General features: G+C 68.4%; 90 protein-coding genes and 2 tRNA genes (1 of these 92 running past the window's edge). 28 read left to right on the forward strand and 64 right to left on the reverse strand.

The genetic code is table 11. The features are described 5' to 3' along the window. Window positions 1–2,024, forward strand: a 2,024-nt coding sequence (locus ACTHNC_RS09965; protein ID WP_440294446.1) for a molybdopterin oxidoreductase family protein, incomplete at its 5' end; no start/stop codon positions are given. 225 nt (window positions 2,025–2,249) lie between these two features. After that, a complete protein-coding gene (locus tag ACTHNC_RS09970; protein WP_440294447.1) occupies window positions 2,250–2,486 on the forward strand; it encodes a hypothetical protein in 237 nt (78 codons plus the stop codon). A 34-nt stretch (window positions 2,487–2,520) separates the two neighbouring features. Here the strand turns inward: ACTHNC_RS09970 and ACTHNC_RS09975 are convergent, their stop codons facing one another. From ACTHNC_RS09975 to aroA, 8 genes are all read right to left on the reverse strand, one after another. Next, window positions 2,521–3,825: an outer membrane protein assembly factor BamB family protein gene (locus ACTHNC_RS09975; protein WP_440294448.1), complete on the reverse strand. Its 1,305-nt coding sequence runs from the start codon at window positions 3,823–3,825 to the stop codon at window positions 2,521–2,523. Between the two features lie 364 nt (window positions 3,826–4,189). Next, on the reverse strand, window positions 4,190–4,858 hold the full coding sequence (gene rimM, locus ACTHNC_RS09980; protein ID WP_440294449.1) for a ribosome maturation factor RimM: 669 nt from the start codon (window positions 4,856–4,858) through the stop codon (window positions 4,190–4,192). Window positions 4,859–4,864: 6 nt separating this feature from the next. Further along, complete coding sequence (locus ACTHNC_RS09985; protein WP_440294450.1) at window positions 4,865–5,092, reverse strand: RNA-binding protein; 228 nt, start codon at window positions 5,090–5,092, stop codon at window positions 4,865–4,867. Window positions 5,093–5,096: 4 nt separating this feature from the next. Further along, window positions 5,097–5,516 (reverse strand): 30S ribosomal protein S16, encoded by a 420-nt coding sequence (gene rpsP, locus ACTHNC_RS09990; protein ID WP_440294451.1) that lies wholly within the window; start codon window positions 5,514–5,516, stop codon window positions 5,097–5,099. A 176-nt stretch (window positions 5,517–5,692) separates the two neighbouring features. Beyond that, window positions 5,693–7,786 carry an FAD-dependent oxidoreductase gene (locus ACTHNC_RS09995; RefSeq protein ID WP_440294452.1) on the reverse strand — a complete coding sequence of 698 codons (2,094 nt, stop codon included), beginning with the start codon at window positions 7,784–7,786 and terminating at the stop codon, window positions 5,693–5,695. Between the two features lie 17 nt (window positions 7,787–7,803). Next, on the reverse strand, window positions 7,804–8,670 hold the full coding sequence (locus ACTHNC_RS10000; protein WP_440294453.1) for an SDR family oxidoreductase: 867 nt from the start codon (window positions 8,668–8,670) through the stop codon (window positions 7,804–7,806). A 50-nt stretch (window positions 8,671–8,720) separates the two neighbouring features. Next, complete coding sequence (locus ACTHNC_RS10005) at window positions 8,721–9,917, reverse strand: acyl-CoA dehydrogenase family protein (RefSeq protein WP_440294454.1); 1,197 nt, start codon at window positions 9,915–9,917, stop codon at window positions 8,721–8,723. After that, complete coding sequence (gene aroA, locus ACTHNC_RS10010; RefSeq protein WP_440294455.1) at window positions 9,914–13,039, reverse strand: 3-phosphoshikimate 1-carboxyvinyltransferase; 3,126 nt, start codon at window positions 13,037–13,039, stop codon at window positions 9,914–9,916. The genes ACTHNC_RS10005 and aroA overlap by 4 nt, the downstream gene beginning before the upstream one ends. A gap of 248 nt (window positions 13,040–13,287) precedes the next feature. Here aroA and ACTHNC_RS10015 point away from each other — a divergent pair, with 248 nt between their 5' ends. After that, window positions 13,288–14,421 (forward strand): glutamate--cysteine ligase, encoded by a 1,134-nt coding sequence (locus ACTHNC_RS10015; protein WP_440294456.1) that lies wholly within the window; start codon window positions 13,288–13,290, stop codon window positions 14,419–14,421. Between the two features lie 7 nt (window positions 14,422–14,428). Here the strand turns inward: ACTHNC_RS10015 and ffh are convergent, their stop codons facing one another. Genes ffh through ftsY form a run of 3 tightly spaced genes read right to left on the reverse strand, consistent with a single transcriptional unit; the run spans window position 14,429 to window position 17,461 of the window. Then, entirely contained in the window at window positions 14,429–16,015 is a 1,587-nt protein-coding gene (gene ffh, locus ACTHNC_RS10020; RefSeq protein ID WP_440294457.1) for a signal recognition particle protein, read from the reverse strand. 33 nt (window positions 16,016–16,048) lie between these two features. Then, window positions 16,049–16,546: a DUF2004 domain-containing protein gene (locus ACTHNC_RS10025; RefSeq protein WP_440294458.1), complete on the reverse strand. Its 498-nt coding sequence runs from the start codon at window positions 16,544–16,546 to the stop codon at window positions 16,049–16,051. A gap of 42 nt (window positions 16,547–16,588) precedes the next feature. Further along, window positions 16,589–17,461 carry a signal recognition particle-docking protein FtsY gene (ftsY, locus tag ACTHNC_RS10030; protein ID WP_440294459.1) on the reverse strand — a complete coding sequence of 291 codons (873 nt, stop codon included), beginning with the start codon at window positions 17,459–17,461 and terminating at the stop codon, window positions 16,589–16,591. A 45-nt stretch (window positions 17,462–17,506) separates the two neighbouring features. Between ftsY and ACTHNC_RS10035 the strand changes: the two genes are divergently transcribed. Continuing rightward, window positions 17,507–18,865 (forward strand): FAD-binding oxidoreductase, encoded by a 1,359-nt coding sequence (locus ACTHNC_RS10035; RefSeq protein ID WP_440294460.1) that lies wholly within the window; start codon window positions 17,507–17,509, stop codon window positions 18,863–18,865. A gap of 6 nt (window positions 18,866–18,871) precedes the next feature. Here ACTHNC_RS10035 and smc read toward each other — a convergent pair whose 3' ends face one another. After that, complete coding sequence (gene smc / locus ACTHNC_RS10040) at window positions 18,872–22,429, reverse strand: chromosome segregation protein SMC (RefSeq protein ID WP_440294461.1); 3,558 nt, start codon at window positions 22,427–22,429, stop codon at window positions 18,872–18,874. A gap of 299 nt (window positions 22,430–22,728) precedes the next feature. Here smc and ACTHNC_RS10045 point away from each other — a divergent pair, with 299 nt between their 5' ends. Next, entirely contained in the window at window positions 22,729–23,805 is a 1,077-nt protein-coding gene (locus ACTHNC_RS10045; RefSeq protein WP_440294462.1) for a GNAT family N-acetyltransferase, read from the forward strand. Window positions 23,806–23,808: 3 nt separating this feature from the next. Here ACTHNC_RS10045 and ACTHNC_RS10050 read toward each other — a convergent pair whose 3' ends face one another. Beyond that, entirely contained in the window at window positions 23,809–24,567 is a 759-nt protein-coding gene (locus ACTHNC_RS10050) for a hypothetical protein (protein ID WP_440294463.1), read from the reverse strand. Window positions 24,568–24,764: 197 nt separating this feature from the next. Here ACTHNC_RS10050 and ACTHNC_RS10055 point away from each other — a divergent pair, with 197 nt between their 5' ends. From ACTHNC_RS10055 to ACTHNC_RS10065, 3 genes are read left to right on the forward strand one after another with little or no spacing between them, the layout of a single operon-like run. Next, complete coding sequence (locus ACTHNC_RS10055; protein WP_440294464.1) at window positions 24,765–25,499, forward strand: response regulator transcription factor; 735 nt, start codon at window positions 24,765–24,767, stop codon at window positions 25,497–25,499. Between the two features lies 1 nt (window position 25,500). Further along, on the forward strand, window positions 25,501–26,904 hold the full coding sequence (locus tag ACTHNC_RS10060; protein ID WP_440294465.1) for a sensor histidine kinase: 1,404 nt from the start codon (window positions 25,501–25,503) through the stop codon (window positions 26,902–26,904). Between the two features lie 24 nt (window positions 26,905–26,928). Continuing rightward, window positions 26,929–27,942, forward strand: coding sequence for a zinc-binding dehydrogenase (locus ACTHNC_RS10065; RefSeq protein WP_440294466.1), 1,014 nt, complete (start codon window positions 26,929–26,931; stop codon window positions 27,940–27,942). Window positions 27,943–27,958: 16 nt separating this feature from the next. On the opposite strand, the gene mutM is transcribed toward ACTHNC_RS10065, so the two are convergent. The 9 genes from mutM to ACTHNC_RS10110 all read right to left on the reverse strand — a co-directional run bounded on the left by mutM (window position 27,959) and on the right by ACTHNC_RS10110 (window position 38,029). Beyond that, the gene (mutM, locus tag ACTHNC_RS10070) at window positions 27,959–28,909 is read right to left on the reverse strand and encodes a bifunctional DNA-formamidopyrimidine glycosylase/DNA-(apurinic or apyrimidinic site) lyase (protein ID WP_440294467.1); all 951 of its coding nucleotides are present in this window, start codon (window positions 28,907–28,909) and stop codon (window positions 27,959–27,961) included. Next, the gene (rnc, locus tag ACTHNC_RS10075) at window positions 28,887–29,633 is read right to left on the reverse strand and encodes a ribonuclease III (protein WP_440294705.1); all 747 of its coding nucleotides are present in this window, start codon (window positions 29,631–29,633) and stop codon (window positions 28,887–28,889) included. The genes mutM and rnc overlap by 23 nt, the downstream gene beginning before the upstream one ends. A 58-nt stretch (window positions 29,634–29,691) precedes the next feature. Further along, window positions 29,692–29,895 (reverse strand): 50S ribosomal protein L32, encoded by a 204-nt coding sequence (gene rpmF, locus ACTHNC_RS10080; RefSeq protein WP_440294468.1) that lies wholly within the window; start codon window positions 29,893–29,895, stop codon window positions 29,692–29,694. A gap of 4 nt (window positions 29,896–29,899) precedes the next feature. Further along, window positions 29,900–30,412 (reverse strand): YceD family protein, encoded by a 513-nt coding sequence (locus tag ACTHNC_RS10085; protein WP_440294706.1) that lies wholly within the window; start codon window positions 30,410–30,412, stop codon window positions 29,900–29,902. A 97-nt stretch (window positions 30,413–30,509) separates the two neighbouring features. Further along, entirely contained in the window at window positions 30,510–32,864 is a 2,355-nt protein-coding gene (locus ACTHNC_RS10090; protein ID WP_440294469.1) for a transglutaminase TgpA family protein, read from the reverse strand. Further along, entirely contained in the window at window positions 32,857–34,191 is a 1,335-nt protein-coding gene (locus ACTHNC_RS10095; protein WP_440294470.1) for a DUF58 domain-containing protein, read from the reverse strand. The genes ACTHNC_RS10090 and ACTHNC_RS10095 overlap by 8 nt, the downstream gene beginning before the upstream one ends. 10 nt (window positions 34,192–34,201) lie before the next feature. Then, a complete protein-coding gene (locus ACTHNC_RS10100; protein WP_440294471.1) occupies window positions 34,202–35,233 on the reverse strand; it encodes an AAA family ATPase in 1,032 nt (343 codons plus the stop codon). Further along, entirely contained in the window at window positions 35,230–35,712 is a 483-nt protein-coding gene (gene coaD, locus ACTHNC_RS10105) for a pantetheine-phosphate adenylyltransferase (protein ID WP_440294472.1), read from the reverse strand. Before coaD ends, ACTHNC_RS10100 begins: the two co-directional genes overlap by 4 nt. Window positions 35,713–35,794: 82 nt before the next feature. Beyond that, window positions 35,795–38,029, reverse strand: coding sequence for an ATP-dependent DNA helicase RecG (locus ACTHNC_RS10110; RefSeq protein WP_440294473.1), 2,235 nt, complete (start codon window positions 38,027–38,029; stop codon window positions 35,795–35,797). 317 nt (window positions 38,030–38,346) lie between these two features. Here ACTHNC_RS10110 and rsmD point away from each other — a divergent pair, with 317 nt between their 5' ends. Beyond that, a complete protein-coding gene (gene rsmD / locus ACTHNC_RS10115; protein ID WP_440294474.1) occupies window positions 38,347–38,943 on the forward strand; it encodes a 16S rRNA (guanine(966)-N(2))-methyltransferase RsmD in 597 nt (198 codons plus the stop codon). Here the strand turns inward: rsmD and ACTHNC_RS10120 are convergent. Next, window positions 38,913–39,914 (reverse strand): thiamine-phosphate kinase, encoded by a 1,002-nt coding sequence (locus ACTHNC_RS10120; protein WP_440294707.1) that lies wholly within the window; start codon window positions 39,912–39,914, stop codon window positions 38,913–38,915. The genes rsmD and ACTHNC_RS10120 overlap by 31 nt on opposite strands. Before the next feature lie 164 nt (window positions 39,915–40,078). Between ACTHNC_RS10120 and ACTHNC_RS10125 the strand changes: the two genes are divergently transcribed. Beyond that, a complete protein-coding gene (locus ACTHNC_RS10125) occupies window positions 40,079–40,624 on the forward strand; it encodes a DUF3515 family protein (RefSeq protein WP_440294475.1) in 546 nt (181 codons plus the stop codon). Here the strand turns inward: ACTHNC_RS10125 and ACTHNC_RS10130 are convergent. The 17 genes from ACTHNC_RS10130 to ACTHNC_RS10210 all read right to left on the reverse strand — a co-directional run bounded on the left by ACTHNC_RS10130 (window position 40,621) and on the right by ACTHNC_RS10210 (window position 69,002). After that, window positions 40,621–41,706 (reverse strand): D-alanine--D-alanine ligase family protein, encoded by a 1,086-nt coding sequence (locus tag ACTHNC_RS10130; RefSeq protein ID WP_440294476.1) that lies wholly within the window; start codon window positions 41,704–41,706, stop codon window positions 40,621–40,623. The genes ACTHNC_RS10125 and ACTHNC_RS10130 overlap by 4 nt on opposite strands. After that, the gene (locus tag ACTHNC_RS10135; protein WP_440294477.1) at window positions 41,609–42,733 is read right to left on the reverse strand and encodes an NAD(P)H-dependent glycerol-3-phosphate dehydrogenase; all 1,125 of its coding nucleotides are present in this window, start codon (window positions 42,731–42,733) and stop codon (window positions 41,609–41,611) included. Before ACTHNC_RS10135 ends, ACTHNC_RS10130 begins: the two co-directional genes overlap by 98 nt. After that, a complete protein-coding gene (locus tag ACTHNC_RS10140; RefSeq protein WP_440294478.1) occupies window positions 42,723–43,529 on the reverse strand; it encodes a lysophospholipid acyltransferase family protein in 807 nt (268 codons plus the stop codon). The genes ACTHNC_RS10135 and ACTHNC_RS10140 overlap by 11 nt, the downstream gene beginning before the upstream one ends. Window positions 43,530–43,592: 63 nt before the next feature. Beyond that, window positions 43,593–44,963 (reverse strand): UDP-N-acetylglucosamine 1-carboxyvinyltransferase, encoded by a 1,371-nt coding sequence (gene murA / locus ACTHNC_RS10145; RefSeq protein ID WP_440294479.1) that lies wholly within the window; start codon window positions 44,961–44,963, stop codon window positions 43,593–43,595. Continuing rightward, window positions 44,963–45,562: a 3-isopropylmalate dehydratase small subunit gene (gene leuD / locus ACTHNC_RS10150; RefSeq protein WP_440294480.1), complete on the reverse strand. Its 600-nt coding sequence runs from the start codon at window positions 45,560–45,562 to the stop codon at window positions 44,963–44,965. Before leuD ends, murA begins: the two co-directional genes overlap by 1 nt. A gap of 1 nt (window position 45,563) precedes the next feature. Next, window positions 45,564–47,090 carry a 3-isopropylmalate dehydratase large subunit gene (leuC, locus tag ACTHNC_RS10155; protein WP_440294481.1) on the reverse strand — a complete coding sequence of 509 codons (1,527 nt, stop codon included), beginning with the start codon at window positions 47,088–47,090 and terminating at the stop codon, window positions 45,564–45,566. Window positions 47,091–47,256: 166 nt separating this feature from the next. Next, a complete protein-coding gene (locus tag ACTHNC_RS10160) occupies window positions 47,257–47,742 on the reverse strand; it encodes an FHA domain-containing protein (RefSeq protein ID WP_440294482.1) in 486 nt (161 codons plus the stop codon). A 15-nt stretch (window positions 47,743–47,757) separates the two neighbouring features. Further along, entirely contained in the window at window positions 47,758–50,193 is a 2,436-nt protein-coding gene (locus ACTHNC_RS10165) for a transglutaminaseTgpA domain-containing protein (RefSeq protein ID WP_440294483.1), read from the reverse strand. After that, the gene (locus tag ACTHNC_RS10170; protein ID WP_440294484.1) at window positions 50,190–51,479 is read right to left on the reverse strand and encodes a DUF58 domain-containing protein; all 1,290 of its coding nucleotides are present in this window, start codon (window positions 51,477–51,479) and stop codon (window positions 50,190–50,192) included. Before ACTHNC_RS10170 ends, ACTHNC_RS10165 begins: the two co-directional genes overlap by 4 nt. Window positions 51,480–51,487: 8 nt before the next feature. Next, window positions 51,488–52,456 carry an AAA family ATPase gene (locus ACTHNC_RS10175; protein ID WP_440294485.1) on the reverse strand — a complete coding sequence of 323 codons (969 nt, stop codon included), beginning with the start codon at window positions 52,454–52,456 and terminating at the stop codon, window positions 51,488–51,490. Window positions 52,457–52,497: 41 nt separating this feature from the next. After that, window positions 52,498–57,762, reverse strand: a complete 5,265-nt coding sequence (locus ACTHNC_RS10180) for an Ig-like domain-containing protein (RefSeq protein ID WP_440294486.1) — start codon at window positions 57,760–57,762, stop codon at window positions 52,498–52,500. Window positions 57,763–57,925: 163 nt separating this feature from the next. Further along, a complete protein-coding gene (locus ACTHNC_RS10185; protein WP_440294487.1) occupies window positions 57,926–63,211 on the reverse strand; it encodes an Ig-like domain-containing protein in 5,286 nt (1,761 codons plus the stop codon). 93 nt (window positions 63,212–63,304) lie between these two features. Further along, window positions 63,305–64,003: a hypothetical protein gene (locus ACTHNC_RS10190; protein ID WP_440294488.1), complete on the reverse strand. Its 699-nt coding sequence runs from the start codon at window positions 64,001–64,003 to the stop codon at window positions 63,305–63,307. After that, window positions 64,000–65,724: a protein kinase domain-containing protein gene (locus tag ACTHNC_RS10195; RefSeq protein WP_440294489.1), complete on the reverse strand. Its 1,725-nt coding sequence runs from the start codon at window positions 65,722–65,724 to the stop codon at window positions 64,000–64,002. Before ACTHNC_RS10195 ends, ACTHNC_RS10190 begins: the two co-directional genes overlap by 4 nt. Further along, window positions 65,721–67,055, reverse strand: coding sequence for an FHA domain-containing protein (locus tag ACTHNC_RS10200; protein ID WP_440294490.1), 1,335 nt, complete (start codon window positions 67,053–67,055; stop codon window positions 65,721–65,723). The genes ACTHNC_RS10195 and ACTHNC_RS10200 overlap by 4 nt, the downstream gene beginning before the upstream one ends. Window positions 67,056–67,123: 68 nt before the next feature. Then, window positions 67,124–67,939, reverse strand: coding sequence for a PP2C family protein-serine/threonine phosphatase (locus tag ACTHNC_RS10205; protein ID WP_440294491.1), 816 nt, complete (start codon window positions 67,937–67,939; stop codon window positions 67,124–67,126). Next, window positions 67,905–69,002 (reverse strand): TerC family protein, encoded by a 1,098-nt coding sequence (locus ACTHNC_RS10210; RefSeq protein WP_440294492.1) that lies wholly within the window; start codon window positions 69,000–69,002, stop codon window positions 67,905–67,907. The genes ACTHNC_RS10205 and ACTHNC_RS10210 overlap by 35 nt, the downstream gene beginning before the upstream one ends. A 268-nt stretch (window positions 69,003–69,270) precedes the next feature. On the opposite strand from ACTHNC_RS10210, the gene ACTHNC_RS10215 reads away from it, so the two are divergent. Further along, window positions 69,271–70,704, forward strand: coding sequence for a lipase maturation factor family protein (locus ACTHNC_RS10215; protein WP_440294493.1), 1,434 nt, complete (start codon window positions 69,271–69,273; stop codon window positions 70,702–70,704). Window positions 70,705–70,799: 95 nt separating this feature from the next. On the opposite strand, the gene ACTHNC_RS10220 is transcribed toward ACTHNC_RS10215, so the two are convergent. The 3 genes from ACTHNC_RS10220 to ACTHNC_RS10230 all read right to left on the reverse strand — a co-directional run bounded on the left by ACTHNC_RS10220 (window position 70,800) and on the right by ACTHNC_RS10230 (window position 73,174). Further along, window positions 70,800–71,963 carry an AI-2E family transporter gene (locus ACTHNC_RS10220; RefSeq protein ID WP_440294494.1) on the reverse strand — a complete coding sequence of 388 codons (1,164 nt, stop codon included), beginning with the start codon at window positions 71,961–71,963 and terminating at the stop codon, window positions 70,800–70,802. Between the two features lie 112 nt (window positions 71,964–72,075). Further along, window positions 72,076–72,148 (reverse strand) — tRNA-Glu (locus ACTHNC_RS10225). Window positions 72,149–72,244: 96 nt separating this feature from the next. Next, window positions 72,245–73,174, reverse strand: a complete 930-nt coding sequence (locus tag ACTHNC_RS10230) for a diacylglycerol kinase family protein (RefSeq protein ID WP_440294495.1) — start codon at window positions 73,172–73,174, stop codon at window positions 72,245–72,247. 75 nt (window positions 73,175–73,249) lie between these two features. On the opposite strand from ACTHNC_RS10230, the gene ACTHNC_RS10235 reads away from it, so the two are divergent. Next, entirely contained in the window at window positions 73,250–73,888 is a 639-nt protein-coding gene (locus ACTHNC_RS10235; protein ID WP_440294496.1) for an MBL fold metallo-hydrolase, read from the forward strand. 2 nt (window positions 73,889–73,890) lie between these two features. Here the strand turns inward: ACTHNC_RS10235 and ACTHNC_RS10240 are convergent, their stop codons facing one another. Continuing rightward, window positions 73,891–74,532, reverse strand: a complete 642-nt coding sequence (locus tag ACTHNC_RS10240; protein WP_440294497.1) for a DUF998 domain-containing protein — start codon at window positions 74,530–74,532, stop codon at window positions 73,891–73,893. Window positions 74,533–74,778: 246 nt separating this feature from the next. Between ACTHNC_RS10240 and ACTHNC_RS10245 the strand changes: the two genes are divergently transcribed. The 3 genes from ACTHNC_RS10245 to ACTHNC_RS10255 are packed head-to-tail and all read left to right on the forward strand — an operon-like array spanning window position 74,779 to window position 78,766. After that, complete coding sequence (locus ACTHNC_RS10245) at window positions 74,779–75,546, forward strand: glucose 1-dehydrogenase (RefSeq protein ID WP_440294498.1); 768 nt, start codon at window positions 74,779–74,781, stop codon at window positions 75,544–75,546. Between the two features lie 2 nt (window positions 75,547–75,548). Then, entirely contained in the window at window positions 75,549–77,417 is a 1,869-nt protein-coding gene (locus ACTHNC_RS10250; RefSeq protein ID WP_440294708.1) for a glycoside hydrolase family 15 protein, read from the forward strand. Beyond that, entirely contained in the window at window positions 77,414–78,766 is a 1,353-nt protein-coding gene (locus tag ACTHNC_RS10255) for an NAD(P)/FAD-dependent oxidoreductase (RefSeq protein ID WP_440294499.1), read from the forward strand. Before ACTHNC_RS10250 ends, ACTHNC_RS10255 begins: the two co-directional genes overlap by 4 nt. A 7-nt stretch (window positions 78,767–78,773) precedes the next feature. On the opposite strand, the gene ACTHNC_RS10260 is transcribed toward ACTHNC_RS10255, so the two are convergent. Further along, entirely contained in the window at window positions 78,774–80,540 is a 1,767-nt protein-coding gene (locus ACTHNC_RS10260; protein ID WP_440294500.1) for a glycoside hydrolase family 3 protein, read from the reverse strand. Between the two features lie 39 nt (window positions 80,541–80,579). Beyond that, the gene (locus tag ACTHNC_RS10265; RefSeq protein WP_440294501.1) at window positions 80,580–81,839 is read right to left on the reverse strand and encodes an MFS transporter; all 1,260 of its coding nucleotides are present in this window, start codon (window positions 81,837–81,839) and stop codon (window positions 80,580–80,582) included. Between the two features lie 234 nt (window positions 81,840–82,073). Here ACTHNC_RS10265 and ACTHNC_RS10270 point away from each other — a divergent pair, with 234 nt between their 5' ends. Continuing rightward, window positions 82,074–82,709 carry a TetR/AcrR family transcriptional regulator gene (locus tag ACTHNC_RS10270; RefSeq protein WP_440294502.1) on the forward strand — a complete coding sequence of 212 codons (636 nt, stop codon included), beginning with the start codon at window positions 82,074–82,076 and terminating at the stop codon, window positions 82,707–82,709. Here the strand turns inward: ACTHNC_RS10270 and ACTHNC_RS10275 are convergent. Further along, entirely contained in the window at window positions 82,702–83,337 is a 636-nt protein-coding gene (locus tag ACTHNC_RS10275) for a histidine phosphatase family protein (RefSeq protein ID WP_440294503.1), read from the reverse strand. The genes ACTHNC_RS10270 and ACTHNC_RS10275 overlap by 8 nt on opposite strands. Before the next feature lie 320 nt (window positions 83,338–83,657). On the opposite strand from ACTHNC_RS10275, the gene ACTHNC_RS10280 reads away from it, so the two are divergent. Continuing rightward, the gene (locus ACTHNC_RS10280; protein WP_440294504.1) at window positions 83,658–85,310 is read left to right on the forward strand and encodes a thiamine pyrophosphate-binding protein; all 1,653 of its coding nucleotides are present in this window, start codon (window positions 83,658–83,660) and stop codon (window positions 85,308–85,310) included. 8 nt (window positions 85,311–85,318) lie between these two features. On the opposite strand, the gene map is transcribed toward ACTHNC_RS10280, so the two are convergent. After that, the gene (gene map, locus ACTHNC_RS10285) at window positions 85,319–86,086 is read right to left on the reverse strand and encodes a type I methionyl aminopeptidase (RefSeq protein WP_440294505.1); all 768 of its coding nucleotides are present in this window, start codon (window positions 86,084–86,086) and stop codon (window positions 85,319–85,321) included. Between the two features lie 62 nt (window positions 86,087–86,148). Between map and ACTHNC_RS10290 the strand changes: the two genes are divergently transcribed. Both ACTHNC_RS10290 and ACTHNC_RS10295 read left to right on the forward strand, forming a co-directional pair. Beyond that, window positions 86,149–86,436 (forward strand): helix-turn-helix domain-containing protein, encoded by a 288-nt coding sequence (locus ACTHNC_RS10290; protein WP_440294506.1) that lies wholly within the window; start codon window positions 86,149–86,151, stop codon window positions 86,434–86,436. Between the two features lie 7 nt (window positions 86,437–86,443). After that, complete coding sequence (locus ACTHNC_RS10295) at window positions 86,444–87,109, forward strand: NUDIX hydrolase (RefSeq protein ID WP_440294507.1); 666 nt, start codon at window positions 86,444–86,446, stop codon at window positions 87,107–87,109. A 6-nt stretch (window positions 87,110–87,115) separates the two neighbouring features. Here the strand turns inward: ACTHNC_RS10295 and ACTHNC_RS10300 are convergent, their stop codons facing one another. Continuing rightward, window positions 87,116–88,990, reverse strand: coding sequence for a potassium transporter Kup (locus ACTHNC_RS10300; protein WP_440294508.1), 1,875 nt, complete (start codon window positions 88,988–88,990; stop codon window positions 87,116–87,118). Window positions 88,991–89,438: 448 nt separating this feature from the next. Here ACTHNC_RS10300 and erm point away from each other — a divergent pair, with 448 nt between their 5' ends. The 5 genes from erm (at window position 89,439) to ACTHNC_RS10325 (ending at window position 94,169) form a co-directional block, all read left to right on the forward strand. Continuing rightward, on the forward strand, window positions 89,439–90,200 hold the full coding sequence (gene erm, locus ACTHNC_RS10305; protein ID WP_440294509.1) for a 23S ribosomal RNA methyltransferase Erm: 762 nt from the start codon (window positions 89,439–89,441) through the stop codon (window positions 90,198–90,200). A gap of 118 nt (window positions 90,201–90,318) precedes the next feature. Beyond that, window positions 90,319–91,776 (forward strand): GntT/GntP/DsdX family permease, encoded by a 1,458-nt coding sequence (locus ACTHNC_RS10310; RefSeq protein WP_440294510.1) that lies wholly within the window; start codon window positions 90,319–90,321, stop codon window positions 91,774–91,776. A gap of 289 nt (window positions 91,777–92,065) precedes the next feature. Then, window positions 92,066–92,371 (forward strand): hypothetical protein, encoded by a 306-nt coding sequence (locus tag ACTHNC_RS10315; RefSeq protein WP_440294511.1) that lies wholly within the window; start codon window positions 92,066–92,068, stop codon window positions 92,369–92,371. An 82-nt stretch (window positions 92,372–92,453) separates the two neighbouring features. Further along, the gene (locus ACTHNC_RS10320; RefSeq protein ID WP_440294512.1) at window positions 92,454–93,905 is read left to right on the forward strand and encodes a sugar porter family MFS transporter; all 1,452 of its coding nucleotides are present in this window, start codon (window positions 92,454–92,456) and stop codon (window positions 93,903–93,905) included. 81 nt (window positions 93,906–93,986) lie between these two features. Next, window positions 93,987–94,169 (forward strand): hypothetical protein, encoded by a 183-nt coding sequence (locus tag ACTHNC_RS10325; protein WP_440294513.1) that lies wholly within the window; start codon window positions 93,987–93,989, stop codon window positions 94,167–94,169. Between the two features lie 73 nt (window positions 94,170–94,242). Here the strand turns inward: ACTHNC_RS10325 and ACTHNC_RS10330 are convergent, their stop codons facing one another. Both ACTHNC_RS10330 and ACTHNC_RS10335 read right to left on the reverse strand, forming a co-directional pair. Beyond that, a complete protein-coding gene (locus ACTHNC_RS10330; protein WP_440294514.1) occupies window positions 94,243–96,828 on the reverse strand; it encodes a polysaccharide lyase family 8 super-sandwich domain-containing protein in 2,586 nt (861 codons plus the stop codon). 294 nt (window positions 96,829–97,122) lie between these two features. Further along, window positions 97,123–97,197: transfer RNA gene (locus tag ACTHNC_RS10335), tRNA-Gln, on the reverse strand. Window positions 97,198–97,356: 159 nt separating this feature from the next. On the opposite strand from ACTHNC_RS10335, the gene ACTHNC_RS10340 reads away from it, so the two are divergent. Continuing rightward, on the forward strand, window positions 97,357–97,710 hold the full coding sequence (locus tag ACTHNC_RS10340; RefSeq protein WP_440294515.1) for a hypothetical protein: 354 nt from the start codon (window positions 97,357–97,359) through the stop codon (window positions 97,708–97,710). Window positions 97,711–97,715: 5 nt separating this feature from the next. Here ACTHNC_RS10340 and gltX read toward each other — a convergent pair whose 3' ends face one another. Together gltX and ACTHNC_RS10350 are read right to left on the reverse strand one after the other, a co-directional pair. Continuing rightward, window positions 97,716–99,245, reverse strand: coding sequence for a glutamate--tRNA ligase (gene gltX, locus ACTHNC_RS10345; RefSeq protein ID WP_440294516.1), 1,530 nt, complete (start codon window positions 99,243–99,245; stop codon window positions 97,716–97,718). 74 nt (window positions 99,246–99,319) lie between these two features. Next, the gene (locus ACTHNC_RS10350; RefSeq protein ID WP_440294517.1) at window positions 99,320–100,291 is read right to left on the reverse strand and encodes a LysR family transcriptional regulator; all 972 of its coding nucleotides are present in this window, start codon (window positions 100,289–100,291) and stop codon (window positions 99,320–99,322) included. Between the two features lie 81 nt (window positions 100,292–100,372). Between ACTHNC_RS10350 and ACTHNC_RS10355 the strand changes: the two genes are divergently transcribed. Beyond that, window positions 100,373–101,485 (forward strand): aminotransferase class V-fold PLP-dependent enzyme, encoded by a 1,113-nt coding sequence (locus tag ACTHNC_RS10355; RefSeq protein ID WP_440294518.1) that lies wholly within the window; start codon window positions 100,373–100,375, stop codon window positions 101,483–101,485. Here the strand turns inward: ACTHNC_RS10355 and ACTHNC_RS10360 are convergent. The 4 genes from ACTHNC_RS10360 to ACTHNC_RS10375 form a co-directional block, all read right to left on the reverse strand. Next, window positions 101,448–101,936: a hypothetical protein gene (locus ACTHNC_RS10360; protein ID WP_440294519.1), complete on the reverse strand. Its 489-nt coding sequence runs from the start codon at window positions 101,934–101,936 to the stop codon at window positions 101,448–101,450. The two genes, ACTHNC_RS10355 and ACTHNC_RS10360, sit on opposite strands and share 38 nt — an antisense overlap. A gap of 28 nt (window positions 101,937–101,964) precedes the next feature. After that, window positions 101,965–102,738, reverse strand: a complete 774-nt coding sequence (locus ACTHNC_RS10365) for a fumarylacetoacetate hydrolase family protein (RefSeq protein WP_440294520.1) — start codon at window positions 102,736–102,738, stop codon at window positions 101,965–101,967. Between the two features lie 6 nt (window positions 102,739–102,744). Then, complete coding sequence (locus ACTHNC_RS10370; protein WP_440294521.1) at window positions 102,745–103,854, reverse strand: branched-chain amino acid aminotransferase; 1,110 nt, start codon at window positions 103,852–103,854, stop codon at window positions 102,745–102,747. Between the two features lie 104 nt (window positions 103,855–103,958). Continuing rightward, window positions 103,959–105,008 (reverse strand): 3-isopropylmalate dehydrogenase, encoded by a 1,050-nt coding sequence (locus ACTHNC_RS10375; RefSeq protein WP_440294522.1) that lies wholly within the window; start codon window positions 105,006–105,008, stop codon window positions 103,959–103,961. A gap of 295 nt (window positions 105,009–105,303) precedes the next feature. On the opposite strand from ACTHNC_RS10375, the gene ACTHNC_RS10380 reads away from it, so the two are divergent. Then, window positions 105,304–105,558 (forward strand): DUF6458 family protein, encoded by a 255-nt coding sequence (locus ACTHNC_RS10380; RefSeq protein ID WP_440294523.1) that lies wholly within the window; start codon window positions 105,304–105,306, stop codon window positions 105,556–105,558. A gap of 15 nt (window positions 105,559–105,573) precedes the next feature. On the opposite strand, the gene ACTHNC_RS10385 is transcribed toward ACTHNC_RS10380, so the two are convergent. Then, a complete protein-coding gene (locus tag ACTHNC_RS10385) occupies window positions 105,574–106,440 on the reverse strand; it encodes a PhzF family phenazine biosynthesis protein (protein WP_440294524.1) in 867 nt (288 codons plus the stop codon). A gap of 11 nt (window positions 106,441–106,451) precedes the next feature. Then, window positions 106,452–108,047 (reverse strand): phosphoglycerate dehydrogenase, encoded by a 1,596-nt coding sequence (gene serA, locus ACTHNC_RS10390; protein ID WP_440294525.1) that lies wholly within the window; start codon window positions 108,045–108,047, stop codon window positions 106,452–106,454. A gap of 247 nt (window positions 108,048–108,294) precedes the next feature. Between serA and ACTHNC_RS10395 the strand changes: the two genes are divergently transcribed. Further along, window positions 108,295–109,149 carry an NAD-dependent epimerase/dehydratase family protein gene (locus ACTHNC_RS10395; RefSeq protein WP_440294526.1) on the forward strand — a complete coding sequence of 285 codons (855 nt, stop codon included), beginning with the start codon at window positions 108,295–108,297 and terminating at the stop codon, window positions 109,147–109,149. A 14-nt stretch (window positions 109,150–109,163) separates the two neighbouring features. On the opposite strand, the gene ACTHNC_RS10400 is transcribed toward ACTHNC_RS10395, so the two are convergent. The 5 genes from ACTHNC_RS10400 to ACTHNC_RS10420 all read right to left on the reverse strand — a co-directional run. Next, window positions 109,164–109,919 (reverse strand): copper homeostasis protein CutC, encoded by a 756-nt coding sequence (locus ACTHNC_RS10400; RefSeq protein WP_440294527.1) that lies wholly within the window; start codon window positions 109,917–109,919, stop codon window positions 109,164–109,166. 36 nt (window positions 109,920–109,955) lie between these two features. Beyond that, on the reverse strand, window positions 109,956–111,866 hold the full coding sequence (locus ACTHNC_RS10405; protein WP_440294528.1) for a 5'-nucleotidase C-terminal domain-containing protein: 1,911 nt from the start codon (window positions 111,864–111,866) through the stop codon (window positions 109,956–109,958). 187 nt (window positions 111,867–112,053) lie between these two features. Further along, window positions 112,054–113,082: a ketol-acid reductoisomerase gene (gene ilvC / locus ACTHNC_RS10410; protein WP_440294529.1), complete on the reverse strand. Its 1,029-nt coding sequence runs from the start codon at window positions 113,080–113,082 to the stop codon at window positions 112,054–112,056. A gap of 93 nt (window positions 113,083–113,175) precedes the next feature. Next, window positions 113,176–113,685, reverse strand: coding sequence for an acetolactate synthase small subunit (ilvN, locus tag ACTHNC_RS10415; RefSeq protein ID WP_170024247.1), 510 nt, complete (start codon window positions 113,683–113,685; stop codon window positions 113,176–113,178). Between the two features lie 3 nt (window positions 113,686–113,688). After that, window positions 113,689–115,343, reverse strand: partial view of an acetolactate synthase large subunit gene (locus ACTHNC_RS10420; RefSeq protein ID WP_440294530.1) — the 3' portion only. 184 nt of this gene lie beyond the right edge of the window; 1,655 of the gene's 1,839 nt are visible here — the last part of the coding sequence; its start codon lies beyond the right edge, outside the window; its stop codon occupies window positions 113,689–113,691.

The raw sequence follows: 115,343 nt of genomic DNA on the forward strand, positions 1-115,343 counted from the left end.
CACCGAAGGTGCGCGAGCCGGGAGACCCGCTGCTCGAGGTCACAGGTCGCGACTTCCCCACGAACGGCGGCGGACTCTGCAAGAAGGGTTGGACATCCGCCGTCGTGCTCGACGCCCCGGACCGGCTCACCGAGCCTTTGATGCGCGATGCCCGCGGACGCCTCGTGCCGGTGTCGTGGGAGACCGCGCTGGATGCCGTCGCCGAGCGGATCGCGCGGGCGCAGGCATCCTTCGGGCGCGACGCCGTCGGCATCTTCGGTGGCGGCGGGCTGACGAATGAGAAGGCGTACCAGCTGGGCAAGTTCGCCAGGGCGGCGTTGCGCACCTCGCGCATCGACTACAACGGGCGTTTCTGCATGTCGTCGGCGGCCGCTGCGTCGAACCGTGCGTTCGGCCTCGATCGCGGACTGCCGTTCCCGGTGACCGACCTCGACTCGGCGCGCACCGTTCTCGTGCTGGGGTCGAACATGGCCGACACGATGCCGCCGTTCCTGCGTCACCTTCAGGGTGCGCGATCGGCCGGCGGGCTGATCGTGGTCGATCCGCGTCGCTCGTCGACGGCGAAGCTCACCGCAGAAGGCGGCGGGATGCATCTGGCTCCCGCTCCGGGAACCGACCTCGCGCTGCTGCTCGGGCTCGCACACATGGCGATCGCCGAGCGACTGGTCGACCTCGAGTTCGTGGAGTCGCGCACGACGGGCTACGAGGCCGTGCGCCGGAGCGTCGCCGAGTGGTGGCCGGAACGCACCCAGGCGGTCACGGGAGTGCCGGCCGAGCGGATGCGCGCGGTGGTGCGCCGACTCGCAGAGGGCGACGCGTACATCCTCACCGGGCGCGGCGTCGAGCAGCACGCGGACGGCACGGACACGGCGACCGCGGCGATCAACCTCGCGCTGCTCCTCGGCCTGCCCGGGCGCGCCGGCAGCGGCTACGGGACGATGACCGGGCAGGGCAACGGTCAGGGCGGCCGGGAACACGGGCAGAAGGCCGACCAGCTGCCCGGTTACCGGTCGATCACGGATCCGGATGCGCGTGCCCACGTCGCTGCCGTCTGGGGCATCGACGCCGACGCGATCCCGGGTCCTGGCGTGCCGGCCGTGCAGCTTCTGGAGACCGCCGGCACCTCGGACGGTGTGCGCTGTCTTCTCGTGCACGGTGCGAACCCAGTCGTGTCCGCGCCGAACGCCGGCGTCGTGCGCGAGGCTCTGGACCGGCTGGATACGCTCGTGGTGTGCGACTTCGTTCTCAGCGAGACGGCCCAGCGTGCGCACATCGTGCTCCCCGTCACGCAGTGGGCCGAGGAGGACGGCACGATGACGAACCTCGAGGGCCGGGTGCTGCGCCGGCGCCGTGCGGTCTCGTCGCCTGGGCAGGCCAGGAGCGAGTTGTGGATTCTGGCCGAACTCGCCAAGCGTCTCGCGCCGCACGTGAAGTTCGACGCGGAGCCGCAAGCCGTGTTCGGGGAGCTGGCACGGGCATCCGCGGGCGGCAAGGCCGACTACTCCGGCATCGACTACCGGACGCTCAAGGGCGGCGAGCCGGTGCACTGGCCGTTCCCGGCGGGCGGAGTGTCGACACCGCGCCTGTTCGCCGAGCGATTCTGGCACGAGGACGGACGGGCGCGATTCGTTGCGGTACGTCGCCGGCCCGGGGTTGAGATTCCACGAGCACCGGGCGAACTGTGGATGGTGACCGGGCGGCTGCTCGAGCACTACCAGTCGGGCGCGCAGACCAGACGCGTGCCCGAGCTGGTGGATGCCCGTCCGCGGCTGGTTGCGGTGCTGCATCCCGCGGCGGCGGCCGCGCGGGGGCTGAGTGACGGCGATGTTGCGGTCATCGAGAACGACCGAGGCCGCGTCACGGCTCCGGTCGAGCTGGATGCCGGCATCCGTGCGGACACGGTGTTCCTGCCGTTCCACTTTCCCGACGCCGAGAGCGCGAACCTCCTGACGAGTGACGCCGTCGACCCGGTCTCCGCGATGCCCGAGTTCAAGACGGCGGTGGTGGCAGTGTCGCGGGCGTGAGCGTGCCGAGCGGATACTGGCACCATGCGGTGCAGAGGAGTGCTGGCCGCGGCCGGCACGTCACTTCTTCTCGTCGCGTTGTCGTCGTGCTCCGCTGCGCCGCCTGAAGCGTGCTCTGCGGTCGCTTATTCCAACTCCGTCCGCGTGCAGGTCTCCGGTCATACCTCGCGCGTCGCAGACGTCGGATTCTGCGGCGGAGCCACCTGCACGCCACACAGACTTGCCATGGTCTACGAGGGCAGCGGCTCGAAGCCGACGCCCATTTTCCTCGTCAGCCATGAAGGCGATACCTGGTCAGTCCCGACGGCATTCGAGCGGCCGCGCATCGGTCACGTCGCCGCGTTCGATAGTGGCGGCAGCATCGTCGCCGACAGCCGCGTGCGCTTGGCGTGGCGCAACATGGGCACCGAGGCGTGTCCAGGACCGTACGAGGCATCGACCTCGCTCGTGGTCGGCGGTTGATCGCAGGCGTGCCGAAGATCCTCCGCTCGCCGACTCACCCGCCGAACGCGACGACGCCCGTGCGGGTGCCGATGAAGAGCATCCCGCCCGCGAACGACGGTGACGCAAACGTGGGTAGTGGTCCCGTGTCGAGCGTCTGCCGGCGAGTGCCCGAGGTCGCCGCGTATTCGGTGAGTCCTCCGGTCGGGTACTGCGCTGCCCAGACGGTGTCGCCGACGACGATGGGAGCGCCGTTCGCGCCGGACAGTCGCGAGCCGAGCATCCGCTTCGCGACGTCGATGACCTGGATGCCACCCCCGCGGCACGGCACGAACAGCCGGCCGGTCGTCGGATCGTAGGCGGGACCGCCGTCGGGATCGCTGCCGCAGACATCCCGGATCGTCGCAACGCGGCCGAGATCGGATGCTCGCAGCAGGTACCCGGCATCCGTCTTGCCGACCGCGAACACGAGCCCGCCGGGCAGCAGGACCGGATTGCCGGTGGCGAGGTCCTCGTCGCCGCTCGCCGCCCGGTCTTTGAACGAGGCGAGCACGTTCAGGGTCGGGGACAGCTTCACGACGCTCTCGGTGTATTCGAATCGGTCCTGTCCCGGCGGGAAGGGATTGGCGTTGCCCGTGGTGACATAGACACTGCCGTCGGAGGCGATCGCCGGCGCTCCGCCCGAGAGCCAGATGGCGCCTCCCTCGCCGTCGCGGGCGACCTCGAAGCTCACGAGATCGCCGACCTTGGTCTCCGACGCTCCGACGAGCCAGCCGTGGTAGGTGCCGCAGTCCCCGATGTTGCCCCCGTAGCCGATGTAGACGCGGCCGTTGCCGATCGCGAGGCCGGCGCGCTGCAGCAGATGGATGCTCTGCTCCCCCGCCGGAAGCGGCGGGTCGACGCTTTCGCTGAGCAACTCTCGTCCGGTGTCGACGGCCAGCCCCACGAGCTTGTGGTGCACCGAGTCGCCGTCGACGACCTCCCCGACGGCGAACACTTCGCGCCGGTCCGCGTCGATGGCGAGCGTCGAGGTGATGCCGAGCGGATCGATGTTGCCGCAGCCGGCGCGCTCGGCAACATTCGTGAGCGGTGTGCCGAGGCGGTACGACCACAGCCGGTGCCCGCTGCTGCGGTTGAGCGCGACCACGTCGTTGGATTCGGTGCCGACGATGACCGTATCGCCGATCACAACCGGTTGGCCGTAGACGGCAGCGCCAAGATCGGCCTTCCACATCCTTCGAGCTGGATCGGGGACGGAACCACGTACGGCCGCGGTGCGCGCCTGATCGGCGTGGTAGCTCGGCCATAGTGACGAGGTACCGGGCGTTGCGGATGTCGTCGCCGGACCAGTCGCTTGCATCGTCGGACGAAAGGTCGTCGGCGCGGACACACCGCCGCCCGTGCATGCGGTGAGCGCGAACGCCGCGCCGCACGCGATAGCTGCGCGGAGCAACCGTTGCCGTCGCATGCCTTCAGTCTCCCTGGCTCGGCGCAGCAAAGCGATGGCGGGTCGAAATCATCTCGGCTCGAAACACCACAGCCCCACCGCCTGGGGACGGAAGACGCGTCGCGGCGTACGACGGGCCATCCGGTTCCGCTACACCTATCGGCATCCGCTACACAAAAGACCTGTAGCGGATGGCGACTTCTGTAGCGGATGCCGATTTGTGTAGCGCTAGCGATTCGCTCGAAGGACGAGTGCGCGACCGTTCGGGTGACCCGCGCTACTCCGCGGAGCCCTCGGCCTCTGGCGCGGTCCGCCCCTGGGGCTCCCCCACTGCGGCATCCGCTCCCTCGCTGCCCGCCACGGAGTCGGCGTCCGGAGCATCCGCATCGGCGTCGTCCGGCACATCCTCGAACAGGCCCGTCGGCGGTGTCACCGTGACGGTGCCGGCCTTGATGTCCACCTCCGGCACGATCGCGGAGACGAACGGCACCAGCACCTCGCCGTCACGCGTCTTGACGGCGAGCAGGTCCTGAGCGGGCAGGTGGTCTACCCGGGCGATCGTGCCGACCTCGGTGCCGTCACGCAGCACCCGCAGGCCGACGAGCTGGTGGTCGTACCAAGCATCCTCTTCGACCGTGTCGTCCTGATCGACCCAGAGGATCGCCTTGATCAACGTCTCGGCCTCGGTGCGGTCCGTGACACCCTCGAAGAATCCGACGGGATGCCCGTTGTACCAGCGCAGTTCGGCCAGACGGATGGTCTTGCCGTGCCACTTGGATCCGGTGGGCACTTGCAGTGAGAACTCGGCTCCCGGCACGAAGCGACGCTCGGGATCGTCGGTGTAGAGCTCGAGTTTGATGGCCCCCTTCAGACCGTGGGCCTTGGTCAGTCTGCCGACGCGAAGCTGCTGCTTCGGCTGTTTCGGCTCGGTTCGCTTGCCGCTCACCGTTCGTCAGTCGATGAGGTCGACACGCACGCGACGGCCGTCGGCCAGCGCGTTCACGACCGCGCGAAGAGCCTTCGCCGTGCGGCCGGAACGACCGATCACCCGGCCGAGGTCCTCGGGGTTCACGCGAACCTCGAGGACCTCGCCACGCGATGACTCCTTCGCCACGACATGCACATCGTCGGGGTGGTCGACGATTCCCTCGACCAGGTGCTGAAGAGCGGGAGCGAGCAAGGTCTTACGCCTCGGTCGTCTCGTCGGCCGGCGCGTCAGCCTCGGCAACCGGCTCGGCCTTCGGCGCCGGCTTGTCGCTCTTCGGCTTGAGGACCGGCTTCTTCTTCTCGTCGGCGACGAACGCGACCTTCGCCTCGGGCGTCTTGACCGTGCTCGTGGCGTTCTTGTCGCCCTTGAACTTGCCCCAGTCGCCGGTGAGCTTCAGGATGGCCAGCACCTGCTCGGTCGGCTGTGCACCGACGCCGAGCCAGTACTGGGCGCGGTCCGAGTCGACCTCGATGAACGAGGGCTCCTCGGTGGGGTGGTACTTGCCGATCTCCTCGATCACACGACCGTCGCGCTTGGTGCGCGAGTCGGCGACGACGATGCGGTAGTACGGGGCACGGATCTTTCCGAGCCGCTTGAGGCGGATCTTGACAGCCACTTTTCTCCAGAGTTTTCGTGTTTCAAGCGAACTGACTGCCGAGGGCGTGGGGCACACGCGGCAGGAGGTCTGATGAGAGAGTCCTCCCACGGAAGATAGAGGGTCGTTCCGTGAGAACTCGACTGACCATTCTTGCAGATTCCGCGCCCCGACCGATAATCGCTTGGCCGGCGGGCTTAGGGCGCGATCCGGCGCGCTGCCGCCAGTCCCTCGGTCGTGGCCCGCACGGCGTCGACGCGGGAGGCATCCCTTGCACCGCCGACGACCTCGTGAAGGATGCCTCGCTGCTCCAGGTCCCGTCGCAGCGGGTCGTGGGATTCCTGCCCCGCGCACACCACGACGGTTGCCGCCGGAATGAGCTCCACGGTTCCGTCGTCGGTCTGGATCTCCACCCCGTCCGGCGTGATGCGGCGATACGAGAGCCCACTCAGCATCCGCACGCCGGCATCGCGCAGTGCGCCGACGACCACCCATCTTGCGGTGATCCCGACGCCCTGCCCGAATTTGCCGGAGCGGCGCAGCACGGTCACCTCGCTACCCGGGCGCGTCGCGCGCGACGGGTTGCGGTTGGCCCACACCGCTCTACGCTCCTCGAGAAGATCCGCCGACCACGGCAGATCGAATCGCGGGCCGAACGCGGCGGCGCGCTCACGGGCATCCGCGGGTTCGACGAGCATCGTGGCCACGTCGACGCCGATGCCTCCTCCGCCGATCACGGCGACCGGCCCCTCGGGCACACCTGCGAGGATCGCCCGTTCGTAGTCCATGACGTGCGGCAGGTCGGCTCCGGGCACGTCGATGCGCCGCGGGCGCACCCCCGAGGCGAGCACGACCCCATCGAAGTCCGCAAGAAGGTCCGCCGTCGCGATCGTGGAGGTCGCGATGACCGCTCCCAGCCGGCCGAGCTCCGCGGCCACCGACCGTGGCGTCGCGGCGTAGTCCTCCTTGCCCGGAACGTGCGCGGCCAGTGCGAATTGTCCGCCGAGGGCATCCGCGGCCTCGAAGAGCGTGACCGCGTGGCCGCGTCGGGCGAGGTCGAGCGCCGACGCCATGCCGGCAGGTCCCCCACCCACCACGGCGACGTGAGCACGCGCGCGCGTCGCGACGACCGGGAACTCGCTCTCCCGGCCCGCCCGCGGGTTCACCAGGCACGACACGGGCTGAAACACGAGCGATCGGTCGATGCACGCCTGGTCGCATCCGATGCAGGTGTTCACCGCGGCGAAGTCACCCGACCTCGACCGCTCGATCAGCAGCGGGTCGGCCAGGAACGGTCGCGCGAGTGCGACCGCGTCCACGGTGCCGCGGCGCAGCACCTGCTCGACGTCGCGCAGGTCGGTGAAGCGGTTGCTGGCGATCACCACGGCGCGCTTGCCGCCCTCGGCGAGGGCCGCCGAGACGCGTTCCGCCGCCGCCAGCCAGGCACCGTGCGGAACGGATGCCTGCACCGTCGGCACGCGGGACTCGTGCCAGCCGATGCCCACGCTGATGGCATCCGCTCCCTCCTCCGCCAGCCGCACGGCCAGCCGCGCGTACTGGTCGGGTGACGGGGCTCCCGGCATGAGGTCGTCGCCCGAGATGCGCACCGTGACCGGCAGCTCCCCCACGGCCTCGCGCACGGCACGGATCACCTCGACCGCGAACCGTTCGCGACGTTCCTGATCCCCGCCCCACTCGTCGTCGCGGAGATTGGTGACCGGCGAGCAGAACTGGTTGATCAGGTACCCCTCGGATGCCATCACCTCGACGGCGTCGAACCCGATCCGCTTCGCGGTGGCCGCGGCATCCGCGAACTGCCGGACGACCTCCTCGACCTCCGCGCCGGTGAGTTCCCTGGGCACCTCGCTCTTCGCCGCCGCCCACGGCACGGACGACGGCGCCACCGACTGCAGCGGAGCGCCCGCGCCGTCGGTGAGCCCGCTCAGCACGGCGTAGCGGCCGGCATGGAACAGTTGCGCGCAGACCGCACCGCCGGCCTCGTGAGCGGCGTTCACCGCGAACGCGAGGCGCTCCTGGGCCGCCGGATCCGACAGCACGACGTAGTCCGGCCCGCCGCGTCCTTCGGGCGAGACAGCGAGTCCGCCGGTGACGATGAGGGATGCCCCGCCCGCGATCCGCTCGCGGTAGAACGCGGCGAGGCCCTCGCCTCCGTCGTCCCGCGCCTCCAGTCCGGTGTGCATGCTGCCCACCACCACGCGGTGCGGCAGGCGCAGCGAACCCAGCGACCACGGGGTGAACGTGCGGGCGAGAAGCTCGGCCGTGGCGGGCATTCGTCGGTCGCCGAGATCTACCGGTCGGCGGATGCGGTTGAATCCGCGGACTCCGCTCCGTACACGGCGGCACGCAGTTCACCGCTGGTATCGGCCCAGAACGGCGGCGCCACCACGGTGAGGCCGCCGTCGACCGTGATGATCTGCCCCGTGATGTAACCGGCGTGAGCGCCGAGCAGGAACTCGACAGCGGAGGCCATGTCGTCCGCCGTTCCGGGTCGGCCGAGCGGCACCTTCTCGATCACGCTCGACATCGGCGCCATGCCCGGCACGCGCTGGTAGAAGTACTCCAGCGAGTCGGTGTCGATGAGGCCACCGTTCACCGCGTTCACCGTGATGTTCCGCGGTCCGAACTCGGCCGCCATGAACTTCACGTACGACTCGACCGCGGCCTTCGCCGCCCCGAGCGAGGCGTAGGTCGGGAACGCGCGCAGCGAACCGTAGCTCGTCAGCGCGACGATGCGTCCGCCCTCGGTCATGAGCTGCGCGGCGCGCTGCCCGCCGAGCACGAACGAGCGCACGTTCATCGCCCAGTTGCGGTCGAGGTGGTGCAGCTTCAGCGCCGAGATCGGTTTGAACGCGCTGGCCGCGGCGTTGGCGACGAACCCGTCCAGGCGTCCGTACTCGGCTCGCACCTTCTCGAACAGCGCGTCGATGTCGTCGGGCTCCTCGATGTTCGCCTGCACGGCGATGCCGCCGCCGCCTGCCTCGCGCGCCTCGCGCACGACATCCTCTGCCAGGCCGGCGTTCGTCTTGTAGTTCACCACGACGTGTTCGCCTCGGGCGGCGAGCTTCAGAGCGAGCACGCGGCCGATGCCGCGCGAGCTGCCGGTGATGAGGGTGACGCGGGGGGATGCGCCGGAGTCGGTGGGGGCGGACGTCATGGGTGAAGGTGCTCCTGTTCGGTGAATGGGTTCGGGGAGAAGGGGTGCGGTCAGACCTGTCCGGTCAGCACGGCGCGGCCGACGACGAGCTTCTGGATCTCGTTCGTGCCCTCCTCGAAGCGCTGCGCACGGGCATCCCGGTACACGCGCTCGATCGGGTTGCGCTTCCAGTAGCCCTGACCGCCGTGGATCTGCAGCGCCTTGTCGGTCACCCTGGTCAGCATGTCGACGGCGACCATCTTGCTGGCGCTGGACAGCACGCCCGCCTCGGGGTCGTCGTTCTCGTAGGCGCGTGCCGCCTCGAGCACGAGCGCCCTCGCCGCACGGATGTCTGCGAAGTTCTCGGCGAGCAGGAACTGCACAGCCTGCCGCTCAGCGAGCTTCTTGCCGAACGTCTCCCGGCGCTGTGCGTACTGCACGGCCAGTTCCTGTGCGCGTTCCGCCAGCCCGATGCAGCTCATCGCGACGGAGACGCGGCTCGGCAGCAGGAATCCGCCGAGCATGACCTCGAGGCCCTGGTCCTCCTCGCCGACCCGGTTCGCCACCGGCACGGGCGTGTCGTGGAAGCGCAGGATCGCGTGGTCGGTGCCGTGCACGCCCATCGTCTCGGAGTCGTCGATCACGTCGGCGCCTGGCAGTCCGGTGTTGGGCACCATGAGCGCCACGACTCCGTGCTTGCCGCTGGAGCCCTCCAGCCGCGCGGCCAGCAGCCACCAGTCGCACTTCACGCCGAACGTGATGAGGTGCTTCTCCCCGTTCAAGAGGTACGTGTCGCCCTCGCGGCGAACGGTGGTGTGGATGTCCGCACCGGTTCCGCCCGTGGCCTCGGTCAGCGTGAACGCGACGAGCTTGCGCCCGGTGACCGACGGCACCACGAACTCCGCGCGCTGCTCCTCGGTCATGTACGGGTCCATCGCACGCCAGGTGCCGTTGATCACGTGCACGAGCATCCGGATGGAGGCGTGCGAGCGGGAGAAGATCTCCATCAGCTCCAGGTACTGCGGGAACGGGATGCCGCGTCCGCCGAGGCGCTCGGGAGCCGCCAGCGAGAGGTAGCCGCGGTCGCGCAACTCGCCGAACAGCTCGGGGGGCAGGGCACCGTCGGCCTCGATCCGCTCTGCGAAGTCCTCACCGGGGCCCGTTACCCACTCGGTGACCTCGCGCTTGAGCGCGGCGAACTCGTCGTCTCCGAGCTGACTGGCAGCGCTCTCGGGTTCGGCGTACTCCGTGCCGGCGACCTGGCTCATGCATTCTCCTTCCGGTGCGCGGCGTCCGTGTTCTCGTGCACTGGGTTCTCGTGCACTGGGGCGACGAGCGCCGCCGCCTGCTCGCGCAGCAGGTTCTTCTGGATCTTCCCCACCACGTTGCGCGGCAGTGCGTCGATGTGTTCGATGCGCTCGGGCCAGTAGTACTTCGACGTGCCCGCTCGACCGAGATAATCCTGCACCTCCGCCAGGGTCAACGGCGAACCGTCGGCCGCCGGAACGACGAACGCGCACGCCCGCTCCCCCAGCCGCGGGTCGGGCATCGCGACGATGGCGACGTCGGTGACCTTCGGATGCTGATACAGCAGGTTCTCGATCTCGACCACCGGGATCTTCTCGCCGCCCCGGTTGATCACGTCCTTCACCCGGCCGGTGATGTGCAGGAATCCGGCCTTGTCGAGGTAGGCGAGATCGCCGGTGCGGTACCAGCCGTCGTCGGTGAAGACGTCCGACGTGAGGTCGAAGCGGTCGAGGTATCCGTCGAACACGGTGGGCGAGCGCAACTCATAGTTGCCCTCGACGCCCGCCTCTACCGGCTGGCCCTGATCGTCGACGATGCGTACGTCGACGCCGAACAGGGCGCGACCGTCGCTGCCCCAGGCATCCTCGGGCTTGTCGTCGGTGCCGGCCAGCGTGCCGAGGCAGGTCTCCGTCGTGCCGAACGCGCCGAGCACGCGAGTGCCCAGCACCTCGGTGGCCCGCTGGGACAGCGCGCGCGGGACGGCGGCGCCGGTGGCGACGAAGATGCGCAGGCTGCTCGGCGCAGGTGTGCCGGCCTCGACGAGCGTGAGCAGATCGGAGAGGAACGGCGTTGCCGCCTGCACGAAGGTGGCGCGGCCCTCGCGGAAGGCCCGCTCCAGGGCTACGCGGCCGTCCCAGATGGGCTGGATGACCACGGCGACTCCGAGCCGCCACGCCAAGAGCATGCCGTACAGGAACCCGGTCTGGTGGGCCAGCGGAGACGGCACGTAGATGCGATCGTCGTGCGTGAGGCCGAGGTGGCGCACCTCCATCGCCGTAGCAAGACCCAGACTGCGGTAGGTGTGCTGCACGCCCTTGGGCTCACCCGTCGTGCCTGACGTGAAGAGCAGCTGGCAGTAGTCGTCGAGACGCGGCGCGACTCGAGTGAGAACGTCCTTGTCGACCGTGACGGCGGCGAGGGCGGCGTCGTAGTACCGCCAGTTCCAGTCCGTGGCGCTGGCGTCTTCGACCGCGTCGTTCGGGATCGGGGGGATCTCCACCGACGAGTCAGCACCGTGCCGGTTCTCGCTACGCAGCACGACGACGTGCTCCACGGAGAGCCGCCTTCCGCGCGCCTTGGCCTCGCCGATCGTGGCGAGCAGCTCCACGACGGGCTGCCGGCCGCGGAAGTAGTTCGGCAAGAACACCACGCGGGCGCGAGACCGGCTGAGCGTCATCGACGTCTCGCGCGGGCCGAACACGGGCATGATCGGCGTCACGACGGCTCCGACCTGCATGATGCCGAGCGCGATCGCGACGAACTCGCTCCAGTTCGGCAGCTGCACCGCAACGGGCTCGCCGCGGCGCACGCCCATCTCCAGCAGCAGGGCGGACACCTTGTCGGCCTCCTCGCCCAACTCGCGCCACGTGAGCGAGGTGAGGGCGTGGCCGTCCGCTTCCAGCACGGCCGGCGCGTCCGGCTCGGCGGCCCTCGTCGCGGCGACGGCCTCCGTGAGCAGCAGCGGTTCGGCGAGCGCACCGAGCGAGGCCGCGACGTCGTCCGCGGTCGCGGCGTGCTCCTCGCGCTCGTCCTCGACCGGCTTGGTGCCGACATCCATGTGCAGTCCGATGCCGTTCATCTCGTCGAGGAACATCGGATACGAGATGCGATACGCGTGCGGATACGTCAGCGTCGACTGCCCTTCGGCTCGCGTTGCGGCCACGGCGAGCGCCATCAGCACCCGGTGGTCGTTGAACGACGACATCGCGGCGCCGGTCAACGAGTCGACGCCGGTGATCCGCAGCTCGTCCGGGCTCTGCTCGAGTCGACCGCCCATGCGGTTCAGCTGAAGCATCGCCGCAACCCGGTCGGATTCCTTCAGCCGGATGTGCTTCACGTTGTGCAGGCGCGATGTGCCGTCCGCGAACGTGGCCAGCGTGGAGAGCACGGGCAGCAGGTCGGGGATCGGCCCGCAGTCCACGTCGATGGGCTTGAGCTTCAGGCCGTCGTGCGCGATGCGCACGAACCCGGTCTTCTCGTCCCTGATCATCGGCACGCCCATCTCGGCCGCCAGATCGAGGAACTCGGCCTCGGGATGATCCGTCTCGGCGGCACGCGTGGCCGACAGTCCGCGCAGCAGCACGTCCCCCGGGTGAAGCGCGGCGGCGGCGATACCGAAAGCGGCCGATCCGATGTCCGGCGGGATGCTGTACTCGGTGGGCTGCGCCCTCTGTCCCGCCGGCACGCGGTACGTGAGCCAGTCGTCGGAGACCTCGACCTGCAGGCCGAACATGCGCATCATGCGCACGGTGAGGTCGACGTACGGCTGCTCGTTGAGGTGGCCGCCGGTGACGTGGATGGTCGTGTCGTTCTGCGCGAACGGTGCGAGCAGCAGCAGCCCGCTCAGCCACTGCGAGAGCGTTCCGGCGATGGAGACGTCGCCGCCGAGCGGTGCCTGCGGCTGCACGGTGATCGGTGGGCAGTCATCCGTGCTCTTCAGCTGCACGCCCATCTGCCTGAGGGAGTCGAGCAGCGCCTTGATCGGCCGGCGCTGGAAGTACTTCATTCCGGTGAGCGTCATCGGCCGGTCGGCCAGTGACGCGAGGCCGACCATGAAGTACAGCGTCGTGCCGCTGGATCCGACGTTCAGCACGCCGTCCGGGCCGCTGGAGCCGCGCTCGACGACGTCGGACGCCCGGTACCTGCCTCCGTGCACGATGTACGAGTCGCCGTCGATGTCGATGCGCGTGCCGAGCGCGCGCAGCACGCTCACCGTCCACTCGATCTGCCGCGTCGCGGAGAGCCCCCTCACGACGCTCGTGCCCTCAGCCAGCGACGCCAGCACGAGGGCACGATGTGCGTGATATTTCGAAACGGGGATGTCGAGTTCGTTCTCCAGCCGATTGCGGGTTCCTTGCACCATCAGTCGCATATGTGTCTCTTCCGTTCCGCTCACGCCAGGTCGGACCCCTCCCGGTGAAGTCGCGACCTTGCGACACCGACGGGACCGGCCGTGGCGCCTGTACCGAGCCTCCCACGATCGTGAACTCGGCGAACGATAGGCTAGCCCCAAGTCCCGGGTCGGGATGCCCCTTGCGCCCGTCAGTCGCAGTACTCCAGGCGTGGAAGAGCCTCTCGGCCCAAGCGACGACGCCTGGGAGGGGGCGGCGCATGCGGATCGATTTCGCCGAATCCGAGCGCTCCACAGTGGGCATCGAGTGGGAGATCGCGCTCGTCGACCGCGACACGGGCGACCTGGTGCAGGTGGCCGACGAGGTGCTTCCGGCACTGGGCCCAGGCGACGGCAGCGAGCATCCGCAGATCACGCACGAGCTGCTGCTGAACACCATCGAGCTGGTGAGCGGGGTGCACCACAGCGTTCCAGACGCCGTGGCCGATCTGCAGGGGCTCATCGACCTGGTGCGCACCGTCACCGACGAGATGGATGTCGAGCTGATGTGCGCGGGCACGCACCCGTTCGCGCAGTGGTTCGACCAGCGATCGACGCAGTCGGAGCGCTACGACCATCTGCTGGAGCGCACGCAGTGGTGGGGCCGTCAGATGCTCATCTGGGGCGTGCATGTGCACGTGGGCATCGACGAGCGCGACAAGGTTCTTCCGATCGTGAACGGGCTGCTCACGTTCTACCCGCACCTGCAGGCGCTCAGCGCGTCCAGCCCGTTCTGGGGCGGCGTTGCGACCGGCTACGCGTCGAACCGTGCGCTGATGTTCCAGCAGCTCCCCACCGCAGGACTGCCCTGGCAGCTGACGGAGTGGAGCGACTACGAGGGCTACGTCGACGACCTGATCACCACGGGCGTGATCAGGGACTACACCGAGGTGCGCTGGGACATCCGGCCATCACCGCACTGGGGCACCGTGGAGATGCGGGCCTGCGACGGAGTGTCCACCGCGACGGAGCTCGGGGCGCTGGCGGCCGTCATCCACTGCCTCGTCGATCGGATGTCCGATCAGCTCGACCACGGAGAGTCGCCTTTGGTGCTGCAACCGTGGTTCGTGCGCGAGAACAAGTGGCGTGCGGCGAGATGGGGCATCGACGCGGACATCATCGTGGATGCCGGCGGAGCGCAGGGTGCGGTGGCCGACGGCATCCGCACGCTCGTCACCGAGTTGGCGCCCACGGCGGAGCGTCTGGGGTGCGCGCGGGAGCTCGCCGACGTCGAGCGCATCCTGGAGCGCGGCATCAGCTACCAGCGGCAGCTGGCCGTCGCCGAGGCGAATGGCGGAAGCCTGCCGGCGGTCGTCTCCTCGCTCACGAAAGAGCTGCGCAACGGGCTGGAGTGAGCCCTGCTCAGCCGCGGCCGAATAGCCGTTGCACGGCGGCGAGCTCCTCGCCCTTCGGAGGCTTCTGGCCGCCCTTCTGAGCGTCGGCTGCCGAAGATCCGAGGCCGAAACCGGAGCCGCCCGCTGACGAGCCGCCTCCTGGCTTCACGCCGGCCGCGAGCGCCGCGTTCTCCGCCGCGCGCTTCGCCGGGTTGCCGGAGCGCGAGGACTTGCCCTTCTTCTGCTGCTGCTTGCGTCCGCCGTAGCCGGCCCCGGGGATGGGACCCATGCCGGGAACGTTCGGCACACCGCCCTTGGCAACAGTCTTCATCATCTTCGAGGCCTGCTCGAAACGCTGGACGAGCTGGTTGACATCCGTCACCGTCATGCCGGAACCCCTCGCGATGCGCAGGCGACGGGAGCCGTTCAGAAGCTTGGGGTTGTGTCGCTCGGCCGGCGTCATCGACTGGATGATCGCCTCGGTGCGCACGACCTCCTTCTCGTCGAACTGGTCGAGCTGCTGGCGCATGGCGCCCGCACCGGGGAGCATGCCGATCATCTTCTTGATCGAGCCCATGTTGCGCAGCTGCTGCATCTGCTTCAGGAAGTCGTCGAGCGTGAAGCTGTCGGTCGCGAACTTCTCGGCGACCTTGCGCGCCTCCTCCTCGTCGAACGCCTGCTGCGCCTGCTCGATGAGCGTGAGCACGTCGCCGAGGTCGAGGATGCGGCTGGCCATACGGTCGGGGTGGAACGGCTCGAAGTCGTCGAGCGTCTCGCCGGTCGACGCGAAGATGATCGGCCGTCCGGTGACGGAAGCGATCGAGAGCGCGGCACCGCCTCGGGCGTCGCCGTCGAGCTTGGTGAGCACGACACCGGTGAAGTCGACGCCTTCCTGGAACGCCTTCGCCGTGTTGACCGCGTCTTGACCGATCATCGCGTCGATGACGAAGAGCACCTCGTCGGGATTCGTCGCCTTGCGGATGTCCGATGCCTGCTTCATGAGCTCGGCATCGATGCCGAGCCGGCCGGCCGTGTCGATCACGACAATGTCGTACTGCTGCCTCTCGGCCTGCTTGACGGCATCCTTCGCCACGCGAACCGGGTCGCCGACACCGTTGCCCGGCTCGGGCGCGAACACGGGCACACCGGCCTGCTCGCCCACCACCTGCAGCTGCGTGACCGCGTTCGGACGCTGGAGGTCGGCCGCGACGAGCATGGGCGTGTGGCCGTCCTTCTTCAGCCACTTCGCGAGCTTGCCGGCCAGGGTCGTCTTTCCCGCGCCCTGCAGGCCGGCGAGCATGATGACGGTCGGCGGGTTCTTCGCGAACTCGAGCCTGCGCTGCTGGCCGCCGAGGATGCCGATCAGCTCCTCGTTGACGATCTGCACCACCTGCTGGGCGGGGTTCAGCGCCTGATTGACCTCGTCGCTGAGCGCGCGCTCGCGCACGGTTGCGGTGAACTGCTTGACGACGTCGAGCGAGACGTCCGCGTCGAGCAGTGCGCGACGGATCTCGCGGACGGTGCCGTCGACATCCGATGCCGAGAGCTTGCCCTTGGTGCGGAGGTTCTTGAAGGTCTCGGTGAGCCGGTCGGAGAGCGTGCCGAAGGTAGCCATGGTGGGGTCAATGGTAATGGAGCGTGCTGGAGGCTACTCGCCGTCGTCCACCGCCACCACGTCGCCCCGCGCGTCGAAGCTCACCTGCAGCACAGCATCCGTCTCGTCCGGGTCGATCGAGTACGTGAAGATCGCGAACGCCTCGTCGTCGATGGCCTGCGGGTGCAGCGCAACGGTGAGCAGCTGCAGGGAGCGCAGCACGTCCATGGCGATGTCGCCGGAGTTGTGCACGAGCAGGTCGAGGAGCGACTCCCCCATGTCGTCGACGCGCTGGTCGATGTACTGCGTCGTCACCGAACCGCGCTGGCTCAGCTCGGCGATGAGGGCGTCGCGCGCCCTGGCATCCAGACCCTCCAGCGAGCGGATGACCGTTGCCGCGGCATCCAGACCGCTCTCGGAGACGTCGTCGGCGACCGGTGCCGTGAGCTCGACCTGCACCGGCTGATCGGCCACGTCGACGGTCTCGCTCCAGTACAGGCCGCCCGTGGAGTCCTCCTCAACGATGCCGAAGTAGTCGTGCTCGATCGCCATGCCGGTCCCCTTCCGTCGCTGTGCGTACTTCGACGGCACTGATCAGCCGACCAGCTGCTGAGCGAAGACGTGCGGCGTGAATCCGGTGAGGTCGCCGATGCCCTCGCCCTGTCCGACGAGCTTGATCGGAAGTCCGGTGCGTTCCTGCACGGAGAGCACGAAGCCGCCCTTGGCCGACCCGTCCAGCTTCGTCAGCACCAGCCCGGTCACGCCGGCGTGCTCGATGAAGGCCTGCGCCTGCGCGAGTCCGTTCTGACCTGTGGTCGCGTCGAGCACGAGCAGCACCTCGGAGATCGGTGCCTGCTTCTCCACCACCCGTTTGATCTTCGACAGCTCGTCCATGAGACCGCCCTTGGTGTGCAGGCGTCCGGCGGTGTCGATGATCACGATCTCGGTTCCGGTGCTCTTGGCGTACTCGACGGTCTGGAATGCGACGGATGCGGGATCCTGGCGCTCCTGCTGCGGCCGCACGATCTGCGCGCCCGCCCGCTGCGCCCAGGTCGCCAGCTGCTCGACAGCCGCTGCGCGGAAGGTGTCGGCGGCGCCGACCACGACGGAGCGGTCGAAGTTGCGCACGAACTTCGCGAACTTGCCGATCGTCGTGGTCTTGCCGACCCCGTTCACCCCGACGACGATCACCACGGCGGGACGCTCGGTGAGCTTCAAGGTGGGATCGAACCGGGCGAGTCGCTCCTCGATGGTCTCACGGAGCATCCGCTGGAGGTCCGCCGGATCGGTGGTGCGATATCGGTCGACCTTCTCGTGCAGCTCGTCGACGATCTCCTCGGTGAGCGCCGGACCGAAGTCGGCGGTGATGAGCGCGGTCTCGAGATCGTCCCAGGTCTCGTCGTCGATCGTGCGCTTCGCGAACATGCCGCGGAGCGCGCCGGCGAGGGACCAGGAGCGTTCTGCCATGGGGTCAAGACTACGATGTCAGTGGCCGCTACTAGTGTCTGGCGCATGCAGACGACTTCCTCCATCGACGACCTTCGCACCGGCCTTTCCGGCAGCCTGTTCCTTCCCGATGACGACGGATACGACGAGGCCAGACTCGCCTGGAACCTGGCCGTCGACCAGCGGCCGGCTGCGGTCGCCGTTCCGGCGGACGTGCCAGATGTGCAGCAGATCGTGCGAACGGCGGCCGCATCCGGCCTCGGTGTACTGACCCAGCCGAACGGACATGCGGCCGCACGCGATCTCTCCGGGATCGTGCTCGTGCGTCCGCACGCTTTCGACGAGATCTCCATCGACGCGGAGCACCGAACGGCGCGTGTCGGCGCCGGAGTCAACTGGGGTCGGGTGCTCCAGCAGCTGAAAGGGACGGGGCTGATCGCGCTGGCCGGCAGCAATCCCGAGGTGAACACGGTCGGGTATTCGCTGGACGGCGGACACTCCATGTTCGGCCGCGCATACGGCCTGCAGGCGCCGGCGATCACGGCAGTAGAGCTCGTGGATGCCTCCGGCGAGTTCCGGCGCGTCACCGACGATAGCGACCCGGAGCTGCTCTGGGCTCTCCGCGGTGCGGGCGGGCTCTTCGGCGTGGTCACCGCCATCGAGTTCTCGCTCTTCGAAGGCGATGAGCTGTACGGCGGCGCGCTACTGTTTCCGGCCGACCGCGCCGCCGACCTGCTCACCGCGGTGTTCGAGGTGGCGGCCGCGGAGCCCGCGCTCGGACTCTCGTTCGGCATGATGAACTTTCCCGACGCACCGGGGCTGCCGGAGCCGCTCCGCGGCAAGACGCTCGCGTCGGTCGCCGCGCTGCACGTCGGTGACGCCGCCTCCGGGGCGTCCCGAATCGCGGCGCTGCGTTCGGTCGGTGCACCCGTGGCCGACACCTTCCGGGCGTTCGGGATCGAAGACCTGGCGGCCGTCGCGGCCGAGCCGACCGATCCGATGGGGTTCGAGGACTGGAGCAGCGCGACCAGCGGCTACGACGCTCAGTCGGCCGCGGGACTCGTGCAGGCGTTCCACGACGCATCCGCGCAGGGGCTGAGCCGACTGGAGGTGCGTCCGTTCGGTGGTGCACTGGTCGGCGGGGATCGCTCGCACGCGATCGCAGCGCACGTTGCGGCTCCCGCCTACCTTGGCGCCAGCGTGTTCGCACCCCCTGCTAGCGCACTCGGCGAGACGAGCGCGGCATTCGCGCCGCTGGCATCCGCCGTGGCCACCACTCCCGCCACCGGCAACGTGGCGACGCTGATGGACCACCGTGCGACCCTTGCCGACGCGTACGACGAGGAGTCGATCGCGAGGCTGCGCGCGCTGAAGAGCGAGCGTGACCCAGGCGGAGTCATCCGGGCCGCGAGAGAGCTCCCGTAAGGGCGGTCAGGCGGACTGGCGCTCTTCCTCGACGGCCTCTGCCCTTGCCTCGCGCTCGGCAACCCGCTGCCCGACGACGGCCGAGACGCCGTCCTGACGCATCGAGACACCGTACAGGGCGTCCGCGATCTCCATCGTGCGCTTCTGGTGCGTGATGACGATCAGCTGGCTGTCCGCCCTGAGGTCCTCGAACGTCGTGAGCAGGCGGCCGAGGTTGGCGTCGTCGAGCGCTGCTTCCACCTCGTCCATGATGTAGAAGGGGCTTGGCCGCGCCTTGAAGATGGCCAGCAGGAACGCCACGGCTGCCAGCGATCGCTCGCCGCCGGAGAGCAGCGAGAGCCGCTCGATCTTCTTGCCCGCCGGTCGCACGGTCACCTCGATGCCCGTCGTCAGCAGGTCGTCGGGGTCGGTGAGCCGGATGCTGCCGCTACCGCCGGGGAACAACACCGGGAATACGTCGGCGAATGAACGCCGCGTGTCCTCGAACGCGTCCGAGAAGATTCCCTGCATGCGCTCGTCGATGTCGGCGATGATCGTGAGCAGGTCCTTGCGCGCGTTAGCGAGGTCGGTGAGCTGTTCGGTGAGGAACTTGTGGCGCTGCTCGAGCGCGGCGAACTCCTCGAGCGCCAGCGGGTTCACGCGGCCCAGCCTGCCCATCTTGCGCTCGGCATCCTGCAGCCGCTTCTCCTGCTCGGAGCGCACGAACGGGCGCTCATCGCCGTCCTCGGACTCCGCCGGAATCGGCACCTCTGGGCCGTACTCGGCGACCAGCACGTCCCCCACCAGGCCGAGCTCGCTGCCCGCGCGTTCCAAGAGAGACGAGAGGTGCAGCTTCTTCTCGTAGATCTGCAGCTCGAGCCCGTGCACGCTCTCGCTGACCGCCTGGAGCCTGTCGCGCAGCGCCGCCTCGTCGCGGCGCAGTGCCATGAGCTCCTCGTTCTGGCCGGCTCGGGCGGCCTCGGCAGCGGCCAGTTCCGTTCGCGCACTGCTCACGGACCGGTCGACGGAGTCGAGAACACTCGGCAGCGCCGCGATGACCCGTTCCGCGGCATCCACCTGATGCCTACGCACGACCTCACGCCTGGCCGCCTCCGCGGCCGCAGCGCGTTCCTCCTCGAGCCGCTTGACGAGCGAGGCGGTTCGCGTCTCTTCGGCACGCACCCGCTCCCGGGCGGTCTCCGCGGCCATCCGCGCCTGGACCTCGGCCTCGCGACAGGACTCGAGCTCGGCGGAGACGGCGTCCCGTTCTCCGACGTCGAGGATGGGCCGCGGCTTCGATGCATGCGTCTCGTGCGCACGCTTGGCGGCGGCGGCGGCCTGCTCCGCCTCGGCGACCTTGGCCTCTGACTCGGCGATGCCGCGCTCGATGCGCCCGGCCTCCGCGTTCGCCGCCTCGAGCTGCGCGGTCAGCCGGCTGGACCTCTCGGTCTGCTCGGCGAGCTGGGCGTCGTACGCGCGCAACTGCGTCAACGCCGCGGCGGATGCCTGCTTCGCCGCCTGCAGGGCCTCCCGCTGGCCGTCGTGCTCCGCCTTCGCGGTCGTGATGGCCGACTCCAGCTCGTCCAGGCGCGCGGCCGCTGCGTCTCGCTCGGCCAGCAGCTCGATACGGCCGGCCCCGTTGCCCGAGCCGCCCTTGAGCGTGTGGCTCGACAACACCTCGCCGGCGCGCGTGACGAGCACGGTATCGCTGTCAGCAAGAGCCGGCCAGAGCCGGTGCGCCTCATCGAGATCGGCGACGATCGCGGAGTGCCGCAGCAGAGCGCGGATGCTGTCGGTGCCGGCCAGGAGCAGCTGATCGGCACGGCGCGCACCTTTCGGCAGCTCGGCGAGCGCTTGATCGGCTTCGACGTTCCGGCCGGCAGCCCGCGATCCGACCACGAGCTCGATGGAACCCAGATCCTCGGCCCTGGCGAACCGTGCCGCGTCGACGGCGGCGTCTCTGTCGGCGACCAGCACCGCGTCCGCCAACGAACCCAGCGCGGCCGCGATGGCGGCCTCGAACCCCGGCTCGACCTTGATGGCGTCGGCGACGCGGCCATCAACACCTTTCCGCCCTGCGGCGATGAGTGCGGCTGACCCGTCTCGCGCCTCGAGCGCACGGCCGAGCGCGTTCACCTGACCGGACAGCGCATCGCGCTCGCGTTCCAGCGTGCGCAGCTCGTCGCGCAGCCGCTCGATCTCGGCCTCCGCCTCGAACACCGACGCCTGCGCGACCTCGTACGCTTCGGCGAGCTCGCTCTGAGCATCCGGTCCGAGCGGCGAGTCTCCCTCGCTGTCGGCCAACGCCTCCTCGGCTGTTGTCCTGCGCTGCTCGGCAGCCTCGAGCTGATTGCGCTGGCGGAGCACCTCGCCGCGGAGCGCCGCGAGCCGCTGCGCTGCGGCATCCGCCTGCCCCGCGAGCTTCGTGAGCTCGAGGTCGTGCTGCGAGACGAGAGCGCTCTGGGCGGCGATCTGCTCATCGAGCGCGTCGAGCCGGGAACGGGCGGCACGGGTGGCCGACTGCGCGGCCGACACGGCAGCATCCGCTTCGCCCACGCCGCCGCGCAGCAGCGCCGCCTCGGCCTTCGACGCCTCGATCATGTCGGGGCTGACGGTGCGGGCCGACTCGGAGAGGTCCGCCTGCGAGCCGAGGAGCGCCAGCCGCTGGTTGGCCAGCGTGTACAGGGAGCGCAGCCGCTCCTGCGCCGACTCGAGTGCGAATGCGGTGCGGCGGGCCGCGTCGACCGCGTCGCCGACCTGCTCCTGCTCGATGCGCGCGATGCGCAACTGCTTCTGCTCAAGCTGCTCCTGCAGCACGATGCGTTCGCTGTGCCGCTGCGACTCGTCACGCGAGTAGTCGTCGAGTGCCGCTCGCAGCCCGACGACCTCGTCGGCCAGCAGCCGTGCACGGGCGTCGCGCACGATCGCGGCGATCGTCTGCGCCTCCCTGGCCACTTCTGCCTGAGCGCCGAGCGGCTTCAGCTGCCGGCGGATCTCGCCGGCGAGATCGCTGAGCCTGGTGAGGTTGGTCTGCATCGCCTCGAGCTTGCGAAGCGTCTTCTCCTTGCGCCTGCGATGCTTCAGGATGCCGGCGGCCTCCTCGATGAAGCCGCGTCGGTCGTCGGGGCTGGCGTGCAGCACGGCATCCAGCTGCCCCTGACCGACGATGACGTGCATCTCGCGGCCGAGTCCGGAGTCGCTGAGCAGCTCCTGCACGTCGAGCAGCCGGCACTGCTTGCCGTTGATGGCGTACTCGCTGCCGCCGTTGCGGAACAGCGTGCGGCTGATCGTCACCTCGGAGTACTCGATCGGCAGCGCCCCGTCGGCGTTGTCGATCGTGAGCGTCACCTCTGCGCGACCGAGAGGACCTCTGGTGGAGGTTCCGGCGAAGATGACGTCTTCCATCTTTCCGCCGCGGAGCGTCTTGACGCCCTGCTCCCCCATGACCCAGGCGAGGGCATCCACGACGTTCGACTTGCCCGAGCCGTTCGGGCCGACGATGCACGTGACGCCGGGTTCGAACGCGAAGGTCGTCGGCTGTGCGAAGGACTTGAAGCCCTTGAGCGTCAAGCTCTTCAGATGCAACCGGCGCCCCCTTCTGATGCCCGGCACGAGCCCGTCTGCGCTTCACGGGCCGCGAGGCCGTCTCTACGGTACCCGACCCCTGGCGCGGGAGCCGGCAGGTCGTTGCTCGCGTCGCGACGCTCAACAGATTCCATCGGCTCGGCCACGAGAGCAAGCTCGCGTGACTCTCGCCTCAGTCATCTGTTCGCGTCGCGACGCTCAACAGACTCCATCGGCTCGGTCATGCGAGCAAGCTCGCGTGACTCTCGCCTCAGTCATCTGTAGGCTGGTCCGCTGATTGCCGGTGCGGGGAGAGTCCTATGCGGGTGACGATCGAACGGGTGACGGTGCCCGAGAGCATGGATGCCGCCGACAGCGGCGACTTCGCCGGATTCGTCGACGTCGGCAACGACTGCGCCCTTCACCTGTGGCACAACGACGACTTCGTCTACGACCCCTCCGACCAGCTGGCCTGGTACCGCGACAGCCCCTTCCGCCTCCGGATGCTCTACCTCGCTCGGCTCGACGGCGTCCCCACCGGTCGGCTGCTGGTCACCGTGCCTCTCGAGGAGGATGCGACGACCGCGGAGATCGAGGTGCACGTCATCCCGGCAGCGCGCCGGCACGGCATCGGGGCTGCTCTGCTCAGGCAGGGCGAGGAGCTCGTCGCCGATGCCGGGCGCGTCGACATCTCGGCGTTCACCGAGCACGTGCTGGCGGACATCCCGCCGGATGCCCGCACCGTGGCTCCTGAGGCCGGCCCCACCGGACTGCCGATGGACGAGGCGACACGGTTCACACTCGAGTCGGGCTACCACCTGGGCCAGGTGGAGCTGGTCAGCCGGCAGTCGCTGCCGCTTCCGGACGACGTGCACGAGCGCCTGCAGCGGGACGCCGACGAGCACGGTGCCGGGTACCGGATCGTCACGTGGTGGCAGCGTTGCCCGGACGAACTCGTCGACGGTTATGCCGCCGCTCGCGCACGCATGGTGCTCGACGTGCCGCACGAGGGGATCGTGCTCGACCCGGAGCACTGGGACACCCAGCGGGTGCGCGACGAGGAGCAGCGCTGGATCGAAGCCGGCGAGCCGACCCTGGTCGCTGCGGCCGTGCACGAGGCCACCGGAGCGGTCGTGGCGTACACGATCCTGCTCGTGGCCCATGGCTCCAAGAAGGTCGAGCAGTGGGACACCCTCGTGGTCGCCGCGCATCGCGGGCACCGGCTGGGTCTGGCGGTGAAGCTCGCGAACCTGCGGGCGCTGGCGCGAGTGGCGCCGGCGGTCGAGCGCGTCCTCACCTGGAACGCCGCGGAGAACGGCCCCATGCGGGCGATCAACGACGCGCTGGGCTACGAGGCGATCGCCCTCAACGGCACCTGGCAGAAGCATCTGGAGTGACGGTCAGGCCCCCGTCGTCGATGTCGGCGACGGCGTGCTCGGTGCCGGCGTGCTCGGCGCCGGCGTGCTCGGCGCCGGCGTGCCGGTGGACGGCGTCGTCGGCTTGCTCGTGGATCCGGAGCCCTGCACGCGCGCGATGCACTTGTCGAGTCGCGTCTTCACCTTGCCGATCGCATCCTTCACCCGGTCGCCGTAGCCACCGGACTCCGCCTTCGACGCGATGGCCTTGACGTCGGAGAGGCGCTCGTCGCCGCTCGCCGCCCTCGCCTTCTTCACGTCGTCGCGAAGGGCGGATGGCAGGCGATCCCACGCCGCCTTGAAGCCGGCGAGCGTCTTCGTGTGCTTCGCCACCGCTTCGACGTCGGTGCCGTAGCCCCCGGACTGCGCCTTCTTCAGCACGTTCTCCAGAGCAGTGCGCTTGGCGGGCGTCGAGGACTGGTGACGAGCGGATGCCACGTCTTTGCGCAGCGCGTCGGGCACACGGTCGTAGTCGCGTTTCACCACGAGCAGGACGGCGCCGCAGAGGTGGCCCTTCGAGCCTGACGTGCTTGAGACGGGCACGATCGGCGATGTGGTCGCCACGGTGCGCATGGCCACGGTCTGGGTGGACGAAGCCGGTACGGACGCTGCGGCGACACCGCCGACCACGGCGGCCGCGGCCGTCACACCGGCAACCGCCAGCACGAGGCGTTCCTTCGCGACCCGTCGACGGAGTCCGCTCGCGATGTCCGTGTTCTTCACGGCATTGTTCGGTTCCTTCATGGTGTTCCCTTCGCTCTGCTCCCGTGACGGTGCCCGGGACCGCTCTGACCGGCGAGCGCGGCTCGCACGGTACGACCCATCGAGAGTCGCAAACGCGTGTGCGATGGTCGTCGGGCGCGTGTTCGGGGAATGTAAGGGTTGTCTGAGAGCCCAGATGAGCAGAGGCAGGGGCATCCGGCACCGGCTTGAATGGAGCCATGGATGCGCGCCCCGGACTCGTCGTCGTTGTCGAAGACGAGCGCGCCATCGCCGACCTCGAACGGCTCTATCTCACGCGAGCCGGCTTCGGTGTGGAAGTCGTCGGCGACGGGGATGCGGCACTGGCGGTCATCCGGACCCGCCGTCCGGTCGCGATCGTGCTGGATGTCGGGCTCCCCGGCGTGGACGGCATCGAGCTGTGCAGGCGCCTGCGCGCCGACGACGACTGGACGCCGATCATCTTCGTGACGGCGCGCGACGACGAGATCGAGCGCCTCGTCGCGCTGGAACTCGGCGGCGACGACTACCTCACCAAACCGTTCTCGCCGAGGGAACTCGTGACCCGGCTCAAGGTCGTGCTGCGGCGCGCGCACGGGGTCCCGAGCCGGCACGACATTCGCCTCGGCACTCTCGTGCTGGATCAGGACACCCGGTCGGCGACGCTCGACGGCGCCGAGCTGACCCTGACGGCCACCGAGTTCGACCTGTTGTCGTACCTGGCGCGGTCCCCCGGTCGCGTGTTCACCCGAGAGCAGCTGCTCTCCTCGGTGTGGGGCCACGCCGACTACGCGTCCGGCAGGACGGTGGACGTGCACATCGCCCAGCTACGGGCGAAGCTGGGCGCCGGGTCGGGCATCCGCACGGTGCGCGGTGTCGGTTACGCCATCGACGCGCCGGTCGCCTCCGAGCAGACCACGGATGCCCGCAGCGGCGTGCCGCGATCGGCGCTCTGACATGCGCCTCCTCCCCCGGACCCTCGCCGGGCGCATCGTGTTCACGACGGTCGCCGTCGCCCTGGTCTCCGCCGTGGTCGCGGGTGCCGTGTCGCTCGGTCTTGTGCGCGCCGCCTCCCTCGGCGACGCCCGCTCCGAGGCGTCGACACTGGCCGATCAGCTGGCGGCGCTGCCGCAGAACCAGCTGGAGCAGCGGGTGAACGCGCAGACCTCGGGCTCCGGCGAGCCGAAGGTGGCGTTGATCAACACGAACGGTACGGTCACCGGATCGATCGGCGTCGTGCTTCGGCCCAAGGTGCGGCAACGGCTCGAGCAGGGCTCCACCCTGTCGACGACCGTGGAACTCGGCGGGCGACGGTTCATCGTGGAGGCCAGGCAGGCCATCGACGGCGGCACCGTCGTGGTCGCCCGGTCGCTCAACTCCGTGGATGCCGCGGTGTCCAGGGTGGCCGGCCAGCTGCTGATCGCGCTGGCGGTCGGGCTGGCCGTGGCGATCGGGTCAGGCATCCTCCTCGCCCGCGTCGTGTCGCGGCCGCTGTCGAGAACCGCGGCGGCGGCCCGCAGGCTCGCGAAGGGCGACCGCAACGTTGAGCTGCCGCATACCGCCACGGTGGAGGTCTCCGACGTGGTCAACGCGCTCGACGAACTCGACGACGCGCTCACGGTCAGCGAGGCACGCCAGCGGGAGTTCCTGCTGTCCATCTCGCACGACCTGCGCACGCCACTGACCGCGCTTCGCGGCTACGCCGAGGCCCTCGCCGACGGCGTCGTTGGTGCGGAGGATGCCCGTGACGTGGGATCCACGATGCTCACCGAGACTCGCCGCCTCGACCGTTTCGTCGCCGACCTGCTCGAGCTCGCGCGACTGGAGGCGCACGACTTCGCCGCAGAGCTGACACCGGTCGACATCGCCGGCGTCATGGCAGAGGCCGCGGCCGCGTGGCGCGCGGTCGCTTCGTCGGGAGGCGTCGAACTGCGCACCGACGTGCACCCCGGTGTCATCGCGAACACGGATGCACATCGCCTGCGGCAGATCGTGGACGGCCTGCTCGAGAACGCGTTGCGTGCCACCCCGTCCGGCGGGGCCGTCGCCGTGGAGGCGAGCGCGCTCGCTACGGCGGATGACGGCTCGCGCGTCGCCGTCACGGTGAGCGACAGTGGTGCCGGGCTCACGGCCGAGGATCGCGACACCGCTTTCGTTCGCGGTGCCTTGCACGACAAGTACCGGCAGACGAGGGCCGTCGGCACGGGACTCGGTCTCTCCATAGCGCAGCGGCTCACCGCTCGCCTCGGCGGCACGCTCACCGCCGTCGACACGACCGGCACTCCGTGGGGCGCGTCGTTCCGGCTCGAGTTGCCGGGCGCCGACGGACAGGAGCCGGTTCGCGCCGGCGACGCGGCATAGCGCGACGCGGCATAGGTTGATCGAATGGGCGCTGCGATCGAAGAATCCATGCGAGCCGCGGTCATCCATCGGCTCGGGCCGGCGGAGTCCATCCTGCTGGAGGAGCTGCCGGTGCCGCAGCCCGCCGCGCACGAGGTGCTGGTTCGGGTGATCGCCACGACCGTGAATCCGGTCGACACGTTCGTGCGCAGCGGCGCCTTCCGCACACCGATCACCTTCCCGTTCGTCGTGGGGCGCGATGTCGTGGGCACGGTCGAAGCGCTCGGCTCCGAGATGTCGCGGTTCAGCGTCGGCGACCTTGTCTGGAGCAACAGCCTGGGCCACGGCGGTCGGCAGGGCGCCGCGGCGGAGTTCGCGTGCGTGCCCGCGGACCGGCTCTACCGCCTGCCGCGCGACGTCGACCCGGTCGAGTTCATCGCGACCGTGCATCCAGCGGCGACCGCGTGGCTCGCTCTCGTCGAGCACGGTCGCCTCGCAGGAGGCGGAACGGCGTTCGTCGGCGGAGGAGGTGGCAACGTCGGCTCGTTCGCCGTCGCCTTCGCACGCTTGATGGGCTGCCGCGTCGTCACCACGGCCGGCGCGCGCGACCTCGAACGTCTCACCGCGTCGGGCGCGACCGCCGTCGACTACCGCAGCGAGCGCGCCGGCGCCGAGGTCGAGGCGGCGCTACGCGATCCCGACGACCGGGGCACCGGAGCGGATGTCTGGCTCGACACCTCAGGGACGCTCACGCTCTCGCAGGCGGTCGGGTTGCTCGCCGAGCGCGGCCGCATCGTGCTCGTCGCCGGGATCTCGCGGCACGACGTGCTCGAGTTCGGGGAGCTGTACACGCACGACCGTTCGGTGGTCGGCTTCGCGATCAGCAACGCCACCGTCGACGAACTCGTCAGGGCGGCCGATGCCATCATGAAAGCCACGGCGTCCAGGGCGTTGCCGACGCCACGCATCCGCCGAGCACCACTGGACTATGCCGCTGCAGCGCACGCTGCGATCGAGCGGGGCGAGGTGCACGGCGAGCGCATCGTGCTCGTTCCCTGAGGGGTCGTTCCCGCGGTCACCGCAGACGCTGGCAGCGCGGGCAGTAATGCGACGACCGGTTCATGAACGAGGCCCGCACCATCGCCGTTCCGCACCTCGGGCACGGCTGACCGTCGCGGCCGTAGGCGTTGAGGCTGTGCGCGAAGTACCCGGATGCGCCGTTCACGTTCACGTACTGCGCGTCGAAGCTGGTTCCGCCCTCGGCCAGCGCTTTGTGCAGCACCGCGCGCACCTCGGCGAGCAGCTCGCGCGCCTTGCGCGTCGACAACCGAGCGGTCGGCTGGTCGAAGTGGATCCGGGCGGCCCACAGCGCCTCGTCGGCGTAGATGTTGCCGACGCCGCTGACGAGCGTCTGATCCAGCAGTGCGCGCTTGACCGTCGTGCGCCGGGTAGCAAGCGCCGTCAGAAACCGGCGATCGTCGAACGCGGGATCCAGCGGGTCGCGCGCAATGTGCGCCACCTGGCTGGGTAGCCGCGGCTGGTCGACGCCGAATCCTCCGGCGGCCCCGTCGGGGGTCGGAAGCATCCGGTCGACGGCGAGCGAGCCGAACGTGCGCTGGTCCACGAAGTGCACGGCGAGTTCCCCGTGCACCGGATGCTCGACCATCAGCCGCACGCGCGCGTGACGTTCGAGCGGTGCCCCGGGATCGCGCAGCAGCACCTGCCCGCTCATGCCGAGGTGCAGAAGCAGCGCATCCTCGTCGGACCGATCCGCCTTGTCCGGCCGCCAGGATGCCCGCGGCTCGACGGCGGCCGTACTGCTCGCGAGAGGCAGCCAGAGGAACTTGCCTCGGCGAGCGGCTCCGAGTATCCGCCGCCCCGTCAGCAGGGCGGACATATCGCCCCTGGCGCGATCGTGCCGGGTGATGGCGCGCTCGTCGAGCACCTCGACGGAGGAGATCACGGCGTCGGCGACGGCCGGTTCGAGACCGGCACGCACCACCTCAACCTCGGGAAGCTCGGGCACTGCTGTCGTCGGCCGTCTCGTCGGTCGCCCCGCCGGAGTTGGCCACCGACCACGCCTGCAGGGCCGCCGCCATCTCGGCGTTCTTCTTGCTCGTCCCCTCGCCGGTGGCGGTGACGACGCCCTCGACCGTCACCCTGGCATGGAACGTCTTGTTGTGATCGGGGCCGGTGTCGGTCACCACGTACTGCGGTGGCGGCGCCGCGTGGCGTGCCGCCAGCTCCTGCAGGCTGGTCTTCGGATCCATCGCCGCACCGAACCGGTCCGGGTCATCGAGCAGCGGTTCGATGAGGCGCAGCACCAGCGCCGTCGCGACGTCGCCACCGGCATCCAGATAGACCGCTCCGATGATCGCCTCGACCGTGTCGGCGAGGATCGACGATTTGTCCGCGCCGCCGCTGGATGCCTCGCCGCGGCCGAGCAGCACGAACTCGCCCAGTCCGATGCCCCGCGCCACCTCGGCCAGCGCGACACTGCTCACCAGTGATGCACGACGTTTGGCGAGCCCTCCCTCGTCGAGCCGCGGATAGTCGCGGTACAGCTTCACGGTCACGGCCTGTCCGAGGATCGAGTCGCCGAGGAACTCGAGGCGCTCGTTGTTCGGGATGCCTCCGTGCTCGTACGCGTACGAACGGTGCGTGAGCGCCAGCGTCAGCAGCTCGGGGTCGATGCTGACTCCGAGACGCGCCTGCAGCTCGCCGATCGACGCGCCCGCAGCACGACTCAGGCGCGCACCGTTATCGGTACGCGCCTGCGATTGCGCACGCTGCGCGTGCGCCGCGTGACTAGACGTCGGCGACCTTGCGGCCCTTGTACTCGAGGAACAGCGCGGTGCCGGCCGAGTCCTCGACGACCTTCGCGTGGTGCGGAAGGCTGTAGGTCACCTTGCCGTTCTCCACGGTCTTGACCAGGTTCGGAACCTGCGCCTTCCATTGCGAGCGGCGTGCGTGGGTGTTGGCGCGCGACTTCTTCCGCTTGGGAACAGCCATGTCTCTACTCTTCTCTGTCTGGGGAGCCGGCCTGTTCAGGCGAACTGCTCCGACCGGCCTCGTCATCGGAAGCGGGGAAGTCCGCGAGCGCAGCCCACCGGGGGTCGATGGGGTTTCTGGGTTCGCGATCCGGCAGATCGGCCAACCGTTCGCCGGTCTCGGGGTCGAGACCAGGGCAATCCGGTCGGCACACCGGCTGGAACGGCAGTGACAGCACCACCGCATCCCTGACAAGAGGTTCAAGATCCACGTGGTCGTCGTGAACCTCGGAGTCAAAAGCTTCCCCAGAAGGATACGCGAAAAGCTCCTGGAAGTCGACTTGGACCGGCTCCGCGATGTCGGTCAGGCAGCGCCCGCAGACGCCCTTCGCGACGGCCGACGCCTCGCCGGAGACGAGGATGCCCTCGTGCACGGATTCCAGGCGAAGGTCGAGGTCGAGAGGCGCGCCGGCCTCGACGCTCACGAGTCCCTCACCCAATTTCTCGGGCACATCGATGGTCAGGGACTCCTCGCGCATCTCACCCGGCCTGTGCATCAGGTCGCGGACACCGAGAGAATAGGGATTGCGAACGGCGGGAGACACGAACGACGATTCTACCCGTGGCGCCCCGGCATCATGCCGCAGGGCGGGCGGTGGCGGAGGCGCGCAGTCGACCCTCGAGCAGCGACACCGGGATCAGCGTCGCGCGCATCCTCCTCGCCAGTCCAGCGGTGGCGGCCAACGCCGCGACGACGGTGACGACGTCGTCCGCGAGCGCCGGGTCGGCCCACCGCCCGCCGGGCGGTCCGTACCTCTCCTCCTCGATCGCCTCCACGAGTTCGGCGAGGGCCGATGACGCGGCATCCTGCTCTGCGCCCGCGGCATCCGTCCACGTTCGGCGCAATCGCTCCGCGAACGCGCGAGGAGTCTCCGTCGGAGGTGCGGCGAGGCCGAGGTCGAGCGTCGACGCTCGCAGCTCCGCCCACGCCATGGAGGCGGTACCGCCGCCCTGTCGCACGGTCGCGAGCCGCTTCGAGCGCATCCGGCGCCGCAGCACGGCGGGCGCAAGCAGCATCGCCAGGATGAGCAGGCCGACGGCCGCGACGCTGCTGCTGGAGGAGAACGCGGCGGTCGCCGTGTCGACGGTGCTGCCGCCGGTCACGGGCTGATCGGTGGCTAGCTTGCGTTGCGGGCCGCCGGCGGCGCCGGCGCTCGAGCTGTCCGTCGGAACCGGCGTGGCCGCCGCACCGGCGCTGTAGTCCGGCACCGTTCCGCGGCCGACCGTCGGTTCGAACGGCACCCAGCCGATGCCGGGGAAGTACAGCTCCGGCCAGGCGTGCAGATCGTCCGAGGTGACCTGGTACTGCGTGGTCGACCCCGTCGTGCCGGTGATGACGCCGGGCAGGTAGCCGACCCCGATCCTGGCCGGGATGCCGAGCTCGCGCGCCATGAACACCATGGCCGCGGCGAAGTGCACGCAGTAGCCGGCCTTCTGTTCGAGGAACGTGGCGATCGTGCCGGGGGTGTCGCCGTCGTACCCGCCGTCCTTGGGAGCATCCAGTGAGTAACGGAACTCGCCGTCGTGGAAGTAGGACTGCAGCGCCACCGCCATGTCGTACGGAGTGGTCGCGCCTGCGGTGACCGAAAGCGCCGTCGCACGGATGACGCTCGGTGCGTTGCGAGGAACGGTCAGGTCGCCCTGCACCGAGTCCGGGTAGCGCGTGCCCGCGTCCCTGAGCTGCTTGGCCGTGGGCTGCACGTTCTTCGAGATCACCGTGTACTGCTGGTCGACCGTCGTGGCGGTGAGACCAGAGATCGTGAGGTCGTTGCGCTCCCACGCCCAGCTGCCGTTGAGGCCCTCGACGTTCGACACCGGGTACGGCGCCGGCAGCCACTGGCTCGTCATGTTGTGCACCTGCACCTCGGTGACGACTTTGCTGGTCTTCACGTGCTTGCTGAGGCCCGGCGCCGCCCCGATCGAGGCCGACGAGCTGAAGAACGTGGACGGCGACTTGGTGTGCCGCCACACCTCACCGGAGAACGCGTCGAGCGTCGTCATCTGGAGATAGCCGGGCGAGGGCGCCGTGGTGGAGTAGTCGATCACCGTCACAGGCACCGGCCGTCTCAGGTCCGCTCCGAGGTCGATCAGCGGGTTCACGCCCTGCCCGAACAGCACGCCGGCCGCGGGGATCGCCTGCCGTCCGATCTGCTGGAACCCTGGCGCGGTCGTGCCGATCACGAGCGCGACCACGATGGCGCCGGCGGCGATGGAGAGCGACGTGGCGATCTCCGCGCCTGTCCCCCGCCGCGCACGCACGTCCACTCGCAGCAGCAGCAGGTACGCGACCGAACAGAGGATGAGCGCGACCGGCGAGATGCCGCCGTCCAGCAGCGAGGCCGGCGCGATGAGCGCGGAGGCGACCACGACCCCGGAGAGCGCCGGGCGGCGCAGCACGATCGCGACGAGATCGGAGGTCCAGGCGATCACGCCGCCGACGGCCACGATGAGGAACAGGAACTCCGGCAGCGGATCCGCGGGCACGCCCTGGTTGTAGAACGAGACCCTGGCCCGGGAGACGAGGTCGACGAACTCCACCGCCGTGGCGGGAGTCGGGATGAACCCGAGCAGAGCGGTCCGCGGCGCGAAGAGTGCGGTCACGAGCAGCACGAGCGCCACGAGGGAGAGCACGGGAGCCAGCGCGCGTGGCAGAGCGAGCGCACGGCATCCGGCCGCGACGCCGAGGACCACGATGAAGGTGAGCAGGAGCTCCCACCACCACTCGGCACCCGAGATGAGTCCGACGAGCGCGACCGCGAGCGCGGTCATGAGCGCGAGCAGCGCACCGCTCCGACGCAGGTCGGCCTGGCGGACCGAGAGCCGCGGCGCGGCCTCCTGGAACCGGGCACGCGATGACGACGGGCCAGAGAGGCCGGGCAACCTGTTCGGCGCCCGGCCGCCGGAAGCGTTGGCTCTCGCCGTGTCAACCATGGTGCACCACCGCGGAGCGGATGCCCGCCCGGTGCCACGCTGCGCTCGGCGACTCGCCCGCCCTCACGTCGACGCACGTCCAGCCGCGCCGGTCGTAGTGCTCGCGCAGCTCGGCGCGTTCACCGACGAAGAACACCACCGCTGGATCGCACAGCGGACGCAGCGATGCCACCGCGGCCAACTCGTCGTGGTCGCCCTCGACCACGATCACGAACGTCGGAACCGCCTGCGGGTTGCGGCGAAGCGCGGCGCCGAGCACGCCGGCCGGATCGGCGTTGTCGCGCCGGCGCTGTTCGGCGGCTGCCAGCCCGACCAGGAGCGAGTGCACACCACCCGGCGGGTCGTACGCCGAGACGGCGAGCCCGGCCAGTCCTGCGCGGCCGGTCCCCGCCCTGCCCTGCAATTGAAGCGGGGCGGACTCGGCCACGCCCAGCACGTAGCCCTGGTCGATCAGGTGAGCGCCCAGGGATGCGGCGAGGTCGACAGCCGTCTCGAAGCGATCGTTCCCGCCATCGCCGTGCAGGTGTCGGTGCTCGAGCCTGGACCCTCCGTCGGTGTCCAGCAGCATCCACGTCTCCGGATTGCTGCGCGGCTCCTCCTGTCGCACCATGAGCTTGTCGTGCCGGGCGGTGGCGCGCCAGTGCACGCGCCGCATCGGGTCACCTGGGCGGTAGTCGCGCGCGATCAGCTCGTCGGCGTTCGGGATGCTGTGCTTCACCAGCTCGTGCTCGTACCCCTCGCTGCGCGAGACGTCGAACTCGCCCTCCCCCAGGTCGTCCACGCGTGGAACGACGATCAGGGGCTTGCCGGAGCCCACCGCGTACAGGCACCGCACGAGCCCGAACGGATCCGTGCGCTCCAGCAGCAGCGGGCCGACGGAGAACACGCCTCGCAGCGTGGTGCCCAGCGAGTACCGCACTGTCGCGGAATCGGAGTGGTCGCGGCTGGCGGCGGCGTGCTCGCCCAGCGGCGGGAGGGGGGCGAGGGAGGATGCCGTGAGCCCGGGAGGGCAGGCATCCCGCCACCTCAGGCTGGGCGCGCGGCGGCTCGCCTCGTTGCGCACCGTGACCGCGACGTGTGCGGGTTCGCCCGCCGTGACGACGTCGGACTCGAACTGGCGCGCGACGCTGATCCACGGCCGGTCGACCGTGACCGCGATCGCCGCGGCGAGCGGAAGGAGCAGCAGCACCAGACCGAGCACGAGCAGGTCCACCCTGCCGTACAGCGCGGCGCCCACCAGGGAGAGGGCGCCGGCCAGTGCCAGCCCGGCGCCTCGCCAGGTCGGTCTCGGCCGCTGCGCTGCTGACCGGGCACGTGTGGCCCTCATGCGGCACAGGCTACTTCGGTTGCCCCGTGGGCACGGGGGTCGCCGCGACGATGCGGGAGACGACATCCGCGAGCACGGCGGCCCGCTCGTGATGCTGCCCCATCGCACGACTGGTGGGCAGCAACCGGTGAGCCAGTACGGGCACCGCGAGCGCGTCGACATCGTCAGGAAGCACGAAGTCGCGCCCCTCGAGCGCGGCCCGCGCCTTCGCCGCGCGCACCAGCTGGAGCGTCGCACGCGGGCTCGCACCCAGCCTCAGGTCAGCGTCGTCGCGTGTGCCGTGGGCGATGGCGACCGCGTACTGCTTGAGGGCATCCGACGCGAACACCCGCCTGGCCAGCGCCATCATCTCGCGCAGCCGGTCGCTGGTGACCACGGCGCCGATCCGAGAGAGCGGACTGGACGTGTCGCGCCCGGTCAGCATCTCGATCTCCGCCTGCTCGTCCGGGTAGCCCATGGCGATGCGGGCCATGAAGCGATCGCGCTGCGCCTCGGGCAGCTCGTACGTGCCCTCCATCTCCACGGGGTTCTGGGTGGCGATCACGATGAACGGGTCGGGAAGCGGATACGTGGATCCGTCGACGGTGACGTGCCGCTCCTCCATGCACTCCAGCAGGGCGGACTGCGTCTTCGGGCTGGCGCGGTTGATCTCGTCGCCGATCACGATGTTCGCGAACACCGCGCCCGGCTTGAACTCGAACCGTCGCTCCGGCTGGTTGTACACCGAGACGCCGGTGACATCCGAGGGAAGCAGGTCTGGGGTGAATTGGATGCGGCTCACGCTGCAGTCGACCGACTTCGCCAGCGCCTTCGCCAGCATGGTCTTGCCCACCCCTGGAACGTCCTCGATGAGCAGATGACCCTCGGCCAGGAGCACGGTCAGCGCGACCCGCACCGCCTCGTGCTTGCCGTCGATCACCGCCTCGACGTTGGCGGCGATCTGCTCCGCCTCTTCGCGAAGGTCGTCGGGTGTGATGCTCGGTTCGGTGTCGGTGGCCTCGGCCGCGGCATCCGTCGGTTGTTTCGTCGGGAGCGTGTTCATATTTCCTGCAGATAGTCGTATACCGCACGCGGTACGTACGGGCTGACATCGCCGCCCAGCGCGGCGACCTGACGCACCAGCGAGCTCGACACGTGAGCGTTCGCGGGATTGGGCAGCATGAAAACGGTCTCGACTCCGGCCAGGTCGCGGTTCACGATCGCCATCGGCGTCTCGTAGGCGACATCGACCTGAGAGCGGATGCCCTTGACGAGCGCATTCGCTCCGACGTCGGTGCAGTAGTCGACGAGCAAGCCGACGCTCCACGCGGCCACGATGATGTTGCCCGGCAGCCGTTCGTCAGCGATGGATCGCTCCAACAGCGAGACTCGCTGGGCGATGGGCAGCATCGCGCTCTTGTCGGGGTTGTGCACCACCAGCACATGGATCTCGTCGAACAGTCGTGCCGAACGAGAGATCACATCGAGGTGACCCAGGGTGACCGGGTCGAACGAACCGGGGACAACGGCGATCCTGCTCATAGGGCTCCAGTGCTCATAGGCTTTCAGAATAGCGGCCGGGGTTTACCTGATCGTTATCGTTCAGCGGATGCTCGGCGGGACGTCACGCGCGAGCCAGGAAGTCGCGGGAACGCTCCGTCAACCGATCGGCGATGGCGGATGCCAGTGCCGGGTGGTCGGACAGTTTCGGGTCGCTCTCGAGCAGCGCGGAGACATCCGCTCTGGCCTTCTCGATGACCGAGCCGTCGCGGGCCACGCGCAGAAGTCGCAGTGAGGACCTGCCGCCGGACTGGTTGCTGCCGAGCACGTCGCCTTCGCGCCGGAGATCGAGGTCGGCCTCGGCGAGCGCAAAGCCGTCGAGCGTGGCCGCGACCGCGTCGACGCGTTCTCGGGCGAGTGTTCCCGCCTCCGCGGCCGTGACGAACAGGCAGAGGCCGGGTACGCTGCCGCGACCGACGCGTCCGCGTAGCTGGTGCAGCTGCGAGACGCCGAACCGGTCGGCGTCGAGCACGATCATCGCGGACGCGTTCGGCACGTCGACCCCCACCTCGATCACTGTCGTCGCCACGATGAGGTCGAGCGCGCCTGCCGCGAAGGAGCGCATCACGGAGTCCTTCTCGTCGGCGGGCATCCGTCCGTGCAGTGCGGCGATGCGCACGCCCGCCAGCAGCGGGTTCGCCTGGATTGCGGCGACGGTCTGCTCGACAGAGGCGACGGGAGTGGCCGCGCGGTCGGCATCCGTGTCGCTCGGTTCGGCCAGCTCGTCGTCTTCGGTCTCCTTTGCACTGATCGCCGGGCAGACGACGAACACCTGGTGTCCTGCTGCGATCTCCTCGGAAGCACGCTCCCAGATGCGCTGCTCCCAGCGCGGATGCTCGGCCAGCGGCACGACGAAGCTCTCGATGCGCTGCCGCCCGGCCGGGAGCTGCGCGATCGTCGAAACGTCGAGGTCGCCGAAAACCGTCATCGCGACCGTGCGCGGAATCGGCGTCGCGGTCAGCACGAGCTGGTGCGGCGGAGTGGATGCCTTGCCGCGCAGCACGTCTCGCTGCTCGACACCGAAGCGATGCTGCTCGTCGACCACCACGAGCCCCAGATCGAAGAACGAAACGTTCTCGCTGAGCAGCGCGTGCGTGCCGACGACGATCTGCGCCTGTCCGCTCACCGCTCGCAGCAGCGCCTTCTTGCGCTCGGCCGCCGTGAGTCGTCCGGTGATCAGGGTGGGCATGAGCTCGGCGGAGAGATCCGGGCCGAGCGCGGCGACGATCGACCGCAGGTGCTGCGATGCGAGCACCTCGGTCGGTGCGAGGAACGCGGACTGCCCGCCGTTGTCGGCGACCTGCAGCATGGCGCGCAGCGCGACCACCGTCTTGCCGCTGCCCACCTCGCCCTGCACGAGCCGGTTCATCGGAACAGGCTGCGCGAGGTCGTGCGCGATCTGGTCGCCCACCGTGCGTTGGTCGTCGGTGAGCTCGAACGTGAGTGCCTTCTCGAAGCGGGCCGCGTAGCCGTCGGCCACGGGCATCCGTGCGGTGGCGGCGGTCTCACGCAGCCGCTCGCGTTCCTGGAGCAGCGCGGCCTGCAGCACGAACGCCTCCTGGTATCGCAGGGTGTCCCTTGCCCGCCGCCAGTCGGCGTCATCGGCCGGTGTGTGGATGCCGCGCAGCGCCTTCCCGAAGCGCTCCAGCTTGCGCTCGCGCGCGATGGCATCCGGAACCGGGTCGTCGACGTGGCCGAGTCTCGGAAGGATCCCCTCCCTGATGGTCTTCGCGATCTTCCAGCTCGCCAGTGCCGACGTGGCGGGGTAGATCGGGATCGGGCGGCTCTGCCAGCTCTCGGCATCCTCGTCGCTCGCGTCGGCGTCGAACAGCTCGTACTCCGGGTGCGTCAGCTGCGGCGTGCCCTTGTAGCGGTTCACCTTGCCGGCGAAGATGCCGCGACGGCCAGGGACCAGCTCGTTCTCGCGCCACTTCTGATTGAAAAAGGTCAGCGAGAGCGTTCCGGTGCCGTCGGAGATCACCGCCTCGACGATGGTCCCGTGACGCTGCCGCATGGGCCGGGTGGAGCAGTGCTTCACCTCGGCGACGATGGTCACGTCCTCGTCGGTCGGCAGGTCTGCCAGGGCGGTCAGCTCGCCACGGTGCGCGTACCGGCGTGGGTAGTGCGTCAGCAGGTCGCCGACTGTGCGATACCCGAAGGCTCGTGTGAAAAGCGCCGCCTCCCGCTCGCCGAGCAGTGTCCGCAGCGGCGTGTCGAGGCCGATCCCTCGGGATGCCGTGCCGCCGCTCGTGGACGACGCGCCGGACTCCCCTAGGAGTTCCGAAGGCGACCGCGGCATGAACCCAGGCTACAGACGACTGAGCCGGGAGCAGAGCGAGCTTGCTCGTTCTGCCGAGGCGATGGAGTCTGTTGAGCGCGCAGCGCGAACAGAGCAGGCGACCGACACGCTCGTGCGCGGCTTCATCGCGTCGCGCGATGGGCCTGGTACGAGCCGACGGTCGCACGCGACGCTGGTCGCGCTACACCAATCGGCATCCGCTACAGCCTTTTCGTGTAGCGGATGCCGGAAGGCGTAGCGCGCGGTCGGCGGGTGTAGCGTGTGCCGATTTGTGTGGCGGATATCTGACCACAAACGCGGCCGATACCCTCGAACACATGACGCGCATCGTGTCCGGATTCGCCGGGTCGCTGAGCCTTGCCGTGCCCCGGTCCGGCACTCGGCCCACGAGCGACCGGGTGCGCGAGGCGATCTTCTCCTCTCTCGACGCGATGGATGCCGTGCACGGCATGAACGTTCTCGACCTGTATGCCGGCTCGGGTGCGCTCGCGCTGGAGGCGGTGAGCCGCGGCGCGGCATCCGCGGTGCTCGTCGAGCAGAACGGGCAGGCAGCCGGCGTCTGCCGGGCGAACGCCGCTGCGGTTCTGAAGGCGAGCGAGCGAGCGCGCACCGGCATCCGTCCGCGCGTTGACGTTCGTCAGACCTCCGTGCGCTTGTACCTCGCGCAACCGGCAGGTCTATCGTTCGACCTCGTGTTCCTCGATCCGCCGTACGACGTCTCCGACGAGGAGCTGAGCGGCGTGCTGTCCGCGCTGGTTCCTCGACTGCGCGAGGACGCGCTCGTCGTCGTGGAGCGCAGCGCGCGCTCTCCCGAACCGCACTGGCCGGATGCGCTCGAGCTTGTTCGCACGAAGTCGTACGGCGAGACCGCGGTGTGGTTCGCTCAGCCGGCGGCGCCGTCCCAACCGGAGTAGGGGTCCCAGCCGAGGGCGCCGTCGTATGGATGCCCGTCCACGCTCACGAGCGCGCCCCGCTCCCCGGACGCATTCGACAGCACGACACCGATCGCACGGAACGGCGCCGGCAGCGCGGCATCCGAGGGGAAGCAGGCCAGGAGCGCGTGGTCCTCTCCCCCGGCAAGCGCCAGCGCGGAGTCGTCGCCCAGCGCGTCCGAGCGCAGGTCGATCCGTACGGCCGACGCCTCTGCAATGCGGCTCGCGTCGAGCGCGAGTCCGTCGCTCACATCGAGCATCGCGGTCGCGCCCGCCTCGGCAGCGGCGACTCCCGCGGCGATCGGCGGCTGCGGGCGACGCTGCACGGCCACCTCGGGAACGCGAGCCGCCACGTCGGTGGCGAGGCGGGCATCCGGTGTCCCGTCGGTGTCGACCGCATCGGCGAACAGCGCTCGCAGACCACGCGCAGCACGACCCAGCGTTCCGGCCACCGCGACCACGTCTCCGGGACGGGCGCCGGAGCGGAGCACGGGGCGACGCCCCTCGAGGTCGCCGAACGCGGTCACGGCGATGGTGAACGCCTCTGACACGGAGAGATCGCCGCCCACCACCCCGCAGCCCGGTGCGAGAGCTTCGCACGCATCCCGGAAGCCGTCGGCCACGGATTCGAGCACGCCGACCGGCGTGTCCGTCGGCGCGGCGATCGCCACCACGAGCCCAGTGGGTCGCGCACCCATAGCAGCGACATCCGCGAGGTTGGTGGCGGCCGCCTTCCAGCCGATGTCGGTCGGCGACGACCATGCCCAACGGAAGTCCGGGCCGGCGATCATCATGTCGGTCGTCACGACGTACCGGCCATCGGGCGCCGCGAGCACCGCTGCGTCATCGCCGGGCCCGACGATCGTCGCCGACGACTCCGGGAGTCGCGGGAAGATGCGGCGCAAGGTGGCGATCTCGCCCACGGATGCGACGGTGTCGGCATCCCTCGACATCACGTCGCCGGACTGAGAGTGGTCGCTGTCAGCACGCGTCCCGCGCTCAGAATCCGCCATGCATGCCACGTTATCGCGAGCCTTGTCGCTCACAGGCTCAATCGGTTCGGACCTGCGCGCAAGCGCCCAGGTCTCTCACCTCAATCGCCTATATCGTGGGGGCGATGCCCCCTCGTTTCCGGCGCCCTCTCGCCGCTGTGCTCGCCGTCGCCGCCTCGGTTCTTCTGCTGACCGCATGTGCTCCGACCGTCGCCATGCAGCCCGCAGCGGATGCCAACAGCCCGCGCTGCGCCGACGTCATCGTGCACCTGCCCGACTCGATCGCGGGCAAGGCTCAGCGCGAGACGAACGCGCAGGCGACGAGCGCATGGGGTGATCCGGCCGTCGTGCTGCTGCGCTGCGGTGTCAGCCCGATCGGCCCGACGACGAAACCGTGCATCACGGTCAACGGCATCGACTGGGTACTGGAGAATGACCCGGCAGCGTCGGCTCTTCGCTACATCACGTTCGGCCGCACGCCGGCGACCGAGGTCGTGATCCAGCACGGAAAGGGCGGAGTGGCGGATGCCTCGGTGCTTCCCGCCCTCGCCGACGCGATCGGCGAGATCCCGCAGCAGAAGAACGAGAAGTGCCTCGGCACGTCCGACGTGACCTCGCCGACCGGCACTCCGACGCCGACGCCGACAAGCACTACGACCCAGTCAGGCTAGCGTTCGAGGGCCAGCTCGATCAGCTCGTCGATCAGCGCCGGGTAGCTGAACCCGGACGCCTGCCACACCTTCGGGAACATCGAGATCGGCGTGAACCCCGGCATCGTGTTCACCTCGTTGATCACCCACCCGTCTTCGGTGAGGAAGAAGTCCACGCGCGCGAGTCCTGCGCAGTCGATCGCCTGGAACGCGCGCACCGCGAGGCTCTGCATCTCGGCGAGCTGGTCATCCGTGAGGTCCGCGGGGCAGACGAGGTCGATGCCGGGCGCATCCAGATACTTCGCCTCGAAGTCGTAGAACCCGCGACCCGACACCACGATCTCGCCGGCGACGGATGCCCGTGGCTGCTCCCCCGCGCGCCCGCCGAGTACCCCGATCTCCACCTCGCGTCCGCGCACGGCCGACTCGATCAGCGCCTTGTCGTCTTCGGCGAACGCGACGTCGAGCGCATCCGAGAGGCCCTCCGCCGACGTGATCTTCGTCACACCGACGCTGGACCCGGCGCGAGCCGGCTTCACGAACAGGGGCGAGCCGAGCTCGCGCACCCGGTCGGCGACGACATCCTGCCCGCGCTCCCATTCGTCGCGCGGCACGGTCACCCACGGAGCGACGGCGATGCCCGCCGCCTGCAGCACGACCTTCGTGAAGTGCTTGTCCATGCCGAGAGCGCTCCCCAGCACGCCCGACCCGGCATACGGGATGCCGGTGAGCTCCAGGAGGCCCTGGATCGTGCCATCCTCGCCCCACAGCCCGTGCAGGATCGGCAGCACCACATCCACCTCGCCGAGCGACGTGACGACGCCGTCACGCTCGACGGTCAGCTCACGTGAACGGGTCGACTCCGGCCAGCGCACTCGGCTGCCGTCATCGCGCACCTCGGGGAGGGCGTCGGGGTCGAGGGCGAACGCTGCGGGGTCGTCGCGCTCGAGCACGAAGGCTCCGTCGCGGGTGATTCCGACCGGAATGACGTCGTACCGGTCGCGGTCAAGCGCCCCGAGTACCCCGCCCGCCGTGGCGCAGCTGATCGAATGCTCGCTCGAACGCCCGCCGAAAAGTAGCACGAGGACGCGCTTGTGAGTCATCCGAAGTCCTTTCACCCCGCGGGGTGTCGTCGGTGGTCAGGTGGGGGGCCAGATCCGCCGGTGCAAGCGTACCGGCAAGCACCTGTCCGACCTGTTCGACGATCGGCATCTGCACGCCCTTCGCCTTCGCCAGGGCGAGGATCGGTGCGACGGATGCCAGTCCCTCCGCGGTCTGATTCATCTGCTTCACGACCTCCGCGAACGCATACCCCTGCCCGAGAAGACGTCCCGCGGTGTTGTTGCGGGAGAGCGGCGACTGGCACGTGGCGATGAGGTCGCCGAGGCCGGCGAGCCCGGCGAGCGTCTCACGCTCGGCGCCGTGCGCGACCGCGAAGTCGGTCATCTCGACAAGGCCGCGCGTGATGATGGACGCCTTCGTGTTCTCCCCGTAGCCGACGCCGTCCACGATGCCGATGGCCACCGCGATCAGGTTCTTCAGCACGCCGCCGAACTCGGTGCCGATCACGTCGGTGTTCACGAACGAGCGGAAGTACGGGTTGCGCGCGGCGAGAGCCACCTCGTGCGCCGTCTCCATGCTGACGGATGAGACGACCGCGGCCGTGGGCTGCTTCTTCGCGATCTCAAGGGCGAGGTTCGGGCCTGACGCCACGGCGATCCGCTCGGGATCGATCGCCAGCACCTCGGCGATCACCTCGCTCATCCGCAGTCCCGTGCTCTTCTCGACGCCCTTCATCAGGCTGATGACCGGGATGTCCGCCGGCAGCATCGGTCCGAGCGTCACCAGGTTCTCCCGGAGAGTCTGGCTGGGCACGGAGACGAACAGCTGATCGGCCCGGGTCAGGGCCTCCTCAAGATCGGAGGTGGCAGTGAGATTGCGCGGCAGGTTGATGCCCGGGAGGTATTGGCTGTTACGCCGGGCCTCGCGGATCTCCCGCGCCGCCTCCGGGCGCCTCGCCCACAGGGTCACGTGCGAGCCGCCGTCGGCCAGCACCTTCGCGAACGTCGTTCCCCAGCTGCCGGCACCGAGCACCGTGACGCGCCTCGCCGGCGCCGGCTTAGCCCTCAAAGCGCCCCGTCTCACTCTGCGCGTGCTCTGCCGGGTCCCAGCGCTTGGCCGGTGCCTTCTCGCCGCGCAGCTTCTCCAGCTCGCGCGTGATCGCCTGCATGATCGCATCCGTCGCACCCGCCAGCACGGTCGCCGTGCGCGGCCCGTCGCGATACGCCGAGAGGTCGACGGGCTTGCCGATCGAGAACGTGATCGTCTTGCGGGGAAAGACGCTGATCTTCTTCGAGTAGCGCGCCATGACCTGCTGCGTGCCCCAATGCGCAACGGGGATGACGGGGATGCCGTAGTCGAGCGCGAGCCTGGCTGCTCCGGTCTTGCCGCGCATCGGCCACAGGTCCGGATCTCGCGTCAGGGTGCCCTCTGGATAGACGATCACGACGCTGCCGTCGTCGACGATGTGCTGCGCCTGCGCGATCGGGGCGCCGCGGCCGCCATGACTGCGGCTGACCGGCACCTGCCCCGAGCGCTTCAAGAACCAGCCGACGACGGGAACCGAGAACAGGCTCTCCTTGGCGAGGAACCGCGGCGCGCGACCCCTTCGCCAAATCATCGCGCCGACGACGAGCGGGTCGATCTCGCTGTAGTGGTTGGGCGCGATGATGTATGCGCCGGTCAGCGGCAGGTTCTCGCGGCCGTGCACCTTGAAGCGAGCGATCGATCCGACGATCGGGACGACCACACCGGCCATGGCCCAGAACACGCTGGGCCGCATCGTCTCCTTCAGGCCCCTACGTGGCCTATGCGGTTCCACGTCGTCGTGGGGTGCGGCATCCGGTTCTTCGGGTGTTTTCGGCACCCGCCCATTATCCGCTATCCCGGATTCCCGACTGAGCCACCCGTCCACCGGGGCGTCGGCGGTTCAGGGCTCGAAGACGAAGTCGGCGCCGAGCTGCTCGAGCTTGCCGATGAAGTTCTCGTAGCCGCGGCTGATGATGCCGACGTTGCTGACGGTCGACGTGCCGTTCGCGGTCAATGCGGCGATCAGGTGGCTGAACCCTCCGCGAAGGTCGGGCACCTCGATGTCGGCGCCGTGCAGCTCGGTCGGTCCCGAGATCACCGCCGAGTGGTCGAAGTTACGCTGACCGAACCGGCACGGATGCCCGCCGAGGCACTCCTTGTGGATCTCGATCGTCGCACCCATCTCGACCAGGGCATCCACGAAGCCGAACCGCTGCTCGTACACCGTCTCATGCACGATCGAGACGCCCTTCGCCTTGGTGAGGGCGACGACGAGCGGCTGCTGCCAGTCCGTCATGAAGCCGGGGTGAACATCCGTCTCGATAATGACCGGCTTGAGCTCTCCGCCCGGGTGATAGAAGCGGATGCCGTCGTCGTCGATGTCGAACGCGCCGCCGACCTTGCGGAACACGTTGAGGAACGTGAGCATCTCGGCCTGACGCGCTCCGCCGACGAAGATGTCGCCCTCCGTCGCCAGAGCCGCGGCCGCCCAGCTGGCGGCCTCGTTGCGGTCGAAGAGCGCGGTGTGGCTGTAGCCGGTGAGCCGGTCGACACCCTCGATGCGGATCACCCGGTCCGTGTCGACCGTGATGATGGAGCCCATCTTCTGCAGGATGTTGATGAGATCCATGATCTCGGGCTCGATCGCCGCCCCACGCAGTTCGGTGATGCCGTCCGCCTTGGTGGCGGTGAGCAGCACCTGCTCTGTGGCTCCGACACTCGGGTACGGCAGCTCCACCTTGGCGCCATGCAGACCGTTCGGCGCGGTCATGCGGATGCCGCTGGGCAGCTTCTCCACGACCGCACCGAACCGGCGCAGCACCTCGAGGTGGTAGTCGATCGGACGGTCGCCGATGCGGCATCCGCCCAGGTCGGGGATGAACGCCTCACCGAGCGCGTGCAGCAGCGGCCCGCAAAAGAGGATCGGGATGCGGCTGGAGCCGGCGTGCGCGTCGATGTCGGCCATGTGGGCGCTCTCCACCCCGGTCGGGTCGAGCAGCAGCACGCCCTCGTCGGGACCGTCGGTCACCTTGACGCCGTGGATCTCCAGCAGCCCGCGCACGACGCGCACGTCGCTGATGTCGGGCACGTCGCGCAGCTCGCTCGGCCCGTCGGCGAGGATTGCGGCGACCATCGCCTTCGTGACGAGGTTCTTCGCCCCCTTCAACCGGATGCGTCCGCGAAGCGGTCGTCCACCGTTGATGGTGATCTTCTCTGCTGTCAGCCCCACTCGGGCTCCCGCGGCCTGCGCATCCTGAAGAAGTGAGTTCACTAGATTTTCACCGGCAATGTCTTAGGCCGCCATGACTCTCGGCGGGCTTCGAATTCTGTGATCTGCGCCTCATCACGCATGGTGAGGCCGATGTCATCCAGCCCCTCGAGCAACCGCCACCTAGTGTAATCGTCGATATCGAAGTCGACGGTCAGGTCGGCGAGTCGCGCCTCACGTGCAACCAGATCGACGGTCACTTCTATTCCGGGGTTCGCGTCGATGGCCGCCCACAGCTTCTCGAGGTCGTCCTCGGAGATCGTGCCGGTGAGCAGGCCCTGCTTGCCGGAGTTGCCGCGGAAGATGTCGCCGAACCGCGGGCTCAGCACCGCCGTGAAGCCGAAGTCGCGCAGCGCCCAGACCGCGTGTTCGCGGGATGACCCGGTGCCGAAGTCCGGGCCGGCGATGAGGATGCCACCCTTCGTGTACGGCTCCTGGTTGAGCACGAAGTCGGGGTCCTGCCGCCACGCGTAGAACAGCGCGTCGTCGAACCCGGTCTTCGTGACCCGCTTCAGAAACACGGCGGGGATGATCTGGTCGGTGTCCACGTTCGACCGCTTCAGCGGTACGGCGACACCGGTCAGCGTCGAGATCTTGTCCATGTCAGGCACCTGCCTTCGAGTCGACGTTCTCGAGATCCCACGGGCTGGAGAGCGTCCCGCGGATGGCTGTGGCGGCGGCCACCACCGGCGACACCAGGTGCGTGCGACCGCCCTTGCCCTGTCGTCCCTCGAAGTTGCGGTTGCTGGTGGATGCGCACCGCTCACCGGGCGCCAGCTGGTCGGGGTTCATGCCGAGACACATCGAGCATCCGGCGAAGCGCCATTCCGCTCCGAACTCTTCGACGATCTTGTCGATGCCCTCGGCCTCGGCCTCCAGCCGCACGCGTGCGGAGCCGGGGACGACCATGACGCGGACGCCCTCGGCCTTCTTCTTGCCCTTGATGATCGAGGCGAAGGCGCGGAGGTCTTCGATGCGCGAGTTGGTGCAGGAGCCCATGAACACGGCATCCACGTGGATGTCCTTGAGCGGCGTGCCCGCCTTCAGGTCCATGTACTCCAACGCGCGTTCGGCCGCCGCACGGGTGTTCGGGTCGTCGAAGCTGTTCGGCTCGGGCACGACGTCGCTGAGCGAGACGCCCTGACCGGGGTTCGTGCCCCAGGTGACGAACGGCTCGAGGGCGTCGGCGTCGATGAACACCTCGGCGTCGAACACCGCGTCGTCGTCCGTGGCGAGCGTCTTCCAGTACTCGACGGCGGCATCCCAGTCCTCGCCCTGCGGGGCGTGCGGACGCCCCTTCAGGTAGGCGAACGTGGTCTCGTCGGGCGCGACCATGCCCGCGCGGGCGCCGGCCTCGATCGACATGTTGCAGATCGTCATGCGGCCCTCCATGGAGAGCGAGCGGATCGCGCTGCCGCGGTACTCGAGCACGTAGCCCTGTCCACCGCCTGTACCGATCTTGGCGATGACCGCGAGGATGATGTCCTTCGCCGTGACACCGGGACGCAGCGTGCCCTCGACCGTGATCGCCATCGTCTTGAACGGCTTCAGCGGCAGCGTCTGCGTGGCCAGCACGTGCTCGACCTCGCTCGTGCCGATGCCGAACGCCATGGCCCCGAACGCGCCGTGCGTCGACGTGTGCGAGTCGCCGCACACGACGGTGATGCCCGGCATGGTGAGTCCGAGCTGCGGCCCGACGACGTGCACGATGCCCTGCTCGACGTCGCCGAGGGAGTGCAGGCGGATGCCGAACTCGGCGCAGTTCTTGCGCAGCGTCTCGATCTGGGTGCGGCTGGTGAGGTCGGCGATCGGCTTGTCGATGCCGATCGTCGGCGTGTTGTGGTCCTCGGTCGCGATGGTGAGGTCTGGTCGGCGCACCTGCCGGCCGGCCATCCGCAGTCCGTCGAACGCCTGCGGGCTGGTGACCTCGTGCACGAGGTGCAGGTCGATGTAGATGAGGTCGGGCGTGCCGTCCTCGCCCTTGACGACCAGATGGTCCGCCCAGACCTTCTCGGCCAGGGTGCGGGGCCGCGACGCCTCGGGCGAGCCTGCCGCCAGGGGCGACGCTGCGCCGGACGGATGCGCGTCAGCCGCGCCGTCCGTGCGCACGGCATCGGATGCTGTGCTCATGCTGAACGTTTTCTCCTTGCGTGTGGGATCCGGTCATATGACCCGGGAGTGAAGCCACGAAAGAACTCCGCGACGAGAGAGGCCCGAATGATTAGGACTCGTCGCGGCGGCTAAGGAGGAGCGAGACGACCAGCACCCGTTCAGGGTAACACCCAGCACCTGGCATTCAGCCCGTGACGAGCTGCAGGCGGTAGCTGCCGAGCAGCACCGTCGTTCCCGCGTCGAGTGGGGTCGCGACGCCCGCGACGAGCGCGGTCGCCGTGCCCGCGGCATCCAGAACGCTGACGCCGTTCGTGGAGTGCAGATCGGTGATCCGGATGCCTTCGGCCGACTCCTCGAGCACTGCGTGCGTCTTGGAGACACTGCGCGCCGGGTCGTCGACCGGAAGAAGCTCGGCGCTCATCCACGGCTCGAAGCGCACCGGGTTGCGTCCGACGAGGAGCGCGCCCTTCACGCGGACCCGGGCGCCGGTGGGCAGCATCACGAGCCACGCGGGCGAGGCGTCCTGCTGCGCATCCTGCCGAGCGGCCGCCGGCGGATTGAACGCCGGGAGTGACGGCGTGCGCGCAGGCATCCGCTCGGTGCGGGTGTCGGTGTCGTGGCGCGGCGGGATCAGGCCGGGAGGCGGCGTGATGAAACCCGACGAGTCCACCCGCGACACTATACTTCAGGCGGTCGAACCGGACGGGGACGCATCCTGGGCTGCCGCCCGGGACCCCGGCAGTCGCGCCCCAGCGCCACCGGACCGCGAAGACGACGTGCGGCGGCGGAAGAACCGGTAGGACGCTAGCCGTCTGCGCAGCCACCCCGCCGAGGCGTACACCGATGCGAGCGTCTGCTCGACGCCGTGCCACAGTTGCGTGCTGCGCTCCTCGGAGACATCGGATCCGTCGAACACGGCGGCGTCGGCATCCGCTGCCAGTCCGGACAATGCGCCTGCCTCCAGCGGGATGCCCTGCTCGGCCGACTGCATCTCCAACGACGCTGCGGTCTGCCGCCTCGTCGCCACCTTGGGAACGGCGTAGCCCAGTTCGCCGAAGCCGTCGACGAGCTCGTCCCAGGCGCCCGCCGCACGCCGGTCTCCAGGGCCACGGGCTCGTCGCAGCCTCCTGCGCTTCTTCAGGAGCGCGATGACGGCCATCGGCACAAAGATGGCGAGAGCGATGAGCAGCACCGTGCCGATGACGTAATACGCCCACGCCGGAAGCACGAACGCGTGCTTGTCCTGCGGAGGCTTGTTGTCTTTGGTCTTCACCGGGGTGAGCAGATCGTCGGCCTTCGGCGGAGTGTTCGGCGGCTGACGCACCTGCGGCTGCGGCTGCAGCTTGGGCTTGACGGTCTGGTCCTTCGGGGCATCCGTCTTCGTAGGTGTGGGAAAGAACGGCACCCAGCCGACGCCCTGGAACGCCACCTCGTCCCATGCCGTCACGTCGTTGCCGGTGAACGTCACGGTGCCCTTGCCGTCGCTGTGCGACTTGAACCCCATGACGATACGGACCGGGTAGCCGAGGTGGCGCGCCATCAGCGCGAACGCCGACGTGTACTGCTCCTGATCGCCGACCATCGGCGTCTTCTGCAGCAGGTCGTTCATGCGGTCGGCGCCCTCGCCCGCACGCGACGGCACGGGGTCGGAGGCGCGGCCGTGGCTCAGGTACCCGAGCTTCTTCAGCGACCTCTCGATGTTCCGCAGCTTCTGGATGGCGCTGGCCGACCCGCCCGCGTACTGCTCGGCCTTCGTGGCGATCACGTCGGGCACGTTGGTGATGCTCGGCATGCCCACCTTCGCGACCGGCACGTTCTTCAGCGCCTTATCGTTGGGGATCTTCTGCGCCGTCGCCTGCACCGTGTACGTGAGGCCGCGCGTGACGCCGCTGGTCACGGCGGTGGTCCCGGTCGCCGCGTTCACGCGCACCGTGTCACGAGGATCGGCGTCGCCCGGATGCGAATCGAACTGCAGCTCGTCGGTGTACCCGAGCTCAGGCAGCCACACGTTGTCGTAGCCGAGCACGGAGAACTTCGACGTCGTCTTGGCGCCGGGAGTGAACAGCGGGGGCGTCGGGATCGTGCTGCCGAGCAGTTCGAAGCTTCCCGAGCCGTCCGTCTGCTCGCCGGGGCCCGTCACGCTCCAGACGATGCCGTTGTAGCTGTCCATCGTCGCGAGCCTGATGAGGCTGCCGCTCGGCAGGTTCGTCGCGGTGAAGAGTTTGGTCTTCTGCAGCTGGTTCGTGTACTTGCGGAACCCGGCCAACGGTGCCGGATAGTCGAGCGGGTTGAACGGCGGCTGCACGGCATCGCGCACCACAAGACGCGATGACGCCGACGGGGAGGCGAACGTGCCGAGCGCGCCGCCCGCCACGACCGCGACCAGCACCACGACGGCGGAGCCCGCGATCGCCCGCCTGGTCAGGCCCGGATCGGGAGCGATGGAACGCTTCGAGGAGCGGATGCGCCACCCCAGCCAGCCGAGCGCGATGGCGGCGAGCGCGACGCCGCGGATGCCGGCGAGGTAGGCATCCCTCGTTCCGAGCAGGATGGCCGCAAGAAACAGCAGGGTGGGTCCGGAGACGAGCAGAGCGGCACGCAACGTGGCGTGGCGACCGTCGGAGGGCATCCGCATCGCGAGCGAAACACACGCGAGAGACACCACCAGCGTCGCCGCGAAGGGTACGACGGCGAGGTACGGCGGCGCCTCGAGCGGCGCGCGCAGGGTGACGGCATCCGACCAGCCGAACACCGCTCCCGTGGCCAGGTCGCCGAGCGACGTGAGCGTCGGCACGACGCCGAGGATGCCCTCCCCCGGCAAGGCGAACGCGGTTCCGAACACGAAGTAGGCGCCGATGCCGACGAGCACCGTCACGACCATCGGCCACCGCAGGAGCACGCCGGCTGTCGCGACGGCGCTGCCGACCACGAGTCCGCCGATCGCCGCGACGAGGTAGCCGAGCTGCCCGAATGCAGGGCCGAAGCCGAGCAGGGCGATGAACGCGAGCACTGCGAAGACCGCGATGTCGGCCCAGACGGATGCGCGTACCTCGGTCAGTCGACCCGCGCGGGGCGTCCGGGTGGCGACTCGCGTCGGCGTCGAAGGCGCGGCGGCGGTCATCGTCCAGCCCTCTGCAGCAGGCCCGCGAGCTCGGGCAGCTTCGTGATCGTCGCAACGAAGGCGTCGCCCACCTTGCGCAGACCGGCGCCCTCGGCCGCAGCCCGCACGAAGATCACCGGCGTGTCCGACGGGTAGAGCGTGGAGAGGCCGTGCAGCTCGCGGTGCGTGACGTTGCTGCCGACGACGGCGATGACGAGGCTCGGCTCGGCCAGCCTGGCACCGACCGTGCGGGCGAACTCGCGCAGCGTCTCGTACCGGCTGTCGACCTGCTGGATGCGGCAGGTGTCATCCAGCAGCGTCATCGGCGTCCGCTCGCGCAGTCTGGCGTTCTCCCACACCACATCGAGCTCGGACTCCTCGGCGATGACCTCGACTGCGATGGACGCGAGAGCGGAGACGGCGAGCTCGAACTCGTCGTCCGAGGCGTAGAACCGCCGGTCGGCGCTCATCAACAGCAGCAGCTGCGAGCGCCGGGTCTCCTGATACTGCCGCACCATGAGTTGTCCGGTGCGCGCCGAGCTGCGCCAGTGCACGTTGCGGATGTCGTCGCCCGGCTCGTACGACCGCAGCGCGTGAAACGCGAGGTCGCTGTCCGTAATCGCCTTCGTGGTCTGCCCCTCGAGGTCTTTCACCAGGCCGCGGGCGGTGGCGGCGATGCGGGTCAGCTTCGGGTGCACGAACAACTCGACCTGGTTGGTCCAGCGCGTCGTGCGGCGCAGGAGGCCGAGTTGGTCGCCGCGCACGCTGATCGCAGGGCCGGCCACGATCAGGGCACGGCGCTCGGTCGGGATCGCGAACAGGCTCTCGTCGTCCGCGTTCGGCGCGAGGCGGGGCACCACGAACTCGGCGAGCCCCTCCCCGACGGGCAGTTCCATGCGGGTCGGCAGCACGGGACGTGGTCCGGTGTTGACGACCTCCATGCGCCCCATGGCGCGGTCTCCCGCCGTGACGCGGCGTGGGTTGAGCTCGATGGCGACCTTGTAGGTGGCGCGACCGAACAGGTAGGCGCAGGCTGCGAGCATCCCGCCGGCGAGCGCGAAGCCGATGAAGGCGAACTCGGCCCAGCCGAGCACGAAGGCGAGCAGGAACGAGACGACGGCGGCGCAGACGACGATCCAGCCGAGCGGCGTGACGGTCCTGGCAGCCCGTGCCGACACGGCGAGAGGCTTGTCGATGGCGCGCAGCAGCGCACGCCACAGGTCGAGCAAGCCGCCCCGCAGGGCGCGCAGAAGCTCTCGCAGGGCGAAGGATGCCTGCGAGCGCGTTCGCTCGTCCGCTGTCGTCATGCCGTTCGTCACGCTGCCCGGTACACCGGCGGGTTCACGGTCGCGACCGCACGGTCCACGATGTCTTCGGCCTTCACGCCCGCGAACTCCGCCTCCGGGTCCACGATCACGCGGTGCGCGAGAACCGGGACGGCGAGCTCCCGCACGTCGTCGGGCGTGACGTACGTGCGCCCGGCGGCGATGGCCCAGGTCTTCGCGGCCCTCGCCAGTGCGAGTGCGCCGCGGATGCTGACGCCCAGGGCGGCATCCTTGTCGCTGCGCGTCGCGGTGACGAGCTCGCTCAGGTACCCCATCACGGCTCCGTCGGTGTGCACGTCCGCCGCCAGTTGCGCCATGGTCGTCACCGAGTCGGAGGCGATGATCGCCGAGACGGATGCCGCGCGCGCCCGGTTCGAGGACTCCAGCAGCAGCCGCACCGTGGTGTCGTGGTCGGGGTAGCCGAGGGATGTCTTGATCAGGAAGCGGTCGAGCTGCGCCTCGGGCAGCGTGTAGGTTCCGGCCTGCTCGATGGGGTTCTGGGTGGCGATGACCATGAACGGGCTGCCCACGGGATGGCTGACTCCGTCGACCGTGACGATGCCCTCCTCCATCACCTCCAGCAGAGCGGACTGCGTCTTCGGCGATGCGCGGTTGATCTCGTCGGCGAGCACGATGGAGGCGAAGATCGGTCCCTGGTGGAACTCGAACCGGCCGGTGGACTGGTCGTAGATCGTGACGCCGGTGACGTCGGAGGGCAGCAGGTCCGGCGTGAACTGGATGCGCGACTGCGTGCCCTGAATCGTGTTCGCGAGCGCCTTCGCCAGCACCGTCTTACCCGTGCCCGGCACGTCTTCCAGCAGCACGTGCCCGCCGGAGAGCATCGCCGTCACGACGAGCTTGATGGCGTGCTCCTTGCCGAGGATCGCCTTGTCGACGTTCGCGACCAGCTGCCCGAATGCGCCGGCGAACCAGGTCGCCTGTTCCTGTGTCACTGCCATGGTGTTGTCCTCGTCTTCTCGTCGATTCGCTCTGCTGGCGGTCAGAAGTGCACCGTCGGGCTTTGCACGCCCCCGATGACGATGTAGCCCGTCTCGTACGTGCCGCAGTTCGGTTTGTGGTCGGTGTAATAGGAGCTCGTGTCGATGTTGCCATTCCCGTCGGCGGTGACGGTCGGACTCGTGAGCCTGGAGCCGCCGCAGTATGCCTGCACGGTGTACTGCTGGCCAGGGCTGAAGTGCTGGCCCTTGATCAGGAAGTAGTGACAGGTTCCGCCGCCCACTTGGCAGGCCACGGGATGCGCGCTGTCCGGACCCGTCTGAGCCGCGGGCTGCGGGTTCGCGATGGATCCATAGCCGGTTCCCGTGCCGCCGGTGCCGCCGCCTCCGTCGTTGACCGCGTACACGCTGAAGGAGTAGTTGCCCGCGCCGACAGAACGCGTCGTGACGCTGGTTCCCTTCGTTTTGCCCGAACCGCCGCCGCTGAACGACCAGTAATACGTCACGGAGCCACCACCGGTGTTCGAGACGGGGCTCCATTTGACATCGAACGAGTTCGGAGCCGTGCCTTTGGCGAGCATGTTCACGTTCTGCACCGCGCTCGGCTGCCCATAGGGCGTGACCGCGGGCGACCAGGCTGACACGGCGCCCCAACCGTCGGCGTTGTGCGCCTTGACCCGGAACGTGTAGGTGGTGCCATTGGTCAGGCCCGTGATCGTGTTCGACCCGACCTTGGCCGAATAGCTGCCACCGTGGTTGTCAGTGATCTGGTACTGGTCGATGGGTTTGCCGTTGTCGGTGGGCGCCTGAATCGACATGGTCGCCTGGCCGCTGCTCGCCTTGACGTTAGAAGGTGGCGAGGGCTGCGCGGGGACGTCGTGCACGACGACGTTGTACTGTCCGATCGTGGCGGCCGTGCGGGCCGGATCCTTCGTCGCATCCTGCACGTTGAACTGCACGTTGACGGTGCCGATCGCGGCACCGCTACCCACGTCGACGCTGATCGAATTGCCCGTGAACGTGACGGTGATCCCCGACGGCGAGCTCACCGCCTTGGCGTTCGTGATGGTCAGCGGCTGCCCAGGGAACGGGTTCACCCAGTACTGGTCGCTCGTCGCGTTGCTCCACGTGGCCGTGTGGCCGCGCTGCACCTCTTCGGTGTGCGGTGCGTTCTTCTGCTGCGCAAGCGGCCGCGTCGAGCTCACCACGCGCACGTTCACGGACCCGTCGATCGAGACCGTCGGTGAATTCACCTTGAAGTGGATCGTCGAGGTCGTGCCCGGCTGCACGCCGAACGGCGCCGACAGCGACAGCGTCGACCCGCTCGGGCTCGCCACGATCCCGCCGGACGCCCCGGAGAAGTCCGTGTACGTCAGCTTGTTCAGGATGTCCGGGTTCGGATGGAAGCTCGACGCACGCAGGTCGACGGTCGTGGCATTCTCGCCCGCCTGGATGGTCACGTTCGGTGGCGTGAACGTGGGCGGAACATCCGACTGGTCCGGGTTGCCGACCGTGATCGGCAGCACCAGCGAGGTGATGCGGTCGCGCGATGCGCCCGGCTCCCGGCCGTCGCTCACCTCGAACGTGACAGCGGCCGGTCCGCGATAGTCCTTCTGCGCCGCGAACGTGAGCGTCTGGTCGTCCACGTAGCCGGAACCGTTCGAGTGGGTCACCGTGACACCGCCGCGACCGGTGACCTTCGCTGGGCGCCCAGAGGGCACGTCGACGATGTCGGAGAGCTTCCACGTCTTCGTACCGTTCATCGACACGATCTGCTGCGGAACCTTCACCTTCGGCGGCGCGGTGCCATCCGACGCGGGCGGCACCACGATGAACGCCTCCCCGGTCAGCCCGGTTGCCGGATCGGTCAGCGTGTAGGCGACCGCCATGCGCGAGTGCTGCGGCTTGACGACGACCGAGCCGTTGCTGCCGACCGTGGCGTACTTCGCGTTCGGGCCCGCCAGGCCCACCTTGAGTTCGCTCACGAGGTTGGAGGGGTTCACCGCGCCCTCGTACACGTTCACCTTCACCGAGCTCTTGCCCGCGGCCTGGTCTGCCTGCACGACCTGGTCGATCGCGGTCGGGTACACCGGCTTCGCGTTCGCGGTCACGATTACCTGAACGTACGCGCTGTCCTGACCGCCCTGGCCGTTCGTGATCGTGTACTTCGCGACGTACACGCCCTCCTTCTCAGGCGCCTGCACCAGCACGATCTGCCCGTGAACGGATGCCTTGAGCGCGGCATCCACGTCGGTGAGCGTCTTCTGCACCGAGATCGTGTAGCCATTGGGGTCGGAGTCGTTGGCGAGAACCGGCACCGATGCCGTCCTGCCCGGCTTGACCTCGACCGTGTCGTTCACCGCGACGGGAGGTTGCAGGCTAGTGGGCCGAGGAACAACACCGACGCGCACCGTTCCGGTGGCGTTCTTGCCGTACGTGTCCGTCACCTTGTACGTGAACGTGTCCGTTCCGCCGGAGCCGGGATACGCCTCGTACGTGAACGTGTTCGACGTCGAGCTCGCGATGCGCCCGAGGCTCGGCTGGCTCACGATGCCGTCCAACGTCACCGAGTCGCCGTCCGGGTCGATGCCGTTCAGCGGGACCGTCACCGGGATGCTCGAGCCGGCGAACGCGCGCACAGTGAGCGTGGGCGGGACCGGTGCCTGGTCCTTGCCGTCCTTTCCGGTCACGACGAACGTCACTGTCGCGACGGCCGTCTGCTGCCACTTGTCACTGATCGAGTAGGAGACCGAGTATTGCCCTGGCGTCGTCGGCGCCTGATAGCGCACCGTCTTGCCGCTCACGAATGCGGTGGCGCCGGCGCCCTGGTTCGTGGTGTCCTTCAGCTTCGGGTCCAGGTTGAACGGCTCGTTGTCGGGCGAGTAGTCGTTGTCGAGCACGTTCACCGTTGCGACATCGCCGACGCGAACGGTGATGGTGTCATCGACGGCGACTGGCGGCTGATGCACGACCAGCGGCGGAATCGGCACCACCGTGATCGTGGACGTGGCTTCCTTCACGCCGTCGGAGACGACGTAGTTCAGCTGCACCTGCTGCGGCAGCACCGCAGGCGAGGTGATCTTGACGACCTGGTTGTCGAGCAGCTCGACGTTGAGGTCGGCCGCGGCATCCGTCTTCTGCACGGTGCGCACCGCCAGAACTCTGCCGGACGGCGACGAGTCGTTGGCGAGCGGATCCACCGTCGTGGTCTCCCCCGGCCGCACGTACGCGTCGTCGGCGACAGCGATCGGTCCGGCGTCGCCGCCGCCGTCCGCGACATCCACTCTGATGAGTCCGGTCGTGGTCTTCGCGCCGGCGCCGAGCGTGTACTTCAGGTAGAACTCGCCTGCGGTGCTCGCCGTGACCGTGACGGCCCCCTTCTGAGGATCGGTCGCCACCGTCGGCTGGGACGGCCCGCTGTCGTCGTTCGCGCCGACGAGCGTCAGCTCGTCTCCCGACGGTGACAGGTCGTTCTGCAGCGGGTCCACCTTGATCGCCTGACCCGCCACCCCCGACGCGAAGTCGGGTGTTGCAACCGGGTCGAGCGAGCCCTGCGGCTTCACCGTGACCATCAGCGATCCTGATGCGCTCGCGTGCCCGTCGGTGACGGTGTAGCGCACCTCCTTCACACCGGTCTGGCCGTTCTTGCTGAGGAAGGTGATCTTGCCATCCGGCTGGAACTGCACCTGGTCATCCGTCGTCGACTGTGCCGACGACAGCGACATGCCGTCGCCGTCCGGGTCGATCCAGTCGTTCAGCACGTCGTAGGTGACGGACTGCCCCACCTCGACCTGAGCGTCGCTCTCCCGCTTCGACGCCGGCGCTGCGTTCACGTTCGGCGGATGCACTGTCGCGTTCACCTGCGCCGTCGCGGTCCCGCCCCTGCCGTCATCGATCGTGTACCGGAATGACACGCTTCCGGTGACGCCGTCCGGAACTGTCAACTGCACCGCACGGCCGCCCTGGATGATGTCCACGTGCCCCTCGGCCGACGGCACCGGCGTCACCTGGGTGACGGTGAGCACGTCGCCGTCCTGGTCTGTGTCGTTGTCGAGCACGGGCAGCACGGTGGACCGGCCGGCGCGGACGCCGAAGTTGTCGTCTACGGCCACGGGCGGATGGTTCACCGCGGTGCGATGCGCCAGCGTGTCCTGGAACGACTGCAGAACCGGCTTCTCCTGCCCGGTGTTCCCGTTCACCTGCGAGTCGTTCGGTTTGAGAGTCGCCCAGTTCTGCACCAGCACCATGTGACTGGACACGACCCAGGCGTCACCGTTGCGCAGGTTGTTCAAGGCGATCACATTGTGGTTCACCCGAAAACGCAGGTCGTCTCCGCTGACCTGCTGGGCGATGTCGACACCGACGGATGCCTTGCCGTCGCACGCGTACAGATAGCGCGCCGCGCCCGCCCACGCTCCGTACGAGCATCCGTTCAGCCAGACCGGGGCGGTGACCTGGTCTGCCTTCGTGACGGCGTGCTGGATGCCGGCGCCGACGATCGCGACGTGGCCGCCGTCGAGCGGCACCTGCATGAGCGCGCTGCCGGAGGCGACGAGCGCGTACGAGTTCGTCTCGCCGGGCTGCTGCAGTTGCATGCCCTTCGAAGGGAGGTCGATGGTCTTGTCGGTTCCGACGAGTAGGCGGTTCGCCTTCGTGTCGAGCACGACCGCCTGGTCGCCGACCGCGGACAGCTGGAACGATCCGGAGACCGCGAGGTTCGAGGACTGCCCCTGCACTCCCGGATGGTCGAACCGCGCCAGCGTGTGCCTGCTCGGCGAGACGCTGTAAGCGATGCCGCCCTTCGTCACCACCGTCTGGGTCCCCGAGCCGAGCCTCGCGGCGGGCTTCGTCTTCGACGGGTCGAAGGCCAGCCTGGACGAGGCATCCAGAACCCACACCTTGCCATCCGGCGAGGTGATCGCCACGGTGCTCGCGCCGTACGACACCTGCGATCCGGCGGGGATGCTCACCCGGTCGACCAAGGACACGAATGCCGGATCGATGCGCTCCAGCGTGCCGTTCTTGGTATCGGTGAGGAAGTATGCGGTGCCGTCCTGCAACACGTCCAGGCTGCTGGATGCGCCGGTCACCGCGGCATCCAGCTGGTCGATCTGGTGGTTGAGACGACCACCCATCAGCTTGTCGCCGTTCGTGACCCATACGTCACGGGAGTTGAGATTGACGTCGTCGGTGGGAAAGCCCTTGTGCAGAACGGCGAACGTGACGGGAACGGATGCGACGAGCGCGATCGCGACAGTCGATGCGATGGCCTTATGGGAGCGAATCCACGCGGCGAAAGGCCCGAGCACTGTGCTGCGTTCTCCCTGAATCCATCCTTGCGTTCACGACGAAGCGAAGCTCGCCTCTCGGCCCGAATCTGCTCCCCCAAGCCCGTACAAGCTAGCACACCCCCGGTCACGGGGAGAAACGGGATGTCTGCCCCTTGGAACGACTCCCGGGTCGGCATTACCGTCAGCCCCAGTTCTCGGTAGGGCTCGAGTACTTCCCCACGGTCACCCATACGCCCGGGTAGCCGCAGAAGGTGTCGTGGAGCATGTTCTGCGTGTTGAACGAGATGGATCCATTTCCGTCTGTCGTGTACGTGTCGGTTCGCAGCGCACCGTTGTTGCAATAGAGGGTGACCTGCTCGGGAGTGTTGGCTGGGAAGTTCTTCGCCGCGACGACGTAGTAGTAGCAGCGGCCCGAGTCACAACCGCTTCGCACCCCTGTCTGCGCACCCTTCGAGAGCGACACCGACGGCTGCGGTGGTGGCGGGTTGGGCACGTTCACCGTGTTGCTCTGCGGGGACCAGTCACCCCAGACACCACCCTGGTTCTGCGCACGCACCTGGACGTAGTAATCGCCCTGGCCGAGGCCGCCGGTCGACGCGCTGGTGCTGGTGGTCTGTCCGGTTCGCCCGTTGCTCAGTCTCCACTCATAGGTCTGCAGCGGGCCTCGCGCGTCCACGGATCCCCAGCTGAACGTAATGGTGCCGTTCGGGGAGTTGCCGCTCTCGCGCGCGGACGGCGCCCCGGGTGTGCCCGGGGTGCCCCAAGTGGTCACGGAATTGCTGGGCGGTGAGGTCGTGCTCGGGCCGTCCGAGTTCACGGCGTCGACGGTGAAGGTGTACGCCTTTCCGTTCGTGACGGAGATCGCGTAGGTGCCGAGGGACGTCACCGTCTTGACCTTCGAACCGTTCGCGAAGATGTCGTAGCTTGTGATCGGCCTCCCGTTGTCGGTTGGTGCGCGGCTCAGGGTGACCTTGATGCTGCTGTCGCCATCGGGGGCGGCACTCGGCGCCGAAGGCTGCGCCGGCACGTCGTGGATGGTCGCGTTCAGCTGGCCGATCGTGCCGGCGGTCCGCGCTGGATCCTTCGTCGCATCCTGCACGGTGTACTGCACGTTCACCGTGCCGATACCGGCTCCGCTGCCGGCGCTGACCGTGATCGAACTCGACGTGTACGTCACGGTCGCACCGCTGGGCCCGCTCACCTGCTTCGCGCTCGTGATCGTCAGCGGCTGTCCTGGAAACGGATTCACCCAGTACGTGTCGCCGGTCGCACCGGAGAGGGTCTTGCTCTCCCCTCGCTTCATGTCCATGGTCTGCGGCGGGTTCTTCTGCTGCGCAAGCGGCCGCGTCGAGCTCACCACGCGCACGTTGACGGATCCGTCTATGGAGACGGTCGGCGAGTTCACCTTGAAGTGGATCGTCGACGTCGTGCCCGGCTGCACTCCGAACGGTGCCGACAGTGACAGCGTCGACCCGCTCGGATTGGCCACGATCCCGCCTGACGCGCCGGAGAAGTCGGTGTACGTGATCTTGTTCAGGATCTGCGGGTTCGGGTGGTACGTGGATGCCCGCAGGTCGACGACCGTCGGGCTCTCGCCCGCCTGGATGGTGACGTTCGGCGGCGTGAACGTCGGCGGAACATCCGACTGATCGGGATTCCCGACCGTGATCGGGAGCACCAGCGAGGTGACGCGGTCCTGGGACGCGCCGGGTTCTCGCCCGTCGTCCACCTTGAACGTCACTGCGGCAGGACCGCGGTAATCCTTCTGCGCCGTGAACGTGATGGTCTGGTCATCGACGTAACCGGAGACGGTCGAATGCGTTGCGCTGACGCCACTGCGACCGGTGATCTTCGCGGGGCGCCCCGAAGGCACATCGATGATGTCGGACAGCTTCCACGTCTTCGTGCCGTTCATCGACACGATCTGCTGCGGAACCTTCACCTTCGGCGGCGCCGTGCCGTCCGACGACGGCGGCACCACGATGAACGCCTCGCCGGCGAGCCCGGTCGCCGGATCCGTCAGCGTGTACGCGATCGCCATCCGCGAGTGCTGGGGTTTGACCTCCACCTCGCCGCTCGACCCCACCGTCGCGTACTTCGCGTTGGGCCCTGTGACGGCGACCTTCAGCTTGTCCACGAGGTCTGACGGGTTGACGGCACCCTCGTAGACATCCACCTTGACCGAGCTCTTGCCCGCCACCTGATCTGGCTGCACGTCCTGATCGATCGCGGTCGGATAGACCGGCTTGGCGTCCTTGGTGACGATGACCTGTACGTAGGCGCTGTCCTGACCGCCCTGACCGTTGGTGATCGTGTAGCGGGCGACGTAGACGCCCTCCTTCTCCGGCGCCTGCACGAGCACGATCTGTCCGTGCACGGATGCCTTCAGCGCCGGGTCCACGTCGGTCAGCTTCTTCTCCACCGAGATCGTGTACCCGTTCGGGTCCGAGTCGTTGGCGAGAACGGGCACCGCGGCAGTGCGCCCCGGCTTGACCTGCACAGTGTCGTTGACGGCGACCGGGGGCTGCAGACTGGACGGCCGCGGGATCACACCGACCCGCACCGTGCCTGTCGCGCTCTTGCCGTACGTGTCCGTGACCTTGTACGTGAACGTGTCCGTGCCGCCGGAGCCCGGATACGCCTCGTAGATGAACGAGTTCGACGTCGAGCTCACAATGCGCCCGAGACTCGGCTGGCTGACGATGCCGTCGAGAGTGACCGAATCGCCGTCCGGGTCGATGCCGTCCAGCGGAACGGTGACAGGGATGCTCGAGCCGGCGAACGCGCGCACCGTCAGGGTCGATGGGTTCGGCGCCTGATCCTTGCCGTTCTTGCCCGTGACGATGAACGTCACCGTCGCCACTGCGGATTGCTGCCATTTGTCGCTGATCGAATACGACACCGAGTATTGACCGGGCGTGTTCGGGGCCTGATACCGCACCGTCTTGCCGCTGACGAACGCCGTGGCGCCCTGTCCTTCGTTCGAGGTGTCCTTCAGCTTGGGATCCAGGTTGAACGGCTCGTTGTCCGGCGAATAGTCGTTGTCCAGCACGCTCACCGTGGCGATGTCGCCGGCGCGCACCGTCGCCGTGTCATCTACCGCGACCGGCGGCTGATGCACGACGATCGGCGGGATGGGCACCACCGTGATGGTCGACGCCGCCTCCTTGACCCCGTCCGAGACCACGTAATTCAGCTGCACCTGGCTCGGCAGAACGGACGGCGACGTGATCTTCACGATCTGGTTGTCGAGAACCTGCACGTTGAGGTCGGCCGCGGCATCCGTCTTCGTCACCGTGCGCAGAGCGAGCACCCTGCCGGACGGCGACGAGTCGTTCGCCAGCGGATCCACCGTCGTGGTCTCCCCCGGTCGCACGTAGGCGACGTCCGCGACGGGTATCGGGCCGGCGTCGTTGCCGTTGTCGAGCACGTTGACGCGGATCAGGCCGGTGGTCGTCTTCGCACCCGCACCGAGCGTGTATTCCAGGTAGTACTCCCCCGGCGTGCTGGCCGTGACGGTCACGGTCTGCTTCTGGGGGTCGGTCACGATCGAGGGCTCTGCGGGGCCGCTGCTGAAGTTCGCGCCCACCAGGTTCAGCTCGTCTCCGGATGGCGACAGGTCGTTGTCAAGCGGGTTCACCACGATCGGCTGGCCGGCGAACCCGGAGCCGAAGTCCGGCGTGGCGATCGGATCGAGCGAGCCCTGCGCCTTCACAGTGACGAACAGCGAGCCGGTCGCGCTGGCCCGTCCGTCGGTGACGGTGTAGCGCACCTCCTTGACGCCCGTCTGGCCGTTCTTGCTGAGGAAGGTGATCTTGCCGTCCGGCTGGAACTGCACCTGGTCATCCGTCGTCGACTGCGCACCCGACAGCGAGATCTCATCGCCGTCAGGGTCGATCCAGTCGTTGAGCACGTCGTACGAGATCGACTGGCCCACCTCGACCTGCGCGTCGCTCTCCCGCTTCGACACTGGGGCCGCGTTCACGTTCGGCGGATGCACGGTCGCGTTCACCTGCGCGCTGGCCGTTCCGCCGCGCCCGTCGTCAATCGTGTACCGGAACGAGACGCTCCCGGTCACGTTCGCCGGCACGGTGAGCTGCACAGCTCGCCCGCCCTCGATGATGTCGAGGTGCCCCTCCGCTGCCGGCACCGGAGTGACCTGCGTGATGGTGAGCACGTCACCGTCCTGGTCGGTGTCGTTGTCGAGCACGGGCAGCACGGTCGACCGTCCGGCCCGCACACCGAAGTTGTCGTCGACAGCGACCGGCGGGTGGTTGATCTTCGTGCGGTGCGCCAGCGTGTCCTGGAACGACTGCAGCACGGGCTTCTCCTGCCCGGTGTTCCCGTTCACCTGCGAATCGTTCGGCTTCAACGTCGCCCAGTTCTGCACCAGAACCATGTGGCTCGAGACCACCCAGGCGTCGCCGTTGCGCAGGTTGTTCAGCGCGATCACGTCGTGGTTGACGCGGAACTCGAGGTCGTCCCCGCTGACCTGCTGCGCGATGTCGACGCCGACGGATGCCTTGCCGTCGCACGCATAGAGGTAGCGGGCCGCGCCCGCCCACGCTCCGTACGAACATCCGTTCAGCCAGACGGGTGCAGAGACCTGGTCGGCGCGGGGCACCGCATGCTGGATGCCCGCACCCACGATGTCGACGTGGCCGCCGTCGAGCGGCACCTTCATGAGCGCAGTGCCGGAGGCGACGAGCGCGTACGAGTTCGCCTCACCCGGCTGCTGCAGCTGCAGCCCCATCGACGGCAGGTTCACGGTCGCGCTCGTGCCGATCAGAACGCGGTTATGCACCGTGTCCAGCAGCACGGGCTGGTCGCCGACCGCCGACAGCTGGAACGAGCTCGGCACGGCGAGGTTCGACGAGGTGCCCTGCGCTCCCGGGTGGTCGAAGCGCACGAGCTCGTGCTTGCCGGGCGACGCACTGTAGGCCACGCCGCCCTTCGTCACGACCGTCTGCGTGCCCGAGCCGAGCTTCGCGGTCGGGGTCGTCTTCGACGGGTCGAACGCGAGCCGCGACGAGGCATCCAGAACCCACACCTTGCCGTCTGGCGAGGTGATCGCCACCGTGCTCGCCCCGTACGACACCTGCGATCCCGGCGGGATGCTCACCCGGTCGACGAGAGACACGAACGCCGGGTCGATGCGCTCCAGGGTGCCGTTCTTGGTGTCGGTGAGGAAGTATGCGGTGCCGTCCTGCAGCACGTTCAGGTCGCTGGATGCGCCGGTCACCGCGGCATCCAGCTGGTCGATCTGGTGGTTGAGACGACCGCCCATCAGCTTCTGGCCATTCGTGACCCATACGTCACGCGCATCGAGGTTGACGTCGTCGGTCGGGAAACCCTTGTGCAGAACGGCGAACGTGACGGGAACGGAGGCGACCAGCGCGATCGCGAGCGTGGACGCGACGACCTTATGCGAACGAATCCATGCCGCAAGGGGCGCCAGGACCGTCACCGCATCCCCCGCTTCCCTGCCAGCGTTCGCCCAGGTCGTCGCCCCCGGAGCGCGTAAAAGGTAACACACCCCTGTTTGCGGGACGAAGAATCGCTATCCGGATGCCTCGTCGCGGTCGAGCAGCGGAAGATCCTCGGCTGAAACCAGGTGGGTGGCGACCGCGTACTCCACCAGTCGGGTTCGTCTGCTGGTCGCCAGCTTGCCCGCGCCGCCGCGCAGCCCGGCAACGCCGAGCTTGTCCAGCTTGTCGCACACGTTGTCGAGCTTGCGGTTGAACGTGGTGAGCGACCAGCCGAGCCGTGCCGCGGCATCGGCGGACGTCGGCACCTCTGCTCTGCCGGGCACCTGTTGCCTGAGCACACCCTCAGCGAGCGCGACGATCAGCTGGCGCTGGCTCGTGGTGAGGGCGACCGGCAGGATCGTGGTCGATCCGCCGCTCTCCTGCAGGATGCGCGAGGTCGTGTAGAGGTCGTCGGCGTTCTGGATCGTGAAGTCGTACGTGGTCGGTCCTGCACTGAACATCACGTGCATGGTCTCGAACACGATGGGGAGGCGAGCGCCCGGTGCCAGCCATGCCTGCACTCCCCCTGTGCCGTCGGTGACGGTCGCGGTGAGCAGGGTTCCCACGTTCGCCAGCCACCACATGCCGTGCTCGTCGAACACGCGCAGGAAGCGCCGGTGCAGGTACGGGTTGTCGTCGAGCGTCAGGTCGGATTCGCGGCCGATCGTGAAGTCGCCTGGGCTGTCGACCCGGTACTCCTCGCCGCAGAACTCGATCGTCACGGACTTCATGACGAGCACGCCTTCAGCGGGTTCGGCGACGTGCGCCCGTCGCGCACGATGACCACGTCGATGCACACGCCCGAGCCTGGTGCGAGGCCGGTGACGGTCGCCTGCGGCTTGTCGGTGCTGGTCGGACCGTGCGTCGTTCCCTCCTCCTGCCACTGGTACTGGTCGCCCTGCTTCGGCTTGGGGTTCTTCCATGTGAAGGTGACGCTCGTGCCGTCGGCGCTGCGCGCGACAGTGCCAAGCGTGGGGTCGGGCACGGACGAGACGTTGATCTGCCCGTCGTCGCTGCCGGGGGCATCCGTGTGCGTGGTGCCGGGCGAGCCGTGCGGAATGAGCAGTGCTGCGGCCGTGATGCCGCCGGCGACCACCAGCACACAGGCTGCGGCGATGCCCGCGATCATGGCGGTGCGCCGGGGCACGGCCCGCGTATCCGTCTGTTGCTCGTCGGTCGTGACGGGCGTCTCGGTCGTGGCGGGTTCCGAGTTCTGCTCAGCCTGGGGTGCGACCGCGGGTGCTCGCCGGATGACCGTGTGTTCGCCGGGCCGGATGATGGTCGCGTCATTCGCGACCGGCGCTTGCGCCTGCACGGGCTGCACGTCGCGCAGTCGTGTGGAGTCCGCGCTCGGCGGCGACGAGACGCGAACCGGCACCGGCGGTGCGGGCTGGGGGCCACGGGCCGGCGAGCTCGGGCGCGGCGCGGGAGGCTGGGCGACGACCGTGGCCACCTGGCGAACTCTCGTCTCATCGGCCGGGTCGGCGCCGTCCGTATCCGGCCGTGAGGATGCCACGGCGAGGTTCGGCACTTCGATGCCGGTCGGCGAGTATCCGAGTTCGAGCTCGACACGCTGCAGCGCCCTGGCGAAGTCGACGGGGGACGCGAAGCGATCCTCCCGGCGCGACGCCATGCCCTTGGCGAGCACCGCGACCAGCGTGCGCGGGGCATCCGGCCGGTTCAAGGGAGTGATCGCGCCGCGCTCGATGCGGCCGATCAGGTCGAGCGTGCCGTTGGACCGCCCGGGGACCTCGAACGGAGTGTGCCCGGCCAGCAACGTGTAGATGGTCGCGGCGAGCGAGAACACGTCGCTGCGCACGTCGGGCTTCGGGTCGTCCTCGAACATCTCCGGCGGCGACCACGGCACGGACAGCCCGACGGACTGCCGCGACGTGGTGTCGCTGGCACCCGTGCTCGGCAGCCGCGAGAGCGTCGTGGTGGTGTGGATGGGCAGCTCGTCCTCGAGCGTCGATGAGATGCCGAAGTCGGTCAGCGCCGGCCAGCCGAAGTCGTTCGTCAGCACGTTCGCGGGCTTGATGTCGCGGTGCAGGATGCCCGCCGCATGCGCCGTTGCGACCGCCCCGGCCACTCGCACACCGATGCGCAGTGCGTCTTCGACGCCGAACCGCTCACGCTTGTACCGCTCACCGAGCGACGGCCCCGAGCAGTACTCCATGACGAAGTACGGGCGGTCGTCCTGAGAGACGTCGGCGTGGTAGATCGTGACGATGTACGGATGCGCCGAAAGCTGAGCCATCACATTCGCCTCGGCGACGAAGTGGGCGCGAGACTGCTGGTCGAGCTGATCGGTGAGCAGCACCTTCACGGCGACCTTGCGCCGCGGCAGCTTCTGCTCGTAGAGGAACACGTCGGAGAAGCCGCCCGAACCGAGCAACCGCTCGTAGCTATAGCCGGGCAGCTCGGGCGCCTCGGATGCGACGCGCCTGCTCATGCCGGCACGACGCCCAGCGTGACTCCGCTGCCGAGGTCGATCACCGTGCCCGCGATCACCGACGTGGGTTCGCCCGCCCGCAGCTTCTGCGGCGTTTTGCCGGGCAGCGCGATCATGGTTCCGTTCCTGGAGTGCAGGTCGGTCACCACCACGGTTCCGCCTTCGACCGTGAGCTGCACGTGGTTGCGCGAGATGTCGTGCTCGGCACTGTCGACGGTCACGAGGCGCGGCACTCTGCCGCCGCCCATCTTGCTCACGCTCGGAGCACGGCCGACGACGACCATGCCGTCGATCGGCTCCGTGCGTCCGTCGGGCAGCCGAAGCGTGAAGCCGCCGTCATCGGCGGAACCGGCGGGCTCCGGCTCGGGCTGCGCTTCTGCGCGGGCCGGAGCGGATGCCACAGCGTCGCGCATCGCCTTGAGGTCGCCGCTCAGCACGGTGAGGCCGTCGTGGTCGCCGAGCATGGGCGGTTCGGGAGCGGATGCCGCCGTGGTAGCCGGCGGAAGCGGAGGGATCACGGTCGGCGCGGGCTCTGCAGCGACCTCTGCATCCTCGGCCTCCGGCCGGGCGGCCGCATCCTCCACGCTGCGCATCATGGTCGCGCCGAAGAGGTGGTCGTACGCGGTGGTCTCATTCGGCACCTGGGCAGTGGATGCCTGCGGCCCCGCGGCCTCCTGCGGCGAAGCGGCCTCCTGCGGCGCGGGCACCTCCGCGGTGGGGGCGGGCTCGGCGGCCGGAGTGGGCTGGGCAGCCGGCTCAGCGGCATCCTCGCCGGCGACCGTGACCTCGAGGTCGGCGATCGTGCGGTCGAGGTCCTCCATCGGCGCTGCCTGCCCCCGCTTCGCCGAACTCCGTGACACATCTCCGGAGGAGCCCGCGGCGCTGCCGAACGACACCGCGCTCACCCATGCGGCACCCTCCACGAGCGGCAAGGCCGGACCTGCGGCCGGGTGCGCCGGAACGCACTCCACGCGGAACCCGCGTACACCGCTCACCAGCCGCTCCACCCAGGTCGAGACGCCGTTCGCCGTGATGTCCTCGCTGGCGTTCGCGGTCTCCACGACGACTCCGGCGCCGCCCCGCACGATGAAGCGCCCGTGGAACGCATCGCCCGACTCCTCCCACTCGGCGAGCACGAAGTCCGGCACCGAGGTGAGACCGTTGCGGGCGAGGTCGTCGAGCACGCGACGGATGCCGTCTGGGTCGCTGAGCGCGGCCCACAGTCGCGCGGCGAACGCGGCATCGGGCTCGGGATGGTGCACCACGGCGAGGCGTCCGGGTATCACGGCGGCGAGCCAGCCGCCGGGGGCTGTGGGTTCGGCTGTGATCACGTTGGTCATCCTTCGATCTTCGTCGTGAGAGTTCATGTCGCTCGGGTCGGTCGCTTCGGAGTCGTCGTTCAGACGCGCGGGCGGGTGTCCTCGAGGTACTGGCGTTGCTCGGGTCGAGAGTCGGTGTCCTGGTCGGCTTCCGCCGGGGTCGGCCACGACGAGACGATCACCGCCGTCACGTTGTCGCGTCCGCCTGCAGCGATCGCGGCGTCCGTGAGCACGTCGGCGAGGCGTTGATCATGCGGGTTCTCACGCAGGATCGCGGCGATCTCCTCGTCCGCCAGCTCCTTGCTGAGGCCGTCGGAGCAGATCAGGAACGTCTGCTCTCCCCCGGCGGGCAGCATCCACACGTCCACGTCGACGTCGTCGGATGCGCCGAGCGCCCTGGTGATGACGTTGCGTTCGGGATGCCCGCCAGCCTCGGCGGGGCTGATCACGCCCGCGTCGAGCAGTTCCTGCACCGCGGAGTGGTCGACGCTCAACTGTGTGAGGCGCGCGCCGTCCCAGCTGTACACGCGGGAGTCGCCGATGTTGACGATCATCCAGTAGCGGGCACCGTTGTCGCTGCCGTCCACCGCCACGATTCCGGCCAGGGTCGTACCGGCCACCGCGATGCCCGATGCGTCGACGGTCGAGAGGGAGCGAACCGATTCGTTGGCCGCGGCGATCGCGTCGAGCACGTCGTTGGGCGTCACGGACGCGCCCTCAGGGATCCGCTCGCCCATGACGCGCACGGCGGTGCTGCTCGCGAGGTCCCCCCGCGCGTGTCCGCCCATGCCGTCGGCCACGATGAACAGCGGATCGCGTGCCAGCACGGCGTCTTCGTTGACCGCGCGCACCGCACCCGCGTCAGTGCGAGCGCTCACCGCCAGCGTCAGCTTCACCGAACGCGTTCTCCTGCCTTGTACTCTCGTGCTCTCCCACACGACGCGCCGATCCGACCTCCGGACCGCTCGCCTCCCGAGCGCTCGCAGACCGGCGATCTACCCACATCTTGGTCAGACTTGCCATGGTAGCCACAAGCATGGCGAGGGCGATGAATCCGAGCGACGCCCAGGTGCCGATCTCCGGCGCCCACTCGACCGGATGCCCGCCGTTGATGAAGGGCACCTCGTTCTGGTGCAGCGCGTGGAAGACGAGCTTGACGCCGATGAAGACGAGGATCGCGGCGATGCCGTACTTGAGGTACACGAGGCGCTGCACGAGGTGTCCGAGCAGGAAGTAGAGCTGCCTGAGGCCCATCAGGGCGAAGACGTTCGCCGCGAACACCAGGAACGGGCTGGTGGTGATGCCGAAGATCGCCGGAATGGAGTCGAGCGCGAACAGCAGGTCGGTGGTGCCCAGCGCCAGGATCACGAGGATCATCGGCGTGAAGAGCCGCTTGCCGTCGACCGTGATCCGCAGCTTCGCGCCGTTGAACTCGTCGTGTACCCGCAGGTGCTTGCGGGCGAAACGCACGAAGCCGGAATCCTCGTCGCCCTCGTGCTCCGGATGGCCGAACGCCTGCGTGTATGCCGTGTAGAGCAGGAAGGCCCCGAAGAGGTAGAAGATCCAGCTGAAGTTGTCGATGAGTCCCGCACCGACCACGATGAACACCGCTCGCAGCACGAGGGCGATGAGGATGCCGACCATCAGTGCTTCCTGCTGGTAGCGCACCGGAACGGCGAACCTGGCCATGATCACGATGAACACGAACAGGTTGTCGATGCTCAGGCTGTACTCGGTGAGCCAGCCGGCCAGGAACTGCCCGGCGTGTTCCGAGTCGCCCATCCAGAACAGCAGCAGGGCGAAGATCACCGCCAACGCGGAGTAGAAGCCGATCCAGATGGCCGCCTCGGCGGGCTTCGGAACGTGCGGGCGCTTGAGCGCCAGCAGCAGGTCGGCGGCGAGAATGAGGCAGAGCACGACGATCGACGTGATCTCGAACCAGAGCGGGAGCGCGGTCATGCGGGTCTGAGCCAAGCTTTCGGAGGTCTCGTCACGACGCGGGTACGCGATCGCGACGAGAGTCTCTCCCGCGCCTGAAACGCTGCACGCCCGGAGCCCTCGTGTCGATGTTCTTCCAACACAGGATGCTCGTGATGACGAACGTACGCACGGCCGATAACGCGGCCGCTGGGATACTCCCCCTCGCGCATCCCATGGTACCCGACGACCCTGCACCCCTGGCGACCCCTGGGCGAGAGCGCCGCGCGCGCCTAACGTGGGGAAACGTATGGGCTGGTTCGACGCGACGGAGTATGAGCTGGCGCGGCAGGTGCTCGAGAGGGGCATCGCCGCGGTCTACCTCGTCGCGTTCCTTTCGACGCTCTCCCAGTTCCCAGTGCTGCTGGGCGAGCATGGCCTGCAGCCGGCGCCCACGTTCATCCGTCGCATGGGCGACCGGCTTTCGCCGACCCTGTTCCGGTGGCGGTATTCCGACCGGCTTCTGCGGTGGGTGGCGGGCATCGGCGCACTGGTCGCGGCATCCCTCGTCGCCGGGCTGCCCCAGCTGGCACCGTCGTGGGCGCCGATGGTCGCGTTCCTGCTCATCTGGCTCGGCTATCTCTCGATCGTCGACATCGGCCAGACGTTCTACTCGTTCGGATGGGAGAGCCTTCTGCTCGAGGCCGGCTTCGCCGCGGCGTTCCTCGGCGCGAACGATCAGGCGCCGCCGTGGGTGATGATCGTCTTCTTCCGCTGGCTCGTGTTCCGGCTCGAGTTCGGCGCCGGCATGATCAAGATCCGCGGCGACCGCTCGTGGCGCGATCTCACTGCGTTGAACTACCACCACGAGACGCAGCCGATGCCCGGCCCGTTCAGCTGGTTCTTCCACCACCTGCCCGGCTGGGCGCACCGGGTGGAGGTGCTGGGCACCCACTTCGCGCAGCTGATCGTGCCGTTCTTCCTCTTCGCCCCGCAGCCGGTGGCGAGCATCGCGGCCGCGATCGTGATCCTCACCCAGCTGTGGCTCGTGGCATCCGGCAACTTCGCGTGGCTCAATGTGCTGACGATCATCCTGGCATTCGCCGCAATCTCCGATCCCGTCGCCCACTTCGTGATCCCGGCGATGCCTGCACACACCGACCACCTGGTGACACCCATCTGGTTCTTCGTGATCATCTGCGTCGTCGGACTGCTGCTTCTCTGGCTGAGCTGGTGGCCGCTGAAGAACCTGTTCTCGCGGCATCAGCTGATGAACGCCAGCTTCAACAGGTGGCACCTGGTGAACGCGTACGGCGCGTTCGGCTCGGTGACGAAGGAGCGGTACGAGGTGGTCGTCGAGGCCACCGACTCCACCGATCGCGCTACGGCCGTCTGGCGCGAGTACGAGTTCAAGGGAAAGCCCGGCGATCCGCACTACTGGCCCCGACAGTTCGCCCCGTACCACCTGAGGCTCGATTGGCTGATGTGGTTCCTCGCACTCGGCTCGCGTGGCGAGAGCTGGTTCTATCCGCTGTTGCAGAAGCTGCTCGAGGCAGACCCCGCGACGTTGCGGATGCTCCGCAAGGCTCCTTTCGGCACGGAGCGCCCGGCGATGGTGCGAGCATCCCTATACCTCTACCGGTTCTCCAGCTGGAAAGAGCTCCGCCGCGACCACGTGTGGTGGGTGCGCGAACGGGTGGCCGAGCTCGTGCCGCCGGTGACGCTGACCGGCCCTCGGCGCTGACGGGCTCGCCCCAGCGCGTGGAGTCTGGAGAATTGTGGACGCTTCATGTCGCGTGAGGCCCGCCAAGAGCGACCACAAGCGTCCACTAGTGACGGCTAGTCGCCGCCGGGCGGCTCCGTGACCTCGCTCTCGTGGTGCGGTGCCGTCTCGGTCTCGCCGTGCTCGTCGATCGGTGCTGGGCGATCGTGCGAGTGCAGCATGGCGGTGATCATCGCGTTGGCGACCGCGAGGAACGGCACGGCGAAGAGCGCTCCCGGCACTCCGGCCAGCCCGGTGCCGGCGGCGACGCCGACGACGACCGCGAGCGGATGCACCTTCACCGCACCGCCGACCAGCAGCGGCTGCATCACGTGCGCCTCCAGCAGGTGCACGCCGAGCACGCCGGCCAGCATGATGACCGCCTGAATCGGTCCGCCGAAGACGAGAGCGATCGCAACGGCGACGATGCCGGAGACGATCGCACCGATCACGGGGATGAAGGATGCCAGCAGCACGATCACCGCGATCGGCACCGCCAGCGGCAGCCCGAGAAAGAACGCGACGAGGCCGATGCCGACCGCGTTCACGATGGCGACCAGGATCTGCACCCGCACGAAGCTGGTCAGTGTGCGCCAACCCGCCTCGCCCGCCGCGGTAAGGCCGGGCTTCGCCGACCTCGGGAAGATCCGCACGATCCAGTTCCAGATGCCTCGACCGTCGATGAGCATGAAGATGGTCGCGAACAGCGCGATCAACGATCCGGTGAGCACGTGTCCGGTCGCTGTCCCCACCTTGAGCGCCCCACCGAGGATCGTCGCCGAGTCCTTCTGCAGGAAGGCTCCGGCCTGTGAGAGGTAGCCGGCGAGCTGGTGGTCGCTGATGCTGAACGGCGGCTGCCTGAGGGCATCCCGCACCCGGTTGTACGCAGCCACCGACTCCCGTTCGAGCTGTGGAAGCCCAACGCGCACCTGCCAGACGATGAGGAGCACGAGCCCGCCGAGGATCGCCGCCAGGGCGACCAGACACACGACGATCGCGAGCCACTTCGGCCACCGGTGCTGCCGGAGCGTTCCGACCGTCGGTGCGACGAGCGCGCACACGAGGAGTGCCACCATGAGCGGCACCACGATGTCCTGGAAGACGACGACGAGGTAGACGACCACCCCGGCCAGGGCGACGATGACGAGCAACCGCCACGCCCACTCGGATGCCAGCCGAACGCCGCGGGGAAGGCTCCCGCTCACGCGACCGGACCCGCCATGCCCCTCGACCTCATGCATCCGCCACTCCCCCTCTGCTGCGCCGCGACCCGTGACCGCAGGCGGGCGATGCTACCGCACAGACACGAAACCCGGTTCCCCTCGAGTGAAGGGAACCGGGTTTCGTGATGTGTGACCCCAGCGGGATTTGAACCCGCGTTACCGCCGTGAGAGGGCGACGTCCTAGGCCGCTAAACGATGGGGCCGTTCGTGCCGGAAAGGCAACTCATCGAGTATGCCATACGGCTCGATGCGCGCTCAAATCGTCCCGCTCGCGCTCGTACCGACCCGGCCCGGCCGTTCTACGCATACAGGAGGAGCGCGCCCGGCGCGACCGATACCTCCACAGGCAGCGGTCCAATTCGCTCTCCGTCGGCGTAGGCGACGATGCCCTCCGCGTCGACGGAGACGGTGCGGGCGCGCGTGATGTGCACCTCGGGCAATGCTGTGTGCTCGCCGCGGAACACGCGAGGGAACACGCGCAGGAAGCGGTGTCTGGGCATCCGGTCGACCACGAACAGGTCCAACAGTCCGTCGTCGACCTCGGCATCCGGAACGATCTTCATGCCGCCTCCGATCGAGCGCCCGTTGGCCACCGAGACGAGCATCGCCTCCGTCGTCGTCGCAAGGCCGTCCACAACGATGCGGTACCTCGCCGGCCGGAACGACAGCAGCTCCCGCACCATCGCGATCGTGTAGCGATGGGCGCCTCGCGGTCTCGCCATGCGATTGGCACGCTCGTTGACGACGGCGTCGAAACCGGCGGAGAGCACACACGCGAACCAGGTCGTCAACGCTCCGTGACGCACGCGGCCGAGGTCGATGCGGCGAGGCCCATCGGCAAGCGCCTTCTGCAGGGCGGCGATCGAGGCATCCGTGTCGTCGACGGGCAGGCCGAGCGTTCTGGCCATGTCGTTGCCCGTTCCGCTGGCCACGATCCCGAGCCCGACGTCGGTCTCCGCCACGATGTTCACGCCCAGGCTCACCATGCCGTCGCCGCCGACGACGACGAGCACGTCCGCACCACCCTCCTCGATGACCCGCGACGTCTCCCGTCGGAGCAACTCGTAGTTCGGCTGGGCGAGCACGACGACCTCGTGACCGGATGCCTGCAGCGCTGCGACGACGGCCGGTCCGGCTCCGCGCCTTCGGCCAAACGACGCCTGCGGGTTGATCGCAACAGCGATGCGTTGCACTGCAGGCAGTGCAACGCTGCCCGGCTGCGCGCTCATAGCCCCCGATTATGTCGGACTCCAGCCCCGGATCCGTCCCCGCGGGCCGAGAGTACGGGGACCAGAATGGGGTGCATGAAACTCACGAAGCTCGAGCACGCGGCGCTCATCCTCGAAGACGACGGCGCCAGGCTGTTCGTGGATCCCGGATCGTTCACGACGCCGATCACCGACGCCATCGGCACGGTGGCCGTGGTCATCACGCACGAGCACGCCGACCACTGGACGCCGGAGCAGCTGAGGCGCATCCTCGATCAGAGTCCGGACGCCGTCATCCTCGCGCCGGAGGGTGTTGCGAAGGCCGCCTCGGACTTCTCCGTGCGCGTGGTGCACGCGGGCGACACGGTCGAGGTCGAGCCGTTCACGCTGCGGTTCTTCGGCGGAAAGCACGCGGTCATCCACTCCTCCATCCCGGTGGTGGACAACGTCGGTGTGATCGTGAACGACAAGCTGGTGTACCCGGGCGACTCGTTCGCCGCGCCGGACCTCTCCGAGATCGACGTGCTCGCCGTGCCGTCCTCGGCGCCGTGGCTGAAGGCCTCCGAGTTCATCGACTACGTGCTGGGACTCAAGCCCAAGCACTCGTTCTCCACGCACGAGATGGTGAACTCGGTCATCGGCAAGCAGATGGCGGATGCCCGCATCCAATGGGCGACGGAGCAGGGCGGCGGCCGCTACCTCGGCCTGCAGCCCGGCGACACGTACGAGATCTGAGCTCAGCGCTCGAGCGGGTGCGTGGCCGCAACGGCCCACGCTGTCCACACCAGCTGGCTGAGCAGGAACAGGCGCTCCACCATGCCGGATGCCTGCCAAGCCACGGCGCCACCGAGTGCGAGCAAGAACACGATGCCGAGTGAGGCGACGACCAGCAGACCGACCGCCGAGCCTTGAGAGGCGGCCTGCCGCCGGATGACCGCGAACGACATGGCGAGCGTCGCTATCGCCACCGCGACGAATCCGATGAACGCCAGCGCGAGGTGAACGGGTCCGCTCGGCACTCGCGGCAGCCCGGCGACATCCGTCGGAAAGAACGCGAGCAGTGCCGACGCCACGGCCCAGATGCCGAACAGCGCGGTGATCCAGGTTCGAGCGACTCCACGTCTGACGAGCACGATCAGCGCGAGCGCCGACAGCACGCCGCGAATGACGAAGTTCACGTCCATGAGCCACGCGAACCGGCCGCGACCGTAGTCGCTTTCGAAGTCGCTCACGATGCTGTAGTCAGGCCGCAGGATGCCGAGAGCGACGTCGATCAGCACGTAGACGACGACCAGCGCGATCGTGATGACCACCAGGACGCGCTCGCGCGATCGGACCGCGACGTTCATCCCCATGAGTCCTCCCGTCATCGTGATCATCACACCCTTGGCGTATCCCGAACACGGTCAGAGCGGATCGGAGACCCGCGTCTGTCTGAAGCCTCAGGGAGCGGCGGCATCGCCGTCCGTGCCCTGCGTCCAGCGGATCCGCTCCCCATATCACTCATCGATCGGCTGCGCACAGGATTGCGGCGACGGCCGTGAAGTGGTCGAGTCGAAGGGTTCCATCGCGAACATCGCGTTCCTCGCGAACGCCGAAGAGACGGATTGGACGGAAGCGATCAGATGCAACTGAAAGACAAGACCGCCATTGTCACGGGCGGCAACAGCGGAATCGGCGAGGCCATCGTCAAGGTGCTCGCACGGGAGGGCGCGAGCGTCGTGATCGACTACGTGGCCCGGCCGGACGACACCGCCGACCTCGTCAAAGACATCACCTCGGCCGGTGGCAAGGCGATCGGCGTCGAGGCGGATGTCTCGAAGCCGTCCGACATCCAGTCGCTCATCGATGCCGCCGTTCGGGAGTTCGGGCGGCTCGACATCATGGTCAACAACGCGGGCATCGAGAAGCGGCACAGCCTGATCGAGTCCGACGAGGACGCGTTCGACACCGTCATGGCCGTCGACATGAAGAGCGCGTTCTTCGGCACTCAGCTCGCCGCGAAGCAGTTCATCGCCCAGGGCGGTGGCGGGGTGGTCGTGAACATCTCGTCCGTGCACGAGGACTGGCCGATGCCTGGCAACATCGCGTACTGCGTGGCCAAGGGCGGCATGCGGATGCTCACCCGAACGGCCGGCGTCGAGCTCGGCCCCCAGGGCGTGCGCGTGGTGAACGTGGCGCCGGGTGCCGTGGCGACGCCGATCAACACTCAGACGCTGAACGATCCGGAGCAGCGCAAAAAGCTGGAAGACGCCATCCCTCTCGGCAAGGTGGCCGATCCCTCGGAGATCGGCGACGCCGTGCTCTTCGTCGCCTCGGACGCCGGCCGGTACCTCACCGCGACGACGGTGTTCGTCGACGGCGGCATCATGCAGTCGAGCGTCGGCCTGTGACGATGGCCGCCGCCAAGGAGGACACAGCGAAGAAGACCACCGCGCCGAAGGAGGAGTCCGCCCGGATCGAGGACTACGCGATCATCGGCGATCTGCACACCGCAGCCCTGGTGTGTGTCGACGGATCGATCGACTGGCTGTGCCTCCCCCGCTTCGACTCCCCCTCGTGCTTCGGAAAGCTGGTCGGCACCTCCGACAACGGCTTCTGGCGCATCGCTCCCGAGGGCGCCGGTCGCTCCACCCGTCGCAGGTACCGGCCGGACACGCTCATCCTCGAGACCGAGTGGGACACCGAGGACGGCAGGGTTCGCGTGACGGACTTCATGCCGATCCGCGACGACGTCGCCGATCTCGTGCGCGTCGTCGAGGGTCTCAGCGGGTCGGTTCGCATGCGGTCGGAGCTGGCGCTCCGCTTCGACTACGGGCACGTCGTGCCATGGGTGACGCGCAACGAGCGGGGCATCCGGGCGGTCGCCGGGCCCGACGCGGTGACGATCAGCACCCCCGCTCCGCTGAAGGGGCGAGACATGCGGACCGTGAGCGAGTTCACGGTCGACGAGGGCGAGCGCATCCCGTTCGTCATGACCTGGAACCCGAGCCACCTGCGCCCGCCCGTGCCGGTGGATGCCCTCAACGCCCTGGAGTCGACCGACGGCTACTGGGACACCTGGTCGCGCGCCAGCAAGGTGCACGGCCCCTACGCCGAAGCGCTGCAACGCTCGCTCATCACGCTCAAGGCGCTCACCTACGTTCCGACCGGCGGCATCGTCGCAGCCGCCACGACGTCACTGCCCGAGCAACTCGGCGGCCCGCGCAACTGGGACTACCGCTACTGCTGGTTGCGCGACGCGACGCTGGCGCTGCAGTCCCTGCTCACCGCCGGGTATACGAGCGAGGCCAAGGCATGGCGCGACTGGCTGTTGCGTGCGGTCGCAGGCGACCCCTCGAAGCTTCAGATCATGTACGGGCTGAACGGTCGGCGCAGGCTGCCCGAGGAGACCTTGGACTGGCTCAGCGGCTACGCCCACTCGAGGCCGGTTCGCGTCGGGAATGCGGCCGCCGATCAGCTGCAGCTGGATGTCTGGGGTGAGGTGCTCGACGGACTCGCGCTCACCCGCGCCACCCTGCGGACCGGCGACGACGCCTCCTGGAACCTTCAGTGCGCCCTGATCGAGCACGTGCAGAAGATCTGGCAGGAGCCCGACAACGGCCTCTGGGAGATGCGCGGCCCGCGCAGGCACTTCACGCAGTCGAAGCTCATGGTGTGGGTCGGCGCGGACCGCATGGTGCGGGCGAGCGAGAAGTTCAACCTCAAGGGTCCGGTCGACAAGTGGAAGCGGTTTCGTGCCGAGGTGCGCAAAGACATCCTCACAAACGGATACGACGCCGAGAAGAACACCTTCGTGCAGTCCTACGGGAGCACCGATCTGGATGCCTCGCTGCTGCAGATCCCGCGCGTCGGCTTCCTGCCTGGCGACGACCCCCGTGTGATCGGCACGATCGAGGCGATCCAGCGCGAGCTGACCGAGGACGGCTTCGTACTGCGTTACCGGCCGCAGGCATCCGACGACGGACTGCCGGGCGGTGAGGGCGTCTTTCTGGCGTGCTCATTCTGGCTCGTCGACGCGCTGATCGGAGCCGGCCGCAAAGACGAGGCGACCGAACTCTTCGAGCGTCTCCTCACGCTGCGCAACGACGTCGGCCTGCTCAGCGAGGAATGGGACACGAAGAACAACCGCCAGCTGGGCAACACACCGCAGGCCTTCAGCCACTTCGCGCTCGTGCGCAGCGGCTTCCATCTTCTCGCCGACGAATCGCCCACCAGTGACCGCCCCATGTCCATTCCGTCGAACGGAGGTCGGAACCGATGACAGACCAGGCACACATCCTCATCCTTGGCGGGGGCTACGCCGGCTTCCACGTCGCCAGAGGGCTGCGTCACGCGGTGAAGGCGGGGCGCGTGCGCGTCACGGTGGTGGAGCCGCAGCCGTATCTCACCTACAAGCCGCTGCTCCCCGAGGTCGCAGGCGGCGAAACGCAGCCGCGCGACGCCACGGTGACGCTGCAGGGCGCGCTGAAGCACGCCACCGTGATCGCGGGCGAGGCGATGGCGGTCGACCTGGATGCCTGCACCGCGGTCGTACACACCGAGGACGGCGTCGAGCGCCCCCTCTCGTACGACCACGTGGTGTTCGCGCTCGGCTCGATCACGAAGGCACTGCCCATTCCAGGGCTCGACGAGCAAGGCGTCGGTTTCGGCACGCTGGAAGAAGCGGTGTACCTGCGCAATCACGTGCTGGATCGCATCCGTTTCGCCGCGACCACGAGAGACGACGCCGAACGCGAGAGGGCGCTCACCTTCGTCTTCATCGGCGGCGGGTACACCGGCGTCGAGGCGATTGCGGAGCTCCACGAACTCGCGAGGCAGGAGGTCGCCACCTACCCATCTCTAGCCATGCACGACATGACCTGGCTGCTCGTGGAGGCAGCGGACCGGATCGCGGCGGAGGTCGGGAAGCCCCTGTCGCAGTGGACCCTGAAGACGCTGCGGCAGCGAGGTATCCGCGTGCTTCTGAAGACGGAGATGAAGAGCTGCGAGGACGGCGTCGTGCAGCTCAGCGACGGCAGCACGCATCCCTCCGACACAATCGTGTGGTCCGCCGGTGTCACGCCGAGCCCCATGATCGAGCGGTTCGGCGTGCCCACCGGCCCGAAGGGGCACGCGCAGGCGAACGAGTGTCTGCAGGTGGTGCGCGACGACGGTTCCGTCGTGAAGGGTGCCTGGGCGGTCGGCGACAATGCTCAGGTGCCGAAGCCGAGTTCGGGTTCGAAGCCCTCGTACTATCCGCCGAACGCGCAGAACGCCCTGCGGCAGGCGAACCTGCTCGCGCACAACCTGCTCGGTGCGCTGCTGGATGAACCGCCGATGCCGTACCGCCACGAATCCCTCGGCACGCTGGCCAGCTACGGCAGGCACCAGGGGGCCGCGGTCATCAAGGGGGTTCAGCTCAGCGGATGGCCGGCGTGGGCGGTCGACAAGGTGTACCACGCGCTCGCGATGCCCAGCATGAGCCGGCGGATCCGTCTCGTCGCGGGATGGCTCGCCAATATCCTGGCGAGCCGCGACCTCACGTCGACATCAGCGGTGCTTACGCCTCGCCGCCCGTTCCACGAGGCGATGGCGGCCGCGAAGGCTCATGCGAAGGCGAAGGCTTCGTGATGCCCCTTCAGTAGCGCAGGCCGTGACCGAACCGGAACACCGGGTCGGCGGTGTCGAACGGCACGTCGGAACGGCTGGCGAGCACCGCCTCCATCGAGCGCGGCAGATCGAACGGCAGCGATCCCTGCGGGGACCGTTCGCCGAACAGCACACGCAGCACCGCGGCATCCGACGCGCCGTAGTCGGCGAGCAGAGCGGCCGCCACTGTCTCCAGTCCGCCCAGCACGGCCGGCCGGTCGAGGTAGATGTCGATGACCGTAGGCACGGTGCCCGCGATCGTCTTCATCCGCGCCAGTTCCTCGGCGGGCCACTCCAGTGAACCGGAGTGGAACAGGTCGGAGAAACCGCCCTTGCCGCCCTCGTACGGGGCCTTGATGCGCAGGATGGCGGCATCCGCCTCCTCCGGTGTCTCCACGACCGTCGCGTAATCGGCGAGCGCTTCCGCGTGCACGCCCTCTGCGTAGACCTTGATGCCGCGGGTCAGCGGCAGCACGGCCCCGGTGTTGGTCAGCAGCGTGAGCGAGTCGCTCTGGGCATCCAGTCCCTCGGCCACGAAGTCGGCGAGGCCGACGACGGCTTCGGCGTGGTCCTCGTCGACGAACGGGTCGTCGAAGAGGCCGAGCGCGAACTTCTCCCGAAGCAGTCGTCGCACCGAGACGTCGAGGCGCTCCTCGGTGACGCTGCCCTCCGCAACGAGGTCGAGCAGCACGTCCGTGCACAGCTCTCCGCCGAACTGGTCGACACCGGCGTCCAGTGCCTTCAGCATGCGCTCCGGGCGGCTCAGCTGCTCGACTCCCCACGCCCTCGCGGGCATGGCGGTGCCCATCACGGTGGCGTCGGTGAGCAGGCCCCAGTCGGTGCAGACGATGCCCTGGAACCCGAGTTCGTCGCGCAGCAGGTCGGTGATGACGGACTTGTTGAAGCCGAAACCGACCTCCTCCCAGTCCGTGCCGACAGGCATCCCGTAGTACGGCATCATCTGGGTGGCGCCCGCGCCGATCGCGGCGACGAACGGCTTCAGGTGGTAGTCCCGCGCGTCGCCCGGATACACCTGCTCTCGGCCCCACTCGAAGTGCGGGTCTTCCCCGTCCTTCTGCGGGCCACCGCCCGGGAAGTGCTTCACCATCGTGGCCACCGACTCCGGGCCGAGGCTCTCGCCCTGGAATCCCCGGATGTAGCCGACGACGAGGCGCGAGGTGAGATCGGCGTCCTCGCCGAAGGTGCCGCTGATCCGGGACCAGCGCGGCTCGGTGGCCAGATCGATCTGCGGGTGCAGGGCCACACGCAGGCCCACGGCCAGGTACTCCTGCCTTGCGATGTCGGCGAAACGCTCCAGGCGCTCCGGGGAACCGATCGCCGCGAAGCCGAGCGTCTCCGGCCACTGCGAGAACGGGCCGGACAGGATGGACGTGAACGGATTGTCGCTGAAGGTGTGGCGCGGGTCGGTCGAGAACGTGATCGGAATGCCCAAAGGCGACTCGAGCGCAATCCGCTGCACCGCGTTGTGCCAGGCCGCGAACTCCCGCCCGTCGGGCGCAGCGCCCAGCAGGTTGAAGTGGTTCATGCGGCGGTTGCGCACCATCGCCACCGCCGACGGCAGTCCGAAGACCGGGTTGCCGACGGCGGGGTCGCCGAACGACACCATGGTGTGGAACAGCATTCCGGCCTTGTCGGCTACGTCCATGCGGGCGAGCAGATCCTCCACCCGCTGCTCGATCGACAGCGACGCGTCCTGATACGGAAAGCGCACGTCGCGCAGGGTTTCGTTCGTCATGTCACTCCTCTTCGGGTCGATTCGGGCGAGTATTCGGCCTCACTTGCTGGCCTTGATGAACCAGACGCAGAACGCGCCGAGGATGCTCAGCGCGATGCCGATGGGGAAGAGCGCGCCGTAACCGAACCCGAGCACGATCGCGCCGGCGATGCCGGGTGCCAGGGTCTGCGGCAGCGTGGCGGCGATGTTCACGACGCCGAGGTCCTTCGCGAACGACTTCGCCGAGGGCAACACCTGGCTCATCAGCGCGGTGTCGACGGCCTGGAACATCCCGAATCCGAGTCCCATCACGAGAGTCATGATCATCCACGAGGTGAAGGTCGGCCACACCCAGGGCAGAACCAGGGCTGCAGCCATGACGATGGACGAGCCGAACACGAACGGCTTGCGGCGCCCGATCTTGTCGGAGAGCGGTCCGGAGACGACGGTCGCGACGATGGTGCCCACGATGCTGATGATGCCGAGCAGCGGGATGACGTCCTGCGGCTTCGCGACGTGCAGGTAATCGGTGAGGATGAACAGCTGAAATCCCGTGACGCCGAAGTACCCCGTGTAGAGCAGGAGGCGACCGGAGAACGCCCAGAAGAAGTCAGGATGCTTGACCGGGTTCACCCAGAAGGTGCGAAGGAAGTCGCCGAAGCTGAACGACTCGTTGCGCATGTTGGTGCTCGAGTAATCCGGGTTGAACACGACGAACAGAACGAGCATCGCGAGCGCGAAGACGGCGAACACGACGTAACCGGCCGCGATGCTGTTGAAGAAGAGCGAGCCGATGATCTGGCCGCCGAGTGCGCCGACCATGAGGCCGATGCCGGAGAGTGCGGCGAACGTTCCCCGGCGCGCGAGCGGCACCCGATCGGGAAGCACGGCGCTCAGCGGGCCCTGCGCGAAGTTGTAGGTGATCTGCACGAGCGTCCACGCGATCGCGACGCCGACCAGGGTGTTCGCGAACGCCAGTCCCACCAGCGAGAGTCCGCCGGCCAGGGCGCCGAGCACGATCCACGGCGCGCGACGACCGAACCGGGAACGCGTGCGGTCCGAGATCTGACCCGCGGCGGGCTGCGCGATCATCGCCGCGAAGGCTCCGATCGTGGCCACGATCGTGAAGTTCGCCACCTTGTCGGAGGCGTTCATGACCGTGAGCTGCTGCGGCAGGAGGATGCCGGGCACGGAACCCCAGATGAGGAAGATGCCGAAGTTGGCCGGGATGATCCAGCCGAGCAGTCGCCCCACGCCCTTGATGGGCGCCGGCGGGTCGTCGCTGCCATCGGCGACGGCGATGAAGGTGGTCTCCGTCATCGTCGGTCCTGAGGGCGACATGGGGTCTGACGACATTGTCATGGCGTGTCCTTGGTCGAAGCGGGCGGGATGCCCGTGGGTCGGGTCCCGGCGACCGGCATCCGTGCGCGGCCGAGGACACGCTAACACGACAAACCGGCACTCTTGCCGGTTTTCTCGGAAAAATCTGCAAAAGTGCCGGTTTCTTGAGTGTGTGCTGCCGTCGAGCGGTCGCGCGACGGCACAATGGTGGGGATGACATCCACCGAGCAGGGCTATGCCAGCGGTCGCGCGCGCCGCGAGAAGATCATCGCCGTCGCCACGGCGCTCTTCGGGCGCGTGGGGTTCAACGGCGCCACGATGCTCGAGATCGCGGCCGAATGCGGCATCTCCCGCGCAGGGCTCTCGCACCACTTCCCCACCAAGGAATCGCTGCTCGAGGCCGTGCTCGCCACCCGCGACCGGGAAGACCTGGAGCGGTTCCGTCGCAACGGGTCGGCTGGAACCGACGGTCTCGGCATCCTGCGCGGCATGGTCGACCTCGCGGCGCACAACACCGAGGTGCCCGGCATCATCGGCCTCTACGCGGTGCTCTCGGCCGAGGCAGGCGACCCGTCGCATCCTGCGCATCAGTACTTCATCGAGCGGTACGAGCGCATCCGCAAGGGCACCGCACGTGCGCTTCGTCGCGCCCAGGACGCCGGCTACCTCGACGACGACACGGACATCGACGACACCGCTATCGAGCTCACCGCCCTGATGGACGGTCTGCAGGTGCAGTGGCTGCTGGATCCGGCATCCGTCGACATGCCCGCCGTGGTGCGCCGCCGCATCGAGCAGGTGCTCACGGTGCCGCTGTTCGACGCCGACGAGACCCGGGCCGCTAGCTGAAGTCGGTTCGCGGGTCGGGCGGGCAGTTCCAGCGCAGGATCGCCTGCCGCTCGTGCTCGTACCCGAGCTCGCAGACGCTTCCGGTGTCGAGCCGGATCACGGCGCCGGCGGTGACCGGCAGACCCGCCCAGGTGACGGCCAGCATCCGCAGGAAGTGCCCGTGCGAGACCAGCAGAACGTCGTCGCCGTTCAGCAGGCTCGGCGTGCACTTGTCGATCACGCTCTGAGCGCGTGCCTGAACCTGCTCGGCGGTCTCCCCCGGCGTCTGGCCGGGGATGACGCCGTCGTGCCACAGGTCCCACGGTCGGCCGTCGCGGGAGGCGACGATCTGCGGGGTCGTGATGCCCTCGTATCCGCCGTAGTCCCACTCGACGAGGTCGTCGTCGACGGTGGGATGCGCGTAGCCGGCGAGCGCGGAGGTGCGGCGGGAGCGCGCCCGTGGGCTGCACAGCACGAGGGCGAAGTGGTGTCCGCGCAGCATGGACCCCTGGTCGCGCGCCTGCTGCTCACCGCGTTCGGTGAGCGTGAGGTCGGTGACGCCGGTGTGCCGGCCGACGCGGCTCCACGGCGTCTCGCCGTGCCGGATCAGCACGAGTCGTCCGTTGCGATCGGTCTCGCCGTCAGACATGCGTCCTCCCGATGCTCGCGGTGTGTTCCCACCTTGTCAGATCCGGCCCGACGCGACCACGAACCCACTCCGCGCCGCTTGTCGCTACAGCTTCCGGCAATCGCTACACGAAAAGTCTGTAGCGGATGCCGATAGGTGTAGCGCGAGCGGATTCAGCCGGTCGACATCCACCCTCCGCTATTCTCGTTCTCGTCCGGTTCGCCGCCTCGTGCTCACCCAGGCGGATCTTGAGCCGGTGCTCGAAAAAGGGGCACTTGAGCCGCGCCAGTCGGCGAGACACATACGGAATTCACCTCCGTTCCGTCTCGAAAGGCTTTGCCATGCCCTCCGTCTCCGCCCACGTCGCCATCACCCTCGCCTCGCATGTCGACAACGTCTTCGGGGTCATGGGCAACGGCAACGCCTACTTCCTCGACGCTCTCGTGCGTCAGACGCACGCGCGCTACACCCCGGTTCGACACGAGGCCGGAGCGGTCGTCGCAGCGGATGCCCACTTCCGCGCCTCCGGGCACATCGCGGCGGGCACCGCGACATATGGCGCCGGGTTCACGAACACGATCACCGCGCTGGCCGAGGCGGTGCAGGCGCACGTACCGCTCATCCTCGTCGTCGGCGACGAGCCGACCTCGGGTCCGCGCCCGTGGGACGTCGACCAGATCGCGCTCGCCTCGGCGGTCGGTGCGCGCACGTACACGGTGGGGCGAGCGGATGCCGCAGCCACGACCGCGATCGCCGTCGAGCACGCGCTCGCGTACAGCGTTCCCACCGTGCTGGCCATCCCGTACGACGTCGCGCAGCTGGATGCCGGCCCCGTTCCGCAGGCGCCGCAGCCTCAGCTCCCGAGTCCGCTGGCGCCGAGCGACGAGTTCTCGCGGGCGCAGCTTCGACGTCTGGCGCAAGCACTGGCAGGCGCACAGCGCCCGTTCCTGCTCGCCGGCCGGGGCGCCTGGCTCGCGGGCGCCGGCGAGGCGCTGGGTGACCTCGCCGCCGCGACGGGAGCGGTGACGGCATCCACGGCGCTCGGGCGAGGCACCTTCCCCGACGCCCGCTTCGACCTCGGCGTCACAGGCGGCTTCGGAGCGGACGGCGCGATGGAGCTGGTGCGCGAAGCCGACGTCGCCGTGGTGTTCGGGGCATCCCTCAACCAGTTCACGATGCGCTTCGGCCGGCTCTTCTCCCCCGAGACGCATGTGGTGCAGGTCGACACCGGTGCAGCGGCCACGCATCCGAACGTCGGCGGATTCATCCGCGGTGACGCTCGGATCGTCGCTTCGGAGCTGGTCGACGCGTTGCGCGAACTGGATGCGACGCCGAGCGGCTGGCGCGAGACCATCGACCTCGACGCGCTCAGGAGACGCCCCGAGGGTGAAGGCATCGCCTCCGACGGTCGGCTCGACCCCCGCACGCTCGCCGCTCGCATCGGCGAGCTGCTCCCGCAGGATCGCGTGGTGGTCTCCGACGGCGGTCACTTCATCGGCTGGGCGAACATGTACTGGCCGGTCGCGTCTCCCGATCGGATGATCATGGTCGGCACCGCCTTCCAGTCCATCGGGCTCGGGATGCCGTCGGTCGCCGGCGCCGCTCTCGCCAAGCCGGACTCGACGGTCGTGCTCACCACGGGCGACGGCGGCGGGCTCATGGCCCTCGCCGACCTCGAGACCGCAGTGCGCGTGGCCGGCGGCCGCGGGATGGCCGTGGTCTGGAACGACGCAGCATACGGCGCAGAGGTGAACCTGTACGGGCTGAAGGGGCTCGCGCGCGAACCGATGCTGATCCCGGAGGTGGACTTCGCCGGACTCGCAGCAGCCGTCGGAGCCGAGGGCGTGGTCGTGCGCACCCTCGACGACCTCGAGCGCCTGCGTGCATGGACGGCGACGCCGGCGACCGAACGGCCGTTCCTTGTCCTGGATTGCCGCATCACCCACCAGGTGATCTCGCCGTACCAGGAAGAGGTCATCCGGGTGAACTCGTAGGCGCGCTCCTACTGCGCGGTCAGCACGACCGGACCGTCGTCCGTGATGGCGATCGTGTGCTCGCTGTGCGCGGTGCGTGCTCCGGTGGCGCTGCGAAGCGTCCATCCGTCCGGATCGGTCACCAGCACCGCCGTGTCTGCCATGACCCAGGGCTCCAGCGCCAGCAGCAGACCGGGGCGCAGCTTGTATCCACGGCCGGGTCGCCCGGAGTTCGGGATGTGCGGATCCTGATGCATCGTCGAGCCGACGCCGTGTCCGCCGAACTCCGTGTTGATCGGGTAGCCGACGTCGGAGAGCACCGTGCCGATCGCGCGCGAGATGTCGCCGATGCGAGCGCCCGGCACGGCTGCCTCGATCCCGGAGGCGAGCGCGCGCTGCGTCGTCTCGATCATGCGGGCATCCGCCTCATCGATCGTGTCGCCCACGATAAAGCTGATCGCGGAGTCCGTCACGATGCCGTCGAGGGATGCCGCGAAGTCGAGCGAGAGCAGGTCCCCGTCGCGCAACGCGTAGTCGTGCGGGAGCCCGTGCAGCACCGCGTCGTTCACCGATGTGCAGATCACGTGCCGGAACGGTCCGCGCCCGAACGAGGGCGCGTAGTCGACGTAGCACGACACCGCTCCCGCGTCCGCGATGGCCTGTGCCACCCACTCGTCGATCTCGAGCAGATTCGTACCGACCTTCGTGCGCTCGCGCATCCGTCGGAGCACGTCGCCGACGAAGGCGCCGCTGGCCTGAGCGCGACGAAGCTCATCCGGGCCGAGCAGTTCGATCATGGGTTCCTCACAAAACAGGATGGACGAGAGCGGTAATACTATACCGGTATTATCATCGGGTCATGGTCAGACTTCCGTTGTCCCCCGTCGAAGTGCATCGAGGAGAGCGTCTCGGGGCGCTTCTGCGTCGGGCGCGGAACGAGCGCTCGATGGTGGATGTCGCGCTCACGGCCGGCATCTCCCCCGAGACGCTGCGCAAGATCGAGACGGGCCGCATCGCCACGCCGTCGTTCACCACGATTGCGGCGATCACCACAGCACTGGGCCTCTCGCTCGACGACGTGTGGGCGTCGATCAGCGAGGACGACGCCGCGCCGTCCGCCGAACGCGACCGCCGGATCGCGTCCTAGCCCGCGCATGCCCGACCCGCACCCCCTCGTCTCCGACGCCCGCGCCCAACTGGCCGGCCTCCTCGAGCGCATCGACCCGGCGGTCTTCCGTGAACTCCGCGTCGGCGATCGCGGCGAACGCCCGGCCGCGGTGCTCGTGCTGTTCAGCGAGGCGAAGGCGCAGCCATCCGCTCCGGCCGAGCTGTGTGTTCTGCTGCAGGTGCGCGCGGCCACGCTGAGGCAGCACGCCGGTCAGGTGTCGTTCCCGGGCGGCCGTGTCGAACCCGGCGACGAGGATGCCGCCCAGACCGCGCTGCGTGAGGCGGCGGAGGAGACCGGGCTCGACCCGAGCGGGGTGGACGTGCTCGCGACGCTCCCGCCGGTCCCGCTCGCGGTGAGCAACCACCTGGTGACGCCGGTGATCGGGTGGTGGGAGCACCCGATCGTCCTGAGCGCCATCGATCCGGCTGAGACGACGCTCGTGTGGCAGGTACCCGTGTCGCAGCTGCTGGACCCGGCGTCCCGTTTCACTGCAGTGAGAGAGCGCCGCGGATCCCGCTACAGCGGTCCCGCGTTCGACGTCGAAGGCGTCGTCGTCTGGGGCTTCACGGCCATCCTGCTCGATCGCCTCTTCGACGCACTCGGCTGGACTCGGCGGTGGGATGCCACGCGCGAGCGCCTCATCGACCGGTAAGACGCCTCAGATCTCGACGTCGCTGCCCATGGTGACGGTGCGCAGCGCCGGCAGGCCGAACCGGGCAGCCGGATTGGCGGCGTTGTGCGCGATCGCGACGAACAGCGAGCGCCGCCACGGAACCATGCTGTTGGTCCGCGTCGTGCGGATGGCGCCACGCGAGATGAAGTACGACGCGTGCGTGAAGTCGCCGGCGTTGAGCGGCAGCACGCCGGCCCGGCACGCGGACCGCAGCGCCTTCGGGATGTCTGGCTTGTCCGAGAAGCCGAACCGGATGCTCAGATGCTCGATGCCGTCATCCGCGTACCCGAGATCGTCGTAGCTGAACGCCTCGGATGTCGGCACGTGCGGCACCTGCGCCGTGCTGACGGAGACGATGATGACGTGCTCGTGCAGCACATGGTTGTGCTTCACGTTGGCGCGCAACGCGAGCGGCGTCGTGTCTTTGTTCGGGTGCGGGAAGATCGCGATGCCGGGCACGCGAGGCAGGTTCTGCGCGCGCACGTCTTCGATGAAGCGCGCGAGCGACCCTTCCTTGCGCCTTCGGTCGCTCTGCACGAGCTGCCGCCCTCGGCGCCAGGTGGTCATGACGAGGATGACCAGCGCGGCGATGAGCAGAGGCACCCAGCCGCCGTTGAGGATCTTGGACAGGTTGCCGGCCAGGAACGTGAGCTCGAGACCGCCGAAGGCGACGGCGCAGATCACGATCTTCCAGGACGCCCAGTGCCACAACGGGCGGGCGACGAGCAGGAGCAGAAGGGTGTCGACGACCAGCGCGCCGGTCACGGAGATGCCGTACGCCGTCGAGAGCCGGTCGGATGACCCGAACGCGAGGGTCACGGCGATGACGCCGATGAAGAGCAGGAAGTTGACGGCGGGGAGGTAGATCTGCCCGCCCTCCCGTTGGGATGTCTGTCTCACCGTGAGGGGCGGCAGCACGCCGAGGTGCACGGCTTGCCGCGAGAGCGAGAACGCGCCGGAGATGACCGCCTGGCTCGCGATGACCGTCGCGGCCGTGGCCAGGATCACCATCGGCAGGCGTCCCCATTCCGGAATCAGCAGGAAGAACGGATTGATCCGTGCGGCGGGGTGGTGCAGGATCAACGCTGCCTGCCCGAGGTAGTTGATCGTCAGCGCGGGGAAGACGAGGAAGAACCAGGCGCGGCGGATGGGCGAGCGCCCGAAGTGCCCCATGTCGGCGTAGAGCGCCTCGGCACCGGTGATGGTCAGCACGACGGCCCCGAGCGCGATGAACGACACCCCCGGATGCGCGATCATGAACACCACGGCGTAGGTGGGCGACAGCCCGAGCAGAACCGCCGGATACTGCACCACCATGGTCAGCCCGGCCGCGGCCAGGGCGACGAACCAGAGCACCATCACCGGTCCGAATAGCACGCCGACGCTTCCCGTTCCGAAACGCTGAACGACGAAGAGCGCGATCAGGATGACCGCGGCGATCGGGATGACCAGGTGCGTGATCGCGGGGACCGTGACGTGAAGACCTTCAACGGCTGACAGCACACTGATGGCGGGGGTGATGATCGAGTCGCCGTAGAAGAGAGCGACGCCCACGATGCCGATCACGAGGAGTGCGCCGGCGCGTGCGGCCTTGTTGGCGTACAGGCGCTGCGCAAGCGCGGCGAGCGCCATGACCCCGCCCTCGCCGTCGTTGTCCGCCCGCATCAGGATGGCGAGGTACTTGATCGACACGATGATCGTGATGCTCCAGAACATGAGCGACACGACGCCGTACACGTCGTCCTGCTCCGGACGCACCGCGCCGCCGTCGAGCAGGAACACCGTCTTCAGCGCGTAGAGCGGGCTCGTGCCGATGTCGCCGAACACGACCCCCAGCGCGGCGAGCGCTGCCGCCGCCATCGCACCGTGTCGGCCGCCTCTGGCCGGTGCCTTTGCGCCATGACCGGCTGCCGGCCCGGCGACAGTCTTTCCTCTCGGGTGCACCTGCGTCACGCTACGCCGGTTCCGCGCCCATGCGCGTCACGGCACTCGGACGAACTCCGCGAGAACGCAAAGGAAGCGTTCAGCGTCTTCGATGCATCCTCAAGCGTCCGCCCGACTCCGCGCGAAGCAGCCACTCGCGTTCCTGCTACGGTCGTATGCATGGGGACGATATGCATCGCGCGCATGACGGTGCTCTCGTACGTCTTCCGCGACCGCCGCGCCTGACGGCGCGCCAGCCTTCGCACACGTTCCAGCGCGCCGTCCATCCAAGACGTCATCCGCACCTTGGACGGACCGCCTCTCGCGCTCTCTCGCGCTCACTCGTTCCGCCGGGGTGCTCCATCACTCTTCTTGGAGCGCGCTCATGCCTCGTTCTGTCCATGGCGGCCGCCACGAACTCGGCCAGAACTTCCTTAACCACCGACCCACCATCGACCGGATCACCCGGCTCGTCGATGACACCTCCGGACCGGTCCTCGAACTGGGTGCCGGAGACGGCGCCCTCACTCGTGAGCTCGTCCGGCTCGGCAGGCCGCTCACCGCGATCGACATCGACGAGCATCGCGTTCGTCGCTTGCGGCGTGCGCTGCCGAAGGTTCGCATCGAACACGCGGATGCCACGCGCTATCCGCTGGATGCGTCGGTCATCGTGGGAAACATCCCGTTCCATCTGACGACGCCGATCCTGCGCCGGCTTCTGGCTTCGCACGGCTGGCAGCACGCGGTGCTGTTGACCCAATGGGAGGTAGCCCGCAAACGGGCCGGCGTCGGCGGCCGCACCATGATGGCGGCGCAGACAGCACCCTGGTTCGACTTCAGGCTCGACGGGCGGGTGCCTGCGTGGTGCTTCACGCCGATGCCCAGTGTGGACGGCGGGCTGCTCACCATCGCCCGACGCCGCACACCGCTGGTCCCGCTCCGGCAGCGCCCTGCGTACGAAGCCTTCGTGCACAAGGTCTTCACCGGTGCCGGCGGCACGCTGCCTCGAGTCGTTCAGAGGGCATCCGGAGCGGATGCTTCGCACGTGCGACGCGCGCTGATGGATGCCCGTGTTCCGCCTCGCACGCTCCCCCGCGACCTCGATCCGCAGCAGTGGTCGAGGCTGTGGGCGGGCCTCCGCCGCTGACGAACGAGCGAACGGCCGGCCGCGATGTCGGCAAAGATGAGCGGCGATCCATCCCCCGTTCGGGTGGCTCCGACAGCAAGATGGAACGTGCTCGCGTGCGCCGGTGCACGCCGGAAGGATGCCTGAGGTGAGTCTTTTGGAGACGCTGCGTTCCACAGCCGCAGCTGCGACGGATGCCGCGCATCAGCCGTGGACATCCCACGACACTCTCGTGATCGTGATGGCGGCGATCGGGATCGCCATCGTGGTCGTCCTGATCGTCGTGGTGAAGATGCACGCGTTCCTCGCGCTCACCATCGCCTCGCTCGTCGTGGGGCTCGGTTCCGGCATCTCCCTGGAGAAGATCACCGCGTCGTACGAGGCCGGCGTGGGTGGCGTGCTCGGTTACGTCGGCGTACTGATCGCACTCGGCGCGATGCTCGGCAAGCTTCTCGCCGATTCCGGCGGCGCCGATCGCGTCGTCGACACGCTCTTGCGCGGCCGGCCGGCGACGCTTCCGTGGAAGATGGCGCTGATCGCCGGGATCATCGGCATCCCGATGTTCTTCGAGATCGGTCTGGTGCTCCTCATCCCCGTTGTCATGCTCGCCGTGCGCCGTGCCAAGAGCAGGGCCATGCTGCTGGGCATCCCGGCTCTCGCCGGGCTGTCCGTGTTGCACGGCTTCATCCCGCCGCACCCCGGGCCACTCGCGGCGATCGGACTGCTGCACGCGAACGTCGGCATCACACTGGCGTTCGGCCTGCTGATCGCGATCCCGACCGTGGTGGTCGCCGGCCCGCTGTTCGGCCGGCTCGCGGCGCGCTGGGTGCCGGTCGAGGCATCCGGTGCCGCGCTGGCCGTCACGGTGGGCGGCAAGGGTGCCGACGCGGAGACCGGTGGTCACCGAGCCCAGGATCCGGACGCCACTCGCACACCGTCGTTCACGTGGACGCTGATCACGATCCTCTCCCCCGTCGTGCTGATGCTCGCCAAGGCCGCTTCCGATCTGTGGCTGCCATCCGGGTCGGTCGCTCGTAACGTGCTCGACTTCATCGGCGACCCGGTGACCGCGCTGCTGATCGCCGTGCTGCTGGCCATGGTCACCTTCGGCACGACCGTCGGATTCTCGCTGCCCACCCTGACGAAGAAGATCGGGGCGAGCCTCCTTCCGATCGTCGGGGTCATGCTCATCGTGGGTGCAGGCGGCGGCTTCAAGCAGGTGCTCGTCGATGGCGGCGCGGGCAACTCGATCGCGAAGATCGCCGTGGCCACGAGCCTCTCGGTCGTCGTGCTCGGCTGGATCGTCGCCGTGCTGATCCGGTTGGCGACGGGCTCCGCAACTGTCGCAACGGTCACCGCAGCCGGCATCGTCGCACCGCTCGCGGTGCACCTCTCGCCCGTGCAGCTCGCGCTACTGGTGCTCTCCATCGGTGCCGGGTCGTTGTTCTTCTCGCACGTCAACGACGCTGGATTCTGGCTCGTTCGCGAATACTTCGGGCTCACGATCGGACAGACCATCAAGTCGTGGTCTGTCATGGAGACCGTCATCTCGGTGATGGGCTTCGTTCTCGTGCTGCTGCTCTGGGCCGTCGTCTAGCCCGCATCCCGCCCCTGTTCGGGAGTCGGCCACAGACGTTCTGAAAGTGGTCTTCGAGTCGGCGGTCGCACCGTTGACATCACCCGCCACGACGCGTAGCACGGGAAGTGCGGTTCTTCGGTGGCGATCAGCCGCCTCGACCACACGAATTCGCCGATCGGACCGCCCCTGGTCGGCACGACATCACCGAGTGTTTCCGTCGGCGATGGAGCGTGGCACTGGCTGGCGCGACGCAACGACGAACGCCGTGTCTGCGGATGTCATCGGGCCGGCAACAGGGAGGGCGATCATGGCGGAAAGCATCCTCAAAGTCACCGAGTCGCGCGAGGTGCGTGTGCGAATGGATCTCGATGCTGACCGGATCGAGACCGTGAACCTGGTGGTGGTGCCGCGGGACAACGACCTCGTCGAGGTCGACCTCGAGCGCCACGTTCTCGGGTTCATCGAGCGAGCCGGGCAGGTGTTCGTGGCGCTGGCCGGCGAGCGCCTGGACCGCGCCGAGGAATGCGGCCAGTCGCTCCTCTGGGATCACGCGGCCGCGGAGTTGATCCGGAAGGCGAGGCGCAACCAGGAGCACGAGCCGCTGTCCGCCTGAAGTAGCGGATCGCCCCTACCGCGGTCCCGCCTCCTTCGCATCCCCCTGTTATGCGGGCTCGCGCGGGCGTAACGTCCGCATTATGGAGAACACAAAGGCCGGGCTCCTCGAGACGCTCGACACACGCGATATCGGCCGGTTCTACATCTATCTGGCCGTGCTGGCGACCATCGGCGGCTTCCTGTTCGGATTCGACTCATCGAACATCGGCTCGGCGCTGGTCTTCCTCCCGTTCAAGCTCGGGCCGGTTGCGACCGGCATCATCGTCGCAGGCGCGTCGCTGGGCTCGTTCGTCGGTGCACTTGCGGCTGGGCCGCTCACGGACAAGTTCGGCCGAAAGTCGTTGCTACTGATCGACTCGGGACTTTTCGCGGTGGGCTCCCTCATTTCCGCGTTCGCATTCGAGCCGGTCACACTCACCATCGGGCGAATCATCATCGGCATCGCGATCGGTGCCGACTCCGCGATCGCGACCGCTTACATCTCCGAGTTCGCTCCGGCGCGCCGACGCGGGTCTCTCGCCATCATCCAGCAGTGGATGATCACCATCGGCATCCTCGCCGCCTACGTGATCGCGGTCGTGATCTTGTGGATCGCCCCGGGCGTCGCATCCACCGTCGACTGGCGCATCATGCTCGGCATCGGCTTCATCCCCGCGATCATCTCCCTCATCATGCGGGCACGGATGCCCGAGTCCCCGCGATGGCTGCTCGAGCACGGCAACGAGGAGAAGGCCATGAAGGCGTTCAACCTCCTAGGGCTGGAGCCGACTCCCGAGGAGGTGCATTCCGAAGCCGTCGCGGTGCGCAGGGAACAGGAACGCGTCGCGGGTCAGTCCCTGTGGACGAAACCGGTGCGGCGTGCACTCCTGATCGTCTGCATCTTCTTCATCCTGCAGCAGATCACCGGCATCAACGTCGCGTTCTACTACGGTCCGCACCTGCTGACGCCCTACTTCGTCCATCCGGGAACCACGGCAGTGCAGTCGGAGATCTACGGCGTCATCGCCGCAGGCATCCTCGCCGTGGTGAATGTGATCGCGACCTACTTCGCTTTCCGCTTCATCGACAGCATCGGACGTCGACGTCTGGCGATCGGCGCATACATCGGGATGGCCGTGTTCCTGCTCGTCGGCTCGTACGGTGCCTCGTTCCTCTCCGGCATTCCGCAGCTGATCGTCGTCATGGTCGGGTTCGCCCTGTTCATCGCATGCTTCGCGATCGGCATCGGCGGCACCGGATGGTTGCTGCAGGGCGAGGTGTTCCCCACCGCCGTGCGCGGGCGGGCATCCGGAATCGGCGCCGCCGTGGACTGGCTGGCGAACTACGGGTTGGTGCTGGCCTTTCCGATCATGCAGGTCGGATTCGGGCTGGGGTGGACCATGATCGTCTTCGCGGTGCTCTGCGTGGTCGGCATCTTCTTCGTCTACTTCTTCCTGCCTGAGACGAAGGGGCACTCGGTCGAGCAGGTCGTGCACCTCTTCGAAGGGCCGGTGAACCGGAAGAACCCGGGAGAGCCCTCGGTCACTCGTTGAGTCACGGGCCGCGAGTCCCTCCTACTGGTGCGCCTCGAAAGGGTTCTGGCGATCGCGCAGTAGGTCGTGTGGGCTGGTGGGGTGGGGATCGACCTCGGCATCTGCCTTGTGGCCGCTACGGCCATGCTGCTCGGCTTCACCCTCGGCTGCCTCGTGATGTACATCGCTTTACAACGGCGGCTGCGCCAGGCCGGCGCGGTCGGGGGCCATGGGTCACGTTCCCGCGTGTCCGCAACACGGCAGGCATCCGCCTCCCGTCACTGAGCAGCGCCGCGTCCTACTTCGGCTTCACGTCGCTGCCTCACACCGGCCGCTCGACCGCACAATGGAACGTCCGTCAGACGACTCCCTGCCCTTGCAGAGTGACGGTCACAGTCGCACCGTAGGCGTGGTGAGTTGCGAAGACCAGACGTGTTCCGCCCGTCACGGACTGCACGGTGACGCCGTCGTGCGGTTCCACAACGGGGCGACGCCCAGGAACGGTCACGGCGATCTCGTCGCGTCCGAACGTGGGATCGGACACCGCGATCCTCGTGCGTCCGCCATCGGCGTCCTGCACGATCACAGAGGCGGCGCCGTCGATCGAGAGCTTTCCGACCTGGTGCGTGCCGATCGAGTAGGAGTTGGCAGCGACCAGCCCCAGCTGGGGATGGCGCACCGCCTGCAGGTCGGTCGAATTCACCAGGATCACCGGCCCGGTCGTCGATCCGTCGTAGCGCTCGAGCGCGTCGACTCCGCCACCGGGCACGATGGCGTAAGCGAGTGCACCAGGGCTCTCGGCCGCTGCGTGAGCGACGGACAGGCTGAAGACGTTCTTCGACACTATGGTGTTCGGGTTGGATGCGCGGACGAGTTGTCGGCTGCGCTGCACGTCCTGCAGTCCGACATCGACCGCGGCGTCTGCGAAGAAGACGTACCCGACGACGGTCTTCCTCGTCGCATTCGCATACTGCAGCCACCGCGGGTTGCTTGCGGAGCCCGGCCCGACGAAGGATGCGCCTCCGCGCAGCGAACCAGTCACCGACACGTCGTCCGTGGTCGCGGCGATGCGGCTGTCGATGGTCGTCAGCACGTCTCGGCCGTGCAGGTCGGTGACGCCTGCGACGAGTACGACGATCTCGTCGTCGAACATGAACCACGACTTCTGCGAGCGCGAGTTCGCATATGCGACGAAGTCATCGGGCAACTCGCCACGGCTCTTGGCGACGTAAGCCGCGTCATCGGATTGCACCATGCCGGCCACGGCATAGGCGCCCAGCTGCGCGCCGCCCGAGTAGTCGTTCGTGCCGAGTGGGAAGTAGACGTAGGTGTTCTGCGACACCGATGACGACGTGAATCCGGCTGCCGGGTTGTCGTAGAACTGCTCGCCGTACAGTTCAGGGATCGTCTTGCGTTCCTCGACCGGCGACGTCACGCCGCCGAGGCGGTACGGCTGTACGGCTGTCACGTAATCGACCCCGTACGCCTGGCTCTGGTCGTCGCCGGCCAAGTAAAGGTAGTGGGCTCCATCGCCCTGGAACCAGGGCAGCAGGTTCTCGCCGCTCATGTACTCGTACTTGCTGATGCGGGTCGAGCTGCGCGACAGCGCGAACGTGTAACCGGCGCGGCGGTGCACGTTCCGGTCCATGGCGTTGAACACGAACGTCGCCTGTTGCGGGAGGAGATCGGCGGCAGGGATGCTCGCATCCGACACGATCTCGGCGTAGCGCTGCACGCTGGTCGGCGACGTGAAGGAGTTCGGATCGATGGCGACCTGAGGAATGTCGTGCAGGTACTTCACGTACGACTTCAGATCTCCCGAACCTGGCGAGCCGGCGTATGCGGAAAGTGTGACGGCGGACTCGACGACGCTGACGGCATCCTTGTACCCCGTGGTGGTTCGGGAGATCGCACGGCCCTTGATCATCTCCATCATCCAGCCCTGCGCGATCACTGGCGCGAAGGTGCGGGACATCCATCCGTTGACCTGAGCGGCCAGGTTCGCGTTGCTCGCGTAGGCGGTTCCGTCGAGCATCGCGATCGTGGCCGCGACGCGGGAGAGCAGCCCTGTGCCGTAGCTGCCGGTGTAGGCGACCGAGGCATGCTGGATGAACGAGCCGTCGGCGTAGAAGCCGTCGGTGACTCCGTGCTGCAGGTTGTACGGGTCGATGGTGTCGTACACGGTCAGTTGGTCGGCGATGGCCTTCGTGATGCGCGCATCGTCGCCGAGCACGGCGCCCTGCACGATGCGGTTCGTCGTCATGTCGGCCAGATTGGCGCCGGTGTCGAAGCGCGAGTCGAGATCGACGTCCCCGTTCTTGCCGCTGCGCAGATAGAGGTCCATCGCGTGCACGTAGGTGGCGGCGAGATCGGGGCGATACGCCTCGAGCCGGTCGTGCAGCACGGCCAAGGTGCGGCTGGCGTGCATCGGGATGCCGATCTCCCAGTTGTACCAATTGCCGTAGTATCCGGTCGCTTGGTCGCCGAAGTAGTTGTCGTAGAGCCAGCTCAGCGCGTCGATCACGCGGTTCTGCACTGTGGTGTTGCCGGCTAGATCGGTGGGGACGGTCGATCCGCTCGGCAGCGGCATCGCCGTCGCGAACGCGATCTGACTGAGCTTGAGGTAGGTGCTGGTCAGGTTCGCGTCGTTCGTGCCCAGCGGCAGGCCGTTGAACAGCTGTGTTGTGGGTACGGTCGCCATGGCGGCCAGGTTGCTCTTCGCGGTGCGGTACAGCCCGGTCAGCTTGGTCTGCACCACCGGATCGGCGTTCGTCGCACTCGTGCCCACGAACGACGCGGTGATGTTGGCGAGCAGCGTCTGATCGTCGGCGCCCGCCGCGACGGCGCTGGGCGCGGCAAGGCGGATCTGCGGCCAACCCACGGCGGCGACGGCCGCACCCACTCCTGTTGCTTTGAGCACGGTTCGTCGACTGACATCACGCATGCGTCACTCTCCTTCGAGTAGCCCTCAGGGCAAGCCGGTCTGCGGCTGCCTGTTTCCACCCCCGAACAGGGGTGCGCGCGCGGCCGAGTGTAACAAGCGTGGGAAAGCGCTTGCAAGGGAGAACGGGTGGTCGGCACGTCGGTTGAAAGCAGGTCCCGCGTACCGTCTCTCGATGACTGCGCAAGGCTCCGAACGAGCCCCCGCAACACGAAAGCAACCCGTTCATGGACGGAAGTTGACATTCATCGAGCCGCAGAGCCAGGTCGCCTGACGGCAGTTCGAGTAACGTGCATGTGGCTGGGGTACCTGGACTCGAACCAAGAACAACTGAACCAGAATCAGCCGTGTTGCCAATTACACCATACCCCACCGGTCTACCCCTAGGAGCGGACCGCTGATCGGGAGCTGATCCCGACCGGTGCCGCCGGGGCGGCACGAGGGTCTACTTTACCGGACGCGAGGCGCGCCGGCCAAAACGGCGATCGATTCCTGTTGAGTGCCGTGACCGGCCGGGTTTAGCGTGAGCGCATGGCGCAGGAGGATGCCAGGGCGACCGGCGACGCGGACGGCCGCTTCGACGACCTGGTCGCCGAATTCATCGGACGCGACGGCGTCGTACCTCCCGGTGCGTCTGCGGGATTCGGCAACGGTTCGCTACGCGTCGACCGGCGCATCTTCGCGATGCTCGTACGCGGACGACTGGTCGTGAAGCTGCCCGCGGCGCGGGTGAGCGAACTCGTGGATGCCGGTGACGGCATCCGCTTCGACGCGAACAAGGGCACGCCGATGAAGGAGTGGCTCGCGCTGGATCCCACGTCCGGCGTCGACTGGACGCGGCTCGCCGAGGAGGCGTACCGCTTCGTCGGCCGACGGAGCGAGTAGAAGCGCTACTCGCTCCGGAGCGCCAGCAACCGCTCCAGCCGCGCGAGCGTCTCGGGCTTGCCGAGGATCTCCATCGACTCGAACAGGGGCGGCGACACCCGGCGGCCGCTCACGGCGACGCGCAGCGGTCCGAACGCGACACGCGGCTTCAGGCCGAGCACCTCGATCAGCGCCGCACGCAGCGTCACCTCGATGCCCTCGTGCGTCCACAGGTGCTCACCGAGCCGCTCCAGCGCCGTGAGCGACTCGCGCAGCACCTCGGCCGTGTTGTCGGGCAGGCCCGCGAGCGCGTCGTCCTCGTAGCGCAGCGCCGCGGCATCCGTGAACAGGAATCCGAGCATGCCGGGCGTCTCCCCCAGTAACTGCACGCGCTCCTGCACGAGTGGCGCCGCGGCATCCAGAATCGCGAGCTGCTTGTCGGATAGCGGCTCGGAAAGGATGCCCGCCTCGACGAGGTAGGGAATCGTGCGCTGCGCGAAGTCGGCTGTGTCGAGCATGCGGATGTGGTCCGCATTGATCGCCTCGGCCTTCTTCAGGTCGAATCGCGCCGGGTTCGGGTTCACATCGGCGACGTCGAACTTCTCGACCATCTCGTCGAGGGTGAACACGTCACGGTCGTGCGAGTACCCCCAGCCGAGCAGCGCGAGGTAGTTGTCGAGACCCTCAGGGATGAAACCGCGCTCCCTGTGGTGGAACAGGTTCGACTCGGGGTCGCGCTTCGACAGCTTCTTGTTCCCATCACCGAGCACCGAGGGAAGGTGCCCGAACTGCGGTATGAAGTCGGCGACGCCGATGTCGATCAGCGCTCGGTACAGCGCGATCTGGCGCGCGGTGGAGGGCAGCAGATCCTCGCCGCGCAGCACGTGCGTGACCCGCATGAGCGCGTCGTCGACGGGGTTCACGAACGTGTAGAGCGGCTGGCCGTTCGGGCGCACGACCACGTAGTCGCTGAACGAGCCGGCAGGGAACGTGATCGGGCCGCGCACGAGGTCGTCGAAGCCGAGCTCGGTGTCCGGCACACGAAGGCGCAGCGCGGGCTGCCGACCCTCGGCGCGGAACACCTCGAGCTGGTCAGACGTGTGATCCCGGTCACCGTTGTCGTACCCGTGCTGCTTCGGACGCCCGGCGGCGACGTTGCGCGCCTCGATCTCCTCCGGCGTCGAGTAGCTCTCGTAGACGTGTCCGGCATCGATCAGGCGGTCCAGCACGGCGGCATAGATCTCGCTGCGCTGCGACTGTCGGTACGGCCCGTCCGGACCGCCGGTCACGATGCCCTCGTCCCAGTCGATCTTCAGCCACGTGAGCGCGTCGAGAAGCTGCTCGTAGCTCTCCTCGGAGTCGCGCGCGGCATCCGTGTCTTCGATGCGGAAGATGAGCTTGCCGCCGGTGTGCCTGGCGTACGCCCAGTTGAAGAGTGCGGTGCGAATGAGGCCCACGTGAGGTGTGCCGGTGGGCGACGGACAGAAGCGCACGCGCACGTCGGTTCCGGTGGCGGTGCTGAACGGATACGGGGCCGGTGAGGAGGTCTCGGACATCGCCCTCAAGTCTACGGGCGGCTAGGTGCCGGGCCGATCGAGGGACTGAATTCGATACGCGCCTTCGGCGCTACTCAACCGGCGGGAATGGCGGGCGCGAGGGACCAGGCGGCGGCATCCAGCTCGAGGATGGCCGAGACGGTCGCCGCGATGGCCGGCACCTGGTCACTCCCCTGCGTGCCGACCAGCTGGATGGTGCGCTCGTCGCGGTTCGCGGTGGGCCTGATCACGACTCCGGCGGGCAGCGTGGAGACGGCGAGTGCCAATGACGGGATGAGCGCGACCCCGAGCCCCGCCGACACCATTCCGAGCACCGCCGTGAAGTTGTCGGTCTCGTACGCAATCGCGGGACGGAATCCGGATGTCTCGGCTAGCTGCAGCAGGTGTCCGCGGCAGCGCGGGCATCCGGCGATCCAGTTCTCGTCGCTGAGCTGGGCGAGGGCGATCGCATCGGAGGCGGCGGCAGGATGTCCAGAGGGAATCGCGACCATGATCGGGTCGCGCCACAGCGGCACGACCACGAGCCCCTTGGCGCCCTCCGCGTGCGGATCGACGCGGTCGCCGGCATAGGAGAACGTGATGGCCAGGTCAGCGCGCTGGGAGCGCACGGCCTCGACGGCCTCGGGCGGCTCGGCCTCGAGGTAGCCCACCCCGATGCCCGGATGCGTCTGCTGCAGCCCGCGCAACACCTGCGGCACCAGGGTGGACGATGCCGTGGGAAACGCAGCCAGCCGCACTCGCCCGGCACGCAAGCCAGACAGCTCGGCCAGCTCGCCGGCTGCGGCGTCGAGTGCGGTGGTGATCGTGCGGGCGTGCCGAGCGAGCACGCGTCCCGCCTCGGTCAAGCGCACGCCACGGCCAGAGCGAGCGATCAGGGGCATCCCGATGCGCGCCTCCGTGCGCCTCAGGTGCTGGCTCAGCGCGGGCTGGCTGTAGCCGAGCGCACCGGCCGCCGCCGTGATCGAGCCGTGCTCGACGATGGCGCGGATGATGCGCAGCGTGTGGGCATCGAGCTCCAGCGACGTCGCATCCTGTTGCAGAGTCATCACCGAAGCATAACCGGGAGTTATGCGAGCGATCGGATACCTCCGATTGTGCAATGTCTTTGCGTCGCTCAGGCTCGAAGGGTGCTTGAACAGTTCCGCTTCGAATTCGAGGGTGCCGGCGCCGGATACCTGGCGGCGTGCACCGGCGGCCTACCCGCCCTGTGTTCGATGGACGCCATCCGCGACGACCTCGACCTGTGGCGCGCCGGCACGGCAAGCCCGGCCCACTACGATCAGTCGGTCACGCGCTCGAGGGCGGCCTTCGCCCGCCTCGCCGGCGTGGACATCGAGCGCGTGGCCATCGGCTCGCAGAGCTCGGTCTTCGCGGGCATGATCGCGGCATCCGTTCCTGACGGCGCCGAGGTGCTCTGCGTCGAGGGAGACTTCAGCTCGGTCGTCTTCCCGTTCCTGCAGCACGAGCGCCGGGGTGTGCGGGTGCGGCACGTACCGTTGTCGGCACTGGCCGATTCCGTGTCCGATGACACCTGGCTGGTCGTCTACTCCCTGGTGCAGTCGGCGACGGGCGAGGTAGCGGATGCAGCGAGCATCCGTTCCGCCGCCGCTCGCGTCGGTGCGCGCGTGCTCTGCGACACCACGCAGGCCGCCGGCTGGCTTCCGCTTGCACCTGAGACGGTGGATGCCACGATCTGCCACGCATACAAGTGGCTCTGCTCGCCGCGCGGGGTCTGCTTCCTGACCGTGACGCCCGACTTCGCGGACGAGCTGATGCCCCTGCACGCCGGATGGTACGCGGGTGAGGATCCCTGGACCTCCTGCTACGGGCCCTCCGCTCCCCTGGCCGCCTCGGCCAGGCGGTTCGACGTTTCGCCCGCGTGGCAGGCCGTGGCGGGAGCGGTGCCGGCGCTGGAACTGTTCGCGGGGGCGGACATCCGCGCAGTCCACGATCACGACGTCGAACTCGCCGAGGCGTTTGCCGAGGGGCTCGGGCTGGGAAGCCGCGGCAGCGCCATCGTCACCTGGGCGGACGCCGACGGCGACGACCTGCGCGCCCTCACCGCTGCGGGCATCGTGGCATCGGGTCGGGCCGGCAGGGCGCGCGTCGCGTTCCACGTGTGGAACGGCGAGGCCGACGTCGAGAGGGCTCTGCGGGCGCTGCGCGGCGGGCGTGGCCAGCGCGTCTCGGCACTGACCGGGGTCAGCGCTGGATCTCGACGAGCAGCACCCACGCGTTGAGCATCGAGCTCGCCAGCACCGCGACGATCGCGGCGGCGAGCAACGCCACGGCCACCGTGTTCCCCGCGATCATGAAGGCGCCGCCGACGATGGCGAGCACGACCGGCACGATGCAGAGAGCGCCGATAAGCGCGATCGACGACCCCGAGCGGTGATACGACGAGTCGCTCGCCATCCGCAGAACCATGACGAGAGGCGGAGCGAGTCCGATGAGACTCGCGACCAGGATCTCGATGCCGAGCGCGACGTCGGGCTGGTGAGGGATGAGCGCGAGCACGGCGATCACGAGGATCAGCACCATGGAGCTGACGGTGGTGGCGGCACGCGACGGCAGCGACCGCGAGGCGAGGATCTCCTTGATCGTGACGCTCATGGCCACGATGATGAGACCGGCCAGCGCGGCCGCAGCCCCGGCGATGGCGACGAAGAACTCGCTCCAGTCTTCGGTCATGGCCGCAGTCTAGGGGCGAGCGGTCTGCTCAGCCCTTAGCGCGTACCGGGTTCGAGAGGGTGCCGATACCGCTCACCGTCACCTCCACCCGGTCGCCCGCGGCCAGCGGGCCGACGCCGGCGGGGGTTCCGGTCATGATCACGTCACCAGGCAGCAGCGTCCATACGCTCGAGGCGTAGGCGACGAGCTCCGGGATGCCGTGGATCAGGTCGGCGACGCGGCCGGACTGCCGCACGTCGCCGTTCACCCGCGTCTCGATCGTGGCGGATGCCGCGTCGAACTCCGTCTCGATCACGGGCCCGAGCGGGCAGAAGGTGTCGAACCCCTTGCCGCGTGCCCACTGACCGTCTTTGCGCTGCAGGTCACGCGCCGTGACGTCGTTGCCCACCGTGTAGCCGAAGACGTAATCGAGCGCGTTCTGCGGCTGGACATCCTTGCCGATCCTGCCGATCACCACGACCAGCTCGCCCTCGTGCTCGACCTGCTCGGACTGCGGCGGCAGCACGATCGCGTCGTCCGGCCCGATCACCGAGGTGTTCGGCTTCAGGAACATGAGCGGTTCGGCCGGGGGCTCGGAGCCCATCTCCTCCGCATGCTCACGGTAGTTGCGGCCGATGGCGACGACCTTCGAACGGGGCAGCACGGGAGCCAGCAGCGTGGCATCCGCCAGCTTCACGCGCTCTCCCGTCGTGTCGTAGCCGGCATACATGGGGTCGCCGGCGAGCACCACCCACTCCCGTTCGTCCTCGTCGAGGATGCCGAACGAGAGCGTTCCTGCGTGGCTGAAGCGTGCGATCTTCACCCGGGCTCAGCCATCCATCCGGGTGAGCCAGCCGTGCCGGTCCTCGGCGCGCCCGTACTGGATGTCCGTCAGCTCCTGCCGCAGCGACATGGTCAGCTCACCGGCGGGGGCGTCTGCCGAGCCGATGCTGAAATCGCGCGCCTTCAGCTGCGCGATCGGGGTGACCACGGCGGCCGTCCCGCACGCGAAGACCTCGACGATGTCGCCGGATGCCTCGCCAGCGCGCCACTCGTCGATGGACACCGGGCGCTGCTCGACGCGGTGACCGCGGTCGCGCGCCAGCTGCAGGATCGACTCCAGTGTGATGCCCTCGAGGATCGAGTCCGACGCCGGCGTGACGAGCGTGCCGTCGCTGTACACGAGCACCACGTTCATGCCGCCGAGTTCCTCGAGGAACTTGCCCTCCACGGAGTCGAGGAACAGCACCTGCGCGCATCCGTGCTCGTACGCCTCGGACTGCGGCAGCAGACTGGCCGCGTAGTTGCCGCCCGTCTTCGCGGAGCCCGTGCCGCCGACGCCGGCGCGCGAGAACTCGTCGGAGAGCCAGATCGAGACCGGTGCGATGCCGCCCTTGAAGTACGCGCCGGCCGGGCTGGCGATCACGTAGAACGCGACCTTGTTTGCCGGCCGCACGCCGAGGAACGCCTCCTTGGCGAACATGAATGGACGGATGTACAGGCTCGTCTCAGGAGCGGACGGCACCCAGTCGCCGTCCACGGCGATGAGTTGCCGGATGGCCTCGACGAAGTGCTCTGTGGGCAGCTCGGGCAGGGCCAGCCGGTGAGCAGAGCGCTGCATGCGGCGCGCGTTCGCCTCGGGGCGGAACGTCCAGATCGAGCCATCGGCATGCCGATAGGCCTTGAGCCCCTCGAAGACCTCCTGTGCATAGTGCAGAACGGCCGCTGAGGGCTCCAGCTGGATCGGCCCGTACGGGCTGACCCGCGGACGGTGCCAGCCTCCCTTCGCCGACCAGCAGATGTCGACCATGTGGTCGGTGAAGTGCTGACCGAAGCCGGGGTCGGTCAGAATCTGCTCCCGCTCCGCCGTGCTGCGCGGCGCCGGGTTCGGCGTCACCTGCCACATGAGCGGCGTGATGTCAGTGAGCGGAATGGTCATCGGTGGTCCCCTTTGAGGTCGGTCGACGCGCCGAGCGCTGCGCCGCGCGTCGAGAACAGATTACGTCAGCGGCCCGAGCGTCCTGATGGACGTACCCAGGGCGATCAGCCCGCCAGCCGAGCGGCGATCGCGTCGCCGATCTCGGACGTGCTCCGCTGCGTCGACCGCTCCGCGAGGTCGGTCGTGACGGCCGCGCGAACGCGACCGGCGGCATCCTCGTGACCGAGGTGGTCGAGCAGAAGAGCGACGGAGAGGATGGCGGCGGTGGGGTCTGCCTTGCCCTCTCCGGCGATATCGGGTGCCGAGCCGTGAACCGGCTCGAACATGCTCGGGAACGCGCCGTCCGGGTTGATGTTGCCGGATGCCGCGAGACCGATGCCACCGCTGATCGCGGCCGCGAGATCGGTCAGGATGTCGCCGAAGAGGTTGTCCGTGACGATGACATCGAATCTAGCAGGATCGGTGACCAGGAAGATCGTCGCCGCGTCGACGTGCAGGTAGTCGACAGCGACATCCGGATGCTCGGCCGCCACCTCGTCGACGATCCGCCTCCAAAGACCGCCGGCATGCACCAGCACGTTGGTCTTGTGCACGAGCGTGAGCCGCTTGCGCCGCTTCTCGGCCTGATCGAACGCGTACCGCACGACCCGTTCGACTCCGAACGCGGTGTTCACCGACACCTCGTTCGCGATCTCGTTCGGGGTGCCGACACGGATCGCGCCGCCATTGCCGACGTACGGCCCCTCCGTGCCCTCGCGCACGACGACGAAGTCCACGTCGCCCGGATCGCTCAGCGGGCTCGTGACGCCGGGCAGGATGACCGTCGGCCGCAGGTTGACGTAGTGGTCGAGCGCGAACCGCAGCCTGAGCAGCAGCCCCCGCTCGATGTTCGCCCCGGCCAGACGCGGGTCGCCTGGCTTGCCGCCGACCGCTCCGAGCAGGATCGCGTCGTGCCCGGAGATCGCCTCGAGGTCATCGTCGGTGAGCACGTCGCCCGTTGCGAGGTAGCGCGCGGCGCCGAGCTCGAAGTAAGTCTTCTCGAAGACCACGTCGGCTGGGTCGACCACGGCGTCGAGCACCTTGACCGCCTCGGCGACGACCTCGGGACCGATGCCGTCCCCGGGAATGACGGCGAGCCTGACGACGGATGACATGGCGCTCCTTGCTTGCGTCGTGGGCGGGGTCCGCCCCTGCTGATCGACCACACGACGTCCCCTCCGAGCGGGACGCCGACGTGGGATACCAGCCTATCGGCCGCTGTCCGGCTCTCGAGGCAGCGTCCAGCCATCGACCGATTCGATCGGCGTCGTCGCCTCTACACCACCGGAAGCGCTCGGTCGAGCCCTCCCGTTCCCAGGTGCCGCAATCGTAATCTGTGGTCTTCGCGGCGCAAGCCCGCACACAGCACGGCTGAGACGACGCGACGACGCCCGAGCAAAGGAGGACCTCATGAGCCTAGGCGGCGGAATCTTCCTCATAGTGGTGGGAGCCATCCTGGCCTTCGCCCTGAACGTGAACCTCAGCTGGATCGACCTGCACATGGTCGGCTACATCTGTCTGATCGCCGGCATCATCATCACGATCATCGGCATCATCCTGATCACGCGCAGGCGTACCTCGAGGATCACCAGGAGCACGACCATCGACCCGAACAGCGGTCAGCAGGTCGACACGACTCGGCGAGACGACCCGAACGAGTACTGAACGGGTAGGAGCGGCTCAGGATCGACCGGTGACGGCATCCGCGGGCATCGCGACAGTGCCGCGGACGATCGTGCGCGTCTGCCCACCTATCCAATAGCGGCCATCCACGTGCTGCACGTGCACGCGGCCGGCGCGACCCAGGGCCGTGCCCTGCGCCGCAACGTACTTCTGCGGCGCGCGGTCCGAGCCGATCAACCACATCGCCAACCCGGCGTTGAGGCTGCCGGTCACGGGGTCCTCAGGAATCCCGAGGCCGGGCACGAAACCGCGAACCTCGAAGTCGGCCTCGTGACCCGTCGTATGCGGCGCCACGACGCCGACATGGAGGTCGCCCATGCTGACGAAATCGGGACGGAGGGCGAGAACCTCATCGGCGGATCGCAAGAGCACGGCCAGCCATCCAGGGCCGTTGTCCACCCATTCAGCAGCGAGCACATCGCTTCGCGGTATTTGCAACGAGCGCGCGACCCGTTCGACGGTCGATTCGTCGACCTCGCCAGAACGTACCAATGGCGGCCCGGCGAACGCCAGCCGGTCGCCTTCGACGCGTAGTTCGACCAGTCCGGCGGCGCACTCCTGCACGACGACACCCTCGGTCTTCGGCACGCCGCCCGCCTCGAGCCAGGCATGGGCGCTGCCGAGGGTCGGATGTCCGGCGAACGGTAACTCACCGCCCGGCGTGAAGATGCGCAGGCGATAATCGGCGGCATCGTTGGTCGGCGCAAGCAGGAACGTCGTCTCGGAGAGGTTCGTCCACCTCGCGAACCGAGCCATCGTCTCATCGGACAGCCCTTCGGCGTCGACGACGACGGCCACCGGATTGCCCACCAGAGCGGATGCTCCGAAGACGTCGACCTGGGCGAACCGGAGTTCGGCTGTCATGAGTCCTTGGCCTACGACTCGGTGATGTCGATCGCCTGCATGACGTCGGCGTCGATCGCGGCTCGCACCGTCTCGAGGATGCCGTCGGGCACCGGAGAGTCGACAGTGAGCACGCTGAGCGCCTTGCCGCCCGCCGTGGTGCGCGCGATCTGCATGCCGGCGATGTTGATGCCCGCGTCGCCGAACTCGCGCCCGTACACCGCGACGATGCCGGGGCGGTCGTCGTACACCATGACGATGAGGTGCTCGGCGAGCGGCACCTCCACGTCGTAGCCGTCGATGCCGACGATCTTCTCGATCTGCTTCGGTCCGGTGAGCGTTCCCGACACCGAGACCTGCGACCCGTCGGCGAGCGCACCGCGCAGGGTCAGCACGTTGCGGTAGTCCTCGCTGACGGCATCCGTGAGCAGACGCACCTCGATGCCGCGCTGCTCAGCCAGGAGCGGCGCGTTCACATACGAGACGTTCTCGCTCACGATGTTGGTGAAGATGCCCTTCAGCGCCGCGAGCTTGAGAACGCTGACGTCGTAGTCGACGAGCTCGCCGCGGATCTCCACGTCGACACTGGTGATGGGGCTGTTCTTGGCCAGCCCGCTGAACACCTGGCCGAGCTTCTCGAGCAGCGGGATGCCTGGGCGCACGTAGGGGTCGATGATGCCGCCCGCCACGTTCACCGCGTCGGGCACGAGTTCACCGGAGAGCGCGAGACGCACCGAGCGCGCGACGGAGACGCCGGCCTTCTCCTGCGCCTCCGCGGTCGACGCCCCGAGGTGCGGCGTGACGACCACGTTGTCGAGCTTCAGTAGCGGCGACTCCAGCGGCGGCTCCGTGCTGAACACGTCGAGGCCGGCACCGGCGATCGTGCCGCTGGTCAGGGCCCGGTAGAGGGCCTCCTCGTCGATGAGTCCGCCGCGTGCGACGTTCACGATGAAAGCGCTCTTCTTCATCAGCGCGAGCTGGTCGTCGCCGATCATGCCGACCGTCTCAGGGGTCTTCGGCATGTGGATGGTGATGAAGTCCGAACGCTGCAGCAGCTCGTCAAGGCTTACGAGCTGCACGCCGAGCTGCTGCGCCCTCGCAGAGGTGACGTACGGGTCGTACGCGATGACGGACGTGCCGAACGCCTGTAGGCGGGCCGTGATCAGGGCGCCGATGCGGCCGAGACCGATGATGCCGATCGTCTTCTCGTACAGCTCGGTGCCGGTGTACTTCGAGCGCTTCCACTCCCCCGCGGTCAGCGACGCGTTGCCGGCCGGGATGTAGCGGGCGAGCGAGAGGATGTGCCCGATCGTGAGTTCCGCGGCCGAGATGATGTTGGATGTCGGCGCGTTGACGACCATCACGCCCGCCTCGGTGGCTGCCTTGATGTCCACGTTGTCGAGGCCGACGCCCGCGCGCGCGACGACCTTGAGCTTGGGCGCGTGCGACACCGCCTCCGCGTCGATCTTCGTCGCCGAGCGGATGAGCACGGCGTCGGCGTCCGAGAGCGCTTCCAGGAGCGCCGGGCGGTCAGTGCCGTCGACCGAGCGGATCTCGAAGTCGGGCCCGAGGGCCTCGACGGTGGCAGGCGAGAGTTCTTCGGCGATCAGTACGACCGGTTTCGACACGGAAGGGACCCTTCGACGAGAGTGTGCGGATTCAGGTGTGGGCTAACGCGCCCGCACGCCACGGCCATCGGGGCGCAAGTCACCTCAACACTAATGGGCGCGAGGTGCGCCAACGCGCACATGAGCACCCGGTCCGCCGCGCAGCGACGCGGAACGGCCCGCCCTGCTGCGCCGGAATTGGACCGGTGCCGAAGCCCTCGCGCTCGTAGCCTTTCTACGGAACATGACGAATTGTGAAGGGACCTCCATGCGCATCCTCCTTGCCGGCGGCGCCGGTGCTATCGGACGACAGCTCACACCCGCTCTCGTCGCGGCCGGACACGCGGTGTGGGCGACCAGCCGGTCCGCAGGCAAGGCAGGCGTGATCGAGGCCGGTGGCGGACATCCGCTCGTAATGGATGTCTACGCGCCCGACTCCGTCGAGGACGCGTTCGGAGCCGCGCGCCCGGATGCTGTCATCCATCAGCTCACCGACCTCTCCGACTACGATCTGGCCGCCAACTCCAGGATCAGGATCGAGGGCACGAGCATCCTCGTCGACGCTGCGAAGCGGCACGGGGTGCAGCGGATGGTGGCGCAGAGCATCAGCTGGGTCGTGCCGGACGGCGACACGCTCGCCACCGAGAGCGAGCCGTTCCGAAAGGTGGTGACACCAGGGGTCGGGGAGCTCGAGAGCGCCGTGCTCGAGTTGCCTGAGGGTGTTGTTCTGCGATTCGGCCAGTTCTACGGGCCGGGAACCTGGCGCAGTTCGCGCGCCGCGGGTTCCGCCGCCACGCTTCAGCGCGCTCTTGCCCCGATGGCCGAGGTCGGAAGCTTCGTGCAGGTCGCGGATGCGGCGGCCGCCACCGTGCTCGCGCTCGGCTGGCCCCGTGGCGTGGTCAACATCGTCGACGACGACCCGGCACGCGCGGAGGAGTGGATGCCCGTGCTCGCCGCATCCCTCGGCACGACTCCCCCACCGATCCCGGCGGACCTGCCGCACGGTCGCGCAGTGTCGAACGCCCTCGCCCGTCAGCGCGGCTGGACGCCGCGGTTCCCGTCATGGCGCGAGGGCTTCACGGCCCTGGACGGTGGGGTCGTGGTCGAGGGTGCGAGCAGGTAGTCCCGGAGTCCGGCTCAATCGGCCGACGCAGCAAGTGCCTGCCGCGCGCGCAGTACCGCGCGCACCGCGTCGGCATCCGTCGTGTCGTACTCGGGATGCCCGCCGCCCGGCCCGCTCGCCTGACCGGTGACCGTCATCCGCGCTGAGAGGTGAACGGCGTCGAGGCCGGTGTCGGCGAGCACCGGCAGCTGTTCGGCCGTCACGCCTCCTCCGGCCATGATCTGCACGGCACCGGCCGCGTGTTCCACGAGCGAGCGCAGCATCGGCAGCCCGTCGATCGCGTGCCTCGCTGTGCCGGAGGTGAGGATGCGGCGCACGCCGACCGCGGCCAGCGCCTGTACTGCCGACGACGCATCCTTCGCCACATCGATGGCGCGATGGTAAGTGACCGGCAAGGGGCCCGCGGCACTGACCAGGGCGGCCGTCGACGAGACATCCACCCTGCCGTGCTTGTCGAGGAGGCCCACCACGACGCCTCCCGCGCCGAGCTCCCTGGCCTGGCGGATGTCGCGCAGCATCACGTCGAGTTCGTCGACGGAGTAGAAGAACCCGCCGCTGCGCGGGCGGATCAGCACGTGAACGAAGTCGGGGCGGCCACGGTCGCGACTGAGCGCGGCCGCGCACTCGATGAGGCCCGCGCTCGGGGTGAGGCCACCCACCCCGAGCGCGCTGCAGAGCTCCACGCGATCCGCGCCCTCATCGAGCGCGATCCGAACACCATCGAGGTCTTGAACCGCGATCTCGATCTCGGGCGCGCCGATGCGTCTCATGCCCTCAGTATGGCCGTCGGATGTCGCGGCCGACGATCAGAAGACCGGCGTCCCGCTGCGCACGAGCCGCCAGTTCTCCACGTGGAACTGTGCAGGGTCGATGGTACCCTGAGCCGTGGCGTAGGCGACGATCGCCTCTCGGATGGCGACCTGCGCGTTGTACACGACCGGGGCATCCGCGATGTGCGGGAACCCTCCGCCGCCCGACTGGCGGTAGTTGTTCACGGCGACCACGAACTGCTGGTCGTCGGCAACCGGTGCACCGTTGTACGACAGCCCGCTGATGCGCGAGCCCTCCGGCTGTGAGATGTCGATGTCGTAGACGACGCCGGAGAACTGGTCGTAGTTGTAGTCGGGCAGGTTGTGGTTGTTGGTCCACGACGCCGGGTCGACCGGTGCGCCGACGGCGACCTGCTGGTAGTAGCGCGCCGAGTACTCGAGGTAGTCCTTGATCTGGGCGCCGGTCAGCACGGACCCGAGCAGCGTGTTGTCGTAGATGTAGAGCCCTGCCACATCCTTGATGGTCACCGATCCCGCAGGGAACGTCGCCGCCCGGTTGAACGGGGCGGCGATCGACACGACCGGCAGCGACGCGTAGGACGTGCCCGCGATCGCCTCGGTCACCTTGGCGGTCTGCACCACGTTGATGTAGTCCAAAATCGCCGTGTCCTTCCAGCAGGCCTCCGCCGCTGACATGGCCTCGGTGGATGTCGCGACCGCCGTGTTCACGTACGCGACGACGGCGTCGTGCTCCGACTTCACCACAGCGACGAGCTTCGGGTCGTCAACGACGGTGTTCGTGTTGACGGTGATCGCCGACTTCGAGTTCACCGTCCATCGGCCCCGCTCGAACGAGAGCGACAGGTCGAAGACGCTCAACCGTTCGCCCCAGCACTTCGGCTCGCTCATCACGACCTGCTCGCCCGTGGTCTTGTTGGTGACGAAGCGCTGCGGCACGTCGATGTGCGCGTGTCCGAACAGGATGGCGTCCACGCCGGGGACCTGCTCCGCGAGCATCGCTGCGGCGTTCTCCACCGGGATGTCGCCGCTGTACGACGAGAGCCCGCTGTCGCCGGCGTGCACGCTCACGACGACGATGTCGGCGCCGTCACGGCGCATGCGCGGCACCCAGCTCTTCGCCGTCTCGACGACGTCGAGCACGTCGAGCTTCCCGCTGACGTTCGCCTTGTCCCAGATGACGATTCCCGGGTTCGTCAGGCCCAGCACGCCGACTCGCAGCGGCGGCATCCCCTTGAACTTCATCGTCTTGACGACGTACGGCTTGTACTTAGGGATCTTCGTGCCCGGATGCACGGCGTTGGCCGCGAGCACCGGCGCCTGCATCTGCGAGATCCAGTGGTCGAGGAAGTCGAGACCGTAGTTGAACTCGTGGTTGCCGAGAACGACGGCGTCGTAGCCGATCGCGTTCATTTGCAGGGCCATCGGATGAATCGCGCCGGTCTTCGTGGTCGGCTCGACGGTGGCGTAGTAGAAGCCGAGCGGCGTGCCCTGGATGATGTCGCCCGCGTCGAAGAGCAGCGTGTGGTCGCGGCCGCGGTCCGCCCTGATCTGGTTCACGAGGCTCGACACGCGCGCGAGGCCGACCACGTCGCCTGCCGCGTCGCTGAACGCCGCGTCTTTGTAGTAGTCCCAGTTGATTGCGTTGCTGTGGATGTCCGACGTGCCCATGATCGTGATGGTCACGTTCTTGCCGTTCCCGCCCGGTCCTCCGTGGTCGGGCTGCGCCGCCTGTGCGGCGCCCGGCCAGCCGGCCGCGGCGAGCACACCGGCCGCGGATGCTCCAGTGATCAGGCCGCGTCGGCTGATGCGGTGGCGGCGCGCTTCGTTGCGCTGCGCCTCGACTTCGTCCGGCACCGCGCAGGAGCACCACCGCGGCGTGGGCTCGTTGTAGTGGGACGCCTCGTGACTGTGTGTGGATTCGCTCATGGGACCCTATGCGACCACAGCCCCACGCCCCCGAACAAGGGACGAACAGGTGAACTTCGCGTACTTGCTCGTCTGCGCAAAACACCGCCGGTTGAGTAGACCGCGAAGCGGTCGTATCGAAACTCGTCCCGCGCAGAGGCAGGTTTCGATACGCGCCTTCGGCGCTACTCAACCGGCGGTGGGTGTCCTAGCGGGCGACCTCGCCGTCGACGTAGTCATCGTCGTCGGACGAGTTCCACGCGAAGAGCTTGCGGAGCTCGCGTCCGGTTGACTCGATCGGGTGGTCCTCGCCCTCCTTGCGGAGCTTGAGGAATTCGGGAGCGCCGGCGTCCTGGTCACCGATGAAGCGCTCCGCGAACGCCCCCGACTGGATGTCGTCAAGGATGCCCTTCATGCGCTCCTTCGTGCCGTCGTCGATGACGCGCGGCCCGGAGACGTAGTCGCCGTACTCCGCCGTGTCGGAGACGCTCCAGCGCATCTTGGAGATGCCGCCCTCCCAGATGAGGTCCACGATGAGCTTCATCTCGTGGAGCACCTCGAAGTAGGCGATCTCCGGCTGGTAGCCGGCAGCGGTGAGCGTCTCGAATCCGGCCTGGATCAAGTGCGACACGCCACCGCAGAGCACCGCCTGCTCGCCGAACAGGTCGGTCTCGGTCTCCTCGGTGAACGTGGTCTTGATGCCGCCGGCGCGCAGTCCGCCGATGCCCTTGGCGTAGCTCAGGGCGAGCGGCCAGGCGTTGCCGGTCGCGTCGTTCTCGACGGCGACGATCACGGGAACCCCGCGCCCCGCGACGTACTCGCGGCGCACGGTGTGACCCGGTCCCTTCGGGGCGACCATGATGACGTCGACGCCCTCGGGCGCCTGGATGTAGCCGAAGCGGATGTTGAAGCCGTGGCCGAAGACCAGCGCCTTGCCGTCGCTGATGTTCGGTGCGACGTCGTTCGCGTACAGGTGGCGCTGCACCTGGTCTGGCGCGAGGATGACGATCACGTCGGCCCACGTGGTGCCCTCGGCGGGCGTGACCACCTGGAAGCCGGCCTCCTGGGCACGCTGGGTGGACTTCGAGCCCTCCTGCAGACCGATGCGCACCTCGACGCCCGAGTCACGCAGGTTCTGCGCGTGGGCGTGGCCCTGCGACCCGTAGCCGATCACGAGCACCTTCTTGCCCTGGATGATCGTCAGGTCGGCGTCGTTGTCGTAATAGATCTCAGCCATGGATGTGTTTTCTCTCCTTGTTTTCGAAAGTATTCAGATGGTCCGGGTCTCGATACGCGCGCTGCGCGCTACTCGACCTTGACGGCTACGCCGTCAATTCTTGAAGACGCGGTCGGTGATGGACTTCGAGCCGCGGCCGATCGCGAGGAGTCCGGACTGCGCCATCTCCTTGATGCCGTACGGCTCGAGCACCCGAAGGAGCGCCTCGGTCTTGCCGGTGTCGCCGGTGACCTCGATCACGAGGGCGTCGGTGGCGACGTCGACGACGCGGGCGCGGAACAGGTTCACGGCCTCCAGCACCTGCGACCTCGTGGTGTGGTCGACGCGCACCTTGATGAGAAGGTGCTCGCGCTGCACAGACTGGTCGGGGTCGAGCTCCACGATCTTGATCACGTTGATCAGCTTGTTCAGCTGCTTGGTGACCTGCTCGAGCGGGGCATCCTCGACATCCACCACCACGGTGATGCGTGAAAGGCCGGGCACCTCGCTGACGCCCACGGCGAGCGAGGAGATGTTGAACCCGCGCCGGGAGAACAACCCGGCGACCCTGGTGAGCAGACCCGCCTTGTCTTCGACGAGCAACGACAGCACGTGTGTCGACATGGCCTACTCCTCTCCCCAGGTCGGTGCGTGGTCCTTCGCGTACTGCACGTTGGAGTTGCTGACGCCCTGCGGCACCATCGGCCACACCATGGCGTCGCGGCTCACGATGAAGTCGATGACGACCGGCCGGTCGTTCGTCTCCAGCGCCAGCTTGATGGCGTCGTCGATCTCCTCCTCTTTCGTGACCCGGATGCCCAGGGCCCCGTAGGCCTCAGCGAGCTTGAGGAAGTCGGGGATCATCCGCGTCTCGTGCCCCGTGTCCAGGTCCGTGAACGAGTGACGACCGTCGTAGAACAGCGTCTGCCACTGGCGCACCATGCCGAGCGAGGAGTTGTTGATGATCGCGACCTTGATCGGGATGTCGTTGATCGTGCAGGTGGCGAGCTCCTGATTGGTCATCTGGAAGCATCCGTCGCCATCGATCGCCCACACCACGCGGTCCGGCTGCGACACCTTCGCACCCATCGCCGCCGGCACGGCGTAGCCCATGGTTCCGGCGCCCCCGGAGTTGAGGAAAGCGTTCGGACGCTCGTACTTGATGAACTGCGCGGTCCACATCTGGTGCTGCCCGACGCCGGCGACGTAGACGCCCTCCGGGCCGGTCAGCTCGCCGATGCGCTGGATGATCCCCTCCGGCGCGAGGAGGCCGTCACTGGTGGGCGCGTAGCCGAGGGGGAACTGCGTGCGCAGCCCATCGAGCTTGGCCCACCAGTCGCTCAGGTCGGGCTTGCCGACCGTGGCGACCTCGTGCTCGTAGGCGGAAATCAGGTCGGCGATGACGTCCTTGGCATCGCCGACGATCGGAACGTCGGCGTGCCGGATCTTGGAGATCTCGGCCGGGTCGACGTCGACATGCACGATCTTCGCGTGCGGAGCGAACTCCGACACCTTGCCCGTCACGCGGTCGTCGAACCGCGCGCCGAGCGAGACGATGAGGTCGGCATCCTGAAGCGCGAGCACCGCCGCGACGGTGCCGTGCATGCCGGGCATGCCGAGGTGCTGCTTGTTTGAGTCGGGGAACGCACCCCTGGCCATCAGCGTGGTCACCACGGGAGCACCGGTCGCCTCCGCCAGCACTGCAAGCTCATCGGATGCCTCAGCGCGCACGACACCGCCGCCGACGTACAGCACCGGCCGGCTCGCCTCCGCGAGAAGCCGTGCAGCGGCGTGCACCTGCTTGCCGTGCGCCTTCGTCACAGGACGGTAGCCGGGCAGGTCGACCACGGGGGGCCAGGAGAACTCCATGAGGTTCTGCTGGGCGTCCTTCGTGATGTCCACGAGCACGGGGCCGGGACGTCCGGTGGAGGCGATGTGATACGCGGCCGCGATCGTCGCCGGGATGTCCTCGGCGCGCTTGACCAGGAACGAGTGCTTGGTGATCGGCATCGTGATGCCGACGATGTCGGCCTCCTGGAAGGCATCCGTTCCCATCGAGGTGGAGAACACCTGGCCCGTGATGAACAGGGTCGGAACGGAATCCATGTGCGCGTCCGCGATGGCCGTGACGAGGTTGGTCGCACCGGGACCCGAGGTGGCGATGGCGACGCCGACCCGGCGTCCTGCGCTGGCGTAGCCCTCCGCCGCGTGCCCCGCACCCTGCTCGTGGCGCACGAGGATGTGCCTGATGGCATCCTGCGCCATGAGCTCGTCGTAGAACG

The sequence above is a fragment of the Humibacter sp. genome, from assembly GCF_051954055.1.
Lineage (GTDB): Bacteria > Actinomycetota > Actinomycetes > Actinomycetales > Microbacteriaceae > Humibacter.

Bases quoted from the DNA above. Each gene is read 5' to 3' on its own strand.
- ACTHNC_RS10270 (WP_440294502.1), top strand. From the start codon at position 82,074: ATGACATCCACCGAGCAGGGCTATGCCAGCGGTCGCGCGCGCCGCGAG.
- ACTHNC_RS10015 (WP_440294456.1), top strand. From the start codon at position 13,288: ATGCGGATCGATTTCGCCGAATCCGAGCGCTCCACAGTGGGCATCGAG.
- ACTHNC_RS10055 (WP_440294464.1), top strand. From the start codon at position 24,765: ATGGATGCGCGCCCCGGACTCGTCGTCGTTGTCGAAGACGAGCGCGCC.
- ACTHNC_RS10235 (WP_440294496.1), top strand. From the start codon at position 73,250: ATGAAACTCACGAAGCTCGAGCACGCGGCGCTCATCCTCGAAGACGAC.
- ACTHNC_RS10045 (WP_440294462.1), top strand. From the start codon at position 22,729: ATGCGGGTGACGATCGAACGGGTGACGGTGCCCGAGAGCATGGATGCC.
- ACTHNC_RS10210 (WP_440294492.1), bottom strand. From the start codon at position 69,002: ATGACCGCGCTCCCGCTCTGGTTCGAGATCACGTCGATCGTCGTGCTC.
- ACTHNC_RS10265 (WP_440294501.1), bottom strand. From the start codon at position 81,839: ATGACGGAGACCACCTTCATCGCCGTCGCCGATGGCAGCGACGACCCG.
- coaD (WP_440294472.1), bottom strand. From the start codon at position 35,712: ATGAGCAGGATCGCCGTTGTCCCCGGTTCGTTCGACCCGGTCACCCTG.
- ACTHNC_RS10065 (WP_440294466.1), top strand. From the start codon at position 26,929: ATGGGCGCTGCGATCGAAGAATCCATGCGAGCCGCGGTCATCCATCGG.
- ACTHNC_RS10340 (WP_440294515.1), top strand. From the start codon at position 97,357: ATGGCGCAGGAGGATGCCAGGGCGACCGGCGACGCGGACGGCCGCTTC.
- erm (WP_440294509.1), top strand. From the start codon at position 89,439: ATGCCTCGTTCTGTCCATGGCGGCCGCCACGAACTCGGCCAGAACTTC.
- ACTHNC_RS10320 (WP_440294512.1), top strand. From the start codon at position 92,454: ATGGAGAACACAAAGGCCGGGCTCCTCGAGACGCTCGACACACGCGAT.
- ACTHNC_RS10025 (WP_440294458.1), bottom strand. From the start codon at position 16,546: ATGGCGATCGAGCACGACTACTTCGGCATCGTTGAGGAGGACTCCACG.
- ACTHNC_RS10260 (WP_440294500.1), bottom strand. From the start codon at position 80,540: ATGACGAACGAAACCCTGCGCGACGTGCGCTTTCCGTATCAGGACGCG.
- ACTHNC_RS10290 (WP_440294506.1), top strand. From the start codon at position 86,149: ATGGTCAGACTTCCGTTGTCCCCCGTCGAAGTGCATCGAGGAGAGCGT.
- ACTHNC_RS10175 (WP_440294485.1), bottom strand. From the start codon at position 52,456: ATGGCAGTGACACAGGAACAGGCGACCTGGTTCGCCGGCGCATTCGGG.
- leuD (WP_440294480.1), bottom strand. From the start codon at position 45,562: ATGGACAAGATCTCGACGCTGACCGGTGTCGCCGTACCGCTGAAGCGG.
- ACTHNC_RS10360 (WP_440294519.1), bottom strand. From the start codon at position 101,936: ATGACCGAAGACTGGAGCGAGTTCTTCGTCGCCATCGCCGGGGCTGCG.
- ACTHNC_RS10165 (WP_440294483.1), bottom strand. From the start codon at position 50,193: ATGACCGCCGCCGCGCCTTCGACGCCGACGCGAGTCGCCACCCGGACG.
- ACTHNC_RS10035 (WP_440294460.1), top strand. From the start codon at position 17,507: ATGCAGACGACTTCCTCCATCGACGACCTTCGCACCGGCCTTTCCGGC.
- aroA (WP_440294455.1), bottom strand. From the start codon at position 13,039: ATGGTGCAAGGAACCCGCAATCGGCTGGAGAACGAACTCGACATCCCC.
- ACTHNC_RS10095 (WP_440294470.1), bottom strand. From the start codon at position 34,191: ATGAGGGCCACACGTGCCCGGTCAGCAGCGCAGCGGCCGAGACCGACC.
- ACTHNC_RS10310 (WP_440294510.1), top strand. From the start codon at position 90,319: ATGCCTGAGGTGAGTCTTTTGGAGACGCTGCGTTCCACAGCCGCAGCT.
- ACTHNC_RS10395 (WP_440294526.1), top strand. From the start codon at position 108,295: ATGCGCATCCTCCTTGCCGGCGGCGCCGGTGCTATCGGACGACAGCTC.
- ffh (WP_440294457.1), bottom strand. From the start codon at position 16,015: ATGGCTACCTTCGGCACGCTCTCCGACCGGCTCACCGAGACCTTCAAG.
- leuC (WP_440294481.1), bottom strand. From the start codon at position 47,090: ATGAGCACAGCATCCGATGCCGTGCGCACGGACGGCGCGGCTGACGCG.
- ACTHNC_RS10245 (WP_440294498.1), top strand. From the start codon at position 74,779: ATGCAACTGAAAGACAAGACCGCCATTGTCACGGGCGGCAACAGCGGA.
- ACTHNC_RS10295 (WP_440294507.1), top strand. From the start codon at position 86,444: ATGCCCGACCCGCACCCCCTCGTCTCCGACGCCCGCGCCCAACTGGCC.
- ACTHNC_RS10190 (WP_440294488.1), bottom strand. From the start codon at position 64,003: ATGAAGTCCGTGACGATCGAGTTCTGCGGCGAGGAGTACCGGGTCGAC.
- ACTHNC_RS10280 (WP_440294504.1), top strand. From the start codon at position 83,658: ATGCCCTCCGTCTCCGCCCACGTCGCCATCACCCTCGCCTCGCATGTC.
- ACTHNC_RS10110 (WP_440294473.1), bottom strand. From the start codon at position 38,029: ATGCCGCGGTCGCCTTCGGAACTCCTAGGGGAGTCCGGCGCGTCGTCC.
- ACTHNC_RS10120 (WP_440294707.1), bottom strand. From the start codon at position 39,914: ATGTCGAGGGATGCCGACACCGTCGCATCCGTGGGCGAGATCGCCACC.
- ACTHNC_RS10220 (WP_440294494.1), bottom strand. From the start codon at position 71,963: ATGCATGAGGTCGAGGGGCATGGCGGGTCCGGTCGCGTGAGCGGGAGC.
- ACTHNC_RS10060 (WP_440294465.1), top strand. From the start codon at position 25,501: ATGCGCCTCCTCCCCCGGACCCTCGCCGGGCGCATCGTGTTCACGACG.
- ACTHNC_RS09975 (WP_440294448.1), bottom strand. From the start codon at position 3,825: ATGCAAGCGACTGGTCCGGCGACGACATCCGCAACGCCCGGTACCTCG.
- ACTHNC_RS10300 (WP_440294508.1), bottom strand. From the start codon at position 88,990: ATGGCGGCGGCAGCGCTCGCCGCGCTGGGGGTCGTGTTCGGCGACATC.
- ilvC (WP_440294529.1), bottom strand. From the start codon at position 113,082: ATGGCTGAGATCTATTACGACAACGACGCCGACCTGACGATCATCCAG.
- ACTHNC_RS10375 (WP_440294522.1), bottom strand. From the start codon at position 105,008: ATGTCATCCGTCGTCAGGCTCGCCGTCATTCCCGGGGACGGCATCGGT.
- ACTHNC_RS10275 (WP_440294503.1), bottom strand. From the start codon at position 83,337: ATGTCTGACGGCGAGACCGATCGCAACGGACGACTCGTGCTGATCCGG.
- ACTHNC_RS10250 (WP_440294708.1), top strand. From the start codon at position 75,549: ATGGCCGCCGCCAAGGAGGACACAGCGAAGAAGACCACCGCGCCGAAG.
- rsmD (WP_440294474.1), top strand. From the start codon at position 38,347: ATGACGCGCATCGTGTCCGGATTCGCCGGGTCGCTGAGCCTTGCCGTG.
- gltX (WP_440294516.1), bottom strand. From the start codon at position 99,245: ATGTCCGAGACCTCCTCACCGGCCCCGTATCCGTTCAGCACCGCCACC.
- map (WP_440294505.1), bottom strand. From the start codon at position 86,086: ATGATCGAACTGCTCGGCCCGGATGAGCTTCGTCGCGCTCAGGCCAGC.
- ACTHNC_RS10405 (WP_440294528.1), bottom strand. From the start codon at position 111,866: ATGAGCGAATCCACACACAGTCACGAGGCGTCCCACTACAACGAGCCC.
- ftsY (WP_440294459.1), bottom strand. From the start codon at position 17,461: ATGGCAGAACGCTCCTGGTCCCTCGCCGGCGCGCTCCGCGGCATGTTC.
- ACTHNC_RS10370 (WP_440294521.1), bottom strand. From the start codon at position 103,854: ATGACCATTCCGCTCACTGACATCACGCCGCTCATGTGGCAGGTGACG.
- ACTHNC_RS10315 (WP_440294511.1), top strand. From the start codon at position 92,066: ATGGCGGAAAGCATCCTCAAAGTCACCGAGTCGCGCGAGGTGCGTGTG.
- ilvN (WP_170024247.1), bottom strand. From the start codon at position 113,685: ATGTCGACACACGTGCTGTCGTTGCTCGTCGAAGACAAGGCGGGTCTG.
- ACTHNC_RS10330 (WP_440294514.1), bottom strand. From the start codon at position 96,828: ATGCGTGATGTCAGTCGACGAACCGTGCTCAAAGCAACAGGAGTGGGT.
- ACTHNC_RS10170 (WP_440294484.1), bottom strand. From the start codon at position 51,479: ATGACGACAGCGGACGAGCGAACGCGCTCGCAGGCATCCTTCGCCCTG.
- ACTHNC_RS10085 (WP_440294706.1), bottom strand. From the start codon at position 30,412: ATGCGCGAGGAGTCCCTGACCATCGATGTGCCCGAGAAATTGGGTGAG.
- ACTHNC_RS10380 (WP_440294523.1), top strand. From the start codon at position 105,304: ATGAGCCTAGGCGGCGGAATCTTCCTCATAGTGGTGGGAGCCATCCTG.
- ACTHNC_RS10255 (WP_440294499.1), top strand. From the start codon at position 77,414: ATGACAGACCAGGCACACATCCTCATCCTTGGCGGGGGCTACGCCGGC.
- rpmF (WP_440294468.1), bottom strand. From the start codon at position 29,895: ATGGCTGTTCCCAAGCGGAAGAAGTCGCGCGCCAACACCCACGCACGC.
- ACTHNC_RS10005 (WP_440294454.1), bottom strand. From the start codon at position 9,917: ATGAGCCAGGTCGCCGGCACGGAGTACGCCGAACCCGAGAGCGCTGCC.
- ACTHNC_RS10125 (WP_440294475.1), top strand. From the start codon at position 40,079: ATGCCCCCTCGTTTCCGGCGCCCTCTCGCCGCTGTGCTCGCCGTCGCC.
- ACTHNC_RS09970 (WP_440294447.1), top strand. From the start codon at position 2,250: ATGGTCTACGAGGGCAGCGGCTCGAAGCCGACGCCCATTTTCCTCGTC.
- ACTHNC_RS09995 (WP_440294452.1), bottom strand. From the start codon at position 7,786: ATGCCCGCCACGGCCGAGCTTCTCGCCCGCACGTTCACCCCGTGGTCG.
- ACTHNC_RS10130 (WP_440294476.1), bottom strand. From the start codon at position 41,706: ATGACTCACAAGCGCGTCCTCGTGCTACTTTTCGGCGGGCGTTCGAGC.
- ACTHNC_RS10090 (WP_440294469.1), bottom strand. From the start codon at position 32,864: ATGGTTGACACGGCGAGAGCCAACGCTTCCGGCGGCCGGGCGCCGAAC.
- ACTHNC_RS10100 (WP_440294471.1), bottom strand. From the start codon at position 35,233: ATGAACACGCTCCCGACGAAACAACCGACGGATGCCGCGGCCGAGGCC.
- ACTHNC_RS10000 (WP_440294453.1), bottom strand. From the start codon at position 8,670: ATGACGTCCGCCCCCACCGACTCCGGCGCATCCCCCCGCGTCACCCTC.
- ACTHNC_RS10385 (WP_440294524.1), bottom strand. From the start codon at position 106,440: ATGACAGCCGAACTCCGGTTCGCCCAGGTCGACGTCTTCGGAGCATCC.
- ACTHNC_RS10215 (WP_440294493.1), top strand. From the start codon at position 69,271: ATGGGCTGGTTCGACGCGACGGAGTATGAGCTGGCGCGGCAGGTGCTC.
- ACTHNC_RS10195 (WP_440294489.1), bottom strand. From the start codon at position 65,724: ATGAGCAGGCGCGTCGCATCCGAGGCGCCCGAGCTGCCCGGCTATAGC.
- ACTHNC_RS10350 (WP_440294517.1), bottom strand. From the start codon at position 100,291: ATGACTCTGCAACAGGATGCGACGTCGCTGGAGCTCGATGCCCACACG.
- ACTHNC_RS10050 (WP_440294463.1), bottom strand. From the start codon at position 24,567: ATGAAGGAACCGAACAATGCCGTGAAGAACACGGACATCGCGAGCGGA.
- ACTHNC_RS10240 (WP_440294497.1), bottom strand. From the start codon at position 74,532: ATGATCACGATGACGGGAGGACTCATGGGGATGAACGTCGCGGTCCGA.
- ACTHNC_RS10400 (WP_440294527.1), bottom strand. From the start codon at position 109,919: ATGAGACGCATCGGCGCGCCCGAGATCGAGATCGCGGTTCAAGACCTC.
- ACTHNC_RS10230 (WP_440294495.1), bottom strand. From the start codon at position 73,174: ATGAGCGCGCAGCCGGGCAGCGTTGCACTGCCTGCAGTGCAACGCATC.